Source organism: Streptacidiphilus sp. MAP12-16 (genome assembly GCF_041262165.1).
In the GTDB taxonomy this organism is placed as follows: domain Bacteria; phylum Actinomycetota; class Actinomycetes; order Streptomycetales; family Streptomycetaceae; genus Streptacidiphilus.
This window is the reverse complement of the sequence record NZ_JBGCBY010000014.1, coordinates 57,672-172,724: the sequence shown is the minus strand read 5'-3', so window position 1 is coordinate 172,724 and position 115,053 is coordinate 57,672. Positions and strand designations below refer to the sequence as shown.

Here is a 115,053-nt window from a genome sequence, read left to right as displayed (position 1 = left end):
CGGATGCTCGATGAGGCGCGGGCGCTCGGCCTGGAACGTGTGCTGATCATCTGCGAGGTCGACAGCATCGCCTCGGCGAAGACGATCGAGCGCCATGGCGGTGTCCTCGAAGACGTCCTAGAAGGTGTCCAGGACACCGGACTCGGCACCGTACGGCGCTACTGGATCAAGCTCTAGTCCTCCGTTTCCTACGCCCATCCTCTGCGCCAACGCCGGTGGGCGGCGGGGCTGGTGTGGCCGGTGCGGCCGGCGGGGCGGGGAGCTGACCCGGCGTCAACGAGCGGGTGACGGCCTTCAGCAGAGCGCGGCTTGCGCCGCAGCACGGGTGTGTATCATCGGCCGCAAGGACGGCGACCCCTCCCGGTTGCCGCCGCTCAGTACCGGTACAGAAGGACGAGGTCGCGCGGTGAAGAAGCTTCTCCTGGTAGTCCTGGCTGCTCTTGGTGGGTACTTTGTGTACCGCCAGGTCCAGGCGGACCGCGCCGAGCAGGATCTGTGGACCGAGGCCACCGACGCTGTCCCGGTCGGCGCTCGCTGAACCGACCGTCACACCTGTGGCGTACGCAACCCCGACCCTCGGTCGGGGTTGCGCCCGTGCGGGGGTCGGGACGGGGCAGGGCGGGGCCGCCGCCGAAACCGAGGTCAGGATTGGTCCCGGGAACCGGTACCCTGGTGCGCGGCGGTTCTGATCGGTTCCGTCTCGGGGCCTTAGCTCAGTTGGTAGAGCGCCGTCTTTGCATGGCGGATGTCAGGGGTTCGACTCCCCTAGGCTCCACAGTCGTTCCACAGCAGACAGCGTCGCCCCGGTTGCTTCCGCAGCCGGGGCGACGCTGTGTTTCGGGTTCAGCGCTTGTTGGGGCGCTTCTTGTCTTCGGCCTCCTTGGCCTCGACCTCGGGGTCGAGCGGCAGCGAGCCGTCGACCTGGGGGATGGGCGCGGCTGCTGAGGCGCTGGAGCCGTTCGCCGCGGCCTCGCCGGCCGACGCCGACGCGGGGGTGCTGCGCGGCGGCAGGTCGGTGGCCGGGGGCTCCACCAGCCAGTCGGGGTTGCTCTGCTTCTGCCACCACTTCCAGGCCGCGAGACCGCCGCCGGCCACCACTCCCAGGGTGCCGACCACCAGGACCCGACGGGTCCAGCGCGAGCGCCTGGAGCGGGCCCGCCGGGCCGTGAGCGCCTCAATGTCCGCCAGGGTCACCTGGCCGAGCAGGACCGGCACTGCGGCGGCTCCGCGGTCGCGGGCGGTGTGCGCGGCCTGGGTCGTCACCAGGACCGCCCCGTCCAGGGCGTGGCTGACGGCGGGCACGGCCGTCTCCCTGGCCTGGGCCGCCGCGGCCTGCGCGGACTGCTTCGCGGCCTTGGCGGCGCTGCGGGTGCGTACGGCGGCCTTGCCGACCGCGTCCTCGACAGACGGCGGCACATTGGCCCGTGCCTGCTCCCAGAGCGGGACGACACGTGGGGTGACGCGGCTGTCCACGGTGCTCTGGGCGATCTGTGCTGCCTGCCGGGCCTGTTCGACGGCGGACTCGATGCGCGGGGCCAGTCGTTGCCATGCCTCGTCGGTGTAGTGCGCTGCCGCGTCCCGTGCGCCCACGGCATAGGGGGCGATCTGCTCCCGGGTCTTCCCGGCAGCCTCGCGAGCTGCGTCGATGCGGGTCACCAGTACCTCCTCCTCGATGGCGTCCGATTTATCACCTGTCCACCCAGTTAAAGATCATGCCTCCTGGATCGTTCCCAGGCGCGCCGGGAAGACACCGCGCCGGGTGGCGGCGGGCGTGGCGCCCTTTCCTGTCCGTTTGCTGTCCTCCTCGCATCCTGCTCCTTTGCGCCGCTTTGTGCAGGGCATGGGAGGATTCATGTCGTCAGAGCTGTACGCAGAAGTACGCAGGACTGCAGGAAGGCGCATCGTGGCCGAGGAACTGTTCGCCACTCTCAAGACCAACCACGGGGACATCGAGGTCAAGCTCCTCCCGAATCACGCCCCGAAGACGGTGGCCAACTTCGTGGAGCTCGCCGAGGGCACGCGGGAGTGGACCGATCCGCGTACGGGCGCCAAGTCGCAGGCGCGCCTGTATGACGGAACGGTCTTCCACCGGGTCATCTCCGGCTTCATGATCCAGGGCGGGGACCCGTTGGGCACAGGCACCGGCGGCCCGGGCTACCAGTTCGGTGACGAGTTCCACCCTGACCTCTCCTTCGACCGTCCCTACCTGCTGGCCATGGCCAACGCGGGTCCGGGGACCAATGGTTCGCAGTTCTTCATCACGGTCGCCCCCACCGCGTGGCTGAACCGCAAGCACACCATCTTCGGTGAGGTCACCGGCGCGGCGGGCCAGAAGGTCGTCGACGACATCGTGGCCACCAAGGTGACGCCGTTCAACGACCGCCCGGTCGAGGACGTGGTGATCCAGTCGGTGGAGATCTCCCGCCGCTAGGCATACCCCTCGGGCCCGGCGCGCGGCAGGCTTGTGCTGTCGTGCACCGGGCCTGGAGTGTGTCCGGGACGACCGTGTGCAGGACCACGGCGCAGAGAAGGCAGGCAGAGACATGCTCTCCGATCAGCAGGGCCCGGGCGGGTCGCAGCAGCCCGGCGGGTCCGACCCGCACACCCTTCCGGACTGCTACCGGCATCCGGGACGGGAGACCGGGGTGAGCTGTACCCGCTGCGAGCGGCCGGTGTGCCCGGAGTGCCGGGTGGACGCGGCGGTCGGGTTCCAGTGCCGGGAGTGCGTGCGGGGCGGCGGTGCCGCCGTGCGCGAGGCGCGGACCGAGTTCGGCGGGCAGCTGGTCCGGGACGGCGCGCTGGTCACCAAGATCCTGATCGGGATCAACGTGGTGGTGTGGGCGCTGGCGCGGACGGTGCTGAGCGCGACGGCGCTGAACTATCTGTACATGTGGGGCACGGGGGTGGCGGACGGGCAGTGGTACCGGATGATCACCTCGGTGTTCTTCCACACGGCACCGCTGCACATCGCGATGAACATGTGGTCGCTGTGGGTGCTGGGCCCGCCGCTGGAGCGGCTGCTCGGGCGGTGGCGCTTCCTGGCGCTCTACCTGGTGTCCGGGCTGGCCGGCTCGGCGCTGCAGCTGATCGTGGCTCCGGACACGCCTGCGCTGGGCGCCTCGGGTGCGATCTTCGGCCTGCTGGGCGCGCTGCTGGTGATCCAGCGCAAGCGCGGCTACGCGCTCGGCCCGATCGTGGCGATCGTGGTGGTGAACCTGGTCGCGACGTTCACGATCGCGAACATCAGCTGGGAGGCGCACATCGGCGGACTGGTGGCGGGCGCCCTGGTGGCGTTCGGCATGGCGCACGCTCCGGCGCGGAACCGGGTGCTGGTGCAGTCCGGGACGGTGCTGCTGGTGCTCGCCGCGGTGCTGGTGGCGACGCTGCTGGGGGTGGCCAGGATCGGCTGAGCAGCGGCCTGTGCAGGCTGTTCGACGGCCGGTTGTCCACAAGGGGCCCGCACACCTGTGCGGGCCCCTTCGGTGTCGTCCTGTCTACCCGTGTCCACCTGCGTCTTTGTTCGTGCTGCCGAGCAGGGGCGGGGTGGTGGACACGTCTGCGGAATCAAGTTATCCACAGATAGTCATGGTTTTCCCCACTGTGGATAACCATGTGGAAAACGAACAGGCGGTCGCTACTTCCACTGCGTGGAGACGCCGAACCCGCCCGCGATGAACGCGAAGCCGATCACGATGTTCCAGTTGCCGAGGGCCTGGATCGGCCAGGCCGCACTGGTCACGTAGTACACGACGATCCACACCAGGCCGACCAGGAACAGCGCCAGCATCAGAGGGGCGATCCAACTACGTCCCGAACTCAACTTCACCGCGGTCGTCGTGGCGGGCGGGGTGTAGTCCGACTTCTTCCGGATACGGGACTTCGGCACGAGGAGCACTCCTGTCGATGCGCTGCGCTGCATGGCCCGAGGGCGCCTGCTGAGCTGTGGGTTGTGTGGGAAACCATGGCGCGGCCGTCAGGGGCGCCGCATACGTCTCCAGCGTCCGTTAGCGTAGTGGCTCGCGGAGTCAGAAGGAGATAAGGGTACGTGGCAGATTCGCAAGAAGTTCCGCCCGTCGCCGATCCGAGTGCCAAGCACCCGCTGGGTACCGCCCGAATTGTCGGCCGTATCGCGACATGTGCGGTCTTCGCCCTTGCCGGAATCCTCTTCTACGTGAGTGCCCAGACGGCACAGGGCACCTCGCTGCGCAACGACAACACGCTGCTCCAGCTCTCCGACGTGATACAGCAGAGAAGCCAGGAGAACGCAGCAGCCGAGAACGGCGTCGCAGCGCTCCGCGCACAGATCGACGCACTCGCTGCCCAGCACTCGCAGAACCCCGACGACCTCAAGCGCCTCGCTGCCCTCGAGCAGCAGGCCGGACTCGACCCGCTGACCGGTGCGGGACTGACCATCACCCTCAACGACGCCCCGCCCGGCGCCACCGCGAAGATTCCCGGGGTGCCCCAGCCGCAGCCGGACGACCTGGTGGTGCACCAGCAGGACCTGCAGGCCGTCGTCAACGCGCTGTGGCGCGGGGGCGCGCAGGGCATGCAGGTCCAGGACCAGCGGCTGATCTCCACCAGCGCGGTGCGATGCGTCGGCAACCAGCTGATCCTCCAGGGCCGGGTCTACTCCCCGCCGTACGTGATCAGGGCGGTCGGCAACCAGCAGCAGTTGCTGGCGTCCGTCAACGAGGACACCTATCTGCAGAACTACCTCCAGTACGTGGCCGCCTACGGCCTCGGCTGGAAACTGGACCAGCCGAAGGCGATGACTCTTCCGGCCTACTCCGGCACAGTGGACCTCCAATACGCCAAGGCGCAGCCGGCGCAGTAACCGCAGCCGCCAAGGCCCAGCCGACGCAGTAGCCGAAGCCGCCAGGGCGGAGCAGGCGCAGCAGAAGCAGCCAAGGTACGCAGCAGCGGCGGGAGCAGCGGTGGGACGCGTGGCAGCCCGGACGGTCGCGGAGCTGCTCATCACCGTCGGCGCGTTGATCGTCCTGTTCACGGTCTACTCGCTCTACTGGACCAACATCACCGCCGACAGCGCGATGAGCGGCGAGATCACCCGGCTGCAGACCCAGTGGCAGCAGCCCGCCGCGAGTGACGCTGCCACGGTGGCCGCCGCGCCTGCGGCCGGGCCGAGCTCGTCGCCGGTGTCTTCTCCCGTGGCGTACCCGCCGGGCCGGGCGTTCGCCGTCCTCTACATCCCCCGCTTCGGCCGGGACTGGAAGAAGCCGGTCGTCGAGGGCACCGGTGTCACCGACCTGCAGCACGGCATCGGCCACTACTCCGGCAGCGCGGCGCTCGGTGGGGTGGGGAACTTCGCGCTGGCCGGCCACCGCCGTACCTATGGCAACCCCTTCGACGACTTCCCCGCGCTGCGCCCCGGCGACCCGGTGGTGCTCACCGACGGGACGAACTGGTTCGTCTATGTGATCGACCGCCGGCCGTTCCTGACGCTGCCGACGGACGTGCACGTGCTGGACCCGGTCCCGGCCGAGTCGGGTTTCACCCGGCCCGGCAGCTATCTGACGCTGACCACCTGCGACCCGCCCTGGGGCCACAGCCACCGGCTGATCGAGTGGGGGCATCTGCAGTCCGTCACGCCGGTGACCCGGGGGACTCCTGCAGCGTTGGGAGGATGAGGAGAAAGCCTGAGCAGCGCGAGCATTTCCGGGAGAAGGGTAAAGCCTGGCCGGGTGCCGCCCCCAGGGGCCGTGACGACCCGTACGCTGGTGCGGCGGACCGCGAGGAGGGTCGCGGTGGTGGTCACGGTGGTGGCCTGGACGGTGGTCACGCCGGCACGAGGGGTACGGAGGAGGAGAGCGGGATGTACAGCTGGTTCTGGCACCGACTGCCGGGCAACACCCTGGTGCGCTCGTTCACTTCGCTCCTGCTCTTCGTCGCGGTGGTCGCGGTTCTCTTCACGTGGGTCTTCCCCTGGGCGGAACCGCTGCTCCCCTTCGGGGACGTCACTGTGAACAACGGCGGCACGACCAGCGTGCAGCCCGTCGGCACTCCGGGCGCCACGCCGTCCGGGGCCGGCCAGTCCTCGGCTCCCGCGATCAACGGCGCCGCCCGCCCGACGTACGTGCCACTCGCCCCGACCGGAGTTGTTGCCTGATGGCCGCCCGCATCCTCGTCGTCGACAACTACGACAGCTTTGTCTTCAACCTGGTCCAGTACCTCTACCAGCTCGGCGCCGGCTGCGAGGTCGTCCGCAACGACGAGGTCGCGGTGGAGTCGGTGACCGCCGACGCCTACGACGGCGTGCTGCTGTCGCCGGGGCCGGGGACTCCGGAGGACGCCGGGGTGTGCGTGGAGATGGTGCACCACTGCGCCGCCGTGGGGCTGCCGGTGTTCGGTGTGTGCCTCGGGCTCCAGTCCATCGCGGTGGCGTTCGGCGCGGTGGTCGGCCGGGCGCCGGAGCTGCTGCACGGCAAGACCTCGGCGGTCAGCCACGAGGACGGCGGCGTCTTCGCGGGGCTGCACTCGCCGCTGACGGCGACCCGGTACCACTCACTCGCCGTCGAGCGCGACACCGTGCCGCCGGAGCTGGCGATCACCGCCTGGACCGACTCGGGCATCGTGATGGGCCTGCGGCACCGGGACCTGCCGATCGAGGGCGTGCAGTTCCACCCGGAGTCGGTGCTCACCGAAGGCGGGCACCGGATGCTCGCCAACTGGCTTGCCGAGTGCGGGGATCCGGACGCAGTGGCGCGGTCGGCCGGCCTGGCCCCGGTGATCGGCAGGGCGGTCGCGTGACCGCCCTGCGCCCGGAGCGCGGGCCGGGCGCGGCGTGGGAGCCTGCGGCACGCCAGCCCGCGGCACGCCAGCCCGCGGCCTGGGAGCCGGGGGCCCGCTGGGAGCCCGAGGCCGGGCAGAGCGTGTACCAGCAGCCCTACCCGCCTGCGGGCGTGCCGGACGATGCCAGTCCGGACACTCTGACGCTGCGCGTCGCGCCGATTCGCGCCTGGGAGCCGGCCGCCGACGGCGGTCGCGCCGCACGGCGTCGGGCCGGGCAGCAGGGCCGGCGTCGTGGCGGACGTCGTGGCGGCGACCGGCGGCCGCCGGTGAAGGAGAGCGCGGGGATCGTCGCGGTGCGCCTGCTGGGGGAACTGTTCATCACCCTGGGCGTGGTGATGTTCCTCTTCGTGGCGTACCAGCTGTGGTGGACCAACGTGGCGGCGGACGCCTACGCCAGCGGTACCGCCAAGACCCTGGAGAACCAGTGGAACCCGGTGGGCGGCGGCGCCGGAGCCGGGGCTGCCGCCAAGAGCCATCCCGCGTATCCGGCGTCGGTATCCGCCGGGACCAAGTTCGCCATCATCTACATCCCCAAGCTGGATGTGATGACGCCGATCGCCGAGGGTGTGGACAAGACGTCGATCCTGGACAACGGCATGGTCGGGCACTACACGGGTGACATGGAGACGGCCTTCCCCTGGGCCGCCGCAGGCAACTTCGCGCTGGCCGGACACCGCAACACCCACGGCGAACCCTTCCGCTACATCAACAAGCTGGTCCCGGGCGACAAGGTCGTCGTGGAGACCGCCTACGACTACTACACGTACACGGTGACCAGCACCCTGGCGCAGACCTCGCCGAGCGACATCAGCGTGATCGCGCCCGTCCCGCCGGAGTCCGGCTTCAAGCAGCCGGGCCGGTACATCACTCTGACCACCTGCACACCGGAGTTCACGTCCAAGTACCGGATGGCCGTGTGGGGCAAGCTGACCGAGGACCTGCCGAAGAGCGCGGGCCACAAGCCCCAGGCGCTGCTGCCGGGCTGACGGGAGGTCATTCTCGGGCGGGCGGCCGGTCGTCCGTCCCGAGGAGCACCCCGCATGCGGAGCTGCGCCGAGCGTCGGAGGGTGGGCCGGATCGGGCCGTGGCAGTCGGAGTCAGTCGGTGAGCCCGCTGAAGCCGAGCACCTTCTCGATGCGGACGCGCACCAGTAGCTCGCCCGGTACGCCGTTGCGCTCGCCGAACTCCTCGGCGCGGTCCTCGCCCATGTAGCGGGCGGCGATCCTGGCCGCCCAGTGACCGACCTGCGGCAGGTCCTCGCTGAGCGTCGCCCGGCCCTCGACCAGGGCGAAGGCGAAGGGCGGGCGGTCGTCGTCCACGCACAGGGCGACCCGGCCGTCGCGGGCGAGGGTGCGGCCCTTGACGGTGGTCCTGCCGGTGTTGAAGACGAGATCGTCGCCGTCGAGCAGGAACCAGACGGGGGCGACATGCGGGCGGCCGTCGGCGCGCGTGGTGGCGATCTTGGCGGTGCGGGTGCCCTCGCTGAGGAAGGCCCGCCACTGGGTCTCGGTCATCGGAGTAGCCATGCGGCCATGATCGCCTCGCGGCGTCGCGCGCGCACGCAGATCGGGCATAGAGGTGATGGTCCGCAGCGGGGGCGGATGCGCGGGAGGGGCCGAGGACGCTGCTGCGTCCTCGGCCCCTCCCGGTCCTGCGTCGTGCGGTGGAACCTGGTAGTGCGGTGGAACCTGTCAGAATCAGGGGGCGGACAAGCGTGTCAGAGGCCGGTCTGGCCGAGGACCTGGCCCTGGCCCTGGGTCTGCCCCTGAGGGTTACCGGGGTTTGCGGTGCTTGACGCCCCCTGGGAAGGGGTTCCCGTGGTGCCCTGGGTCTGCCCCTGGCTGGGGTTGGCAGGGTTGATCACAATGGTGATGGTGGTACCCGCGGGCACCTGGTCTCCCGGGTTCACCTGCTGGCCGTTGTTGAGCAGTTGGCTGACCGAGCCCTGCGTGTACGGGGAGACGTACTTGGTCCCGTTGACCTGCGAGTAGTTCAGCCCCAGCCGCTGCAGGGCGGCGATCGCGTCCGCGGGCTGCTGGCCGAGCACGGACGGCACCTGGACCTGGGCCTTGCCCGTCGACACGATCAGGCTGATCGTGGCGGAGGTCGGCTGCTGGGAGCCCGCTGCCGGGGTGGTCCCGATGACGTTGCCCGAGGGGACGGTGTCGCTGGCCTTGGAGGTCTGGCTGCCGACCGTGAAGCCCGCCGCCTGGAGCGAGTTGGTGGCGTCCGTCACGCTCTTGCCCGCGACGTCGGGGACCGCCTTGGCCGGGGCGCCGCTGCTGAGGTGCACGGTGATGGTGGCTCCGGGCGGCAGCACGGTGCCCTCCTTGGGCTCCTGCGTGCAGACCTTGCCCTTGTCGGCCGTGTTCGGGTCGCAGGCGACCGGGGCGCCCTGCACGATCTTGAGGTTGCCGCCGAGGTTGGTCACGGCGGTCCCCGCCGTCGTCAGGTCGTCGCCGATCAGCGAGGGCGCGGCGACGGTGTTGCTCTTCCCTGCGCCGCCGCCGAACATCGACTTCGCCACGAAGAACGAACCGAGCAGCACCAGTACGGCCGCGACCCCGAGGATGATCCACGAGGTGTTGCGGTTCTTCCCGCCGCCGTTCCCGGCGCGTCGCCGGTCACCACGACCGCCGTAGCCCGAGCTGTCGTCGTACCCGTCGTCGTAGCCGTCGCCGCCCACGTCGTAGCCCTGGCCGACGCCGGGCAGCAGGCTGGTCTGCCCCGCCGCGCCCGGACCCTGCTGCGGCATCGCGGTGGTGCGTCCGTACTGGTCCGGCTTGCCGTACCCCGGGGGCTGGCCGTAACCGCCGCCCATCGCGCCCGCGCCGTAGGCCACGGTCTGCGCCGCCGCGACGGGCAGCCCGTCCAGGGCGCGCTCGATGTCGGCCCGCATCTCGTCGGCGCTCTGGTAGCGGTAGTCGCGCTCCTTGGCGAGGGCCTTCATCACGATCGCGTCGTACTCGGGCCGCACCTCGGGGTCGTACACCGACGGGGGCTGCGCCTCCTCGCGGACGTGCTGGTACGCCACCGCCACCGGCGAGTCCCCGACGAACGGCGGGCGCATCGTGAACAGCTCGTACAGCAGGCAGCCGGTGGAGTACAGGTCGGAGCGGGCGTCGACCTGCTCGCCCTTGGCCTGCTCCGGGGAGAGGTACTGCGCGGTGCCGATGACCGCGGCGGTCTGCGTCATGGTCATGCCCGCGTCGCCCATGGCGCGGGCGATGCCGAAGTCCATCACCTTGACTGTGCCGTTGCGCGTCAGCATGACGTTCGCGGGCTTGATGTCGCGGTGGACGATGCCGTTGCGGTGCGAGTACTCCAGCGCCTGGAGCACGCCGGTGGTCATCTCCAGCGCGCGCTCGGGGAGCAGTCGCCGCCCGGAGTGCAGCAGCTCGCGCAGCGTAGAGCCGTCGACGTACTCCATCACGATGTAAGGGATGGAGATCCCGTCGATGTAGTCCTCGCCGGTGTCGTACACGGCGACGATCGAGGGGTGGTTCAGCGAGGCCGCGGACTGTGCCTCGCGGCGGAAACGGGCCTGGAACGACGGGTCACGGGCCATGTCGGCCCGCAGCGTCTTCACAGCGACGGCGCGTCCGAGCCGGATGTCGTGGCCGAGGTACACCTCTGCCATGCCGCCGCGCCCGAGGACGCCGCCCAGCTCGTACCGGCCGCCGAGGCGACGCGGTTCTTCCATGGTTCCAACCCTCTCCCTCGTCATTGCCGAGGTTGATCTGTCGGTCCTGCTGTGGTCTGCGGCGCGGGCACACCGCTGCTGGCGGATACGCTACCGGGCGCGCAGGCGGTTCCGGCGCGGCAGGGCCACTTGATATGAGACCGGTATCCGCGGACGCTGTACTCTTGCGCTTCTCTCACCCGGGCGTTCGAGAGACAGCTCACACTCCGGCGCCACCGGCAGCAGGGTCACCCGCGGCTCACTTTCCGAGGTAGGTCGCCATCATCGCCCTGGCGATCGGCGCCGCCAGACCCGAGCCGGAGATCTCGCTGCGCTGGGTGTTGCTGGCCTCGACGACGACGGCCACCGCGATCTCCTTGCCGTTGCTGTCCTTGGCGTAGGACACGAACCAGGCGTACGGGTTGTCGGAGTTGTTCACCCCGTGCTGCGCGGTTCCGGTCTTGCCGCCGACGGTCACGCCCTGGATCTGCGCGGGGGTGCCGGTGCCGTTCTGGACCACGTTCTCCATCATCGTCTGCAGCTGCTGGGCGACCTGCGGGGTGGTGGCCTGGGACAGCTGGGTCGGCTTGGCCTGGTCGATGACGGTGAGGTTGGCCGAGCGCTCCTGGGCGACCAGGTAAGGCTTCATCAGTGTGCCGTTGTTCACGATGGCCGAGGCGACCATGGCCATCTGCAGCGGAGTGGCGCGGGTGTCGAACTGGCCGATGGAGGAGAGGGCGTTGGACGGACGGTTGATGCCGGTGTCGAACACGCTCTTGGTCACGCCGACCGGGATCAGCAGGTTGGGGTCGTTGAAGCCGAACTTCGCCGCCTCGGCGGCCATCTTCGCGTTGCCGACCTCGTCGCCCAGCTTGGCGAACACGGTGTTGCAGGAGACCTTCAGCGCGTCGTTCATGGACACGTTGGTGCAGGAGTCGCCGCTCTCGTTCCCCAGCGGAGTGGTGCTCTGCGGCAGCGTGTAGGGGTCGGGGGACTGGGTCGGCGCGTTGATGTCGGTGACGATGCCGTTCTCCAGCGCCGCCGCGGCGGTGACCAGCTTGAAGGTGGAGCCCGGGGGATAGGTCTGCCGGAGGGCCCGGTTGAGCATCGGCTGCGAGGTGTCGGACTGGAGCTTCAGCCAGGCGCTGTTGGCGGCGCTGTCGGCGCCGGCGATGCTGGTCGGGTCGTACGAGGGCGCGCTGACCAGGCCGAGGATGGCGCCGGTGGTGGGGTCGAGGGCGACTGCGGCGCCCTTCTTGCCCGAGCTCTGGAACGCGTTCCAGGCGGCCTGCTGCACCTTGGGGTCGATCGTGGTGACGACGTCGCCGCCCTGCTTCTGCTTGCCGGTGAGCAGGTCCAGGGTGTTGCGGAAGAACAGGCGCGAGTCGTTGCCGCTCAGGATGCCGTCCTCGACGCTCTCCAGCAGGCTGCTCCCGTACACCTGCGAGGAGTAGCCGGTCACCGGGGCGTACATCGGGCCGGACGTGTAGGCGCGGCGGTACTTGTACTTGTTGCCGTTGACCAGCAGGTCCTTGGTGACGGCCTGGCCGCCGGCGACGATGTCGCCGCGCGGGTAGCTGTACGCCTCGATCGAGCCCCGGGCGTTGTTCTTGTTGCTGTTGAGCGAGCCGGCTTCGACGCCCTGGACGTAGTTCACCCGGATCATCAGCGCGAGGACCAGGACCAGGCAGAACACCGAGACCCGGCGGATGGGCTTGTTCACGGGTGGGTACCCTTTCTGGCGCTGCGCGGCACGTCGACTCCCTCGGACTGGACCATCTCTGTCTACACGTCGTTCATGACGACCCCGGCACCTGGGTCGGTTCTGCGGCCGCCCCGGGAGTGGGAGCCGGACGGCGGGCCACATCGCTGATCTTGAGCAGGATCGCGACCAGAGCCCAGTTGGTGATCACCGAGGAACCACCCTGGGCCATGAACGGCAGTGTCATGCCCGTCAGCGGGATCGTACCGGTCACGCCCCCGGCGACGATGAAGACCTGGAGCGCGAAGGCACCGGACAGGCCCACCGCCAGCAACTTGCCGAAAGGGTCGCGGGCCGCGAGCGCGGTTCGCAGACCCCGCTCGAACAGCAGCGCGTACAGCATGAACAGGGCCATCAGGCCGGTCAGTCCGAGCTCCTCGCCGATGGTACCCAGGATGAAGTCGCTCTTGGCGGCGAAGCCGATCAGCCAGGAGTTCCCCTGCCCCAGGCCCGTGCCCACCACGCCGCCCGAGCCGAGCGCGAACAGTGCCTGGCCGATCTGCCCGACCCCGCCGCCGTTGGGCGCGGCCGCCAGCGGGTGCAGCCAGTCGGTGATCCTGGTCTGGACGTGGCGCTCGGTCGAGGCCACGCCCCAGAAGCCGAGACCGGCCATGAGCAGCCCGAAGACGATCCAGCTGGTCCGCTCGGTGGCCACGTAGAGCATGATCACGAAGATGCCGAAGAACAGCAGCGAGGTGCCCAGGTCGGTCTCGAAGACCAGGATCATCAGGCTGAGCACCCACACCGCGATGATTGGGCCGAGGTCGCGCCCGCGGGGCAGGTACAGACCCAGGAAGCGGCGGCTGGCCAGCGCCAGCGCGTCCCGCTTCACCATCAGGTAGCCGGAGAAGAAGATCGGAAGGATGATCTTGACGAACTCGCCGGGCTGGATCGAGAAGCTGCCGACGTGGATCCAGATCTTCGCGCCGAAGTCGGAGGCGCGGGTCGGCATGAACGCCGGGACCGCCAGCAGGACCAGCGCGCCGAGGCCGGCGATGTACGTGTAGCGCTGCAGCAGCCGGTGGTCCTTGAGCAGCGCCATCACCGCGATGAACAGGGCGATCCCCAGGCCCGACCAGATCAGCTGGTTCTGCGCGGCCGGAAAGTTGTGCGCCAGCTGGCGGGCCTTGTCGAGACGCCAGATGAACACCAGGCCGAGGCCGTTCAGCAGGGCCGCGATCGGAAGCATCAGCGGGTCGGCGTGCGGGGCGAATCGCCGTACCGAGAGGTGCGCGAGCACCGCGAACAGGCCCATGCCCAGGCCGTACTCCAGCATCCCGGCGGGGACCCGGCCGTCCATCGCCAGGCCGGTGTCGGCGTAGGCGAACAGCGGGATCAGTACCGCGAAGACCAGCAGCACCAGCTCCGTGTTGCGCCGGTTGGGCGCGCCCTGCGGGGTGATGGTGGCGGTCATCCCCCCGGCTCCCCCCTCCCGGCGGACGGTGGGGGAGCTCATCTCAGGCCCTGGAGCCGGTCCGCCGGGACCTGTGCTGGAGTCAGGCGGCGGGACACTGGGCAGCCAGCGCTTGCTGCTGTTGGGCGCTCAGCGAGGACGAGGACGAGGACGAGGCGGAGGCGGAGGGGGACGGCGCCACGGACGCGGGCGGGGAGGCGGGCTTGCTCGGCGTGGCACCGGCCTTGGTACTGGCCTTGGAGCTCGGCGCAGTGCTCGCTGCGGCGCTCGGGGACGCGCTGGTGGTCGGCGTGGTGGGCAGCGTCTGGCACACGGTCGCCTGGACCTGGAGGCCGGCGATCGTCTGCTGGGCGTCCTTGAGGCTGGAGGCGGTCATGGTGCCGCCCTTCACCTTGGTCTGGTCCGTCGGCGGCAGGTACTTCAGCTGTATCGGCGTCTGCTGGTAGACCTTGGACAGGCTTATGCCGGCCAGGCTCTGGTTCACGCCCTGGAAGATCGCGACATGGTCGCCGCTCGCGCCGACGAAGTACTGCGTCTGGGTCCACCGGTAGCCGAAGTAGCCTCCGCCGCCGACCAGGGCCAGCACCACCAGCAGCACCACCGAGGGCACCAGCCAGCGGCGCCGGCGGCCGGGGCGCTGCTTGCGGCGGCTGCGCCGACCGCCGCCCTCCTGGGCGTAGTCGCCGTCCGGATCGTCCTCGTACCCGTCGTCGTACGCCTCCCCGTATCCGGCCGCGTCGGCCTCGCCGGACGGGTCCTGCTGCGGGCGGCCGAGAGAGGCGGCGCGGGAGGCGGGGGTGTTGGCGACGGTGTGGTGGCTGATCGTGGGCGGTCCGTCGGCCACTGCGCCGACCACCACCGGGGTGTCGGTGAACTGCCCGGCCATGGTGTCGCCGTCGGTGACGTCCAGGACGTCGGCGACCACGCAGGTGATGTTGTCGGGGCCGCCGCCGCGCAGCGCCAGCTGGATCAGTTCGGCGACGGTCTGCTCGGGCGCGTAGTAGCTGCCGAGGGTCTCTTCCAGGGTCTGGTGGCTCACCACTCCCGAGAGCCCGTCGGAACAGATCAGGTAGCGGTCGCCGGCCCGCACCTCGCGGATCGACAGGTCCGACTCGACCTCGCCCGTCCCCATCAGCGCGCGCATGATCAGCGAGCGCTGCGGGTGGGTGCTGGCCTCCTCCTCGGTGATCCGGCCCTCGTCCACGAGCCGCTGCACCCAGGTGTGGTCCTGGGTGATCTGCGACAGCGAGCCGTCACGCAGCAGGTAGGCGCGGGAGTCGCCGATGTGGATCAGTCCGGCCCGCTGGCCGGTCCAGAGCAGGGCGGTGAGCGTGGTCCCCATGCCCTCCAGCGCCGGATCGCTCTCGACCAGCAGCCGCAGCCGCTCGTTGGCGCGGTCGGCGGCCTGGCTCAGCGCGGTCAGCGGATCGGTGCCGGGGACGTCCTCGTCCAGCTCGACCATGGTCGAGAGGACCTCGGACGAGGCGACCTCACCGGCGGCCTGGCCGCCCATGCCGTCGGCCACGGCGAGCAGCCGCGGACCGGCGTAGCCGGAGTCCTCGTTGCCCTCCCGGATCATGCCCTTGTGCGACCCGGCGGCGAAGCGCAGCACGAGGCTCATGTGCCGTCCGCCCCCTTCCCTCGGTCCCCTGCGCGATGCCCCGGTGCAGCGTGCGTTGATGCATCGTACGGTGCGCTGTACCGCCTGTCCGGGCGTGGGGGCGCGTCCGCGCCCGGGTGTCCGGTGTGCTCCGGGTACGGGACGACCGGGAGCGGGCGTGCCGCACCGAAGCAGTCACCACCTGCCCCCCTGGTGGCGGCCTGATGCCCATGCCTCATGCGTGACTACTTCCGCAGCTCGATGACGGTCCTGCCGATGCGGATGGCCACCCCCGGCTGGAGCGGCGTCGGGCTGGTGAGCCGCGTCCGGTCCAGGTAGGTGCCATTGGTGGAGTTCAGGTCCTCGACGATCCACTGACCGGTCTGGTCCGGGTAGATCCTGGCATGGCGGGAGGACGCGTAGTCGTCGTCGAGCACGATGGTCGAGTCGTGGGCCCGGCCGAGCGTGATCGTCTGGCCCTGCAGGGCGACCGTGGTGCCGGCCAGCGAGCCCTGGGTCACGACCAGCTGGGTGGGCGCGCCCCGCCGCGGCCGGCCGCCGCCCTGGGTCTGCGTCCGTGCCTCGCGCTGCGGAGGGGGCTGCTGACGGCCGGTCGGCGCGTTCGCCGCCGCCCCGCGCCGGTCGGTGGCGGTGCGCTGGGTCACCTTGGTGCCGAACAGGTCGCTGCGGATGACCTGCACCGCGACGATGACGAACAGCCACAGAACGGCGAGAAAACCCAGCCGCATGACTGTGAGGGTCAGCTCTGACATGTGCCCCGCGTCACCCTTCGGCTTGCCGGTAGACGATGGTGGTGCTGCCCATGATGATCCGTGAGCCGTCGCGCAGCGTAGCGCGCTGGGTGTGCTGCCCGTCCACCACGATGCCGTTGGTCGAGCCGAGGTCGAGGACCATCGACGGCGAACCCATCCGGATTTCGGCGTGTTTGCGGGAGACTCCGGGGTCGTCGACCCGGATGTCGGCCTCGGTGCTGCGCCCCAGGACGACCACCGGGGTGGTCACCTGGTGGCGGTCGCCGTTGATCTCCAGCCAGCGGCGGGTGGTCGTGGCGGCAGGACCGTATCCGGCGCCCGGCAGTGGCCGGATGTTGTCGCCGCCCATGTCCCGCTGCGTGGCGGGCGGGGGCGGCGAGCCCGGCTGCACGGCCGGGAACGCGGGTGCGGTCGGCGGCATCGGCGGGACCTGGGGCTGCCACGCCTCGGCCTGGCGACCCCCGTACGGCTGGGCGTACGGGTCGGCGGCGGGCGGCGCCGCCTCGGGCGTGGCCTCGATCCGGCTGCGGACCCGGTACAGGCCGGTGTCCAGGTCCGACGCCTGCTCCAGGGCGACCTTGAGCGGGCCCATGAAGGAGTAGCGCTGTGCCTGGGCGTACTCGCGGACCATGCCGGCGAGCTCCCCGCCGAGCTGGGCGGAGTACGGGCTCAGCCGCTCGAAGTCGTGGTCGCTGAGCTCCACGATGAAGTCGTTGGGGACGACGGTGCGGTCGCGGTTCCAGATGCTGGCGTTGTTGTCGCACTCGCGCTGCAGCGCTCCGGCGATCTCCACGGGCTGGACCTCGGACTTGAACACCTTGGCGAAGGCGCCGTTGACGAATCCCTCGAGTCGCTGCTCGAACTTCTTCAGGGCTCCCACGGGGCACCCCCTTCCATCGGGCGTTCTGCGCTCGCCGCGCGGACGCGCGGCGGCTGATGCTTGTCGTCCTTACTGATCGTATCTACGCCGGAGGCCCACGTGCGGTTCCTCGACGCAGCCGCATACGGCAGTGGGCAAGGACACGTCTGACTGATGCCCGCGACTGTACGAAGGATGCCATTGTGCGGTGTCGGACGGGTAAGAGTCGGAGCGGGCAGGCTGAGACGTACCCGCGGCGGCGGGCGGTCATCCGCCGATCACCCGTTCGGCTTTGCCGGCTGGTCCCCTCGGCGCGGCTGTGGCAGCGCCGTCGGCGGGGCCGCGGGTGGCCCCGCGGGCGGGCCGGGCCACCCCTTCCGACGTGCTAATGTTCTTCTTGTCGCAAGGCGCTCCCGCAGGGAACCAAGGCGGTCGGAGGGCCAGTCAGGAACTGGTTTGAAGACTCCGGGGCAACTTCGGTAGAGTCAGCGACATCACTCAATGCGCGAGTGGCGGAATGGCAGACGCGCTGGCTTCAGGTGCCAGTGTCCGAAAGGGCGTGGGGGTTCAAATCCCCCCTCGCGCACATCGAAGCACCGACGAAAAGGTGCCTCCAGCAGGGACGAAAGTCGCTGAGGGAGGCACCTTTTCGCGTTGGGTGCTACTGCTTCGCGGGCGGCTGCTGCTTCGTGTCGGCGGTTTGCGATGGATCGTCAAAGTACGACCTCTGTCTCCGGTGTTGGTGGCGGGTCCGATCCGGGGCGAGCCCGTGGGCGACCCTCGGGCCCCTGTTGCACGCCTGTGACAGCCGCCCCACAGATCCATGATCTTTCGCTGACAGTCTTCTCTCATCGCACCGAGCAGCAACCAATCGGACGGGTGAGCATCACCTGAACGCGGCGGTAGAGCTCCAGCGAGACGAATCCACCCTGTCACCGGAAGGCGATCCCGCCATGTCTGCCCGCACCCGCCGCACCGCCGCCGCCATCACCCTCGCCGCCGCCCTCACCGCCCTGCTGCCGACCGCTGCCAACGCGGCACCGTCCGGCGAGGCCGTCCTGAACGGCACCAAGGGCAACTCGATGACCATCAGCACCGGTGCCACCTACGTCATCATGAACGGCACCAAGGTCAACTTCGGTGTCCACGTCCGTGACCTGGCCTGGTCCCCCGACGGCAAGAAGGCCGCGTTCGTCGACGGCGCCGGGAACCTGGAGGTGGCCTCCCCGGACGGCAGCGGCCGGCACATCGTGGCGGTCAACCCCGGCAACCAGACCTGGTCCCACCCGACCTGGCAGGTGGCCAAGGCCGACTCCCGCGACCGGATCCCCGCGAAGAACAACCTGATCTTCGCCGCGTCGAAGGGCGGCGTCTCCCGTCTGGAGCGGATCTCGGCCACCGCCAACCACGGAACCCCGAGCGTGCTGCCGCTGGACAGCTACCTCGGCCGGGGGACCACCCCGAACCCGCTGACCGGCAACGCCTGGCCCAGCGCCGCAGGTGGCTACGGCACCGCTGTCTACGACAACACCCGCACCGGTGAGGTCTACATCCGCGACGACTACCTCCGCCAGCAGGGCGGCGTGGTCGTCCGCGGCTCCGAGCCGGCGCTGTCGCCCAACGGCGAGGAGATCGTCTTCGTTCGCTCCGTCAAGGGCCACGACCACCTCTTCGTGGAGACCCTCGGCAAGCCGGCCGTGGACATCACCCCGTACGCGACGACCAACTACACCGAGCCGGCCTGGTTCCCGAACGGCAAGGCCGTCGCCTTCCGCACGCCCACGGGCACCGACGTGATGCCGGCCAACGGCGCCACGGGCCCGGTCAAGGTCTCCTCCTACGTCGGTCTGGTCGCCTTCCGCGGCTGAGCGGTGGACCTGCGCTCCTGGGTCTGGCCCTTCGCGGCGTGGCAAAGCGTTGTGCCCCCGACCGGAACCCCGGTCGGGGGCACAACGCTTGTGCATGGAGGGGGCGTCAGCGGCGCGTGCCGCAGTCGGGGCAGAAGGCCGCACCGGTCGGGAGTTCGGTCTGGCAGGACGTGCACCGGTCCTGCTGGGCGAGTTGGTGGCCGCAGCCGGGGCAGAAGCGGGCGCCGTGGGTCTCGGTGCGGCACTGCGGGCAGACCAGCTGGCGCGGCTGGTCCACGTTGAAGGACTGGCCCTGGGCACCGCCGACGTCGTAACCCCGCTGGGAGGCGACATCGTTGAGCCCGCGCTGCTGCGCGGCGGCGACCTCGGCGGCCGTGTCGGGGGCGCAGCCCAGGCAGAGGCCCTGGGAGGCGTTCCAGCAGCGTCCGCAGACATAGCTGGTGCAGCGGGCGCAGCGGTTGAAGTGCGACGTCGCATCGCCGATGGCCTTCTGGAAGGCGCTGTCCTTGGCGGGGCCCCAGTTGGCGCCGACCATGCCGCCGATGGCCTGGCTGGCCTCACTGCCCGCGCGGCCGAGGGCCCCCCAGGCGCCGCTGACGGCCCGGTCGACCCAGCCCGCCATCCGGCCGCTGGCGTAGGGCTGGAACGCGGAGCGCCAGGTGTCCTGGCAGCGGGAGCAGTTGAACTCGAACTGGAAGCCCGCCCCGGTACCGTGCTGCTCGCACATGTCGCGGTAGTTGTTGCTGAAGTAGATCTCGCCACTCATGGTGCTGCCGCCCCCACACATTCTCTGCGCCGTCGCACGGTGCGTCACCGATCGGGTCCTCGCAGGGCACAGCGTGGCACAGCCGAACGGCGGGCGCGACGGAGGGTGGGATGATCCGTTCCGAACCGTTATGCCCGCCGCGTCGGCTGCTTCAGAAGTGGCCGAAGAAGTGCTGGGACCGGTGGGTCAGTTGCGGTCGGCGACGAGGGTCCCGCCGATGGCCCAGTTCTCGGCGGGGAGTTCGTCGATGGTGACCCAGACGGCTTCGGGCCTGATGCCGGTGACGCGGACATAGGCGTCCGTCAGTTCGCGGGCGAGGGCACGCTTCTGTTCCTCGGTGCGGCCGGCGATCTGCTTGACCTGGATGAGCGGCATCGTGTGTGGTGCTCCTTCGCGAGCGTGTGCTTCAGGCGGGTTCGGAGGACAGGGCCGGGACTGCGGTGCTCTCCTGGAAGGAGCGTGCCACGGGCTGGCTCTGGGTGCTGCCGCGCCGTCCGGGCAGGAAGGCGGCCAGGAGCAGGCCGATGAGGACCGCGCCGACGGCGATGCCGAAGGAGACTCGGAAGCCGGCCATGTTGGGCAGCGGGTGGCCGCCCAGAGGGGTGGTCATATGGGCGAGCACCATGCCGATCACGGCGCTGGAGGCGGACGTGCCGATGGAGCGCATCAGGGTGTTCAGGCCGTTGGCCGCGCCGGTCTCGGAGGGGTCGACCGCGCCGATGATCAGGGCGGGCAGAGCGGAGTAGGCGAGGCCGATGCCGGCGCCGATCACGGTGGTGATGATCAGGACCTGCCAGACGGCTCCCATGAGGCCGAGCCCGGCCGCGTACCCGACGGCGATCACGGCCATGCCGAGCAGCAGCGAGGTCTTCGGCCCGCGCGCAGCGGTGATCCGTGCGGAGAACGGCGAGACCAGCATCATCGCCACACCCATGGGGGCCATGCAGAGTCCGGCGACGACCATGGACTGGCCGAGGCCGTATCCGGTGGCCCTGGGCAGTTCCAGGAGCTGCGGAAGAACCAGGGACATGGCGTAGAAGGACACGCCGATGGTGATCGAGGCGAGGTTGGTCAGCAGGACCTGGCGGCGGGCGGTGGTGCGCAGGTCGACCAGCGGGTCGGTGATGCGCAGTTCCATGACTCCCCACAGCAGCAGGATCACGGCGGAGGCCGCGAAGAGGCCGAGCGTGGTGGGGCTGCTCCAGCCCCAGTCGCCGCCCTTGGTGATGGGGAGCAGCAGGGCGACCAGGCCGACGGACAGGCCGATCGCGCCGAGGTGGTCGAAGCCGCCGGGAGTGCGCAGCTTGGACTCGGGCACGGTCGCCAGGATCAGGGCCATGGCGACGACGCCGAGTCCGGCGGCGGTGAAGAACAGTACGTGCCAGTCGAAGTGCTCGGCGAGCAGGGCCGCGCCGGGGAGGCCGAGCGCGCCGCCGATGCCGAGCGAGGAGCTCATCAGGCCCATCGCTGAGCCGAGCTTCTCGCGGGGGAGCTCGTCGCGCATGATGCTGATGCCGAGCGGTATCGCTCCCATGGCGAAGCCCTGCAGCGCGCGGCCGACGACCATGGGCACGAGGCTCGAGGTGAATCCGGCGACGAGCGAGCCGACCACCATCAGCGCGAGGCTGACCAGCAGCATCTTCCGCTTGCCGTAGAGGTCGCCGAGGCGGCCCATGATCGGGGTGGCGACGGCTCCGGCGAGCAGGGTGGCGGTGAGCACCCAGGTCGCGTTGGCCGTGGAGGTGTGCAGCAGCGTCGGCAGGTCCGCGATGACGGGGACGAGCAGGGTCTGCATGATGGCGACGACGATGCCGGCGAAGGCGAGGACGGCGACGACTCGGCCCGTGGGAACCGCTGGGCCGGTGGCAACCGCTGCGGCTGCCGTGGCGGACCGGGTGGGCGGCGCGGCCTGTTCGGGGACGTGCAGGTGGTGCTGTGCGTCGTGCGGCATGCACGGGCCTCCGAGGCAGGGGCGGAAGACGGATACATGCATGATGAATGCAACTTGTGTCCAGGTTATTCCCACCCGGCGACGGCTGTGTGCGAACTGCGCCCCGGCCGCGCGGTCACTCCGGCCGGGCGGTCACTCCGGCCTCGCGGTCACTCCGGCCTCGCGGTCACGCGCGGTCGTTGTACTGCGTGAGGTAGGCCGCGAAGCGTTCCAGATCCTCGTCGGACCAGTCGGCGAGACGTTGCAGAAACGCCTGGTGACGCCGCGCTCGGACATCGTTGAGGAGTTGCTCCCCCGCCGTGGACGGGCGGATGATCTGCCCGCGCAGGTCCTCGGGGTCGGCGGTCCGCTCGACCAGGCCGAGCCGCTCCAGCGAGGCCACCTGGCGGCTGACGGTCGACTTGTCCAGCATGAAGTGGGTGGCCAGGTCGGTGCCCCGGCAGCCGCCGCGCTCGTGCAGGTGGTCCAGGACGGTGTAGGTGACCAGGGTCAGGCCGGGGTGGATCTGGGAGGCCATCGAGCGGGCACGGCGCGCGAAGGCGGTGAGCTCGCGCTGGATGGCGTCGACGGAGTCGGCGCGGACACCGGTGCCGGACGGCGGGGCTGTTGAGGTGGGCATGGGACACTCCTTCTTTGGTTGCAGGATACAACCAAAGAGGGGTCGGCTCCTCCTCGGCCCGCACCGGGCTCCTGACCGCCGGGCGTCCCCCCGTCAGGCGTCCCCCCGTCAGGCCCGGTGCGGCAGCGGCAGTTCGAACCAGACGACCTTGCCGACCGCCTTGCGGCTGGTGCCCCAGCGCGCCGACAGATGGCTGACCAGGCTCAGCCCCCGGCCGTCCTCGTCCAGCGCCTCGGACGGCTCCAGCGAGGGCAGGTTGTGGTCGTCGTCGCTGACTTCCACCAGGAGCTTGTCGACCCGCATCAACTGCAGCTCGACCCGGTCCCTGGCGACCCGCAGCGCGTTGGTGACCAGCTCGCTGACCAGAAGCTCGGTCAGCTCCGACAGCTCGGCCAGGCCCCAGCGGAACAGCTGGTCCCGGACCAGCAGACGGGCCCGTCGCACCTCGGTGGTGTCCAGGTGCAGGGACCAGGAGATCACGTCCTGCGGCGGGATGCCGTCGAAACGCGCGATCAGCAGCGCCAGGTCGTCGTTGCGGTCATCGGTGTGCAGCCGCTCCAGCACGGTGTCGCACACCTCGTCCGGGCTGCGCCGCGGGTCCACGATGTCACCGCACAGCGCCGCCAGGCCATCCCCTATGTCCCCGCCGCGCATCTCCACCAGGCCGTCGGTGCACAGCACCAGCATGCTGCCGTCGGAGACCTTGATCTCCTTGGCGGAGAACGGCACGCCGCCCACGCCGATCGGCGCGCCCGAGGGAATCTCCAGCAACTCGCCCCGGCCGTCCGGATGCACCAGCACCGGCGGGACGTGGCCGGCGCTGGCCAGGGTGCAGGTCCGCGCGATCGGGTCGTACACCGCGTACAGGCAGGTCGCCAGATGGTCGTCGCCCAGGCGCTGCGCCAGGTTGTCGAGGTGCCGCAGGATCTGGCCCGGCGGCAGGTCGAGCGCGGCCAGGGTCTGCATGGCCGTGCGGAAGCGGCCCATCGCCACCGCCGAGTGCAGGCCGTGGCCCATCACGTCGCCCACCACCAGGGCGACCCGGCTGCCCGGAAGCTGCACCGCGTCGAACCAGTCGCCGCCCACCTCGGCCCGGCGGTCGCCCGGGATGTACCGGTGCGCGATCAGCACCCCGGGGATCTTCGGCGGGCGGGTCGGCAGCATGCTGCGCTGCAGCGTCAGCGCCGTCTTCGCCTCCATCCGGTGCAGCCGGGCGTTGTCGATGGACAGCGCGGCGCGGGCGGCCAGTTCGCGCAGGTACGCGGCGTCGGTCTCGTCGAAGGGCGGCCGGTCGCCGTTGCGCAGCAGCGTCAGAATGCCCAGCACGGTGCCGCGGGCCGCCAGCGGTAGCGTCAGCATCGACCGCCCCTCGAACAGCGGGGCGAGCGCGGGGCCGCCCCGCCCTGCCGCGCACTCCGCGGCCACCGACCGGTCCACCAGCGGCACCAGCACCGGCTGGTTGGACTGCAGGGCCAGACCTGACGGGGTGTTGCCCGGCAGCGAGAACAGGCTTCCCTCGTGCACCTGGTGCTCCCAGGCCGCCAGCGACTGGCTGAACGCGCGCGCGACCCGGCGCAACTGCGTCTCGTCGTCCGGCCGGTCTCGGGGCAGCTCGGTATCCACGATCAACCGGTCCCGCAGGTCCACGCAGGCGAAGTCGGCGATGGTGGGGACGACGACCTGGCACAGCTCGTGCACCGTCACATCGAGGTCGAGCGTCGTGCCGATCCGCGATCCCGCGTGGCTGAGCAGCCGGAGCTGCTCGTTGGCCGGCTCCTCGGCGGTCGGCGCAGTCGGGACGGCGCCGCTGACCAGGCCGGGCGGCAGGGTGAGAGTCGGGATGGTCGGCGGGCCGCTGAACGGGCCCTCCTCGAATCCGGGGCGCTTGGGGCGGCCCGCCCCGGCACTGGAACGGTCGTGCTCAGCGCGGGGCGTGGGTACGTGCGCTCCCCGACCCCGGCCCTGCGCCGGAGTGCGCGCCGGAACGTGGGTGGGGGCGTGTGCGGAGGCGTGCGAGGAACCGTGTGACGAGCCGTGCGGGGGCGCCCCCGGGTCGGACGTCTGACGGGACGCTTCGTCACCCCAGCCGACGGAGGCCGAGACCGACGAGGCGTCAGGAAGGTTCTTCGGCGACTCGGCCGGATCCCGCGACTCGACCGGATCGCCGAACTGGTTCATCACACCGGACTCGTCGCGGCGGACCGGAAGTCCTGAGGGGTCGAACGCGGGGGAGCCGTCCGGCAGTTCGAGCGGCATCACGGGCAGCCGGATCGTGCCGTCCACCAGCAGGGCGGGCGCGCCGCTCGCGATCAGCTGGCCGACGAGCCGCTGCCTGCGCTCCTCCCCCGTCCTGGGCAGCAGCGTGCCCAGCCGGTGGGCGGCCTGTGCGGCGTCCGCGGCGCCGGTGGGCGCGGTCTGGACCGGGGAGATCCGCAGGACGCGCTGCCCGGAGGAGGCGGCCGCGTACGGCAGGAACTGGTCGCCCAGGGCGATCCGCGGTCCTGCGGCACGCAGCGGCCGGGCGTCCGCGGCGAGGACGAGCAGGCTGCGGCCGGTCGGTTCGATCAACCGGTAGGCCCAGCACAGGATCTCGACGACCCGCCCGTCGCGGTCGGTGACCAGCAGGTCGCCGGCCCAGGAGGGCGTGAAGGAGGTGAGGTCGTCCAGGTGGTCGAGGGCGTCGCCGAGGCGGCCGCCGGACACGCCGGCGACGCCGGGGCCGGACGTCTCGGCCGCCGGCGACGGCAGACGTGACGCCGGGGACGGCGAGGAGACCGGCGCGGCGGGTGCTGCGGCGGTGCGGGCCAGGGGCAGCAGACCGGACGCCGGCCGGTCGAACACGTCGTCCCGGCGGTGGCCGAAGACTTCCTCGGCGGCCCGGTTCCAGTGGGTCAGCCGCCCGTCGGGGTCGACCATCAGCGCGGCCAGACGCACCAGCGAGACCACCCCCGAGGGCGCGCTGTGGGTCGGTTCAGCCCGTGCCGGTTCAGCAGGCTCGGCAGCGGTGGAGACCTGGCCGGGGCAGGTCTGAGCTGGACTGACGTGCGGCGGACGGGTGCGGTCCGGCGGGACGTGGCCCTCTGCGGCCGGATGCGGGTCGGCAGGGTTCTCAGCAGGGTTCTCAGCGGGGCTCTGGGCTGCGTTCGGCTGGACGCGGGTCGGCTGGGCGGGATTCGGCTGAGCGGCGTCGGGCCGATCGCGCCCGGGCACCGCGTAGGTCTCTTCCGCCATACTCACCCTCTCCCAGCTCCCGTCACTTCCCCAACCCGCAGCCGGGGCGGACGGCGGGACGGGCACGCCACCGGCTGCTCCGCACATACGTGGATACCCCAGGCAAGCACGAAACCTGCCTCGGTCGTCTGACATCCGGGAACATTTGCGTTGTCCAGTGGTGCGCGCGGGCTCGCACGCCCTAGTGTGCGCCCTCAACCGCAGTCCCGGGGACAGTAGGGTGACGGGGCGGACACGCGGTACAAACAACAAGTATTGAGGTTGAAATGGCTGCCGACACCCCGGTCCGGTGGATCGACCCCGAGGAGCAGCGCCTCGAGGAGCAGATCGCGCAGACCGAGGCGCAGTGGGTGGACGCCGAGGTCGAGGTCGAGACCCTGCGGGTGGAACTCGACAACTTCGCCCTGGTGCACCACCAGCGACTCGGCCCGATGTACGTGCGCCTGGACGAGCTGGACGCGCTGATCGCGGAGGCCACGGCGGCGCGCACGGGCGACCCCGAGGACATCCGCCGGGCCTTCGAGGCACGCAACGTGCTCGAACCCATGCCGGATCTGGAGGCGTTCTTCGCGCAGGCCGACGAGGCACGGGAGAGCGCGGACGGCGGGGCGGACGGCGAGTCCGCGCAGCCCGTCATGCCGCAGGCCCCGCAGCGCATCCGCCCCGACAAGGAGGCCCAGCGGCTGTACCGCGACCTGGCTCGCCGGGCGCATCCCGACCTGGCTCAGGACCCCGCCGAACAGGAGCTCCGCGGCGCGTTCATCGCCCGCGTCAATGAGGCCTACGCACGCGGCGACGTGCTGGCGCTGGCCGCCCTCGCCGAGGAGTGGGCCGGGGAGACCGGCGACAGCGGAGCCCCGGCGAGCGGTACGCCGGAACGGGTGGCCTGGCTGCGGCAGCGCCTGGACTGGCTGGTCGCGCGTCTGCGGAAGATCGAGGAGACCCGGGCCGAGCTCGTGGACAGCCCGATGGGGCAACTGCTGATGCTGCTTCCCGACGACCCCGACGCGCTGCTCGAGGTTCTTGCGGAGCAACTGCTCGAGTCGGTCGCGACTCGGCAGGCGGAGCTGGACCGGCTGGTCAACACGTTCTGACGTTCGGAGACGTCCAGGAAGGCGTCCAGGAAGGCGTCAAGGAAGGCGTCGAGGAAGGCGCCGGGGGATCCGCGGCGTCCAGCGGTGCGGATCGGCGAGAATGGGTGCGTCCGCAGTTCGGCCGACCTTTTGGAGTGCCCCATGTTCCACGCCGCCGTCCCCACTCTGGACGCCGTTTCCGTGCCCGCGGAGGGCGCGCTGCTCGACGTGCGCGAGCAGGACGAGTGGGACGCGGGCCACGTCGACGGGGCGCTGCACATCCCGATGGGCCAGCTGCTCACCCGGATCGAGGAACTGCCGGAGGAGCGTCTCTACGTGCTGTGCCGGGTCGGCGGGCGCTCCGCGCAGGTGGTGCAGTACCTGGTCGCCCAGGGCAGGGAGGCGGTCAACGTCGACGGCGGCATGTACGCCTGGGAGGCGGCCGGTCGGCCGATGGTGAGCGCGGACGAGCGTCCGGCCTTCGTGCTGTAGGTCCGGTCCTGTAGCTCCGGTCGTCTGTGCCGGAAGTCCGGTATCCGTCATGATGGCCCGGTCCGGCACGTATCCCAGGCAAAGGGGCCAGATGACTTCCGGCACGTCTTCCGTTTCCGTAGCGCGCACCGATCGGATCGAGCTGCGCGAGATCACTCCCAGCGCCGCCGCAGCCCTGACCGCGGGGGACGACGGCGGCTTCGCCTGGGCGCCCGGGGGACCCTACGAGGGCACCAGGGACGCCTGCACGATGATCGTGAAGGCGGCACAGGCCGGCGTGTACAACCCGTTGTGGGGCGCCTTCGCCATCATCCGCCTCGCCGACGGAGCGGCTGTCGGCGGTGTCGGGTTCCACGGCCCGCCGAGCGACGGCGTGGTCGAGATCGGCTACGACCTCGCGGACTCCGCGCGCGGCCACGGCTTCGCGACCGAGGCCGCGCGCCTCGTCACGGCGTACGCCCTCGCCCACCCGGAGGTCGCCTGCGTGCTGGCGCACACCGAGCCGGCGAACGCTGCGTCGCAGGCGGTGCTGCTCCGGGCGGGCTTCGAGCGGGACGGTCTGGGCGAGGACGACCTCTACCGCTTCGTCCTGCGCGGCTGACCCGACGTCACCTGGTCAGTCCGTCAGAGGTGGCGGAGCAGGGTGGTGGGCGACTCGACCGCGTCGGCGATGAAGCGGAGGAAGGCCCCCGCGACAGCCCCGTCGCACACGCGGTGGTCAAAGCTGAAGGACAGCTGGACGACCTGACGCACTGCCAGTTCCCCCTGGTGGACCCAGGGTTTCGCGACGATGCGGCCGACGCCGAGCATGGCGGCCTCGGGGTGGTTGATGATCGGGGTGGAGCCGTCCACGCCGAAGACCCCGTAGTTGTTCAGCGTGAATGTGCCGCCGGTGAGCTCGGCCGGCGTGAGCCGCCCTTCGCGGGCGGCGGCGGTGAGCCGGGTCATCTCGTCGGCCAGTTCGGCGGTGGTGCGTGCCTGGGCACCGTGGATGACGGGTACGGCGAGGCCGCGTGCCGTCTGCGCGGCGAAGCCGAGATTGACTGCGGGGTGGCGCCGGATGCCGGTCGCGCTGCCGTCCGGGCCAGTGACCACGCTGGAGTTGAGCTCGGGGTGGCGGGCCAGGCCTGCGACGCAGATCCGGGCCAGGACCGGGAGCAGGCCGATCCGGGGCTGCTGTCCCGGGCCGTTGAGGGCGTCCCGGGCGGCGAGCAGCTCGGTCGCGTCCGCGTCCACCCAGCAGGTCGCGTCAGGGATCTCACGGCGGCTGCGGCTGAAGGTCGCGGCGGCGAGCCGGGCGGCGCCGCGGAGCGGGATTACCTCGGAACGGTCGGACTCGATCGTGACCTCGGCTGCCGCCTCGGTTGCGATCGTGGACGCGACCTCGACCGGACGGGAGAGACCGGCGATGGCGCCGTCCACGTCCGCGCGCAGGATCAGGCCGTCGGGACCGCTGCCGGTGAGCCCGGCGAGGTCGACGCTGTGCTCGCGGGCCAGGCGGCGGACGAGCGGGGAGATCACCGCGACGGGGGCTCCCGGCGTCATGGTAGGGGCCGCCGGAGTTGCCGGGAGCGGCGCTGCGGCCGGGACGGCGGTCACGACGGAGGATCGGACGCCGGCCGGGACGCCCGCCGGGATGCCGGCCGGGACGGCAGCGCGGCGGCGGCGGGTCGTGCCCGATTCGCTGGTGCCGTAGCCGACCAGGACGTTGCCGGAGCCCGAGCTCTGCTTGGGGCTGTCCGAGGAGGGACTATTCGGGGAACTCTGCGGACCCACGGCGACGGTGACGAGCGCCGCGCCGACTGGTACCTCCGCCCCGGCCTCGCCGAAGCGTGACGTGACGACGCCCGCGTAGGGGCAGGGGACCTCCACGATCGCCTTGGCGGTCTCGACCTCCGCGACGGGCTGGTCCACCGCGATCACGTCCCCCACCTCGACCAGCCAGCGGACGATCTCGGCGGAGGTCAGTCCCTCGCCGAGGTCAGGGAGCAGGAACTCGCGTACGGAGGGCATCACGCTCACTGCTCCCACTGGAGTCGGGCCACGGCGTCGAGGATGCGGTCCACTCCGGGGAGGTGGTGGCGCTCCAGCATGGGCGGCGGGTAGGGGATGTCGAAGCCGGTGACCCGCAGCACGGGCGCTGCGAGATGGTGGAAGCACCGCTCGGTGACGCGAGCGGCGATCTCCGCGCCGACTCCGGCGAAGCCCGTCGACTCGTGCACCACAATCGCGCGTCCGGTGGCCCGGACGGCGGCGCAGACGGTCTCGTCGTCGAAGGGGACCAGGCTGCGCAGATCGACCACGGCGAGGTCCCAGCCCTCGGCGCGGGCGGCCTCTGCGGCCTCCAGGCAGACCGGGAGTGACGGGCCGTAGGTGAGCAGGGTCGCGGACGTCCCCTGGCGGCGGACCACTGCGCGGCCCAGGGGTTCGATCGGCGCGGGCGCGGCGGGGGACCAGGCGTCCTTGGACCAGTACAGCCGCTTGGGCTCCAGGAAGACCACCGGGTCGTCCGAGGCGATGGCCGAGCGCAGCAGCCCGTACGCATCGGCGACCGTCGCGGGAGCGACCACGTGCAGGCCGGGGGTGTGGACGTAGTACGCCTCGGAGGAGTCGCTGTGGTGCTCCACCCCGCCGATGCCGCCGCCGTAGGGGATGCGGACGGTGATCGGCAGCGGCATCCGGCCCGCCGTGCGGTTGCGCATCTTGGCGACATGCGAGACCAGTTGCTCGAACGCCGGGTAGGCGAAGGCGTCGAACTGCATCTCGACGACGGGGCGGAGTCCGTACATGGCCATGCCGACGGCCGTACCGAGGATGCCGGCCTCGGCGAGCGGGGTGTCCAGGCAGCGGTCGGCGCCGAACTCGGCGGTGAGTCCGTCGGTGATGCGGAAGACCCCGCCGAGGGTGCCGACGTCCTCGCCGAGGATGTGGACCGAGGGGTCCTCGCGCAGCGAGTCGCGCAGCGCGGCGTTGAGGGCCTGCGCCATCGAGCTCTGGGTCAGCGCGGGCTGCGTCGGAGCCAGCGTGGTCATCGCTCCGCCTCGGCTTCCGCTTCGAGCTCGGCGGCGAGCTGTGCGGCCTGCTCCCGAAGCTGGGGGGTGGGTTCGGCGTAGACGTGGGTGAAGAGTGACATCGGGTCCAGTTCGGGTTTCACGTGAAACATCGTGCGCATATGGTCCGCGAGGGCTTCGGCGACGGCCGCAGCCTCGCTCACGTCCTCATCGGTGAGCAGTCCGAGGTCGCGAAGCTGGCTCTCCAGCAGCGTCAGCGGGTCGCGCTGCTGCCAGGCGGCGACCTCCTCGGCGCTGCGGTAGCGCCCGGCGTCATCGGCGTTGGTGTGGGCTTCGAGGCGGTAGGTGACGGCCTCGACCAGGACCGGGCCCAGGCCCGACCGGGCGTGCTCGACCGCCTCGCTGAGGACGTTGTGCATCGCGGCGGCGTCGTTGCCGTCCACCAGACGGCCGTGGATGCCGTAGCCGACGGCCTTGTGGGCCAGGGTCGGTGCGGCGGACTGCTTGGAGAGAGGGACGGAGATCGCATAGCCGTTGTTCTGCACCAGGAACACCACCGGGGCGTTGAGCACCCCGGCAAAGTTCAGCGCCTCGTGGAAGTCCCCCTCGCTGGTGCCGCCGTCCCCGACCAGCGCGAGCGCGACGGTGGCGTCGCCGCGGAGCCGGGCGGCGTGGGCGAGGCCGACCGCGTGCGGGGCCTGAGTGGCGAGCGGCGTGGAGAGCGGTGCGACACGGTGCTCGTAGGGGTCGTACCCGCTGTGCGCGTTGCCGCGCAGCAGGGTGAGCGCCTCGACGGGATCGACGCCGCGGGAGACCACCGCGAGGGTGTCGCGGTAGCTGGGGAAGAGCCAGTCGGTCGGGCGCAGCGCGGTGGCGGCGGCGATCTGGCAGGCCTCCTGCCCGGTGGAGGCGGGGTAGACGGCGAGGCGTCCCTGCTTGGTCAGGGTGGTGGCCTGCTGGTTGTAGCGCCGTCCGGCGACCAGGCGACGGTAGAGGTCGCGCAGCAGCTCCGGGGCGAGACCCTTGACCGCCGGCGTGCCCAGGACGCGCACCGGCTCCGCGTCGGGGAGCAACGGCGCGGGGTCACGCCGAGGCCCGTGGGCATCGGGGGGCCAGACGGGGGTGGGGGTAGCGCTGTGGTCGAGGACGGTCATCCAGCACCTCCTGGGTGGGTGGGGGGTGAAGAGGTGCACGAGGCGGTGTGAAGAGGGTCACTCTCCCTACCGATTGTTCGGTTGTTTGATCGAATCGGCTACCGTCCTCCCGTAGTGGTGGACAAACGGCCGGTTCCGCGCTGTGCTGGAATCCGGACGTCCACCAGGGGAGGGTCGGAGGACATGCCCGCTGAACAGATGGTCGGACCCGGCGAGCCGCGTCCCGCTCGCCGGTCGGGACTTCCGGCCCTGCAGTCCGGTCCAGCGGCGGAGTGGGTGGCGGAGCGCGCGCGCCAGCGGGCCGCTTCAGCGTCCGGTGCGGTGGGTGGACGGATGGCCGCCGGAGCATCGGCGGCGAAGGGCCAGGAACGGGACCCCGAACGGCACCCGGATCGGAACTCGGATCGGAACTCCGAACGGAACTCGGGCAGACCCGCCCGGCGGCCCGGCGAAGTCCCCGGCGCTCGCCCTGGAGGGCGTACCGACGCCGAGCGGACGGGAGACCCGGCCGCCGGCGGCGCTGCGGCCGGCGGCTCGGCCGCGCGGTCGGGCGGTGGTACCGGCGGTTCGGTGCCGGGCTTCGGGTCCGCTGACGCCTCCGGTGGGCACCGCCAGCTGGACCGGATCGACCGGGCCATCCTGCGGCTGCTCCAGCAGGACGGCCGCGCCTCGATCCGCTCCGTCGCCGAGCGCGTGCACGTGTCCAGAGCCAACGCCTACGCGCGCATCGCGAGGATGGTCGAGGACGGGGTGATCCGGGGTTTCACCGCCCGCGTCAACCATGAGCGCGCCGGGCAGGGAGCATCCGCCTACATCACCCTCAAGATCGTGCAGAACTCCTGGCGGACGGTCCGCGGCCAGCTACTGGAGTTGCCGGGGATCGAGCACATCGCGCTGGTCAGCGGGGAGTTCGACGTGATCATGCTGGTGCACACGGTGGACAACCGGGCCTTGCGGGAGCTGGTCCTGAACCGGATCCAGAGCATCCCCGAGGTGCTCGGCACACACACCCTGCTGGTGTTCGACGAGACCGACCGGACCCCGGTCCTGCCCGACTGATCCGCTGCGCCGGCCCACCCCGACCGGCCCACCCCGACCGACGACCCGTCCCGACCGGCCCACACCGACCCGCCCCGCCGCAGGATGCTCAGCCCGCCCGAAGACCGCCGAAGGCCAACGCGGCGACCGCGTCAGCGATGTGCTGTGTGGACTTCTCGTCCGGGTCCGGCCGGTACCACTCCACCAGCGAGTTGATCATGCCGAACAGCAGCCGGGTCGCCAGGCGGGGCTCGACGTCGGCGCGCAGGTCTCCCGCCTCCACCGCCGCCGCCAGCAGCTCGGCGACATGGTGATCGAACTCGCGCCGCCGCTGCAGCGCCCACAGCTCGGTGTCCGTGTTCCCGCGCACCCGCAGCAGCAGGGTCACGTACGGCAGCTCGGCGAGCAGCACCTCGGTGGTGCGGCGGACCACGTGCTCCAGCCGGTCGACGGCGGGGCCGTCGGCTGCGGCGGGCTCGTCCAGGATGCCGAAGAGGCCGTCCAGCGCCCTGCCCACCGCGAGGTGCAGCAGCTCTTCCTTGCCCCGGACGTGGTGGTAGATCGACGACTTGCTGATCCCGGCCGCACGGGAGAGGTCCTCCATCGAGGTGCCGTCGTAGCCGCGCTCGTTGAACACCCGCACGGTCACGGCGAGCAGCGTCTCGACGGTGTAGCTGTCGCGGCGCTGGGAGCGGGAGTTGGTGACCATGGCTGGGAGCTTACGGTCTCAACCCACCACGGCGCTGCGCCGTTCGAGCAGGACCACGTCCCGCCAGACCCCGTGGTGGCGGCCCAGGCGCTCGCGGATGCCGACGACGCGGAAACCGGCAGCGCGGTGCAGGGCCAGGCTGCCGACGTTCTCGGGGAAGATGCCGGACTGGATGGTCCAGACGTCGGCCGCCTCTGTGGAGGCGATCAGCCCGTTCAGCAGCAGCCGCCCGACGCCCCGCCCGCGCGCATCCGGGTCGACGTACACCGCGTCCTCGACCACGCCGCCGTAGACGCAGCGGGAGGAGACGGCGCTGACCGCGGCCCAACCCAGCAGCCGGCCGCTCCCGTCCAGGGCCACCAGCCGGTGCTCCGGCAGTTTGCCCGCGTCGAAGTCGGCCCAGTCGGGGGCGCTGGTCTCGAACGTGGCGTCGCCGGTGTCGATGCCCTGCTGGTAGATGGCGAGGACGGCGTCGGCGTGCTCGGTGCGCATCGCGGTGAGAGCAGTGAGATCGGTCACAGGCAGAGAGTAGCGAGCGGGGTTGGCTGCCGTCCGAGGTAGTTGTACCTTTATAACTGTTGTAGGAGTCAAACTATCGGAACGGGTCCCCGCATGCCCGAGCTCAGCGCCCGCCGGCGTTTCCTCGTCCTCGCCATCTGTTGCATGAGCCTGTTCATCGTCGGCCTCGACAACACGATCGTGAACGTCGCCCTCCCCTCCATCCAGCGCGACCTGCACGCCTCCGTCTCCGGTCTGCAGTGGACCATCGACGCCTACACGCTGGTCCTCGCCAGCCTGCTGATGCTCTCCGGGTCCACCGGCGACCGGATCGGGCGCCGCCGCACCTTCCAGGCCGGCCTGGCCCTGTTCACCCTCGGCTCGCTGCTCTGCAGCCTCGCCCCAAGCCTCGGCTGGCTGGTCGCCGCCCGCATGATCCAGGCAGTGGGCGGCTCCATGCTCAACCCGGTGGCCATGTCGATCATCACCAACACCTTCACCGACCCGCGCGAGCGGGCCCGCGCGATCGGGGTCTGGGGCGGCACCGTCGGCTTCAGCATGGCGCTCGGCCCGGTCGTCGGCGGCCTGCTGGTCGGCTCCGTCGGCTGGCAGTCGATCTTCTGGATCAACATCCCGGTCGGCCTCGCCGCCCTTCTCCTCGCAGGCCGGTTCGTCCCCGAGTCCAAGGCCGTCAAGCCCCGCCGGGTCGACCCGGTCGGTCAGCTCCTGGTCATCACCATGCTCGCCTCCGTCACCTACGGCATCATCGAGGCCCCGGCCGCAGGCTGGACCTCCATGCAGACGGTGCTCTGCTTCGTGCTCGGCCTCGCCGCCGGCGTCGGCCTGCTCGGCTACGAGTCCCGGCGTGTCGAACCCCTGATCGACCTGCGCTTCTTCCGCAGCGTCCCGTTCTCGGGTGCGACCGTCATCGCGGTCTGCGGCTTCGCGTCCCTGGCCGGGTTCCTCTTCCTCAACACCCTCTACCTGCAGGACGCACTCGGCTACAGCGCCTTGCACGCGGGCCTCTACACCCTCCCGATGGCCGCCATGACCGTCGTCTTCGCGCCAATCTCCGGACGCATCGTCGGCGGGCGCGGTCCACGGCTGCCCCTGGTCGTCGCGGGCATCGCGATGTCGCTCAGCGGGCTGCTGCTCACCGGGCTCAGCCTCACCACTCCGCTGGGGCAGCTGATGGCCGCGTACGTCCTCTTCGGCCTCGGCTTCGGGATGCTCAACGCGCCCATAACCAACACCGCCGTCTCCGGGATGCCGCGCAGCCAGGCCGGTGTCGCCGCAGCCGTGGCGTCCACCAGCCGGCAGGTCGGACAGTCGCTGGGCGTCGCCGTCATCGGCTCCGTCGTCACCTCCTCGGTGCACGGGCCGCTGCGCACCGGCTTCACCCAGGCCAGCCACATCGGCTGGTGGATCACCGTGGGCTGCGGCCTGGCCGTGCTGGTGCTGGGTATCCTCACCACCGGCGCCTGGGCCAGGGGCACGGCCGCCCGCAACGCCGCCCGACTCGCCCCCTCCGACTCCAGGACTCCGGTCGCCGCATGAACGCCACCAGCAGCACCAGTAGCACCAGTAGCACGAGCAGTACCAGCAGCAAGACCAGCGCCGGCAGCAAGACCAGCGCCGGCAGCACCAGCGGTGAGGCACTCACCGCGGAAGGCGCCGAGAAGGTCGAAACCGCCACCCGCGTCTTCGAGGTGCTGCGCCGCCTGGTCCTGGACCAGGACGCCCGGCGCGCCGAGGTCGCCGACGCGGTCGGGATGAGCTTCATCCGCAGCAAAGCGCTGGGGCGTCTGGTCGCCGGTCCGCTGATGATGAGCGAGCTCACCGCCAAGCTCGCCACCGACAAGCCGTACACCACGCTGATCGTCGACGACCTGGAGCGGCGCGGCCTGGTGCTGCGCAGCGTCCATCCGGACGACCGCCGCTGCAAGATCGTCACCATCACCGACGCGGGGCGGGAGGTCGCCGCCCGGGCCGGGGCGATCCTCGCCAGGCCGCCGGACGTGCTGCTGGCGCTGGACGGGGCGGAGCTCGCGGCCCTGGACCGCATCACCAGGAAGCTCTGACCCAGGAGCTCTGACCCAAGAGCTCTGAAGCAGGAAGCTCCGAACCAGAACGTTCCCAATCAGGACGTTCTGAACCAGGAAGCCCTCTTGAACCGACCGATCATTCGGTTACTGTGGGTCTCGGCAGCGTCGCCAGGACCCACCGAGGAGTGCCCACCCATGGCCCACGAGCTGATCGAACGTCACCACGCCACCCTGGAAAGCGCCCTGGTGGCGTTTGCCGCCCGCGACTACTGGTCGCCGCACCCTGAGACCCCCAAAGCGTACGGCGAACCCGTCGACCTCGCGGCGCTCCAGGGCCGCGAACTACTGCTCGACCAGCCCGGCACGGACGGGCGGGTCGGCCCCGAACCCGAGAACGGCGGCGAGCGGTCCCCGTTCGGGCCCGAGCTGCGTGTCAGCTACCCCCACGCGAGCGACCCGAGCCTGCTGACGGCCGCCGCCCGCGCGGCCCAGCCCGCCTGGGCCGAGGCCGGGCCGCTGCTGCGCGCGGCGGTCTGCTGCGAGATCCTGCACCGGATCAACGCCCGCACCCCCGAGTTTGCCACCGCCGTCATGCACACCACGGGACAGGCCTACGGCATGGCCTTCCAGGCCGGCGGCCCGCACGCCCAGGACCGCGGGCTGGAGGCGGTGGCCTGCGCCTACGCGGAGCAGACCCGGTTGCCGGTGAGCGCCGAGTGGACCAAGCCGCAGGGCAAGCGCGACCCGCTGCGCATGGTCAAGGAGTTCACCGCCGTCCCGCGCGGCGTCGCGCTGCTGGTCGGCTGCAACACCTTCCCCACCTGGAACGGCTACCCCGGCCTTTTCGCGTCGCTGGCGACCGGCAACCCGGTCGTCGTCAAGCCGCACCCGCGTGCGGTGCTTCCGCTGGCGCTGACCGTCGCCGTGGCCCGTGAGGTCCTGGCCGACGCCGGCTTCAGCCCCGACCTGGTCCTGCTCGCGGCCGAGCAGCCGGGGGAAGGGCTGGCCAAGGCCCTCGCCCTGCACCCGGATGTTCGGATCATCGACTACACCGGGTCGACCGAGTTCGGTGAGTGGCTGGAGGACAACGCCCGGCAGGCGCTGGTCTACACGGAGAAGGCCGGGGTCAACACGATCCTGGTCGACTCCACCGACGACTACCAGGGAATGCTCGGCAACCTGGCGTTCTCGCTGTCGCTCTACAGCGGCCAGATGTGCACCACTCCGCAGAACCTGCTGATCCCGCGCGACGGGATCGGCACCGACCAGGGGCCGAAGTCGTACCAGGAGGTCGTCGCCGACCTCGGCGGAGCCGTCGGGCGCCTGCTCGGGGACGACACCCGCGCGGCGGCCCTGCTGGGCGCCATCGTCAACCCCGGGGTGCTGCAGCGGATCGAGCTCGCGGAGAAGGGGGAGTACGGCGAGCTGGCGCTGGCATCCCGCCAGATCGCCAGCGAGGAGTTCCCGGAGGCGGTGATCCGCACCCCCGCCCTGGTCAGCCTGGACGCCGCGCGGGACGCTCTGCCGGGCGAGTGCTTCGGGCCGATCGCCTTCGCCGTCGCGGTGGACTCCACCGCGCAGGGCGTCGAGTTGCTGCGCGACACGGTGCGCGACCTGGGCGCGATGACCGCCGCCGCCTACACCACCTCGTCCGAGGTCGAGTCCGCCGTCGTCGGCGCCTGCCTGGACGCCGGTGTCTCGCTGTCGCTCAACCTCACCGGCCAGGTCTTCGTCAACCAGACGGCGGCCTTCTCGGACCTGCACGGCACCGGGGCGAACCCGGCGGCCAACTCGGCCTACTGCGACGCGGCCTTCGTCGCCTCGCGCTTCCGGACCATCGAGGTGCGTCGCCACAGCTGAACCGTCCACGGCTGAACCGTCAAAACTGAGCCGTCCGACGCGGACGTGACCGCTGAAGGGGCCGTACGGGGATCTTCCCGTACGGCCCCTTCGACGTCCCACTGTCAGACCTGAAGGTGTTCTGTTGCGCCTTTTACAAGCTGTAGGTAGCCGAAGCAGCGGGTCATCACCGAGGGTGAGCGTTAATGCGAATCACGTTGCGGAATGTCGATGTTGATAACGATTCCGCTGCCATCACGGCTCAGAGGTGTGGAATCCGAAGGCTTTCGGCCTAGCGTCTGACCCCATCCGTTGCTGCGGGACCTGAATTCCCGACGCCGCCGCCCGCCTGCCACCGCTGTGAAGGACCTTCGACCAGCACCCCGCGTTCTGCAGAAAGGCCATACGACCCCCATGACGGCCCCCAGCTTCTCCGATCTCGCGCGGTTCGCCAATCGCACCCGCGCCCACTCGGCGGCTGCCGCGATGAGCCGCCGCTCCCTGCTCCGTGGCGCAACGGCAGGAGGCCTGGCCGTGGCTGGCGCCGGGCTGCTCTCCGCCTGCGGCGTGCAGGGCCATGTCGTCCCGGCCGGTGGCAAGGAGGTGGGGCAGGCCGGCAAGGACTACTCCGCCACCGAGAAGAAGGTCGTCTTCGCGACCTGGCCGGCCTACATCGACGTCGACGCCAAGGACCCCAACAAGAGGCCCACGCTGGACGCCTTCGTCAAGCAGACCGGGATCAAGGTCACCTACCTGGAGATCATCAACGACAACAACGACTGGTACACCAAGGTCGACCCGTCGCTGGTCAAGGGGCTGGACACCGGCTACGACCTGATGGTCGTCAGCGACTACATGGTGGCCAAGTACCGGACGTACGACTACATCCAGGAACTCGACCTGGCGAACATCCCCAACCACTCGAAGTTGCTGCCGAGCGTCATCAAGGACCCGACCGACCCGGGGCGTCGCTACTCCGTGCCATGGGCCTACGGGTACACCACCCTCGCCTACAACTCCGACCTGGTGAAGCAGCCGATCACCACGATCGCCGAGGTCTTCACCCGCTCCGACCTGCACGGAAAGGTCGCGCTGTTCAGCGAGATGGAGGACACCGTCGCGCTGTCCCTGCTCGCGCAGGGGTTCGACCCGGAGAACTTCACCGACGCGCAGTTCAACCAGGCCCTCGAGTACGTCCGGCGGGCCAAGGACTCCGGCCAGATCCGCGCGTTCAACGGCAACGACTATCTGGGCCCCTTCACACAGGGCAACACCGCCGTGACCATGGCCTACTCCGGCGACGTGGCACAGCTCGGCAAGCCCAACCTGGTCACCGTGGACCTCCCCAGGGAGGGCCTCCTCGCTTGGTCGGACAACTGCGTCGTCCCCAACTTCGCGCGGCACAAGACCAACGCCGAGAAGCTCCTGAACTACTACCTGCAGCCCGACGTCGCCGCGAAGCTCGACGACTCCATCAACTACATCCCCTCGGTCCAGGGCGCGGTGGAGTCCCTCCAGCAACTGGACTCCACCGCAGCCGCTGTCCCGCTCATCGTCCCCACCAAGGAGATGCAGGCCAAGGCCCGCGGCTTCATGGCCCTCAGCATCGCCCAACTGGACGACTACACCAGCCGTTTCCAGCAGGTCACCGGCCAGTAGCGGACCCCGTCTCCTCAGCGAAAGAAGAGTCTCGATGAGCTCCAACGATGTACTCGGCCGCACCGAGGGCGGGGATCTCCGCCTGGTCGGCCTGACCAAGCGCTTCGGTTCCTTCACGGCCGTCGACAATCTTGATCTGACCATCCCCCAGGGATCGTTCTTCGCCCTGCTCGGGGCGTCCGGATGCGGCAAGACCACGACCCTGCGCATGGTCTCCGGTCTGGAGGACCCGACGGCCGGGCAGATCTTCCTCGGCGACGCGGAGGTCACCGACGCCAAGCCGTACCGCCGTCCGGTCAACACGGTCTTCCAGAACTACGCCCTGTTCCCGCACCTCGACGTCTTCGAGAACGTCGCGTTCGGCCTGCGCCGCCGCGGCTTCAAGAGCGTCAAGCCCCAGGTCGAGGCGATGCTCGAGCTGGTCGAGCTGGGCCACCTGGCCAAGCGCAAGCCCAACCAGCTGTCCGGCGGCCAGCAGCAGCGCATCGCGCTGGCCCGCGCGCTGATCAACCAGCCGCAGGTGCTGCTGCTGGACGAGCCGCTCGGCGCGCTCGACCTCAAGCTGCGCCGCCAGATGCAGATCGAGCTCAAGCGGATCCAGACCGAGGTCGGCCTGACCTTCGTGCACGTCACCCACGACCAGGAGGAGGCCATGACCATGGCCGACACCATCGCGGTGATGAACCACGGCCGGATCGAGCAGATGGGCTCCCCCGCCGAGCTGTACGAGAACCCGACCACCACCTTCGTCGCCAACTTCCTGGGCCAGTCCAACCTGATCCCCGGCGTGGTGGAGAGCGTCAGCGGCACTGTGGTCACCGTCTCGGCGCACGGCCGCAAGCTCACCCTCGACGCCAAGCGCTGCCGGGCCACCTCCGGCCCGGTGATCCTGGGCGTGCGTCCGGAGAAGGTGCAGATCGCGCAGACCGAGGCCGACGTGCCCAGCGGCTTCAACAGCCTGGACGGCACCGTGGTCGACACCTCGTTCATCGGCGTGTCGACCCAGTACCTGGTCAAGCTGCCCTCCGGCGAGGAGATCTCGGTCTTCGAGCAGAACACCGGCCGTGCCATCCAGCGGCCCGGCAACGAGGTCGTCATCTACTGGGACCCGACCCAGGGCTTCGGCCTGGACGGTGCCCAGGACATCGAGGCCGGCGTCGTCCTGGACGAGGAGGGCGCGGCATGACCGCTGTCGCCGAACCCACCGTCGGGAAGGCGGAGGGCACGCCGGTCCCCCAGGACCACAAGCCGCGCCGCAACCTGACGCCCTGGATCCTGCTGCTGCCGGGACTGCTCTGGCTGACCGTCTTCTTCCTGCTCCCGATCCTGACCTCGGTCTCGGCCTCGGTGCAGCAGGGCGACTACGACAACGGCTTCAAGCTCACCTGGCACTGGGCCAACTACCAGCACGCGATCCACGACTACGGGACGCAGTACCTGCACTCCGGCATCTACTCCGTCCTCACCACGGTGCTCTGCCTGGCGCTGGGCTACCCGGTGGCCTACTTCATCGCCTTCAAGGGCGGCAAGTGGAAGTCGCTGCTGATGGCGCTGGTGATCGTGCCGTCCTTCACCAGCTTCCTGATCCGCACCATCGCCTGGGAGACGATCCTCGCCGACCAGGGCCCGGTCGTTCACGCGCTGAAGAGCGCGCACGTCCTCGGCCTCACCGACACCCTCGGCTGGACCACCGGCGCCCATGTGATCAACACCCCGGCGGCCGTGGTCTGCGGCATGGTCTACAACTTCCTGCCGTTCACGATCCTCCCGCTCTACACCTCGCTGGAGAAGATCGACCCGAGGCTGCTGGAGGCCGGCAACGACCTGTACTGCAGCACCTTCACCACCTGGCGGCGGATCACCCTGCCGCTGTCCATGCCCGGTGTCATCGGCGGCACCCTGCTCACCTTCATCCCCGCGATCGGCGACTACATCAACGCCCAACTGCTGGGCAACCCCAACACCGGCGTGGTCGGCCAGAAGATCGAGGACCTGTTCCTCCGTCAGACCTCGGGCTACCCGGTCGGCTCGGCGATCTCGGTGGTGATGATGGTCGGCACGCTCATCCTGGTGATGAGCTACATCCGCAAGGCCGGTACGGAGGATTTGCTCTGATGACGACTCTGACTGCACCCGCCGCCGCCGCCCGCGCGGCGACCCCGGAGATCCGCCGCCGCAGCCCGCTCGCCTGGGCCCGCGACCACCTGCTGCTGGTCGTCACCGTGGCGATCTTCACCTTCATGCTGCTGCCCAACGCGGTCATCCTCTGGATGTCCTTCAACAAGCCCTCGGGCAAGTTCAACTACGTCTGGAACACCTTCTCCACCGACGCCTGGACGAACCCCTGTGCCAGCCCCGGGATGTGCCACAGCATCGGTCTCTCGCTGGAGATCGGCGTCGTCGCCACCGTCGTGGCGACGGCCCTTGGCACCATGATCGCGTTCGCGATGGTGCGGCACCGCTTCAAGGCCCGGTCCGGCATCAACGCGCTGCTGTTCCTGCCGATGGCCGCCCCCGAGGTGGTCATGGGCGCGACCCTGGCGGCGATGTTCTTCAACACCATCGGCCCCGGCGGGCTCGGCTTCTGGACCATCACCATCGCCCACGTCATGTTCTGCGTGAGCTACGTGGTGGTGACCGTCAAGGCCCGCCTGGCGGGCATGGACCCGACCCTGGAGCGCGCGGCGCAGGACCTCTACGCCACCCCGTTCCAGACCTTCACGAAGGTCACCCTGCCCCTGGTGGCTCCCGGTATCGCGGCGGCGGCGCTGCTCGCCTTCGCGCTCTCGGTGGACGACTACATCATCACCGTCTTCACCGCGGGCAACCTGGAGACCTTCCCCATGTACATCTGGGGCTCGGTCCAACGCGCCTACCCGGCGCAGATCGACGTCATCGGCTCGATGATGCTGCTGGGCACCATGGCGATCATCGCGGCGTCCACGGTGCTGGGCCGGGCCCGGGCCGCGCGGCGCTGACGACCTGGTCGTAACCCCGGCCACAGCGCGCCCTGTCCGGTTCAACTCGAACCGGACAGGGCGCGCTGCTGTGCGTAGTGCCGGCCTGGTAGTCCGCCGCTGCAGGGGCCGTAGGCTGGGACGATGAACGAGACGGACGCCGTGGTGCGCCAGTGGCGCAGGCAGTCACCCGACGGCGTGCTGCTCGACGGATTCCACGCGCTCAAGCATGCGCTGCGGTTCGGCGCGGACGTGCGCGTGGTGCTGACGAGCGACAGGGCGGCGGTCGCCGCGCTGGCCGAGTCGCTCGCGCAGGACGTCGCGGCGCAGGTGGACAAGCTGGCGGTGCAGGTTCCCGCGGCGGTGCTGCGGGACCTCGTGCCGCGGGTCCACCCCACCGGGATCGCGGCACTCGCGACGCGTCCTGAGCGGGCGGCCAACCTCGACGCGCTGGCGCGGCAGCCGCGGCTCGCGCCGGTCGTCGTCCTGGACAACCCGCGCAACCTCGGCAACATCGGCGCGGTCGTCCGCCTCGCGGCGGGGTTCGGCGTCACCGGCGTCGTCACGACCGGCGACGCCGACCCCTGGCACCCGGCCGTGGTTCGGTCCGGTGCCGGGCTCCACTTCGCGACCGCGGTCGAGCAGTTGACGCTCGACCTGCTTCCAGACGGTCCGCTGTACGTGCTGGACCCGGAGGGCGAGGACATCCGCGCCGTCACCATCCCCGACGACGCGCTGATCGCCTTCGGATCGGAGCGGCACGGGATCTCGGCGGAGCTCCGGGCGCGAGCGGCGCGACTGGTGGCGATCCCGATGCAGCCCCAGGTCTCCAGCTTCAACCTCGCCACGAGCGTGGGCATGGGCCTGTTCCACTGGATGTCGCGCCGGGACCGCGCGTCTGCGCCGTCTATGCAGCAGCCAGGCCCAACTCCCTGAGCAGACCGGCAATCTCGCGGCAGAGCCCTGCACCCGCGCCTCGCCGATGTTCAGCGACAGCAGGTCCGCCGGGCGCCGGGCGGCAGGTGTCTCGGGCTCGCGCGGAGCAGCGAGGCGCCGCACCACGTCCACGAACCGGATGCTTCCGCAGGGGCGGATGCCCTTGCTTCCCCGGATGCCCACGCGCTTGACCTCGGGGCAGCGGAAGAAGGGACCGAAGGGTGGGCCGCTGTCCTCTTCCGTGTTCGGGACACATACATCTGTCCGGCCGTGGAGGCAGTGGACCGAGCCGTCGGAGAGGACGCGGAAGTCGCCGTCCTCGATGCCGTCGATGCGTGCGACGAGGTCGACGGGTTCCCCGAGGGCCTCGGTGAGAGTCTCGGCCATCCGCTGCCGCTGCTCGCCGAGGTCGGCGTCGCCGCGGCGGAGCGAGGGGAGGAGTTCGGCGGTGACCCACTGCTGGAAGGGCTTGGCGGCGGGCTTCCTGGATCGCATGATCAGCGTGTAGAGCCCGCTCTCGCTGACCAGGCCCAGCAGCGGATTGCCGCGTTCGTAGCCTTTCCGGCCTGCGATTTTGCTGAATGCCTCACTTGAAGTGAGGGTTACGCCGCGGAGGTCGACGGTCTGGGTCTCGCAGCGATCGACGAGTTGGGTCGCCCAGCTGGGGTTGCTGCGTCCCAGGATTCGGCAGACGTCCGCCGTGGCGAACCACGGGTCGCCGTCGATCATCACGACGCGGATCGGCTGCCCCGTGACGGGGAAGGCCGAGTATTTGAGTGTGGGCTCTTTGGTGTGTGGCATGACGTCCCTCTCGGGTTGGTGGTGCTGACGTCCTGCCAAACGGGATAGTCAGACCGTGGTCACTCCTTCGGAGGAGCGCGACGGTTGTGTGCGGCGCGTGATCAGATCGCGCACGGGGGTGGCGCGGCTCGCCACCCCCCTGCCGACCCAGAGCAGGAACCCGGTCGGGAGGAACACCGCGTCCGCGGAGATCATCGCGAGCGAGAAGAACGGCAGGCCCAGGGCCACGGCGATGGCCGCGTGCTCGGTGATCATCAGCACCAGCAGGGCGTTCTTGATGCGGCGGTTGAACACCAGAAAGGGGAAGGCGACCTGGACCATCACCGTGCCATAGGTGATCAGGAAGACCGGGAGCGGATACGCGGTCAGCAGGTGGGAGAGCCCGGGCCAGGGGTCGAAGTAGTCCAGGTGCAGCGGGAAGTAGAGCGCGCTGCCGCTCTGCCAGAGCGAGCCCTGGATCTTGTACCACCCGGCCGTGGCGTAGATGAAGCAGACCTCCACCGCCACGACCAGCATCGCGCAGTTGTGCAACATGTTCCCGAGCGCGTCCATCAGGGTGCGTGGCTCGCCCTGCGGGTCGCGGCGTCCGAGCCACCACCACAGGCCGCCGAGCAGCCAGAAGCTCCAGAAGACCGTGCTCCAGCTGAAGATCCCGACATTCAGCATGCCCTGCGTGGCGGCGCCGGCGAACTGCGCGTACGCGAGCAGCATGCCGAGAACGGCCCACAGTGCCACGTCCGAGTGGTCCCCCACCGACTCCGGGCGCAGCCGCCGCCGTCGGGCGTCCAGGGACCAGACCTGGCCGCAGCGCGTGAACGCCAGGTAGATCGCGACCAGGTGGACGACGTTGTCGCCGCCGTCCCCGACCAGGATGCTGCGGTTCTGGATCGACAGCACAGCGACCAGGAAGAGCACCGACATCGTCCGGGTGCGCCACCCGAGCAGCAGCAGCGCGCTGACCACGATCGCCGCCGCGTAGACGGCCTCGAACCACCACCGGTTGTCCGACCAGGCCAGCACGGTGAACGCGTGGTTGCCCGCCAGCATCTGGCGGGCGAGGTCGAGGCTCCATGCCGTCCGGTCCCCGTACAGTTCGCGACGGTGCGGCCACTCGCGGAGCAGGAAGCCGCCGAAGCACAGCGCGAAGCCGATCCGGACGACCGCGGCCTGGTACGGCGCGAGGGCGCGGCCGGTGAAGGCCGTCCAGCCGGTCAGTACCGTGGCGGTGAGTCGCGCACGCACCTGTTGGACGCTCATCCCTGCAACCCCGTGTAGTCGTCGTCGGAGACCGCCCACCACGGCAGCGTCCGGTAGCTGGTCTGGGGCTTGTGCGCGGCGCCGGTCCAGCTCGGGCCCGCGAGCGGGGTGGTCGCAGCGCGGAACTGGATCTGGATGATCTGGTTGCCCTGCCAGTCGCGGCCAAAGCGCTGAAGGGCGATCCGCTTCAGGTACTCCCTGGACAGCGGGCCGCCGAGGCCGAGCGAGGTCTCGTCCTGCTGGTTGTGCCAGGCGGTGTAGTAGTCCCAGGCTCGGCGCAGCTGGTTCTGGTCGGCGTGGCTGGGCGCGGGGTTGTGGCGGATATGCGCGATGTCCTGCGCGGTGAGGCCGATCCAGCCGGACTGCGGGCGGGCGCCGCCGGGGGTGAGCGTCTGCACGCGGGCCTCGACGGCGATGTTGTCCTGCAGCGGGTTGGGGGCGAAGAGCTGCCAGTTCTGTTCGAACTCGGGGTAGACGTGGGAGTTGATCTGCGCCTGGTACTTCTGGGAGATGGTGTTGGAGGGGGCTATGGAGAGGAAGACCGTGCCGAGGTGCCAGACGGTGGCGCTGGCCAGGAGCACGGCGGTGACGGCGAGTACGAGCAGCGAGGTCAGCGACCAGCGAGCGGTCTCGGGGTCCGCGGCGGGTGGCGGGTCCGCCGCCGACGGCCGTGCGTCGTCGGGCGCCTCCTTGGGCGCCTCATTGGGGGCCTCCGCGGTCGGATCGGGGGTCGCGTCGGGGGGCGCGTCCTCGGCACCGGGGGACCGCCGCTGCGCGGGCAGGTCGAAGCCCGGTATGGCGTCCGGCTGGGTCGTCCCGTTGGGATGATCTGGCACGCTTACCTGCTCGCTGTCGTCCTAGCCCGTGGCTCTTGAGGTCCGACCCGAACGGTACTGACCTCGCGCTGCCTGTGACAGCGGGAGTCGACCATTGACCGATTTCATCGATTTGTCGGTATCCGGTCGAGCCTCCGGGTGTTGCCGCGAGCCTTCCTATCCACTAGAACCTGTTCTAATCTGACGTCTCGTCATATCGGGTCGCAGAAGGGCAAGCCGTGGACTTCACCTTCACCGAGGAGCAGCAGGCCGCGGCCGAGGCCGCCCGAGCGGCCTTCGCCGGCGTCACGCCGGACGGCGGCGTACCGAGCCCTGCCGTCGGCATCGAGCCGGTGTCCGAGGACGTCGACCGCGAGCTGTGGCTCCGGCTCGCCAAGTCCGATCTGCCGGGTATCGCCCTCGCCGAGGAGTACGGCGGTTCCGGGCTGGATCCCGTCGCCTGGTGCCTGGTCCTGCGCGAGGCGGCGCGCGTCCTCGCCCGGGTACCGCTGCTGGAGACCGGGGCCGCCGCGCTCGCCGTCCAGCGGTACGGCAGCGAGGAACAGCGCCGGCGCCTGCTGCCCGAGGTCGCCGCCGGACGCCTGCTGCTCGGGGTGGCACCCCACGGCAGGACCGGGCACGAACCCGCCGACCAGGCGGTACGCGCCGAGGCGGACGGGCAGGGGGGCTGGACACTGCACGGAGTGCAGACCGCTGTTCCGCACGCCCAGGTCATGGACCGGATCGTGGTCCCGGCGCGGGGCGACACGGGGACACTGCTGCTGCTCGTCGACCCGCACGCTGCCGGCGTCGAGCTGCGCCGGCAGGTCACGGCCCATGGCGAGCTCGCCGCCGAGCTGGTGTTCGACGGCGCGCGGGTGGATGCGGCGGCGCAGCTCGGCGCGCCCGCACCGGACGCCGCCAACTGGCTGTACCTGCGCGGACTGCTGATCGTCGGCACTGCCGCGCTGTGCCTGGGCCTCGGCGAGCAGATCCTGCGGATCACCGCCGACTACACGGGCAAGCGCGAGCAGTTCGGCCACCCTGTGGCGACGTTCCAGGCGGTGGCGGTCCAGGCCGCGGACCGCTACATCGACCTGCGCGCGATGGAGGTCACCCTGTGGCAGGCCGCCTGGCGGATCGGTCTCATCGAGAAGGGCGAGACGGACACCGTGTCGGAAGGCACCGGACGCCTCCCGCTCGCCGCGGACCTGGCCACCGCCAAGGTCTGGTCCGCCGAAGGCGTCCGCGCCGTCGCCGCCACCGCGCAGCACCTGCACGGTGGCATGGGCGCGGACCTCGACTACCCGCTGCACCGCTACCACGCCTGGGCCAAGCACCTGGAGCTGTTCCTCGGCCCGGCCCCTGCCTACGAGGAGGAGATCGGCGCGATCCTCGCCGAGCACCAGCTCTGAGCCGACTCTGAGCCGACTCCGAGCCGACTCCGAGCCGACTCCGAGCCGACTCCGAGCCGGCGGCCGGCGCATCGCCATACTGGGCGCATGACGGCGTACGACGCTGTGGTGCTGGCCGGTGGCGCGGCCCGACGGCTCGGCGGAACGGACAAGCCCGCGCTGATCGTCGGCGGCGCCCCACTGCTCGACCGGGTCCTCTCCGCCTGCGTGCCGGCCGGAGCCACGATCGTGGTCGGCCCCGAGCGGCCGACGATCCGCCCGGTGCGCTGGGTGCGGGAGCAGCCACCCGGCGGTGGGCCGGTGGCCGCCGTCGCGGCCGCGCTGCCCTGGGTCACGGCCGAGGCGGTTCTGCTGCTCGCCGCCGACCTGCCGTTCTTCGACGCCGCGACAGCGGGGCGGTTGCTTGCCGAACTGGCCGAGCCCGGCGTCGACGCTGCCGTCCTCGTCGACCCCGGGGGACGCGACCAGCCCCTCGCCGCCGCCTACCGCGTCGCGCCGCTCCGGGCGGCGCTGGCCCGGCTGGTCGAGGAGCACAGCGGCGATCCCACCGGCCTCCCGCTGCGCCGCCTGGTCGGCGACCTGGCCACCCGGCGGCTCCCCGATCTGTCGGGCGCGGCCGAGGACTGCGACACCTGGGACGACCTGCGGCACGCCCGGGCCCGGGACGCACGCAGGTCGTAAGACCGACCGGCACGTAAGGGGCGGTGTCGCGGGCCGAGGGCTCTCGCCTGGCCAGGTTGTCGTCGGTCGCCAGTGCTCCGCAATGGCTCCTTCCTCCGCCCCGCCCAGACTCGCCCCCAAACTTCGTCCGGGGGCGCCCCTCCCTCAGCTCGCTCCTTCACTCACCCCTCATTCGCCGGTCGGTCAGCCGGTGAAGGGACGGACACGAAGCGGAAACCGCCCCTTGCACGCTCGCGGCTGGTCCATCGGCGACGATGGACCTGTGCTGGATGACTGGATCGCCGCTGCGAAGTCCGAGCTGGGTATCGACCTGGAGGTCGATGTGCCCGGCCTGCTCGACATGACCAAGGATGTCGCCCACGGTGTGGCCCGCCCCGCCGCACCGCTGACCGCGTTCCTGGTGGGCTACGCGGCCGCGCAGGCGGGTGGCGGCGCGCAGGCCGTGGCCGAGGCCAACAGAAGGGTCGCGGCCCTGGCCGCCCGCTGGGCCGAGTCGCCGCGACCGGGAACCGGGACGACGGCCGAGGGGCCGGGCTGATGGGCGCCGAGCCGGCCTCCGGCAGCGACCTGCTCGGGGCGTACCCGTTCCTGGTCCGCGCGACCGCCGCGACCGGCGCGACCGGCGCGACCGCCGTGGCGGGCGCCGACGACCGTCCCCGACCCTCCGCGTCGGGCGACACCCCGTTCGACTACACCGCGCCGGCCGAACCGCCGCGTCCCCGTGCGCCCGCACCTGCTCGGTCGACGAGTGACTCGGCCGGGGCGCCGTACGACCACGCCGCCGCCGAAGCGCGCGCCTCGGCGGCCGACGCCGCGACCCACGCGGCGCCCATGGCCTGGTCCCAGGCCCGCCGCCGGGCCTGGCGTGCTGTCAGCGCGCCGCTGCCGCCGGTCCGGCTGCCGCTCCCGGACGCGCTCGGCGGCAGCCTCGCCGTGCCGCTCGAGGCCCTCACCGACCTGCCGGCCTTCGACACCTCCGCGATGGACGGCTGGGCCGTCTCCGGTCCCGGACCCTGGCGGCTCGACCGCCGCCCCGCCGACCAGATCCTGGCCGGTCAGTGCGGCAGCGTGCCGCTCGCCGACGGCGCCGCCGTGCCGATCGCCACGGGCGCCCGTCTCCCGCCCGGCGCCACGGCCGTCCTGCGCAGCGAGGACGGCCGCGTGCACCGCGACCGCGGCGGCGCGGAGCTGCTGCACGACCACGGCGCGACACCACTGGACCAGGGCCGGGACATTCGCCCCCGCGGCCAGGAGTGCCGTACCGGCGAACCGCTGCTGCCGTCCGGCTCCACGGTCACCCCCGCCGTGCTCGGCCTCGCCGCCGCAGCGGGCTGCGACCTGCTCACCGTCCACCGCCGCCCCACCGTCGAGCTGCTGGTGCTGGGCGACGAGTTGCTGGACGCGGGGCTCCCCCGGGACGGCCGCATCCGTGACGCCCTCGGTCCGCTGCTGCCGTCCTGGCTGTCCGGATACGGCGCACGGATCACCGCCGTGCGCCGTATCCGGGACGATCTCGGCCTGCTCCGGGACGCGCTACTGCAGAGCCCCGCCGACGTCATCGTGACCACGGGCGGCACGGCCGCGGGCCCGGTCGACTTCCTTCACCAGGCGCTGTCAGAGGTGGGAGCGAAACTGCTGGTGGACGGCGTCCGGGTGCGTCCAGGGCACCCGATGCTGCTGGCTGCGCTGCCGCCGAACGAGCCCGCCGGCGCCGTCGGCGGCGGCCGTCCCCGCCATCTGGTCGGCCTGCCGGGCAATCCGCTGGCCGCCGTCGCCGGAGCGCTCACCCTGGCCGAGCCGCTGCTGCGCGCTCTGGCCGGCTGCCCACCGGCCGAGCCGTACCTGGTCGCGGCGGCTGTCGCGCTCCCGGGCCATCCCGAGGACACCCGGCTGGTGCCGGTCGTCCTCCCCGAACGGGGTTTGCTGCCGCTGGCGTTCGACGGTCCGGCGATGCTGCGCGGCCTCGCGCTGGCCGAGGGCTTGGCGGTGGTCCCGCCCGGCGGCCTGCCCGCGGGCGCACGGGTCGAGGTACTGGAAGTCCCGACCGGATGAGCCGGAGGAGCCGTGAGCAGCCTCCCGCCACGGGCGAGGCGGTACTCCGCCAGGTCATGCTGCCCGCCACAGGTTCGCGGCGCCGCTGAACAGGTCGGCCGCCGGGTCGTCCTCGCGCTGCGCGGCTGGTGGTGGCACCGCCTCCGTGGCGGGTAGCGTCGCGACCATGCGAGCGATCACGATTTCTGAGCCGGGCGGTCCCGAGGTGCTGGTCTGGAGCGAGGTGCCCGATCCGGCGCCCGGGGACGGGGAGGTGCTGGTGGAGGTGGCGGCCTCCGCGGTGAACCGGGCGGACCTGTTGCAGCGTCAGGGCTTCTACAACCCTCCGCCCGGCGCGTCACCGTATCCGGGACTGGAGTGCTCGGGGCGCATTGTCGCCGTCGGCACCGGGGTGAGCGGTTGGGCGGTCGGCGAAGAGGTATGCGCGCTGCTGTCGGGTGGCGGGTACGCGGAACGGGTAGCCGTGCCGGCGGGCCAGCTGCTGCCGGTGCCCAAGGGTGTCGACCTGGTCGAGGCTGCCGCCCTGCCCGAGGTCGTCTGCACCGTCTGGGCCAATGTGTTCATGCTGGCCCATCTGCGCCCCGGCGAGACCCTGCTGGTCCACGGTGGTAGCAGCGGTATCGGAACCATGGCGATCCAGCTGGGCAAGGCGATCGGCGCGATGGTCGCGGTGACGGCCGGCAGTGCGGAGAAGCTGGAAGCCTGCCGGGCTCTGGGCGCGGACGCGCTGATCAACTACCGCGAGCAGGACTTCGTCGAGGCAGTGGGCCCGAATGGCGCCGACGTGATCCTCGACGTGATCGGTGCGAAGTACCTGGACCGCAACCTGGACGCCTTGGCCGTCAACGGCCGCCTGGTCGTCATCGGCATGCAGGGCGGCGTCACAGCGGAGCTGAACCTCGGCAAGCTGATGGCCAAGCGCGCCGCGATCGTGGCCACCAGCCTGCGCGCCCGCCCGCTGGACGAGAAGGCCGCGATCGTGGCAGCGGTGCGCGAGCACGTCTGGCCCCTGCTGGAGAACGGCCGGGTCCTCCCGGTGGTGGACCGGGTGTTCCCGCTCGCCGACGCCGCCGAGGCTCACCGCCTGATGGAGAGCAGCACCCACATCGGCAAGATCCTGCTGCAGGTCTGAGCCCCGGCGCAGCCGAGAACTGCTGCGGAGCCGACCGTTGCACGGTCGGCTCCCGCGCCGCGCGGCCGGACGCCCGTGCGCGGGGCAGGACAGCACTGCGCCCGTGGCCGTCGTTCCGCAAGGGAACGGCCACGGGCGCAGCGGATGACGGACGAGCGCCTACGTGGTGTAGTAGCCGTCCAGATCGGCGATGACCTGGACGGTTCCTGCGGAGCCGTTGTAGAAGTCGATCTTTCCGTTGATAACGGGGACGACGACCAGGTTGGGGATCGTCTGTCCGGCACTGAAGTTGAGGTTGGAGACAGTCGGCAGCGGCTGGCTGTTCGGGAACACCGTGAGGAAGCCCCCGCTCGTGGGCCCGGTTACGGTCACGTTCAGCACGACAGCGGTGACCGTGCCCGGAACCGGCGTCCCCGGCAGGTCCATGACGGACAGGCTGGCGGCTCCGCCAGGGACGATCGCCCCGCCGGCCCTGCCGAGCCCGGTGCGGGTGTCCATCACCCGTACCGGCCCGACGGTCTGGAAGCCCGAGCCGCCGGTGGAGTAGTAGCCGGTGATGTCGGCGAGCAGGTCGACGGCGCCGCTGGAGCCGTTGTAGAGATCGATTTTTCCGTCGATGACAGGGACGACGACGAGGTTGGGGATCGTCTGTCCGGCGTTGAAGTTGAGGTTGGACACGGTGGGGAGACTCTTGCCGTCGGGGTAGACGGTGACGAAGCCTGCGCCGGCCGCGTTGACCTCGGTGACGTTCATCGCGACCGCGGTGACGCCGCTTGCGGGAACCCCGGCCACGCCGTCGACCTGTAGCTTCACCGTCTGGCGCGCGCCGACACGGACCTTCGGCGCACCCAGTCCTGACCGCGTGTCCAGGATCCGCGAGGGGCCGACCGTGGTCAGCGCGGAGCCCGAGCCGCTGGTGGAGTAGTAGCCGGTGATGTCGGCGAGCAGGTCGACGGCGCCGCTGGAGCCGTTGTAGAGATCGATTTTTCCGTTGATGACGGGGATGACGACGAGGTTGGGGATCGTCTGTCCGGCGTTGAAGTTGAGGTTGGACACGGTGGGGAGGCTCTTGCCGTCGGGGTAGACGGTGACGAAGCCTGCGCCGGCCGCGTTGACCTCGGTGACGTTCATCGCGACCGCGGTGACGCCGCTTGCGGGAACCCCGGCCACGCCGTCGACCTGTAGCTTCACCGTCTGGCGCGCGCCGACACGGGCCTTCGGCGCACCCAGTCCCGACCGGGTGTCCAGGATCCGCGACGGCGTCAGGGGCACGAACAGGCTGTTGGGCTGCGGCGTCGGAGCGGCCGTGACGGTGTAGGCGCCGGGCAGGTATCCCGGCGAAGGGGTTCCGACGGAGTAACCGACGCCGTCCAGCATCAGGTCGTACTTGCCCGGCGTGAGACCGGCGGTGGAGAGCAGCACGGTGAGCGAGGTGCCGTCAGGGCTGGCGGACACCACCTGGTTTACCTGGTAGTTGCTCACCACAGTGCCGTTGCTGGCGAGATCCAGCTCGGTGCCCAGATTCAGGCCGGTTCCATGCACGACGACCTGGTTCTGTGTCCCGGCTGGTCCGACGGCGGGCGAGAGGGAGTTCAGCGTCACGGCTGCGGGGGGAGTGGCGCAATTCCGTTCGCATACACCCTGCATGACGTAGTCGATCGGTGTCGGCGAGTTGCCCGGCGTCACCATCATGACCGCTTGGTCCGTTGTGCTCGATGGTGTCTGGCATTGGAAGCTGAAGTTGTTGCCCCCGCCGCCGATGTTGCAAATTCCGATGCCGTTCGTCCAGTCGGCGTTGTCGTACATGCTCACCCACGGACTGCCGGTATGCGTCGGCGTGACGATTCCGACGCCGAGCAGCTCCGAGGTCGGCATCTGAACCACGGCGCAGTAGCCAGTCGAGGTCTCGGTCAAGGATCCGTTCTGCGGGGCGAATCCGTTCGCGGACAGCTGGTGTGCTGTGCACTCCGATGCCCAGCCGGCCGCGGTGCCCACCCGCCAGGTGTCCACGCGCGCGGGGATAGTGATCCCCGCGTACCCCGACGCGATCACGATCACCTGATACGAGGTGGATCCAGTGACCTGGCAGGAGACGCCCCACTGGCGGCAGATGATGGAGCCTGTGGCGTCGGCGACCTCCAGTACCGCACCAGCCGGTGCCGGGACGTTGGCCCTGGCGGATGTCCAGATCTTGTCCGTGGCCGCCGCGGTGATCCGAACGCATACCGCGTCCAGGGCAGAGGTCAGCAGGAAGCCCGTGGACGGGCCGCCCACGGTCGTGGACGCCGGGGTGGAGCAACTTGCCGTCCGCGACACGTCGCGTCGCACCACTTTGTACGTGTCGCTGCCGGTGAGCTTGACGCCCTCCACCAGGGCGGTGTAAGCGACGCCGGGCGCGTAGGAACAGATGGCGGTGCTGAAGCCTATGCAGATCTGCTTGCCGCTCGGGTCGTTGACGGTGATGTTCCCGTCGACCTTGTTCGCGATGTTCTGGTAGTCGATCATCTCCCCGACGGAGTGCTGGTTCGCGGGGATGCTCAGGCACTTGACGTACGAGCTGACGGTGAGCGAGACCTCTGCTCCCCAGGATCCGCCGAATCCGGACTGGGGCCAGACGGCGCAACCGGAGGAGGAATCCGTGCGTTGCAGCAGGAGCTGGTAACCACCCGTGGCTTCCTGGGCCGACAGGAGCGCGCGGAACGGCGCGGTGCCGGTGAGCTGGCAGGTGGCGTAGTTGAACGATGCGCTCGGGCACTGCTGGGCGCCGGTCGCGTCCACGACCTGCATCTGCGGATTGCTGCCGTCTGCGGTCGGTTGGTCGAATATGTAGTCCGACTTCCCGGAGGCGGTCGGCAGGGTCAGGCAGATCTCCTCGGCGATCCCGCTGAAGCCGCCCGTCGCGGGGCCGGAGGCGAAGCCGGTGTCACCCGTCGCGGTGCAGCCGCGGCTCTCGTCCGCTGCGATGAAGACGACGCCGAAGGGCGGGGTGGACGCGGGGTACTCGGTTGCCACGAAGTCGTAGGTTCCGGGAACCAGTTGGCAGGTCGAGCCGGAGTTGGTGCAGGCCGCGGTGCCGTCGGGGTGGTAGAGCGTGCCGCTGATGCCCCCGAATTGGGAGGTTGCCGCGTACACCTGGTACTGGTCGGCTGTGGTGACGGTCAGGGTTCGGCAGGCCACGGCGGAGCTCGAGTCCGGCACGGTGCCGTAGGTCTGCTGGGTCACCGTCAGGCAGCCCTGCGGCTGGGAGACGCTGTTCAGTTGGAGGAAGTATGTGACCGCTTGCCCGTAGTCGTTGCTGGCGAGCACGCGGTATGGGGCGGTGCCGGTCAGGGTGCAGTCACCCTCGTCGTCGATGCAGATCTGCGTGCCGGTCGCGTCATAGACGGCCACGGTCAGGTCTTGCCACGGCGTGGAGGACAGGCCGACGTGGAGCACGCTGCCGCTGGTCATGGCCAGCGTGTAGCAGTTGCCAGTCGTGCTCGCGGCAACCGCACCCTGGAGCGTCGGCGCGGAGAATGAGGGGTCAGCGACCGTGCAGGAGGCATCGGAGAGCAGCGGGGTATAGGCAAGCGTGTAGGCACCGCCCCCGTTCTGAACCCGCACCGTGTAGGTTCCGGCCTGGGCGGTGGCGCACTGCGAGTTCTGGTGCCCGTAGGGCTGCTGACAGGTGACGACACTGCTGTCAGGCGCGTTGATGGTAATCGGCAGGGCATTGCCGCCGGTCGACGTGGCTCGCACCAGCAACAGGTCGGTCGCGTTCGGCAGAGTCAGCGTGTACGTGTCGGTGCCGCCGGCCGAGGGCGTGGTGCAGGGGTAGACCGTGTCCGCCGTGATGGGGCCGGAGCAGGTGTCGGGCACACTGCTGTGGGCGATGGCGCTCCTGACGGCCGCGGCGCTGAGCTTCTTCGCGTCCGCCTTGGGGCCGGTGGGGATCTGTGCCTTCACCGGCGCGGTGGGCTTGGTGACGAGCTTCGGCTTCGCGGCGGCGGTCGCCGACGTGCTGGGCGCGGGCTTGGTCGTCGCAGTGGATGTTCGTGTCGGCGTCGCCGTCGCAGTCGCCTTCGTGGTCGGCTGGGACGCGACCGCGTACGCGGTACCGGTCGGGCCGACGAGCGCGGCCAGGACCGCGACGAGCAGCGTGAGCACCCCCCACAGGCGTCCGCGTCTGAATCTGCGTATGGTGGTTGCTGGCATTTTGCCTGCTTTCCCCCTCTATTCGCGCAAAGCCTGCCCCTGTGGTAATCACAGCGGCCCAATAGGGCAGGCGGAGCATAGCAAGCACATTCGCAAGTGAGTGGGGCGCCCTGGGCGTTGACCACGCGGGCGCGCGGGGCAATTCCTCAGGGCTCGGCTGCGCGAATTCGCCCACCAAGCGCAATGGGCGCAATGAGGTGGAAAAGGTTCGCGGGTGCCCCGGAAGGGCGTGAGTATGGTGTGAACCGTCGCCTGTCTGCGGCGGAACTATGCCTTTTCTGCGCGCATTCCGCCTCGACACCACGGGCCGCGGCCTACCTGGGGCGCAACGGGACGCCCTGGCTGTGAACGGACGCCTCGTCGTCGGACTGCGGGGCGGGACCAAGGGCGAACTGGACCTCTGCAAGCTGCCGGCGGGGCGAGGTGCTGCTTCAGGCGTGACTCTGAGCCCGGTCGCCCACGCTCTGTCCAAAATGCCGGATATAAAGATATATGGGAGTGTCGCAGGGATACTACTGTCGGGTGCTGGCCGGTATGCCCTCCGTGCAGGGGCCGACAGCGGTCTGAAGGGTGTACGGCGTGGACACGACTCCTCGGACTCCTCGGACCTCTCGCAGCATCCTCCGTCACGTCCTCGCCCTCACCGTCGTGTTTGGCCTCGCGGTGCTGCTCGGGACGGGCCTTCTCTACGGCACGGCGCCGCAGGGGGTGGCGGCCACGCCGAGAAACCCCGGCGTCCAGCCGCCGGATCCGTACGGGTCCGGCGGGCTGCTGGTCTCGCTGCCGGGCGGCGGACACGTCCGGCTTGTCTGGCCCGGCGGCTCGCGTCAACGGCCCGGATCGCCCGGCCGCCCACCGCAGGTACCGCCGGTCCCGCCACCCGACGGCGCTCCCACCGCCGGCGCAGGCGGGACGCCGACCAGCACACCGAGTACCCCGCCGAGCGCTGCGTCCAGCACCCCGGCCACTACCCCGCCGTCGAGCGTGCCGGAGCCGCTCCCGGTGCTCCCGGTCCCGGTGCTCGGGCCGCTGTTTCCCGCAGCCACCCCGCACAGCGGCCCGCCGGCTGCCGCCACGCCGCGCCCGACGACCCCGACGACCCCGCCGTCCACCGCGCCCGAGGGGCCGGAGACGGCCGCCCCGCCGCCCGGCGAGCCGGGCCCCGTTTCCTCCGGGCCGGCGCCCTGGCTCCCGGTCGGGAACGGGCCGCCCCCGCTCGGCCCCCAGGCACTCGTCGCGCCACTCGCCGGGCTCGACGCTCTGCCGGCGAACAACCGTGCGGCTGCCAGGCAGACAGTCGGACTGAGCCGTCGGCTGATGCCGCTCGGGGTCGGTCTGGCGCTCATCGGCTGTGGCGCGGCGCTCTTCGGCTGGCGGTTGCGCCGGCTGTAGCGGGCATTCGGCGTCGACGGCGTACACCCGTTCTGCGGGGTGCTACACCCGTGGGCCGCCTGTTGGGGCAGAATGACGCCATGAACAGCCCGAACGCGCGGCCCGAAGACGGCCCCCAGGTCCTGATCGTCGGCCCCGACGGGAAGCCCGTCGGAGCACTTCCCGGTGGCGGCCGAAGGTCCGCCGAGGGGGAGGGGGCCGAGGGCGAGCCCCGGGAGCTCCCGATCACGGAGATGGTCGAGCAGCCGGCGAAGGTCATGCGGATCGGCAGCATGATCAAGCAGCTGCTGGAGGAGGTCCGGCAGGCGCCGTTGGACGAGGCCAGCCGAGTCCGCCTCAAGGAGATCCACGCGAGCTCCGTGAAGGAGCTGGAAGCCGGACTCGCACCGGAGTTGGTGGAGGAACTGGAGCGGCTGTCGCTGCCGTTCACCGAGGAGGCCATCCCGAGCGAGGCCGAACTCCGGATCGCTCAGGCGCAGTTGGTGGGCTGGCTGGAGGGTCTGTTCCACGGCATCCAGACCGCCCTGTTCGCCCAGCAGATGGCGGCCCGCGCCCAACTGGAGCAGATGCGCCGGGCCCTGCCGCCCGGTGCCCATGGCGCCGGTATGGACGACTCCGACGACGGCCACGGACAGATCCGCTCCGGCCCCTATCTGTAGCGGTTATCCGTAGCGCTGCCCACAGTCCGTCCACAGTCCCCCCACACGCCGGTCCGCAGCCGGTCCGGGACCGTCCGTTCGGAGACGGTCACGGACCGGGATCGGTCCGGGTGCGCTGCGACGCGAGTCTGTGCGGGCCGCTAGCCTAGGCCCCTGGCGGCTCACCGACAGGCGCGCGGGCATGCGCTTTCGCGTGCCGAGGGGGAGAGAGAAACTGATGAGCGAGCAGGGCACCACCGGGCAGGGCGGCGGCGCGGGGCGGACGGTCGGTCACGGCCGGTACCTGCTCCGGGACTTGCTCGGGCAGGGCGGGATGGCGACCGTCCATCTGGCTGACGACACGGTCCTGGACCGCCCGGTGGCGGTCAAGACCATGCTCGGCGAGATGAGCAGGGAGCCGTCGTTCCGTGAACGCTTCCGCCGTGAGGCGCAGGCGGTGGCCCGGCTGAACCACACCAACATCGTCGCGGTGTACGACAGCGGCGAGGACGTCAACGACGAGGGCGTCCACGTCCCCTTCATCGTCATGGAGTACGTCGAGGGCGCCTCGCTCAGCTCCGCGCTGCGCGACGACATCGCCCGGCACGGCGCGATGCCCACCGACCGGGCGCTGAAGATCACCGCCGACGTCCTCGCGGCGCTCGCGGCCTCGCACGAGCAGGGCCTGGTGCACCGCGACATCAAGCCCGCCAACGTCATGCTGACGAAGCGCGGCGTGGTCAAGGTGATGGACTTCGGCATCGCCCGTGCCATGCAGTCCGGGGTCACCTCGATGACGCAGACCGGCATGGTCGTGGGCACGCCCCAGTACCTCTCTCCGGAGCAGGCCCTCGGCAAGGCCGTGGACGCGCGCTCCGACCTGTACTCGGTCGGTTGCCTGCTGTTCGAACTGCTCACCGGCCGCCTGCCGTTCGAGTCCGACTCCGCACTGGGCATGGCCTACCAGCACGTCCAGGAGACGCCCCCGGCGCCGTCCACCCTCAACGCGGCGGTTCCGCCGGGCGTGGACGCGCTGGTCGCGCGGGCGCTGCGGAAGGATCCGGTGCACCGCTTCCCGGACGCCGACGCGATGCGCGAGGAGTGCGAGCGGGTGTCTGGCGCGGGTGGTGCGGGGGCCAACACGCCGCTGATCATCGGCGAGGGTCCGCGGGCGACCGGGGTCGGCGGGTCCGGCGCGAACGCGGTGTTCCCGCAGGCGCAGGGCCGGCTCGGCACCATGCCGCCGCAGCCGCAGCAGCCCTACCAGCAGCAGGTTCCGCAGCAGACCCCGCCGCCGTACGGCCCGGCTCCGACGCCGCAGTACCAGCCGCAGGGCCTGCAGACCCCGCCGCCATACGCGCAGCAGCCCGGCGTTTCCACGCCTCCGCCGTACGCCCGGCCGGGCGTGCCGACGCCGCCGCCCTATCCGCAGCAGGGGGTGCGGACTCCGCCGCCCTACGGGTCCGCGCCGACGCCCCAGCCGCAGCCCATGCGGATGGGGCCGGTGCCCACGCCGGTGCCGACCCCCAGGCCGGGCACGCGCCCGTTCGTCAACCCGGCACAGACGCCGAACTCGCCCATTCCGGAGGGCGGCCGGGGCTGCGGCGCGGCAGCGGCGGTGATAGGCGTGATCGTGGGTGTGCTCGTCCTGATCGTGCTGATCCTGGTGTTGGTCCTCAAGAACCAGGGCAGCAGTACCAGCAACAACGGTTCCGGCCGCCGCGCCCCCGTCCAGGTGGCCACGGTGACCGCCGAAACCCCGTCCGACCAGCAACGGAACGTGACCGGACTGGGCTGAGCGGAGACCCGAGTTACGGCCACGCAGTGATCGGCGGGCACGTGCGGGCCGGGAAACCGGTAGCGTGCACGTGCGGGGCGTTCCCCGGTCGGCGCGCCGTGCGCGGAGAGTCATCGACCGGGTGAGACCGGGTACACGTCCGGGCCCGGGCAGGATGCGGGCGCGGTGCACAAGCGAAAACCGACGGCGGAGAGTAATGGCAGACAACGAGCATGCCGACGGCTGGGACGGCGCGCAGCCCGGCACGCCCGTGGACGGCAACCCCACGGTGGGCGGCCAGTGGATCGGCGGACCTGCGGGTGGCGGATCCGCCGCCGGTTCCCATGATGTGACCTCCGCGTACGGAAGTCAGTACCCGCCGCCGGAGGAGCCGTCGGTCACCTCCACCAGCGGTCTCAGCTACTTCGGCGAGGGTCGCTACCGCCTCACCCACCGGCTCGGCCGGGGCGGCATGGCCGAGGTCTTCGCCGCCAGGGACGTACGGCTGGGCCGCACCGTCGCGATCAAGGTGCTACGCCAGGAGCTGGCCGAGGACGCCACCGCCCGGATCCGGTTCACCCGCGAGGCCCACTCGGTCGCCTCGCTGAACCACCACGCCGTCGTCGCCGTGTACGACACCGGCGAGGAGGCGCACGCCGGCGAGACCGTTCCCTACATCGTCATGGAACTGGTCGAGGGCCACACGGTCCGCGAACTGCTGCAGGGCGACGAGCCGCCGCCGGTCGACCAGGCACTGATCATCACTGCCGGGATCCTGGAGGCGCTGGCCTACAGCCACCGTCACGGAATCGTCCACCGCGACATCAAGCCCGCCAACGTGATCATCACCAACGCCGGCGCGGTGAAGGTGATGGACTTCGGCATCGCCCGCGCCCTGACCGGTGCGACCAGCACCATGACGCAGACCGGCATGGTCATGGGCACGCCCCAGTACCTCTCCCCGGAGCAGGCCCTCGGCAGGCCCGTCGACCACCGCTCCGACCTCTACGCCACCGGCTGCATGCTCTACGAGCTGCTGACGCTGCGCCCGCCGTTCACCGGGGACACTCCCCTGTCGGTGGTGTACCAGCACGTCCAGGACATGCCGGTACCGCCCTCGCAGGCCAACTCGCGGGTGCCGGCCGGCCTGGACGCGCTGGTGCTGCGCTCTCTGGCGAAGGACCCGGACGACCGCTTCCAGAGCGCCGACGAGTTCCGGGCCCACCTGCAGCACGCGCTGCGCACCATGCACCAGGCCACGGGGCCCACCGAACTGCTGCCCAGCGCCGCGGCCGGTGCCGCCGCCGCGGCGATGATGACCCCGACCGTGGTCGGCGGCGGGATGAACCCGACCGTGGGCACCCCGATCCCACCGAACGCGGGCGGCCCCCGTCCGCCCGCGTACCAGCAGCCCTACGGCGACGACGAGGAGGGTCGGGGCGGCAACCGGCGCGCCCTCTTCGCGGTGATCGCGGTACTGGTCGCCATCGCGGCCATCGCCGTCGGCGTGTCACTGGCCATGAACGGCGGCAGCGGCAGCAACCCGGGGCCGGGCACATCGGTCTCCAGTTCGAACTCGGTGCAGCCATCGGACACGTCGACCACAGGTTCGCCCACGCCCTCGGCCAGTCCTTCGCAGAGCGCGCAGACCAGCGTGCCGCCGACCCAGCAGACGCAGAGCAGCACGCCGACCGCGACGCGCACCCGGGAGACGCCGACCGCCAGCCCGACACCGTCGGCCAGCGCCTCGGCCTCGGCCAGCGCCTCGGCTTCGGCGAGCGGGGGTCCGAGCAGTTCGGCGAGCCCGGGCGGGGGGAATGCGGCAGGGAGCACCGGCGGCGGTACGCCGACCTCCACCGCTACCAAGGCCGGGACCACCTGACCCCGCGTCAGTTCACGTAGGCGTCCAGCACCTGCTCGTACTCCTCGCACCACCACACCAGCTGCGCCGCCGCCGCCGGGAACAGCGGGTCCGCCCGCACGTCCCGGCGCTGGTAGCGCCAGCGCAGCATCCAGAAGTCGTTGAGCCGTTCCCACCACACCCGGTGCACGCCGGCGGCGACCTGCTCCGCGCTGCTCCCCGACGCGTCGCGGTAGGCGCGCGCGTACTGCCGCAGCCTGGGCAGGTCGAGCACGCCGGTCTCGGCATGGTGGAAGAAGAGAGTCGCGGCGCGCACCGCCTCCTCGGTCCGGGGCCGGAGTCCGAGCCGGTCCCAGTCGAGGACGGCCACCGGGGTCCGATCCCGGTACAGCAGGTTCAGCGGGTGGAAGTCGCCGTGCACCCATCCCGTCGGCGGGGCGGCCTCCGGCTGAGGACGGCGGTGCCCGTGGGCGGCCAGCAGTTCGCGGCGCTGCCGCAGGCGCTCTCTGGCCAGGGCGTCGAAGGGCTCCTGCGGGAGGCGGCGACGGGCCCGGTCCAGCAGTTCGCTGATGGTGCGCTCGGTGTCGGCCGGGTCGGCGCTGGGCACGGCGGCGGGTTGGGAGACGGGCGGCTGGATCTCGGCGAGGGCGGTGTGGACGCGACCCAGCAGCGTGCCGAGTGCGGCGCACTGCTCGTGGTCCAGCGAACGTCCGGTTCGGTGCTCGCCCTTGATCCACGGGAAGAGGGCGTAGCGGCGCCCGCGCAGCAGGACGAACGTGCGCCCGTCGCGGGCGGCCAGCGGCGGCGCCGTCGGCAGGCCGCGGTCGCGCAGGGCGGCTATGGCCCGGTGCTGGGCGGCGATGGCGGATCCTGTGGCGTGGCCGGCGTCGTCCAGGTACTGCTTGAGGAAGTAGGTGCCGTGCGGGCCGCTGACCCGCAGCCCCCGGTTGAGCAGGCCTTGCTCGACCCGGTGCAGCGTCTGCGCGTCGACGGGGTCGGGGAGGTCGTAGCGGCGCAGCACGCCCGTGGCCGGGATGCCGTGCACCCTGTCGAGCAGCCCCGAGGGTGTCTGAGAGTGCGTCTGACCCCGCGTCACGAAACTGATGTTACTGCTGTTACTGCTGGGACAGGTGCAGTCTGATCAGCCTCCACCGCGGGCATCCCAGTCGCGATTAGTCATGCCCGCGCCAATGTCGATTTCGCTGCCGCGAACCGCCCGAATGCGCGGCGTAATGCCTGGTTGTGTCCATATTTACGATGGAATGGGGTACGTGGACGTCCTACGACAGAAGCGGTAAGCCCTTCCGCTCTGTAACGTTCTCCTGCAGGATCAGGGCACACCTACCGCCGGTCCCGCACCCCGCGCATACCCCGCGCAGTGAACGGAGACGGCGACCGGACCGGTTGCCGGAAACCCCGGAGGCCGGAGAGACCGAGGAGTGAACGTGACCGTCGACAGCACGACGGGGGCACTTACAGCTGCCCCCGGCGACCACGGTAGCCCTGTAGAGACGGGCCCACCGGAGCTGGTGCAGCTGCTCACCCCCGAGGGGGAACGAGTCGAACACCCCAGCTACTCACTGGAGACCACTCCGGAGGAGCTGCGCTCCATCTACCGTGACCTGGTGCTGGTCCGTCGTTTCGACGGTGAGGCCACCTCGCTGCAGCGCCAGGGCGAGCTGGGCCTGTGGGCGTCGTTGCTCGGCCAGGAGGCCGCCCAGGTCGGCTCGGGCCGCGCGATGCGCCCCGGCGACTACGCCTTCCCCACCTACCGCGAGCACGGCGTCGCCTGGTGCAAGGGCGTGGACCCGCTCAACCTGCTGGGCATGTTCCGCGGCGTGAACCACGGCGGCTGGGACCCCAACGAGAAGAACTTCCACCTCTACACCATCGTCATCGGCTCGCAGACGCTGCACGCCACCGGCTACGCGATGGGTATCACCAAGGACGGCAGCGACGACGCGGTGATCGCGTACTTCGGGGACGGCGCCTCCAGCCAGGGCGACGTGGCCGAGGCATTCACCTTCGCCTCCGTGTACAACGCCCCGGTCGTGTTCTTCTGCCAGAACAACCAGTGGGCGATCTCCGAGCCGACCGAGAAGCAGACCAGGGTGCCGCTGTACCGGCGCGCCTCCGGCTTCGGCTTCCCCGGCGTCCGGGTGGACGGCAACGACGTGCTGGCCTGCCTCGCGGTCACCCGCGCGGCTCTGGACCGGGCCCGCAACGGCGAGGGCCCGATGCTGATCGAGGCCTTCACCTACCGGATGGGCGCGCACACCACCTCCGACGACCCCAGCCGCTACCGCATCGCGGAGGAGCTGGAGTCCTGGAAGCTCAAGGACCCCATCGAGCGGCTCAAGGCGTACCTGGTGCGCGAGGGCTGGGCGGACACCGAGTTCCTTGACGCCGTCGAGGCGGAGAGCGAGCAGCTGGCCCGCCGCGTCCGCGAGGGCGTACGGACCATGCCGGACCCCGATCCGTCGTCGATCTTCGAGAACGTGTACGCCGAGGGCCACGCCCTGGTGGACGAGGAACGCGCGGGGTATCTGGCCTATGCGGCGTCGTTCGCAGAGGCAGAAGGGGACGAGAACTGATGGCAGCCGAGCAGTTCACCATGGTCAAGGCGCTCAACGAGGCGCTGCGCCGCTCCATGGACGAGAACCCCAAGACCCTGGTCATGGGCGAGGACGTGGGCCGCCTGGGCGGCGTCTTCCGGGTCACCGACGGCCTGCACAAGGACTTCGGCGACGAGCGGGTCATCGACACCCCGCTGGCCGAGTCCGGCATCGTCGGCACCGCGATCGGCCTGGCCCTGCGCGGGTACCGGCCGGTCGTCGAGATCCAGTTCGACGGTTTCGTGTACCCGGCGTTCGACCAGATCGTCACCCAGCTCGCCAAGATGCACGCCCGCGCCCTGGGCAACATCAAGCTCCCGGTCACCATCCGCATCCCCTACGCGGGCGGCATCGGCGCGGTGGAGCACCACAGCGAGTCCCACGAGGCGTACTTCGCGCACACCGCCGGGCTCAAGGTCGTCTCCCCGTCCAACCCGGTGGACGCGCACTGGATGCTGCGCCAGTCCATCGCCTCGGACGACCCGGTGATCTTCCTGGAGCCCAAGCGGCGCTACTGGGACAAGGCTGTGCTGGACCCGACCGGCGCCCCCGAGATGCCTCTGCACGAGGCGCGGGTCGCCCGCCCCGGGCGGGACCTGACGCTGATCGCCTACGGCCCGATGGTGAAGGTCTGCCTGGAGGCCGCCGCCGCGGCGGCGGAGGACGGCCTTAACCTGGAGGTCGTGGACCTGCGCTCGCTCTCTCCGGTCGACTTCGACACCCTGGCGGAGTCGGTCAGGCGCACCGGGCGGGCCGTGGTGGTGCACGAGGCGCCGGTGTTCCTGGGCATGGGAGCGGAGCTCGCGGCACGGATCACCGAGCGCTGCTTCTACTCGCTGGAGGCGCCGGTGCTGCGCGTCGGCGGCTACTTCGCGCCCTACCCGCCGTCGCGGGTGGAGGACACCTTCCTGCCCGACCTGGACCGGGTGCTCGACGCTGTCGACCGCGCTATGGCCTTCTGAGGGGTTGAAGGAGACGTCATGAGCGAGCGTAGCGAGGGAATCAAAAGAAGGTGCGCCCCGGGCGAAGGCCGCCGCGAGCGAAGCGAGGGGCACGCATGAGCACTGCAGTTGAGTCAGTTCGCCAGTTCAAGATGCCCGACGTGGGCGAGGGACTCACCGAGGCCGAGATCCTCAAGTGGTACGTCCAGCCGGGCGACACCGTCACGGACGGGCAGGTCGTCTGCGAGGTGGAGACCGCCAAGGCGGCGGTGGAGCTGCCGATCCCCTTCGACGGGGTGGTCCGGGAGCTGTTCTTCACCGAGGGCGTCACCGTCGATGTCGGACAGGTGATCATCAGCGTGGCCGTCACGGGGTCGGCCCCGGCCGGGGCGGAGCCGGATGCCGAGGCCGCCGCGGTGTCCGAGCCCGAGCCCGAGCGCCGCGAGGTGCTGGTGGGGTACGGGCCGCGCACGGGCGCAGCCAAGCGCCGCGCGCGCAAGGTGGCGCTGACGCCGCCGACCGCCGCCGCGCCGGTGGCCGCACCGCTGGCGGCAGCACCGCCGGCTCCCGTGGCCGCCGCTCCCGTGGCCGCCGCGCCGGTCGCCGAGCTGGCGCGTCCGCTGGCGAAGCCTCCGGTCCGAAAGCTCGCCAAGGACCTGGGCATCGACCTCCACACGGTCACGCCCACCGGCCCGAACGGGACCATCACCCGCGAGGACGTGCACGCCCGCACCGCCGCTCCGGCCGCCGCCCCTGCCGTCGCTCCGGCCGCTCCGGCCGTCGCGCCCGCCGAGCCGGTGACCGTCTCGGACGGCGACCTGCGCGTCCCCGTCCGGGGCGTGCGCAAGGCGACCGCGCAGGCCATGGTGGCTTCCGCCTTCACCGCCCCGCACGTCACCGAGTGGGTGCAGGTCGACGTCACCCGCACGATGAAGCTGGTGCGCAGGCTCAAGGAGACCGGCGAGCTCGGGGCAGGCGTCCGGGTCAGCCCGCTGCTGCTGGTCGCCAAGGCCCTGCTGACCGCGATCCACCGGCACCCGGAGGTCAACGCCAGCTGGGACGAGGCCGGACAGGAGATCGTGGTCAAGCGCCGGGTCAACCTCGGCATCGCCGCCGCCACCCCGCGCGGTCTGCTCGTCCCCAACATCAAGGACGCGGGCGCCAAGTCGCTCGCCGAGCTCGGGGATGCGCTGACCTCACTGATCGGCACCGCCCGTGAGGGGAAGACCTCGCCGGCGGACATGCAGGGCGGCACGGTCACCATCACCAACGTCGGCGTCTTCGGCGTCGACTCGGGGACCCCGATCCTCAACCCGGGCGAAGCGGCGATCCTCGCCTTCGGCCAGGTCAGGGAGCTGCCCTGGGTCCACAAGGGCCGGGTCGTACCGCGCCTGGTGACCACCCTGGCGCTGTCCTTTGATCACCGCATGGTGGACGGGGAGCTGGGCTCCAAGGTCCTCGCCGACACGGCGGCGATCCTGGAGCAGCCCAAGCGCCTCATCAGCTGGGGCTGACCGGTCGGGGGCCGGTGGCGGGCATCCGCCACCGGCCCCACCGGCCACGTACGGGTGAAGCCGCGCCGGGTGACGGATGGTCATGACGGCGCGCTGGGTACTCCTTCGCGGACTGTGATGTCCAACGGCGGAGGAGTACGCCCATGCGACCGACGGCCCGCGTCCCCGCGCGCCGCAGGCTGCTCGCGACCGTGCTGGCGGCGTGCCTCGCGGCACTCGGTCTGGCGCTGGCACCACCGCAGCAGGCGACCGTGCACGCCGCCGCGCGAGCCTCCGAGGGAGTGCTGCTCGTCGACAACGGCGACCCGGCGAAGCGGATCACCCTGGTCCTCCTCGGCGACGGCTACACCGCCGCCGAACTCCCCCGCTACCGGACCGAGGCCGCGACCGTCTGGCAGGCGCTGACGGCGGTCGAGCCGTTCCGCACCTACCAACACCTGTTCGACGTACGGCGGGTGGACGTGGTCTCCGCACGCTCGGGCCTGCGCGCCGGCTCGCCCCTGGGCATGCACTTCGGCTGCGAGGGCATCGCCCGACTGCTCTGCGCCGACGCCGACGCTGTGAGTCGCCGGGCGGGCGGTTCGGGCGGCCCGCAGTACCTGATCGCGCTCGCGAACTCCAGCGCCTACGGCGGCGAGGGCGGCGATGCGACGACGACCCTGGCTGCGGGATCTCCGGACGCGGCCCGGATCCTCCAGCACGAGATGGGCCACACGGTCGGCGGGCTGGGCGACGAGTACGACTCTGCGCCGGGCGCCCCCGCGGAGCACGCACCCGGGTACCCCAACCTCGGCTCCGCCGACGAGGCGACCATGCGGGAACAGCGGCAGAAGTGGTGGCGCTGGCTCGGCGCGACCGACCCGAGCGGCGGCGCGGTCGGTGCCTACCTCAGTGCGAACGGCCTCTACCGGCCGACCCGGGACTCGATCATGAGGACCCTCGGTGGCGTCTACAACCTGCCGTCACGCGAGGCGATCATCGAGTCGATCTACCGTCAGGTGGGGCCGGTCGACCGGGTCGATCCGGCGCCGGGCACCGCGGACGGGCGTCCGATGCTGCGGGTCCGGCCGGTGCAGCTGGTGGGCCCCCGCCGGATCGAGGTGACCTGGCAGGTCGACGGACGCCCGGCGCCCGCCGCCGCGGTCGGCGAGGACAGCCTCGACACAGCACGGCTGGAGCTGACGCCCGGTCAGTGGACTCTCGTCTGTGCGACCGTCAGGGACACCACGCCCTGGCTCAGGGACGAGTCGTTTCGCGCCGCCAGGATGACCAGCACGGTGAGTTGGAGTCTGCACGGTTGACCCGCCGTGACCGCATCGTTACTGCTCCGGTGCGGTCGGTGCGCGGAGACGGGCGTGAGCTTCGTGTGCTCACTGCTAGATTCAATGGATCATATGACGGCGGGGGCTTCGGTTTCGGCTTGTGGACATCGTGGGGTGGGGACGTGCGCTCAAGACGAATCGCGATCTGGTCTGCCGTGGCCGGGGTCGGTGTGGCGGGCACCTTGGCGGTCACCTTCGCTCCCTCCGCCCTCGCTTCCGGCACCCCTGCGGCCTTGATCGGAGCCGGGGGCACGGCCTCGGCCGTGTCCGCAGCCAGGTCCACACCTCCGCCCGCGCCGAGCGCACCCGGCGCGGTGTCACCCCGGGTGGTCTCCATGCCGACGGCCTCGGGCGCGAACAGCACGAGCGTGCAGCAGTTCTGGACGCCGGAGCGGATGGCCTCGGCGACCCCCGAGGACGCGACGACCGCCGGGGGCAATGCCAAGTTCTCGGGAAGCACCGCGAGGGCGCCGCACGTCGCGACCGCCGACTCCTCGATCGCCGGCTCGTACTACAACGGCCGGCCCTCCATCGGCATCATCTTCTACGCCGGTCAGGACATGAGGACCCACTACTGCACCGCCTCCGTGGTCAGGAGCGCGGGCAAGAACCTGATCATGATGGCGGCGCACTGCCGCCCCAGCAGCAACATGGCCTACGTGCCGGCCTACCGCTCGGGTGCGAGCACCCAGCCGTACGGCATCTGGCGGGTGCAGAAGGTCTACGTGGACGGCCACTACTCGAACTCGGGCTCGGGTATCAACTACGACTACGCGTTCGCGAAGGTCGCCAAGGACGCCAAGGGTCGCCAACTGGAGAACGTCACCGGTGGCAACACCCTGACCAGGACCCCCAGTTACTACAACTGGGTCGGCGTCACCGGCTACCCCAAGGTCAGCTCGGCTCCGGCGGACAAGGCGATCACCTGCTGGAACCACACCAGCAAGGTTCCCGGCTACAGCCAGATGTCGTTTCTCTGCTACGGCTACTACGGCGGGACCTCGGGCAGCCCGTGGCTGATCAACCTCGACAGCCGGACGAACACGGGTAGTGTCATCGGCCTGATCGGCGGCCTCGACGAGGGCGGCCCGAACTCCTGGACCAGCTACAGCCCCATCTTCGACGGCAAGATCTTCTTCCTCTACAACTACGCGCTCTCGCACTGAGAGGGCCCGCCCGCCGACCGAGGCGAATTCATCCCACCATAGGATGGCAGCATCATGCCTGCCGATCCTGCCGTGCCAGTGGCCTCTCCACGTGCCCGCCCCGTGCCCGCCGACGCCGACGCCCGGCGCGGTGACGCACTCGGGGGGCGCGGCGCGTGGTTCGCCTGGGGCATCGGCGTCACGGTCTACGTCCTGGCCGTGGTCCACCGCACCAGCCTGGGTGTCGCCGGAATCGACGCCGCCGCCCGCTTCGGGATCGGCGCGTCCGCGCTCTCCACCTTCTCGATCCTGCAGGTGCTGGTCTACGCCGGGATGCAGATACCCGTCGGCCTGCTCGTCGACCGCCTCGGCCCGCGCCAGGTGCTCAGCGCCGGCCTGCTGCTGCTCACGGCAGGGCAGCTCGGATTCGCCTTCTCCACCGGGTTCACTCCCGCGCTGGTCTCCCGCGCCGTCCTCGGCTGCGGGGACGCGATGACCTTCGTCAGCGTGCTGCGGCTCGGCGCACGCTGGTTCCCGGCCCGGCGCAACCCCTTCATCGCGCAGCTCACCGGACTGGTCGGCACGCTCGGCAACCTCGTCAGCACCTTGGTGCTGTCCCAGGTGCTGCACAGCGCCGGCTGGACGCCCACCTTCGCCACCACGGCGCTGCTCGGCGTAGCCGTCCTCGCCCTGGTGCTGGTGTTCCTGCGGGACACCCCTGACAGCCCCCCGCGAGCGCCGCTCTTCCGTCGCGAGGCCGCCGTCGGCACGCCGCCCGACCCGCTCGCGTCCGCGCTCGCCACCGCAACCGCCACCGCACTCGCCGCGCCCACGGCGCCCGCCGCGCCCACGGCGCCCGCGCCTCGGCCGCCGCTGCGTGCCCAGATCGCTGCGGCCTGGCGGGAGCCCGGCACCAGGCTCGGGCTCTGGGTGCACTTCACCACGGCATTCCCCGCCGCGACCTTCCTGCTGCTCTGGGGTATGCCGTTCCTGATGGAGGGCCAGGGGCTCTCCCGCGCTGTGGCCGGCTCCCTGCTCAGCCTGGTGATCGTCAGCGGCATGGGCTTCGCGATGCTGTTTGGCCAGCTGGTGTCGCGCCGCCCGGGCGTCCGTACGCCGCTGGTGTTCACCGTGGTGCTGGGGACCGGCGCGCTGTGGGCGGTGGTCCTCGGCTGGCCCGGGTCGCACGTCCCGATGTGGCTGCTGATCGTGCTGACCGTGGCCATGGGCAGCAACGGGCCGGCGTCGCTGGTCGGCCTCGACTACGCCCGGCCGGTCAACCCGCCGGAGCGGATCGGCACGGCCTCGGGCATCGTCAACATGGGTGGCTTTGTCGCGGCGGTGCTCGCCCTGTTCGGCATCGGGCTGGTCCTGGACCTGCTGACGCCCGGCGGCGGGGCCGACTACACCCCGCACGCCTTCCGGTTCGCCTTCTGCATGCTCTACCTGCCGATGGCGCTGGGGCTCGCCCAGGTCCTGCGGCTGCGCCCGCAGGCAGCCCGCCGCGAGGCGGAACTGCGCCGCGTCGGCCGGTGAGGGGTCACCGCGTGCGGTGAGGGAGTCACGGCGTGACGGAGAAGTTCTCCAGTATCCGCCGGGCCAGGGCCTCGTCGCCCTCGACCTTGACGTTCGCCGTCGCCACCGGGACGCGCCCGCACGCCAGCCGGGCGTAGGTCTCCCAGTCGGTGGTCAGCCGCACCGCCGGGGCCAGCGGCACCTGCTCGTCGACGCTGCCGTGCCCGTTCTCGTCCACGCGCACCGTCCGCATGAACTCCAGCGGTCCGTGGACGTCGAAGACCACGGTCGAGCCGGCCGGCGCCCCGGCCAGCTTGGCCACGGCCTTCGGCAGCATCTCGATCAGGTAGTCGCGGGTGACCACCGCCGAGGGCGAGTCCAAGTCGCCCGGCGTGCGCAGCGCCCGGCGCAGGTCCTGCTCATGGGTCCACACGTCGAACACGCGGGTGCGCAGCAGCTGGTGGTACGGCACGTCGCGGGAGTACGGACCCATCGGCCAGCGCACTTCGTCCATGGGCTCGTACCGGCTCTCGCGCAGCGACCGCGAACGCCGGATGATCGTGTACTCCAGCTCCCCGGTCATCTCCGGAGCGGTGTGGCAGCGCCGCTTGTCGACCGGGACCTCGCAGTAGCGGGTGAACTCGTCCACGACATGCCGCAGATCGCGCGGGAGCGTGTGGATCGGGCGCGGATCGCCCAGCAGCTCCAGTTCCATGGCTATGACGTGCGAGACGACGTCTCGCACGGACCAACCCGGGCACTCCGTGGGGCGGTTCCACTCGCCCTCGGTGAGTGGGGCCACCAGCTCGGAGACGGCCTCGATGGACTGGGTCCAGGCGTCGGCAAACCCCTGGACTATCTGCGTGTCGGTCACGTTCTCGACCCCTCGGCCACGGTCGGGCGGGCGGTGTGATTGATTGGATGGCCCCTTTGCGGGTCAGTCTCGGTGTGTCTGGATGAGTCTCTGTCCGTCCTGGGGCCTGTCCCGCGTCGCGCAGGCGCCGCCGCCCGCTCCTCGGAGCTGGCCGGACCGGCGAATGCGCTATTGGCACGTTACGCTCACCCGTGTCACCGGGTCAGCGCTTTCACGTGTTGATCGTAGAGATCGTAAGGCCCTTGCCAGGGAGGGTGGTACCGTGCGCGCCTCGCTCATCCAACTCGACGTCGACCCGGGGGAGTCCGCGGAGGCCCGGCGGGTGCGCGCCGCGGACCTGGTGCGTGCCCAACACGGTTCTGACCTGGTGGTGCTGCCGGAGCTGTGGGCGCTCGGGGGCTTCGCCTACGAAGCGTGGTCGCCGGGCGCGGAGACCCTGGACGGGCCGACCGCCGAGGCCATGTCCGCCGCCGCCCGGGACGCCGGGGTGTGGCTGCATGCGGGTTCGATCGTCGAACGCGACCCCGACGGGCCGATGTTCAACACCTCGCTGCTGTTCTCCCCCTCCGGCGAGCTCACCCACACCTACCGCAAGATGCACCGCTTCGGCTTTGACCAGGGCGAGGCCGTCGCCATGGGTGCGGGTACCGAACTCGTGGTCGCCGCCACCGACTTCGCCACTCTCGGCCTGGCCACCTGCTACGACCTGCGGTTCCCCGAGCTGTTCCGGGGACTGCTCGACGCCGGCACGGAGATCTTCGTCGTCCCCGCCGCCTGGCCCGCGCGCCGACGGGACCACTGGACCCTCTTCGCCCGCGCCCGTGCGGTCGAGGAGCAGGCTTTCGTCCTGGCCTGCAACACGGCGGGGACGCACGGCGGGGTCGAACAGGCGGGACACAGCCTGGTCGTGGATCCGTGGGGCGTGGTGCTCGCCGAGGCGGGAACGGGCGAGGAGGTCCTCACCGTGGACCTCGACCCCGGCGCGGTGGCCAGGGCCCGCGCGGACTTCCCGGTGCTGCGGGACCGGCTGATGGGCATTCAGGCCCCGCAGCAGCGCTGAGCCGAGGCTTGCTGTCCGGGGCCTGGAACGAGGCCTGGCACCCGGGGCCTGGCACCCGGGCGCCGCTACCCCGGCTCGCGTCCGAGAACGACGGCCAGCGCCCGGAACAGCAGCGCGGACGAGGTCGCCCCCGGATCCTGGTGGCCGATGCTGCGCGGGCCGAGGTAGGAGGCCCGGCCCTTGCGGGCCTGCAGCGGGACGGTGTCCTCGGCGCCGCGTCCCGCCGCCCCGGCCGCGGACGCGGCCGCCCCCGGCAGGCTCGCTCCGCCTGCGAGGGCGAAGTCGAACTCGGCGACGGCGGGGATCCACACGTCCACCATCGTCTTGTCCCCGGCCACCGCCCCACCCAGGCGCTGGAGCGCGTCGCGCCCCGCAGCCAGCGCGGCGAGCAGTTGCTTCCCGTCCGCCGCAGGCAGGTCCAGGGCCTTGCCCACGGCGCGAAGCGCGCTCCCGTACAGCGGGCCGGACGCGCCGCCGACGCTGGAGATCAGCGTCGTCCCGGCCTTCACCAGCACCGCTCCGGGCGTCGGCGGGTCGAAGCCGCCGAGTGCGGCCACGACCGCGGTGAAGCCCCGTTGCAGGTTGGTCCCGTGGTCGCCGTCGCCGATGGCGGCGTCCAGCTCGGTCAACCGCCCGCGTTCGCGGGCCACCGAGGCCGCGGACTCCAGCATCCAGTCCCGGGCGGCGGCCGCTTCCAGCACCTCCGGCATCGGCTCAGACCCCCCAGCGCAGAGCGGGGGTGTCCACGGGTGCGTCCCACAGCGCGAGCAGTTCCGGGTTCACCCGGCACAGGGTGATCGACACTCCGGCCATGTCGAGGCTGGTCACGTAGTCGCCGACCAGGCTGCGGGCGATCCGCACGCCCCGGGCTCCGAGGATCGAGGACACCTCGCCGAAGACGATGTAGAGCTCCAGCAGCGGGGTCGCGCCCAGACCGTTGACCAGGACGAGGACCTCCTCACCCTCGGACAGCGGCTGGTCGTCGAGGATCGCCGCCATCGCGTCCGCGACGATCTCCTTCGCGGGGCGGATCTTCTCGCGGCTGCGGCCCGGCTCGCCGTGGATGCCGACGCCCACCTCGATCTCGTCCTCCGGCAGGTCGAAGCCGGGACGCCCGGCGGCCGGGGTCGTGCACGAGGTCAGCGCGACCGCGAAGGAGCGCGACGCAGCGTTGACCCGCCGCCCGATCGCCGCCACCTCGGCGAGGCTCGCGCCCCGTTCGGCGGCGGCACCGGCGATCTTCTCCACGAACAGGGTCGCCCCGGTTCCGCGCCGTCCGGCGGTCCAGGTGGAGTCCCGCACCGCGACGTCGTCGTCCACCAGGACGGTCTCCACCGCGATGCCCTCGTCCTGAGCCAGCTCCGCTGCCATCCCGAAGTTGAGGACGTCGCCGGTGTAGTTCTTGACCACGAACACCACTCCCGCGCCGCCGTCGACGGACTGCGCCGCCGTCAGCATCTGGCCGGGGACGGGTGAGGTGAACACCTCGCCGGGGCAGGCGGCATCCAGCATTCCCAGGCCCACGAAGCCGCCGTGCAGCGGCTCGTGTCCCGAGCCACCGCCCGACACCAGGGCGACCTTGCCGATCCGGGTCTGCGCCGCGCGGGTGATCACCCGGTTCTTCGGGTCGACGCTCAGTCGGGGGTGCGCGGCGGCGATCCCCGCCAGGGCGTCGGACACGACCTGGTCCGGGTCGTTGATCAGCTTCTTCATGCGGAGGCTCCTCGGGGTGGCCGGGGGTGGCACTAGCCTTGGCGAGCATGAGCGGACCTGGTGGATCTGTGGGCATCGTACTCGTGTCGCACAGCGCTGAGCTGGCGGCGGGGCTGCGCACTCTGCTGGACCAACTGGGCGGCGGACTGGTCCCGGTCGCGGTCGCCGGCGGCACCGAGGACGGCGGCCTCGGCACCAGCTACGACCTGGTCGTGGCGGCCGTCGCGGAGGCCGATTGCGGCGCGGGCGTGCTGATTCTGCCCGACCTCGGCAGCTCCGTCCTGACGGCCCGTGCGGTGCTGGAGGACGTGGGGCGCGAGGACGTCGTGCTCGTTGACGCGCCGTTCGTGGAGGGCGCGGTGGCTGCCGCCGTCACCGCCTCGACCGGCGCCGACCTCGCGGCGGTGGCGGGCTCCGCCCGCGAGGCCCGTACCGTCGCCAAGTTCTGACGGGGAGTCATGGCGCAGCCGGCGAGCTCCGGCTCCGGGTCAGCGAGAGCAGGTCGCGGGCGGGGCCGGCCGGGCGGGTGCCGGTGGGCCAGACCGCGCGGAGCGGGCGGCTGAGGTCCAGGTCGGCGAGCGGGACGGCGACCAGGCGGCCGCGCGCCAGTTCGTCGGCGACGGCGAGCTCGCTGAGCACCACCGGCCCCGCGCCGCTCACCGCAGCGGCCTTGAGCGCCGTCGTCGAGGCCAGTACCAGCAGCGGGGTGGCCGTCCCCCCGTACGGGGCGAGCGCCCGGTCGAGCACCTCCCTGGTGCCCGAGCCCTGCTCGCGCAGCACCAGCGCGGTCGCCGCCAGCTCCGCACCACCGACGGGCACCCTGCGCCGGGCCCAGGGGTGGTCCAGGCCGACGACCAGCAGCAGCCGGTCCGCGGCGATCTGCACCTCGTCCAGTCCGGCCGGGATGCGCAGCCCCTCGACGAATCCGAGGTCCGCCTCGCCGGCGAGTACCTGCGCCGCCACGTCGGCCGAGTTGGCCGCCCGCAGGGTGACCGCTGTGCCGGGCAGGGACGCGTGCAGGGCCATCAGCCAGCGCGGCATCAGGTACTCGGCCACGGTGAGACTCGCCGACACCCGCAGCCTGGCGTCCCGCCGCTCGCGCAGCGCCGAGATGCCCGCGTCCAGGGCCTGGGCGGCGGCGAACACCGGACCGGCCCACTCGGCGACCAGCGAGCCCGCTTCGGTGGGGCGCGAGCCGCGCGGCGAGCGCTCCAGCAGCGGAACCCCTATCTGCCGCTCCATGCCGGCGATCCGCGCGGACGCGGCGGGCTGGGTGACCCCGAGCTCGGCGGCGGCGCGGCCGAGGCTGCCGAGGCGGATGACCGCGAGCAGCAGTTCCAGCGCGCCCAGGTCCGGCACGCGGTGGGAGAGCGGTGCACGGGACGGCGGTACGGGTCCGGAGGCGGGGCTGGGACCGGAGCTGGGGTCGCGAGCAGGGCCGGGGGTGGGGCCGGGGGTGGGGCCGGGGCGGGTCATCAGTCCAGGTTAGAGCCTCGCCATAGAGTTCGCTTATGGGCTCATAGGACTGTTGCCGCTACCGGCGGCGGACCTCGGCGGCGACTGTGGGGGTATGACCGCCACCACACCCGCCCGACTGGCCCGAACCGCCGTCGTGTCCCCTCGCGCACCCCGCATCCCCGGCGCCGCAGGACGGTTTGGCCCCAACTGGTACGCGGCGGTCATGGGCACGGCCATCGTCGCCAACGGCGCGCACGCCCTGCCGCAGGCGGTGCAGAGCCGGGAGCTGACCGACCTGGCGGCAGCGGTGTGGGCGCTGTCGCTGCTGCTGCTGGTCGCCCTCGCGGCCACCAGACTCACCGCGCGCCGGCTGCCGGACCGGATCAGGGCCCTGGACGACCCGGCGACCGCCGTCTTCCTCGGCTGTCCGCCGATGGCGATGCTCGCCGTCGGCGCCGGGGCACTGGGTGCCGGCGCGCCGCTGATCGCTGCCCTAGCGGGAGTGGGGACGGGAGCGGGCGCGGGCGCCGGGGCAGGGGTCGGTTCCACTGCGGGAGTGCTGCTCGACGCCGGACTGTGGACGGCCGGGACCCTGTACGGGATCGGCGTCGCGATGCGTGTGCTGTACCTGCTGATCGCGCGCTACCGGGTCGAGCGGGGCGGCAGCGCCCCGACCTGGCTGCTGCCCGTGGTCGCACCAATGGTGTCGGCGGCGCTGGGCCCGGCGCTGATCCCGCATCTTCCCGCCGGGCAGGCGCAGGGCACGATGCTGGCCGTCTGCGTGGCGCTGTTCGGGGCGAGCCTGCTGGCGGTGCTGGTCCTGCTGCCCGGGATCTGGAGCCGCCTGGTGCACGAGCAGCCCCTGCCGCTGCTGCTCGTCCCGACACTGTTCCTGGTCCTGGGCCCGCTCGGGCAGTCGGTGACGGCCGTCACCCAGTTCGCCCGTGTCGCGCCCGCGCTGCGCGGGTTCGCGCTGGTCTACGGGGTGGCCGTGTTCGGGTTCGCGATGCTGTGGCTCGGCGTAGCCGGATCGGTGACGCTCAGGGCGCTTCGCGAGGGGATGCCGTTCGGGATGACCTGGTGGGCGTACACCTTCCCGGTGGGCACCTGCGTCACCGGCGCGGCCGGACTGGCCAGGATGACCGGACTCGACCTGTTCGCCGTGCTCGCGGTGGCGCTGTTCGCGCTGCTCGTCACTGCGTGGGCGGTTGTGGGCGCGAGGACCCTTCGGGGACTGGCGAGCGGTGCGCTGATCGCGAGGTGAGACCGAGTTGGGCCTGCGGGGCCGCCGGGATCAGGCGGACTCCGCGGACTCCGGGTAGATGACCGAGGTGTCCGCCCAGTCCAGCGCGGTGACCACGGCATGCCGCAGGGCCTGCGCGGTCCAGCCCGCATCGAAGTGGATCGGCAGTACGGGGGAGACCTCTTCGAGGGTCGAGATCATCGGACTGTGCGCCACGGTCTCGTCCACGAGCAGGACCACGGGCTTGCGCAACGCGGTGGCCCAGCCCAGCTCCATGCCCACACCCGCCGAGAGCGGCGAGCCTATGTACGCGAAGGCGAGGTCGGCGGACTGCATGCGCTTCGCCGGTCAGACCGGTGGCGCCTGCGGCAGCCTCCCACCGGAACTCGCCGTCGTGCAGAGCCTGCAGGTAGACGGCCACTGTGGCCTCGCTCAGCTCAGGCGGCAGCTGCAGCTCAGCCTGCTGTGATTTGCCCACAGTTACCCCGAAATCTTCTCTGGCCACTTAGCGTCCGACCACTTGTTGCCATCATCGAACACTGAAGCAGGGCTGATCTGTACCCCATTGTGGTGGGTGACTGCCGGGGGATGGTCACTCAGTGCCAGACAGAAAATGACTTTCGGGTTCTCATCGAGTGATGTGTTCCTCGCGCGGAAGGAAGTGGTCGCATGTTCACCGCACTACGCACAGTTCGTACTGCTCTCGTGGCGATCTGCATCGCGGGTGCGGCCCTGCTGGTAGGGGCTGGGGCAGCATCCGCCGACAGTGTCTGGGCCAGTAACTCCAACAGCCTGTCAGTGCACTCCACGCCCGCCCCCTGACCGCCGACCCCCTGGCCGATTCTCCTCGACGGCCCGGGTACTGAATGGCTGAGGGGCCGTGCCTCCCCGGACACGGCCCCTCAGCCATCACCTCCGCGCACCGCCGCAGCGGCTACTCCCCGCGCCGCCTCGGGCGCCACACCACCAGCGCGCTGCTCTGCTGCACCTGCTGATAGGGCACCAGGTCCCGCCGGTACGAGGCGTGCACCGCCGCCTCCCGCTGGGTCGCCGCCACACCCGCGTTCGCCACCTCGCCCTGGAGCTCGGCCACCCGCGTCTGCAGCGCGGTCACCTGGTTCTCCAGCTCGATGATCCGCTTGATGCCGGCCAGGTTGATGCCGTCCTCCTGGGACAGCCGCTGCACCTCGCGCAACTGCTGGATGTCCCGAGCCGAATAGCGCCGACCGCGCCCGGCCGTACGGTCGGGACAGACCAGGCCCAGCCGGTCGTACTGCCGCAGCGTCTGCGGGTGCAGCCCGCTCAGCTGAGCAGCGACCGAGATGACGTACACCGGGGTGTACTCGGTCAGCTGGTACCCGGCCGGACCGCCGCGTGCGCCGCGACCGCCGGGCAGCCCGCCGGGCAGTCCGGTGCCGAGCCCCACTCCGATCGGGCCCGCACCACCGGGGATCTGACCGGGCGAACCGGTTCCGTTGCCGTCCATCACCTCACGCCTCCTCAGCCGCCTTGAACAGAGCCGCCCGCGGGTTCTCCGCGGTCGTCGCCTCGCGGTACTTCTCCAGCGCCGCCAGCGCCTCGCCCTCGGTCTCCGGCGGCACGGCGATCTCCACGGTCACCAGCAGGTCGCCACGCGTGCCGTCCTTGCGAACAGCACCCTTGCCGCGTGCCCGCATGGTACGGCCGTTGGCGGTACCGGCGGGGATCTTCAGGGTGACCGGGGGACCACCCAGGGTGGGCACCCGGATGGTGCCGCCGAGTGCGGCCTCCGGGAAGGTCACCGGAACGGTCACGGTCAGGTTGTCGCCCTTGCGACCGAACACCGGGTGCTCCTGGACGTGCACGGTGACGTACAGGTCGCCCGGCTGTCCGCCGCGTTCGCCCTGGGCGCCCTTCGCCTTGAGCCGGATCCGCTGGCTGTCCGCGACTCCGGCCGGAATCCGCACCTGCATGGTGCGGGCCGAGGTCGCCCGGCCGCTGCCGTGGCAGACCTCGCAGGGGTCGTCCACGATCAGGCCGCGGCCCTTGCAGTCCCGGCAGGGGTCCGACAGGGCGAAGTTGCCCTGCCCACGCTGGACGTGACCGGTGCCCACACAGGTCGGGCAGACCCGCGGGGTGGTCCCGGCCTTGGCGCCGGTGCCGGCACAGGTCTTGCAGGCCGCCTGACTGGTCATCCGCAGCGGGACGGTGGTGCCCTCCACGGCCTCGATGAAGCTCAGGGTGACGTCGGACTCGACGTCGGCGCCGCGCCTCGGCTGCGCCGTACGGGTGCCGCCCCGGTTGAAGATCCCGCCGAAGACATCGCCGATGCCGCCGCCTCCGCCGCCGCCGAAGGTGCCGCCCTGGCCACTCGGCTGGCTGCCGCCGAACAGGTCGCCGAAGTCGAAGCCGAAGCCGCCGGTGCCGCCTCCGCCGGTACGGAACCCGCCGTTGGCGAAGAGCGCCCGCGCCTCGTCGTACTCCTTGCGCCGCTTGGGGTCGGAGAGCACGTCATTGGCCTCGGAGATCTCCTTGAAGCGCTCCTCGGCGGCATGGTCGCCCTTGTTGGCGTCCGGGTGGAACTCCCGGGCCAGCTTGCGGTAGGCCTTCTTGATCTCCGCGTTGGAGGCGTCCTTGGGTACACCGAGGACCTTGTAGTAGTCCTTCTCCACGAAGTCCTTGCTGCTCAACGGACTAGCCTCCTTCCCGCGCTCTGCCTGAACCGGTCAGGCCTTTTGATCATCGTGATGGGAGCGTGGGACCGCACCCCGGAGTCACCGGCGTACGGTCCCACAACGGCCATCGGGTCAGTCCTCGCCGTCACCGTCGCCCTTGGCGCCCTTGTCGGTCGAGCCGTTCGATCCGGTCGCAGCCTTGTCGCCCGCGGCACCGGACGCCTTGGCGTCCCGAGCCGTCGACACCTCGGCGTCCGTCGCGGCACCCGGCTCCGGCTCCGCCACGGCGACCCGGGCCGGACGGATGATCCGCTCGCCGATCTTGTACCCGGGCTGCAGGATCTGCACGCACGTGGTCTCGTCGACGTCTGCCGAATAGCTGTGCATCAGCGCCTCGTGCAGCTGCGGGTCGAAGGGCTCGCCCTGCTTCCCGAACTGCTGCAGCCCCAGCTTCGAGGCCACGGTCTCCAGCGACTCGCCGACGGACTTGAAACCGCCCGTCAGTTCGTCGTGATCGCGCGCCCGGCCGATGTCGTCCAGCACCGGCAGCAGGTTCTCCAGCAGCGCCGCGACGGCGATCTCACGCACCGTCACCCGATCCCGCTCGACCCGCTTGCGGTAGTTCTGGTACTCGGCCTGGAGCCGCTGCAGATCCGCGGTGCGCTCGGCGAGCGCCTTGCGGGCCTCGATCAGCTCCTCGGCACCGCCGGCGCCCTTCGCCTCCGGGCCCGGGGCGGGGGCCGCCTTACCGGCGGCCCCGTTCCCGTCTCCGTTCGCGGCGGAGTCGGCGCCGGGCTCCTCGGTGAAGCCCTGCGTCTCATCCGTCACTTCGCACCGCCCTCGCGCTTCTCGTCGTCGACGATCTCGGCGTCGACCACGTCGTCCTCGGCAGCGCCGGGCGCGTCGTGCGGGGCGTCGCTCGGGCCGCCGGCCGCGGCCGCGCCCTCGCCGGCCTGCGCGTACAGGGCCTGGCCGAGCTTCTGCGAGGTGGCCGAGAGCTTCTCGGTGGCCTCGCGGATCGCGGCGCTGTCCTCGCCCTTCAGCTTCTCCTTGAGCTCGGCGACGGCGGCCGCGACCTCATCCTTGACCTCGCCGGGGACCTTGTCCTCGTTGTCCTTGACGAACTTCTCGGTCGTGTAGACGAGCTGCTCGGCGGTGTTGCGGGTCTCCGCGGCCTCGCGACGGCGGTGGTCGTCGTCCGCGAACTCCTCGGCCTCGCGCATCATCCGCGCGATGTCCTCCTTGGGGAGGGCGGAGCCGCCGGTGACGGCCATGCGCTGCTCCTTGCCGGTGCCGAGGTCCTTGGCGGAGACGTGCATGATGCCGTTGGCGTCGATGTCGAAGGTGACCTCGATCTGCGGCAGGCCACGGGGGGCCGGCGGCAGGCCGGTCAGCTCGAACATGCCGAGCTTCTTGTTGTACGCCGCGATCTCGCGCTCGCCCTGGTAGACCTGGATCTGCACCGACGGCTGGTTGTCCTCGGCCGTGGTGAAGATCTCGGAGCGCTTGGTCGGGATGGTCGTGTTGCGCTCGATCAGCTTGGTCATGATGCCGCCCTTGGTCTCGATACCGAGGGACAGCGGGGTGACGTCGAGCAGCAGGACGTCCTTGACCTCACCCTTGAGCACGCCGGCCTGGAGGGTCGCGCCGATGGCGACGACCTCGTCCGGGTTGACGCCCTTGTTGGGCTCCTTGCCGCCGGTCAGCTCGCGGACGAGCTCGGCGACGGCGGGCATCCGGGTGGAACCGCCGACCAGGACCACGTGGTCGATCTCGGACAGCGCGATGCCGGCGTCCTTGATGACGTTGTGGAACGGGGTCTTGCAACGGTCCAGGAGGTCCGCGGTGAGCTGCTGGAACTGCGAGCGGGAGAGCTTCTCGTCCAGGTGCAGCGGGCCCTCGGCGGAGGCCGTGATGTAGGGCAGGTTGATCGTGGTCTCGGTCGAGGACGAGAGCTCGATCTTCGCCTTCTCGGCCGCCTCGCGCAGACGCTGCAGCGCCATCTTGTCCTTGGACAGGTCGACGCCGTGGCCGTTCTGGAACTGCTTCACCAGGTGGTCCATGACCCGCTGGTCCCAGTCGTCGCCACCGAGGTGGTTGTCACCGTTGGTGGCCTTGACCTCGACCACGCCGTCGCCGATCTCCAGCAGCGACACGTCGAAGGTGCCACCGCCGAGGTCAAAGACGAGGATGGTCTGGTCGTCCTTGTCCAGGCCGTAGGCCAGCGCGGCGGCGGTCGGCTCGTTGACGATACGCAGGACGTTGAGGCCCGCGATCTCACCGGCCTCCTTGGTGGCCTGGCGCTCCGAGTCGTTGAAGTACGCCGGGACGGTGATGACCGCGTCCGCGACCTTCTCGCCCAGGTACGCCTCGGCGTCGCGCTTCAGCTTCTGCAGGATGAAGGCGCTCATCTGCTGCGGCGTGAAGTCCTTGCCGTCGATGTTCACCTTCCAGTCGGTGCCCATGTGACGCTTCACGGACCTGATGGTCCGGTCGACGTTGGTGACCGCCTGGCGCTTGGCCACCTCGCCTACGAGGACCTCGCCGTTCTTGGCGAAGGCGACGACGGACGGTGTGGTCCGGGCGCCCTCTGCGTTGGTGATGACGGTGGGCTCACCGCCTTCGAGGACGCTGACGACAGAGTTCGTCGTACCGAGGTCGATTCCGACCGCACGAGCCATCGTGGAACCCTCCAGAGGGAAGTTGAGCTGAACAGGCTCAAGCGTGCCTCATGGATCCTGATTGGTCAACAGAGCTGAGCGAGTGAGGCTCAACTTTATATAGCCCCTACCTAAGGGGGTGCCGATCCCGGCAGCTCCGGCCCTATGATCCGGCTCGCCCCGGGCGACCGCCGTCACAGATACCTCAGCCGAGAGCGCGCCGCCGCGCGCTGCGCTGAACTCGCGAGCGCCAGGGGGGGTGCGTGCGGAGCGTCCGCACTACGGGGAGAATGGGGCGCCGCAGGTGAGCAGTGGGAGATTGCTCACGCGGTAGCGAATGTTACTGGCCGGTATGCTACGTCGTGGTCCACGTCGCCACCGGCCCTGAACGGCCACCAGGAACCACGCCAGCAGACCCAGGAAAGGGAGCAGCGCCGATGCAGCTAGCCGCGATCGTGATCTCACTGGTCACGACACTGGTCGGTACCGCGCTGGCCGCGCGCGCCGCCCTCTACATTTACACCTTCGTGAAGCTCGGCGCGGACGTGCCGGCCGGGACCCGTACCGGGAATCCGGTGCAGCGCGTCAAAACGGTGGCCAAGGAGTTCCTCGGCCACACCCGGATGATCACCTGGGGCGTCGTCGGCGTCGCGCACTGGTTTGTCGCTGTCGGCTTCTTCACCCTGATCCTCACTCTGGTGACGGCCTTCGGGCAGCTCTTCGACGCGAACTACGCGCTGCCGGTGATCGGGCACTGGGCCCCCTACCTGGTCTTCGAGGAGCTTGTCGGCACGCTCACCACGCTGGGCATCCTCACGCTCATCGTGATCCGCCTGCTGTCGCTGCCGGGGCGGGCCGGACGCAAGAGCCGCTTCGCCGGCTCCATCGCCTGGCAGGCGTTCTTCGTCGAGTACGTCATCCTCGGCATCGGCATCTGCATCCTGGTGCTGCGCGGCCTGGAGGGGGCGCTCGAGGGCGTCAACCACTACGAGGCCAGCTACTTCATCACCTACCCGCTGGTGAAGGCGTTCTCCGGGACCTCGGTCGGCACCCTGCACACCCTGATCTACCTCTTCGCGATGCTGAAGATCACGATCTCCTTCAGCTGGGCGACCACCATCGGCCTCAACCCCTCGATGGGTGTGGCCTGGCACCGCTTCCTCGCCTTCTTCAACATCTACTTCAAGCGCGAGGAGGACGGCGACGTCGCCCTCGGCGAGCTGCGCCCGATGACCTCGGGCGGTACGCCCATCGACTTCGAGGACCCGGCCGACGACGCCGTCTTCGGCGTCTCCCAGGTCGAGCAGTTCTCCTGGAAGGGCCTGCTGGACTTCTCCACCTGCACCGAGTGCGGTCGCTGCCAGTCGCAGTGCCCCGCCTGGAACACCGGCAAGCCGCTCTCCCCCAAGCTCCTGATCATGAATCTGCGGGAGCACGCCTACGCCAAGGCCCCGTACCTGCTCGCGGGTGGCGGCAAGGACGCCGAGGGCAACGAGATCGCCACCGCCGAGCAGCTGGCGAACGTCCCGGCGGCGGCGCTGGCCGAGGCCGAGCGCCCGCTCATCGGCACCGCCGAGGAGAACGGGGTCATCGACCCCGACGTGCTGTGGTCCTGCACCACCTGCGGCGCCTGTGTCGAGCAGTGCCCGGTGGACATCGAGCACATCGACCACATCGTCGACATGCGCCGCTACCAGGTGATGATCGAGTCCTCGTTCCCGACCGAGGCCGGGACCATGCTCAAGAACCTGGAGAACAAGGGCAACCCGTGGGGCATGGCCACCAAGGCCCGCCTGGACTGGGTGAAGGAGCTGAAGAAGGAGACCGGCATCGAGGTCCCCGTCATCGGCGAGGACATCGACCCGACCGAGGTCGAGTACCTCTACTGGGTCGGCTGCGCCGGCGCCCTGGAGGACCGGGCCAAGAAGACCACCAAGGCCTTCGCCGAGCTGCTGCACACCGCGGGCGTGAAGTTCGCGATCCTCGGCAAGGAGGAGACCTGCACCGGTGACTCCCCCCGCCGCCTGGGCAACGAGTTCCTGTTCCAGATGCTCGGCGCGCAGAACGTGGAGACCCTCAACACGGCGCTGGAGGACGCTCCGGCGAAGCGGATCGTGGCGACCTGCCCGCACTGCTTCAACACCCTCGCCAACGAGTACCCGCAGCTGGGCGGCCGCTTCGAGGTCATCCACCACACCCAGCTGCTGCAACACCTGATCGACGAGGGCAAGCTCGTGCCGGTCAACCCGGTCGAGGGTCTGATCACCTATCACGACCCCTGCTACCTGGGCCGCCACAACAAGGTCTACACGCCGCCGCGCGAGATCATCTCCGCCGTCCCCGGACTGCGCAACGAGGAGATGCACCGTCACAAGGAGCGCGGCTTCTGCTGCGGCGCCGGTGGCGCGCGGATGTGGATGGAGGAGCGGATCGGCAAGCGCATCAACACCGAGCGGGTGGACGAGGCGCTGTCGCTGAACCCCGACATCATCTCCACCGCCTGCCCGTTCTGCCTGGTGATGCTGTCCGACTCGGCCAACGGCAAGAAGAGCGAGGGCGCTGCCAAGGAGAACCTGCGGGTCGTGGACGTGGCCCAGCTGCTGCTCGACTCGGTGAAGGCGCTGCCCGGGGCCCCGGCCGAGGAGCCCGCACCGGAGCCGGCCAACTCCTGACCGCCGTCTGCCCTGGTCCCGTGCTCGCGGACCAGGGCAGACGTGTTGGGCTACCGGGTCACGGACGGCGGTTGCGCATCCGCAGCCGAAGCGGTGTCAGCGCGGATTCGATCTGAGTCGACATGTCCATTTTCGAGACGCCTTCGGTGCGCTCCTCGAAGCGGATCGGGATCTCCACGCCGTTGTGCCCTCGGCGCACTGCCAGGAACTTCAACTCCACCTGGAAGCTGTAGCCCGCGCTGTTCAGCGTGGCCAGGCCGATGTCTTCCAGAGTCCGGGCCCGCCACAGGTTGAACCCCGCGGTAAGGTCACGGATCCTGGTGTCCAGGAGGGTACGGGCATAGCGGTTGGCGAAGCGCGACAGCACCCGCCGGTGCTTGCCCCACTCCTCGTCGAGTGAGCCGCCGTCCACGTACCGGCTGCCGACCACGAATCCTGCCCCCGTCGAGAGTGCGGTCCCCAGCATCTGCGGGATGACGCTCGCCGGGTGGCTGCCGTCGGCGTCCATCTGCACCACGAACTCGGCGCCTTCGTCGAGTGCTGCTGACATTCCGGCAGCGTACGCGCGCCCGAGCCCGTCCTTGCCCGCACGGTGCAGCACGCTCATACGTCGCTGTCCGCCGGAGTTGTACGTCGCGACCAGGTCCTCGGCCAGTCGGCCGGTGCCGTCCGGACTCGAGTCGTCGACGATCTTCAGATGCAGCCCCTGGAGCGGCAGGCTCATCACGAGCTCGGCGACGCGCGGCAGGTTCGCCGCCTCGTTGTACGTCGGCATGACGACGGTGAGCGGCAGTTGGGCCCAGGACGGGGGGATCTCCAGAGCCGACTGATGGGGTGCCCGAACGGGGTTCTGCATGCCTTCTCCTACTGTGCTCGGCAGCCTACGGTGCGGTCTACGGGCGGCCGAGGGCACGGCAGGTCCAGCCCGCCGCCCTCCAGTCATCGCGATCGAGGACGTTGCGTCCGTCGATGAGCTGTGGACGTGCGACGACCTTGCGCACCGCGGCCGGATCCAGGTCGCGGAACTCCTGCCATTCGGTGAGGTGCAGGATCAGGTGTGCGCCGCGGGCTGCCTGGAGCGGATCATCGGCATAGGAGAGACCGGGGTACATCTTGCGGGCATTGTCCATCGCCTTGGGGTCGTAGACGGTCACCTCGGCGCCGAGGAGTTGCAGCCGCGCCGCGATGGTGAGAGCGGGAGAGTCCCGGATGTCGTCCGAGTCCGGCTTGAAAGCGGCACCCCAGACAGCGATCCGGCGGCCGAGAAGGCTGCCGTCGCAGTGTTCACGGGCGAGCTCGACCATCCGGTCGCGACGGCGCATGTTGATGGAGTCGACCTCGCGGAGGAAGGCCAGGGCCTGGTCCACGCCGAGCTCGTCGGCACGCGCCATGAACGCGCGGATGTCCTTGGGCAGGCAGCCGCCGCCGAAGCCCACGCCGGCGTTGAGGAAACGTCCGCCGATCCGGGTGTCATAGGACAGGCACTTGGACAGCAGGGTGACGTCGGCGCCGGTTGCCTCGCAGACCTCAGCCATCGCGTTGATGAAGGAGATCTTGGTGGCGAGGAAGGCGTTGGCCGCCGTCTTCACCAGTTCGGCGGTCGAGAAATCGGTGATGACCAGCGGGATGTCCGCGTCCAACAACGGTGCATAGACCTGGCGGAGCAGAACCTCGGCAGCGGAGCCCTCCTGCTGGAGGCCGAGTACCAGCCGGTCGGGCCGCAGGGTGTCGTCCACCGCGAAGCCCTCGCGCAGGAACTCGGGGTTCCAGGCGAGCTGGGCCTGCGCGCCCACCGGGGCGAGTGCCGTCAGGCGCTCGGCCAGGCGCTCGGCGGTGCCCACCGGGACCGTGGACTTGCCGACAACCACGGTGGGGCGTGTCAGATGCGGGGCGAGGGAGTCGATGACCGCGTCGACGTAGCGCAGGTCGGCACCGGACTCGCCCTTCTTCTGCGGAGTGCCCACGCAGGAGAAGTGGACCTCGCCGAACTCCGCTGCCTCCTGGTAGGAGGTGGTGAACCGGAGTCGGCCGCTGGCCACGTGCTTGCTGATCAGCTCTGCCAGCCCGGGCTCGTAGAAGGGGAGACGGCCCGCCTGCAGCGCGGAGATCTTGTCCGGTTCGACGTCGACGCCGAGTACCTCGTGGCCCAGCTCCGCCATACAGGCGGCGTGGGTGGCGCCCAGGTAGCCGGTGCCGATGACGGTGAGTCGGAGGGGGTGGAAGTGCGTGGACACCCTGGGAACCTCGATTGTGCCGGGGGAGCGATGGAGGATGAGTGGGAGGACCGGTCCTAGGAGGCGAGGTATACCCGGTAGGTCTGCTGCAGTCCGCTGGAACCGCGATAGGGGATTTGGGCGATCAAGCGGTAGTGGCCGCCGCTGTTGATGGCGGAGGCAAGTGCGTTCTCCTCGGCCCTGGGCGCACTGCTGTCCAGCACGATCAGTTTGAACCAGCCGCTCTGGGCGGCGAGCTGGGAGCCCTCTGCACCGTGCCGCCAGACCCCCTTGGAATCCTGGAAGTCGATGCCGACCTGGGCCGAGGTCCACTGCCCGACGCTGGTGACACCACGCAGGTAGTACGCCGGGATGCCGTCCAACTCGGTGAGGTAGTGGCTTTTTGAATCTACGTGCGGATAGATCGCGCCCAGCAACGGGGAGGCGTTCGGCCAGGTCTGGAACCGCTGCGTCGACTGGGACAGGCCCAGGGCCAGCATGAGCACCCAGACCAGGATGCCGAGTTGGGGCTGCCGAAAGTGGGCGCCGACCAGCCGGGTGATGCCCAAGCCGGCCAACGGAGCGGCGAAGAGCAGTCCCAGCCCGATATGCCGGTACATCGCGGCAGAGCTGTGCAGGTGCGCCTGGTAGGCGGGGACGAGCAGAGCCGTCCCGCAGAGAAGCAGCACCAGCAGCACGCGCTGGGGGCGTGAGCTCAGAGGGTGCTCACCGTCCGGTAGCTCGTACATGCGCTCACGCCAGATGTAGGCAGCGCCTCCGGCGCCGGCGATCACGAAGAACAGGCCACCCCACCGCACGGCAGCGGCGAGAACCGCGGTACCGGCCTCCGTACCCGGATGCCGGGCGAGCGTGCTCGCGCTCAGACCGGTCATGGTGTGGGTCAGGTCGCCGAGGAGGATCAACAGACCGATCGTGCCCACCGCGAGGAGCAGACCGCGCAGCAGGGCGCCGCTGATGCCGTGGTGCGGCCGAGCGGTCACCACTGCGAGCAGGAACAGGCTGGGCAGCACGAGCAAGGCGGCGTACTCGGTGCCGACCGCCAACGTCGCGGCCGGGGTCGCAAGCAGCACGGCAGCCACCGGGGAGCGGTTCGTGCGGACGATGATCCAGGCCGCGATCGCGATCAGAAGGATCGCCAGGGCGTCGGCCGACGCGTAGAAGCCGAGGACCACAGTGGACTGCAGCACCGCATGGCTGCCCGCGGCGCAGATCGCCACCCGCTCGTTGAACAGTCGGCGGGTCAGCGAATAGAGCACCGCGGTACCGGCGAGTGCGAACGCCAGGCTGAGCAGTCGGGCTCCGGCGACTCCGTAGAGCGACTCCCCGACGCCGGCCAGCATCGGGTACAGCCATGGCGCACCGGAGAACTGGTGCACCAGGTCGCTGGTCAGCGGGGTGCCGTGGAGCAGATGGTTCAGCTGGTCGCGACCGATGACCAGGACGCTGGCTTCGTCCGTCTGCGCGGTGTTGCGTAGCCGCAAGGAGAGCGCGGCCTGAATCAGGAGCACGACGAACACCAGGGCACGGCTGATCCAGAAGCGTCGAGCGCTCGGGGCTGCGGACCAGCCGGCCTCGGGAACCTCGGGGATCGCGTATGCCTTGACGTCCGGTTCGCTGTACGAGAGTTCGCCCGACTCTGTTCGCCGCACGGTCCGGAGGGGAACCGTGAACTCATCGAACTCGGGTTCGGCGGCGGCCGCACCGCTGCTCTGTTCGAACCAGGAGTATCCGGTGGGGGCATTCGGTGTGACGTGACCGCTTCCGGGAGCAGGGGCCGGAGCGGGGGCCGACAGGCCACGCCAGGAATCGAGGTCTCTGTCCATCAGGGGTTCCGGATGTCGAAGCCGAACAGGGGCTTTGATGCGCGCTTCTTGAAGTCGGCCAGCGCGGTCGGCGTGATCTCGATGCGCCAGTCCGCCCGCTTCACGATGTCGAACCAGATGAATCCGAGGACATTGCTGTTCGCCTGGACGCCGTTGAACAGATCATCGACATCGGCAAGCCGGCGCTTGCCCTGCTGTGAAGCGGTCTCGCTGATCAGGAACGGCTTCTTGGTGAACCCCTGGACCTGCCGCATGGTCGGTCCGAACAGGGTGTCGAAGGTCTTCTCCCCGGACAGGGTGTAGTAGCCGATCATGCCGACCCAGTCCACGTAGGCATCGCCCGGGTAGTAGGGCGCGAGTTTGACCGTGGGCGCCGGATTGATGATGTTCGGGCTCCAGACCCAGATCACATTGGTGGCCCCCGCCTGCTCAAAGAGGTCGTGGATGTGGTGCCAGGCGTTGACGAAGTCGGCGGCGGTGTTGCCCTTCCTCCCCCAGGGGTACCAGTCGCCGTTCATCTCGTGCCCGAAGCTGATGGCGATGGGCAGGTTGGCGGCCGCGACTTCCTTGGCAACCGACTGTATGTAGCTGTCGGTGTCACCCTTGGCGATGGAGGCGAGTGACGGTTTGTACGGCTCCCAGGCCATGTACGGCAGGGCGCCCTCGTTGTAGATGCGCCGCACCCCGCTGGTGTCGAAGCCGTCGCCCCACGACGAGTAGAACTCCAGCACGTTCGGCTTCTTGCCGACAGTTGCGGTGTACGGAGCCAGCGCACTGATGGATTTCGGGACGTTCGGCAGGGCGGCACCGAAGTACTTGTGAGCCGGGTTGAGCAGTGGTGCGAGGTTGTAGGGGGTGCTCGCTGTCGCGGTGCTGTCTGCGGACGACACCGAACCGACCGGTGACCCGCCGGCTCCCGTCATGATCGGAACGGTGTTCAGGCCGCAGGCGGACAGCAGCAGTGCAGCTGCTGCGAGGAGGGACAGCACTGGTGCCATCCGGCGGGCGGCGGCCGTGGCGGAGGGTGCGGACAGTGTGATCACACAACTTCTCGGATGCGCGGTTGGACGAGGACACGGCCGACTACCACGGCGTAGAACAGACCGGAGGCGAGCACCAGGGCGAAGTTGAGGGGCTGCATGGTGAACATCCGCCAGATGGCTGCGCACACCCAGATCAGGGCGGTGCCCCCGCTCCAGCCGACCATGCCGATCCAGAAGCGCTTGGTCTTGTTCTTCTTGGCGCCGCTCGAACCAGTGGGCTGCCAACCCATCCGCTTGCGGCGCAGGATGTCCCAGATGGCGAAGACATGCGCCCACCCGTACATCATCCGGGCCGCCCAGGCTTCCAGGCGGTACGGGTTCCGGTGCCAGAGGGGGAAGACCAGCGTGGTGTACACGAGGCTGGGGATGACCAGCTCCATGTTTGCGATCTGCAGCTTGTCAGGCATGGCGAGGAGCAGCACGATCGGGATGAGGGGTGAGGCGAAGGTGAACAGCGCAGTGTGGATGTAGTAGAAGAATCCAGACATGTAGCACAGCCGGCTCGCGGTCCGAAGCTTGGCCTTCCAGAACTTCTTGCTGCCCAGCAGGCTCATGGAGCCGGAGCACCAGCGGTACTGCTGGTTGAAGAACGCGCCGGCGGTGTCCGGGCAGACGCCGGTGGACAGGGCTATGGGTACGTAGCGCAGATCCCAGCCGAGCCCGCGCAGGTCGAAACCTGTGTGGACGTCCTCGGAGTGCTCGATGAGGGTGGTCCCCCCGTTGGTCTCCAGGGCGGCCCGCCGGTACACCGCACAACTGCCGACGCAGATGGCGCCGTCGCTGCTCTGCCGGGAGACCTGAACAGACCGGTAGAAGAGCTCCTGTACTGCTCCCGCGCCTCGCTCGATCCAGTTCTGGGAGTCGAGGATGCGGAAGAACTGCGGGGACTGGATGATCCCGACCCTGGGGTCGTCCTCCAGGTACGGGATCAGCTCCTCAAGGAGGTCCGACCGCGGAGCGAAGTCCGCGTCCAGGATGAGGATGTAGTCGCCGTCGGAGTTCTCGAACCCAAAGTGGAGATTGCCCGCCTTCTTGAACCAGCCCCGGTTGTCGCGGGTGCCGTAGGCAAAACCGAAGTCCAGGGCCATTGCTGCGAGTTCGGAGCTGGCGGAGTCGTCCAGGACATAGGGGACGACCAAGCCCGGATAGCGGTCGCGCAGGCGTGCCACATGTGTCCAGGTGTTGTGCAACACCTCGATCGGTTCGCCGCATACCGGGAGGAAGACATCCACCGTTGGATATTCCTCGGGGCGCCATGCGCGCACCAGCGCGCGATGGGCCTTGATGTCAAAGTCCTTCGTGAATCCGTTTACCCGCAGGGAGATCAGATAGTAGATCACCGTGAACACCAGAAAGGGCAGGTAGATCCAAAGCCAGGGCGTTGAGCGGGCCAGTGCGACCTGGCTGACCAGCAGACAGCTGAAGCTGATGATGGAACAGCAGGTGAGGATCCAGAGCCGACGATTGGTGTAGGAGTACTTTTCGACGTCGTTCGGCGGCTGGGGAAGCAGCCCCCGCATAGCCACCGATGATCGGTTCCGCCTGACCTTTCGATGCGAGGCGGAATCGGCCTGCCTCTCCGGCGTGGAGAGGCCATCGGTGACGGTCACGGTGATCCTCTCCAGGGTGAGGCATACAGAGGCGTTAGGTGAACGTCTGTTTGGTGTTTGGGCTGATGGTTGAGAATCGTACGTGAGGGAACCTGGGAGGTCTCTGGGAGGAGTTCGCCAAAAAGTCGCACTAATCCGCTCATTGCGGTCCCATCGAGATGGGATCGTAACCATGGGCGGGGCAGCGGTCACCCGGCGTAGGGGCGGTCACGGCCGGTGCCGCCGGGCCGGTACGGTCTTCCGAGGTGAAGCCAGGCCGACTGGCGGCTGCGCAAGGAGGAGTCAACAGGTGGTCGACAGCAACCGTCATCGTTCTCTGACTGTGACGGGACGGCGGGCGTCGACTGCCGCCGCGTGTCTATGGGTGATGGTTCTGCTCGTGGCGTGCGGCAGCCAGTTCCCTGGCGCGAGCGGCCCCGCAGCGGGCGCGAGCCGGGACACGAGTGCGAGTCCCCACCCCGCTCCCGATGCGGGTCCGACCGGAGCGGTGCCGGCCAAGCTCTGCACCTCTTCCCAAGTCCCCTTCCCCAAGCGGCTTGTCAGCGCGGGGAGCTACAGCATTGAGCCCGATCAGTGGAACGCATCGGGCATCGTGTGCCTCGACACGCCTGGAGACACCGGATTCACCGTGTCGGCCGTCCAGGCGATGACCCCGAAGACCGCCGGCACGCCCGGGGCGTATCCCAATATCGCTGCCGTGTCCGGCACGCTCGGCCTGCCTGTGCCGGTGAGCGCACTGGGCGACGCGACCAGTGAGTGGAGTGCTTCGGCCAGGGCCTCGGGCTCGTACGACATGGCCTACGACCTCTGGTACGGCCCGAGCGCCACCAACTGCGACCCTGCCTCAAGTGCGGAGCTGATGGTCTGGTTGGACGCCACCGACAACGTCGAGCCGGCCGGCACCAAGACATCAGTGAACGTGGTGGTCGGGGACGCCACCTACGCGGTCTACCAGGCCCCGATCACCACTGCGCACAGCGTGATCAGTTACATCAGGACAACGCCGACGCACACGGCACACCGACTCGACCTCCGCCTGTTCACGCAGGACGCCCTGCTCCGCGGCTACGTGCCCGCGGGCTCCTACCTCTGCAAGGTGTCGGCCGGCTTCGAGATCTGGAGTGGCGGTGTCGGGCTGCGCACCTGGTCGTTCGCCTTCAACAATGCGGTGGGTCTGCCGCGCGGCGCGGTGATCTCCGGGGCCCCGGGGATCTGCCTGGTTCGCCGCTCTGCCGGGACGGCAGCAGGGGCGCCCGTGACCGGACCCTGCGGAGGCCAGGGCGCGACCACCTGGACGCTTGCCAACGACGGCACTGTCCGAGCGGACGGATACTGCCTCGAGGCAAGCGGGAGCGGCGGTACGGCGCTGGCGCTCGCCGCCTGCACCGGTGGAGTAGCACAACGATGGTCGTCCAACCAGGACCACCAGTTGGTGAACGGCCAGTCGGGCAATTGCCTGGGCACCGCCGGAGGATCACTCGCCGTGGGTGTGGCAGCTGAGCTCCAACCGTGCCGTGGTGGTAGCTCGCAGCACTGGCGGCTCCCCTACAACGGCCTCTCCTAACCAATGCCTTAGCATTCCGACACATGAGCGATCGACCGGTAGTCCCTGGCAGCCCTGAGCAGCCTTCGGGGAGGACTCCGCAACAACCTCAGTCGGATGCCCCGACCCAGGCCAGCCTCTTTTTGCCACACCAGCCGGTCTCTCCGCCGCAGCAGGGATTCGGGCCGCCGCAGAGCGCCCCGTTCCAACAGCCTCCCCCGCAGCCCTGGCAGGGCGGTCCTCCGTCGCCGAACCCCAACGAGCCCGACTGGGCAGCGATGGCCGCACGCCAGGACACCCGGCTGAAGCGGCGTCGCCTGCTGATGGTCGGCGGAGCCGTGATCGGCGTGCTGGCAGTCGGTGGCGCCGGCGCCGGGGTGCTCATGATGAACGGTCACAGTTCGGACCAAAAGGCACCGGTGGCCTCCCCGAGTCATCATCCTCAGCCGACCGGGTCGTCCGCACCAGCACCCACTCAGGTGCCGACGGCTGTCTCTCACACGGTCGGTTCCATCGCTCCTCGACAGGGGTCGATCCCGCTGGGGCTGGGCGTGGATGCCAAGACCGGCACGGTGGCCGGCTACGCCGGGCAGGCACTGAAACTGCCGAGCGGTCCGAACTCCTTCGCCATGACCTCGACGCCCGTCGTGGACACATCCAAGAGCTTCACCGTGTCGGTCCGGGTACTCGGCGACTCCCCCTCGGGGAACCGTGCCGTGGTGAGCCAGGGAGCGGGCTCGTTCTACTCGTTCTCGATCGGACGGGTGCTTTCCGGCGGCGGCAACCACTGGGTCTTCAAAGTCCAGTCTCCGGGCGGCGGTTCCAAGAGCGTGCTCTCCAAGGGAGCGGCGGCGCTGAACCAGTGGACCGTGCTGACGGGTGTCTACGACGTGTCGAGCCATCAGCTCCGGCTCTACGTCAACGGCGCGCAGCAGGGAATCCTGGATGTCCCGGGTATCCAGGAATCCACAGGAGGGCTTCAGATAGGCCGGGTCAGGTCGAACTCGCAGTGGGTCGACCCCTGGCACGGAGCGGTCACTGACATTCAGGCATGGGATGTCGCCCTGTCGGTCTCCGACATCGTCCGCGTCACGGCGGGACCGACTCCCGCACCCGGGAGTCCGGCGACGGCGGCCTGGTTGACCGGTTGATCCGGCAACGCCGTTCGGTGTTCCCTCCAAAGCGTGACGGAACCGTGTCCTGGCGTGTTCCGTGCGCGATTGGACGCTCACCTAACATTGCCAGGCGCCCTTGGGCGGATGGCCTCCGCTTGATGTCAGGCCGATCACTCCGATCAGGAATGAGTTTTTGATGAGTTCGGGTGGCCAGTGGATTCGGCCTGGTAGGACCGGGTCGGACGCCCATTCGGGGTCGTCGCCGCGTCCGCAGCAGGCCGATCTGCCGCAGCCCGCTGCTGTGGGAACCGACATCCCTCACTCCTGGGGTGCTGGCGCGTCGGCTGCAGTGTCGACGCCGATCGCGCCGAGCTGGGCCGAGGACAGCGTGCGCCCTTCCCGGCGGCACAAGACCACTCCGGCGGTCGACAAGCCCCCTCGGGCAGCGTTCCGGGCGGACTGGTTGCCGCTGCTTGTGGTCCTCCTGGTCCAGGGCGCTCTGTCCTATCGGTTGTCCGCCATGAACACGGCGTTCCTCGACGAGGGCACCTACCTCTACTCGGGGTACCAGGAACTCGCGCATCTGCTCCACGGCCATCCGGTGTCGGCCTATGAGACGTTCTTCTCCGGTGCGCCGGTCATCTACCCGGTCGTGGTGGCGCTGGCTGACCTGGCCGGCGGGCTGCAGGGCGCGCGGATCCTGAGTCTCCTGTTCATGCTCTCCGCAACGGTCGCCGTCCATCTGGCGACCCGCCGCATCCGCGGTTCCGTCGCGGCTTTCTTCGCGGCAGCACTGTTCGCGGCCCTCGGCCCCACCCAGTTCCTGGGCATGTACGCCACCTATGACGCCATGGCGCTCGCCTGCTTGGCCTGGGCGGGCTACTTCGCGGTGCGGCTGGCCACGGGCGGCGGCTACCTGAACCTGATACCAGCAGCTCTGGCGATGTCCCTGGCCGACTGCACCAAGTACGCCTCGTTGCTCTGGACACCTGTCGTGCTCGGCATCGCGGTCTTCGCAGGCCGAAGCGGCTCGCCCTGGCAGTGGACCCGATGGAAGCGCGGCCTGTGCCTGCTGGGCGCCTGGTCGGTGGCGCTGGCCGTCCCGGCGGCGCTCGCAGGAAGCAGCTATATCAGCGGGTTCAACCACACGACTCTGAAGCGCAATCCGGGCCATGACGCTCCGTCATACGTTGCGGAGGCCGCAGCCAAGTGGGTTGGCCCGCTCCTGATCGTGGCTCTGCTGGGCGTCGTGGTGACCTGGTTCGCGACCCGAGCCCGTGAGGACAACGGGCGTTCCGAGTTCTGGCTGACTCTGGTACTCCTGCTGGGCGGTCTGCTCGCGCCGGTGAACCAGGTCCGTATCCACACCTGGCTCTCGCTCCAGAAGCACGTCGACTTCGGTGCCTGGTTCGCCTGCATCGTCGCCGGGATCCTGCTGGCGCGGATCTTCGCAGCGCTGCGCCGACGGGTGCACCTCGTCGCGGGGGTTCTGGTGACAGCTTCGGTCGTTGTCCCGATGGGTTACGTCGGTGCGGGTCAGGCGAAGGACATGTTCACCGCCTGGCCGGACTCCGCGTCCTTCGTCGCCAGGCTGGAGCCGTACATCCACAAGGGTTCCGACCAGTACCTGGTCGAGGACTACGACGTTCCTGCCTACTACCTTCGCGACTCCTCCAGTTGGCAGCAGTGGCACGACCTGGTGGCGATCAGTTACACCGACTCCAAGACCGGCCGACACCTGTTCGGAGCACCTGCGATCAAGGCGGCCATCGCCGACCACGCCTACAAGATCGTCGTGTTGGACTTCGCCGAGACCCCGCAGATCGACAAGGAAGTGCAGCCCTCGCTCAAGAAGTCGGGCTACCGGGTGCTCACCACCGTCGTCAGCGAGAAGAGCGGCACCCCAGGTCACTACACCATCTACCTGGCTCCGGGATTCGGGAACTGAACCGGGCTGGGGCGGCGGCGACGGGGCGACGGGGCGACCGAGGTCTGGACCCTGCGCCCGGCCGGGGTGCGGACTCGGGCGTCGGCGGTGCGATGCGCCGGGTACCGTCAGAGGGTGGCTACCAAGGGATTCAGACTGAGGCGAGGCGGAGCACCCCAGCGGAGCGGGACATCGCTCGGGGCACCCGGCGGTCCGGCCGCACCGGCCTCGCAGCAGGGGTACGAGCCCTCGCAGAGCACTGACTTGAGTGACTTGAGCGAGGACGACTCCCCGGGCCACACGCGGTCGTTCTCTGTGGATCCGAATGCGGGATTCGCCCCGGACGTCGACGGGTTCGGGGCGGCCGGTGGGGGGACGTCGCCCTCCCCGACGCCGACCAGCGTGACTACGTACCGTGCGGGCCAGTCCCACCCCCAGGTCGGCAGCGAGCGGCTGGCCTGGCGTCCGCTGCTGGCCGGGATCTACCGCCACCCCGAGCGGACGTTCGCGCAGATGCGCTGGCACCAGGTGTGGTCCCCGGCGCTGATCGTCTCCGCCGTGTACGGGGCGCTCGTGGTCTTCGGCTTCGGCACCACCCGCGACCAGGTGCTGCACTCGACCTTCTCGCTCGCGCTGACCATCGTCCTGTCGAGCGCCGTCGGCTTCATCCTTGCCGGGCTGATGTTCGGCGGCGTCACCCACGTTCTCGCCCGGCGGCTCGGCGGCGACGGCGCATGGGCGCCCACCATCGGCTTCGCGATGCTGATCACCTGGACCACGGACACGCCGCGGCTGCTCTTCTCCTTCTTCCTTGCCCCTTCCAATGCCTTCGTCCAGGTGCTGGGGTGGGGGACCTGGCTGCTCTGCGCCGGACTGCTGGCGGCCATGGTCCGGCAGATGCACGACCTGCCGTGGGGGAAGGCCGCGGGGGCGGCCGCGATGCAGTTGATCGCACTGCTGATCGTGATCAAGCTGCCGACGCTGGGGTGAGCTCCTGTGCCGTCGCGAGCCGTCGCGGGTCCTGCTCGGGTGTGACCGGACCATTGGCGCCGGGTGAAGATGGTGTCATCCGTTCCGTAACAGCAGGAGACAGCGATGCCCTTTCCCTTCCCGATGACGTCCACGCAGGTGAGCTTCCCGGCGGGTGCGGTCGAGGGCCGCTCCACAGTCCTCGCCTCGGAGCCGCTGCCGGGAGGGCGGTACGGGGTGGTCACCGAGGCCACGCCCTTCCACCCGCTGGACCACACCTGGCCGGACCAGCCCGCGGACACCGGAACGCTGGCCAGCCTGCCCGTGCTGGACTGCGTCACCGGGGCGGTTGGCCCGGAGGGTGAGTTCCTCGTCGGCGCGGACATCCCGGTGCGGCGCGGCGAGGAGGGCTGGGCCTGGCTGGTGGTGCATGTGGTGGACACTCCGGTGGCCGTGGGCTCCACCGTCGAGCTCCGGGTGGACGCCGACAGCCGCGCCGCCCTCAGCGCCTCGCACACCGGCTGCCACCTGCTCGCCCTCGCTCTCAACGCGGCCCTGGCCCCGCGCTGGCGCAAGGACCCGGGTCGCACCGACGCGCTGGGCCACCCGGACTTCGACAGCCTGGCGATGGACTCCTCCCGGATGGACACCCAGGCCAGCACGGACGTCTACCGGATCGGCAAGTCCCTGCGGAAGAAGGGCTTCACCGCCGACGACCTCGGCACGAACCTGCCCGCCCTGACCGCAACCGTGAACGAGCGGCTCGCAGCCTGGGTCGCGGCTGACGCCCCGGTGCGCGTCGAAGCACCGAGCCCCGAACTCACCGCACGCCGCCGCTGGGCCTGTGACCTGCCGGAAGGCCATGCCTCGATCTTCTGCGGCGGCACCCATCTGCACCACCTCGGCGAGCTCGTCGCACTCACCACGGAGCTGCGGCTGAGCGACGACGGCAGTGAGCTCACCGCCGTCACCACACCCAAGCGGCGCTAGCGGGCACAACCCGTCGGCGGGGCCCGCTCGCTCTGGCTACTACGCCAGGAACTCGACGGCTTCCCGCCGAAGGGCCTGCTGGATCTGCTCGCCGGTCAGCGTGCCGAGATCCGCCGGCACGGAGCTGCGCAGCCGGGCGCACAGGGGACACCGGATAAGCCGCCCGGGCCCGATTCGCCGCGGCCCGAGATTCTGCAGCGGGAACGTGGCGGTGCTGAACAGGTGCCCCTCGGCACAACGGACGACAGTGCGCTCCATTGTTTCCTTTCCCCATCGGACGAGTCGCCGCGCCGAAGCCGCATGGACAGGGTCTGACCTGGCCCAACTCGCTTCACTGCACGGGTATCCGGGCGCCTGGCCGACTGTCCGCCGCTTGCCCGGCGCTGTCACATTAGGGGATGTTTTGGACATCACATCCAATGACGCGCCGACCGCCCCGCCACGGAAACCGCCCGCCACAGTACGCCCACCCGCCCCACACCCACCACCCGCCCAGGGCACGCCACGCCCCACCCCCGAGTGGTCGCTGCGAGCGGTCGCAGCCATGGGGTAGAGTAAACGCCGAAGGCCGTACCTGACGGCTGATCACGCGGGTGTAGTTTAATGGTAGAACATGAGCTTCCCAAGCTCAGAGCGCGAGTTCGATTCTCGTCACCCGCTCCATATGAAAGCCCCAGGTCAGAGACCTCGGGCTTCGTTGTTGTCTAGACCAATTGCATGCCGCCGTGCCAGTTGCGTGCCAGATTGACGCTAACGGACAGTCAGATTCGATCATAAGCGGTCACCGTTCGTGCAATAGCGGTCGATTGGCATGCGATCGTCTCAAATGGCGAGACAGACTTTCTGTGATCTGGGTCACTTGATTTGGCAGGTGCCCTCCGATCGCGACTGCCGCGCAGGTTTGGCGACAATCCACAAAGTGGTGCTCACTGCGATGCCCGCACCAACGCTGGCCAGCGCAAGGGCCGCAGCTATGCTCCGGCCTGTGACCGCCATCCAGCCCGAGCCCCTGACCCACGAAACGGCGTCCGCCCTGCTCGCTGCCTTGCCCGCTGAGATCGGTCCCGGACTGAGCGAAGCCGAGCTGGAGGCGATCGAATGCCGGTACGGGTTCACCTTTGCGGATGACCATCGGGTCCTGCTCCAAGCCGGGTTGCCACTGGGCCGGTCCTGGCCGGACTGGCGTGACGGTGATCCGCAGGAGCTTCGCAACCGCTTGGACGCCCCCGCCGACGGGGTCCTCTTCGACGTGGAGCACGCCGGCTTCTGGTACCCCGCCTGGGGCGAGCGGCCGGAGGATCGCACAGCGGCTCTGCGGCTCGCCCGCGAGCATCTGCTCAACGTCCCGCAACTGGTTCCGGTCTTCGGGCACCGCTACCTGCCCGCCGGCAGCGGGCAGAGCGGCCACCCCGTGCTCTCCGTCATGCAGACCGACATCATCTACTACGGCAACCACCTCGCCGACTACCTCCACCACGAGTTCGGCGGACCCGCAGCCGCCCTAACCCGCACCCGAGCAAGCGTGCCCTTCTGGTCCTACTTCCTCGGCGAGACCGGGATGCCGAGAGAGGTCGTCATCACCACGCCCCACGACCCCTACGCCGTCAGTGCGGACGAGGCAGTCGACCACCTGCGCATGCTCGCCATCGAACAGCGCCTCGGCCGCATGGTCGGCTCCGACCAGCTCATCCAAGCCGCCCTGGTCGCCCTCGTCTTGGACGTAGACACCCCGGCCCTGCGGGTACTGGCCGGCCTGACCCGCAATGAGGAACCGCTAGCCAACGGCCTCTTCGTCCAGGTCATCGACGAACTCGGCCTCGCTCCCGCCATCCCCGACACCCAGCCGGCCGCCCGCTGGACCCTGGTGCGCTGGTGGCTCCGGCTGATCGCCAACGGCAGTCTGAACCCCGTCGAGGGTGGTGACCTCATCTGGTACGAGGGCTGGGACAAGCTGGGCCACCCGGACGCGCTGCGCCCGATCATCGGCTGGACCAGCGAGTACGACGACTGGACGCCGAACTACACGTTGCCCCGCGACACCTACAAGGACCGCATCATTCAGGAGGCCCACGCCCTCTTGAATGGGCCGTGGCCACCAGACAGTTGATGAGCGATGGAGGCGGCATCCGGGAGAGCTGCAAATTGGATGCCGCAGGAGCGGTGTAGCGGAGGGATTGTGGTGTTCCAGCTGGCGAGGGGCGCAACCGGGTTCCGGGGCGCCAAGGACGACCCGCTCCCGGGGACCGACCTACAAGCATTCCGAGCTGCCTGGCACATGGCCGCACGGACCTCCGACGGGCAGGTGGGCGCGTTCGTTCGGCAGACGTATCCGCGGAGCTTCCACGCGGCCACGGTCGCGGACCGAAACGGCACGCACGTCGTCCTGTGCCACGCCCATCTCCCGCTCATCGCCTTCGCCGCCGACCAGCGGCCAGGCTACGTGGACGAGTTCCAGGACCCTCCGGTCTGGTCGAACATCTTCTCGGACGCAGGATTCACAGTGCTGTCCGCTCACCTGCTCAACTCGCCGCTCAGTCAGGTGGACACCTCGGACCTGCGCCCTGCCGAATGGATGCAGATCCGGTACTGGCGCGCCACCAGACTGGGCGAGGTGCTCTTCAACTCCTGGGACTGACCGCGCTCCCGCATAGTCCGGTCCGCAATTAGGCCGGACTGGGTGGCCGCCCAACCGGGCAGCCATGTCCTTGCACTGCACGCTGATTGACGGGGCATCCGTTCGGAGTCATCGCCAATAGACGTGGATGTGCCGCGGCAGGACATCCACGAGAACCCAGAAGGCCACGCTGCCCAGGAAGGCGGAGGCAACGGAGCCGAAGGGCGAGGCCGGGTCCGGCCACCTCCACCGGGGCTTTCGGTGCGATGGCTCTGAGGTCGCGGTCGGTGGGACGGACGGGGTCGTGCGGTCGGGGTGGGCAGTCATGGCGGTTGGTCCTCCACAGTTCGTCGCGTTGCTGACGTTGGGAGGTTGCCGGTTGCCCAGTCCGGGCGAAGGCGCGCGCGTGTTCACCCGGACTCTTTCTCCACCGGGGTCAATCCGCACAGTGCTTCAGTGCCCGGAAGTCGTCGGACAGAGTCGTCTTCGAGGGCTTGCTTGGTGCCTGGAATCCCTCGCTGGCCAGGCGGCGCGTCAGCTCGCGGCGAAGCCACCCGCCCGCCGTCCGGTCCGAGTGGTCCCACGTCGTACGGAGGAGCTGCACTGTCACATCGGGCTTGTCGGCGATGAGTTCCTTCAGGAGCTGCCGACGGATCACGGTTGGTCGCGGCTGGGCGCGCCGACCGGTGGCTGCGGCGTAGGGGCGGCGGAACTCGCGGCCCCCGGCCTGTTCGCGGACCAGCTTGCGGATCCGGTCGGCATTGCGGGCCATCACCTCGGGCCGGCCGTCGCGCGCGGAGGTCGTGCGTCCGTCCGGCGAGATCGCGGAGACGCCTGGCGGTTGCAGCTCGTCGGCAAGCACCACCGGATTGTCCCAAGTCATCTCGTAGCTGTCCGCCACCAGCAGGAGGAGCACCGCGATCAATGCCTGGTCAGATCCCCAGGGTGCGTCCACGTGCACCTCAGCGCGATCGAGGACCTGCACGATCAGCTTGACCAACTGATGGAAAGCCGCAGCGATGTAGCCAGCTGCTTCCCGCTCCTCCTCGGTCAGGAGCCACGCTCCCGGTGCGGTCGGGTCGAACGGGTTCGGGCCCACGGTGCCGTCCGGGAAGGAGGGCCCGATACCGCACACCTGCCAGCAGAACCGGGTGATTTCCACCTGGGAGAGCAGGTGGCGGGCAAGCGGTGCCACGATCTCGCCAGCCTTCGGGGCAGCTGTCTCGACCGCCACACGCACTGCCGGATGCCCCAACCACGATGCGGCGACCTGGCGTGCCCATTCCTCCTCGTTGCGGTACCACTTTTCCACGGTCTCGTCGGTCACCCTCCTATCATCACCCCGAGCAGGGACACCTCAGTCCTGATGGCTTCCGCAACCAACTGGGCTGGAGCACCCTGCCCGCAGCGTGGCGCCGGGGGCGATGCGGTTAGCGGATCACCACGTCATGATGATCGCTGGCGACGATCTTGCCGTCCTTGACGATCCACACCTCCACGTAGTGCCTGCCCCGGTACTTGGTGCGCTCGTGGATCCGTGTTCCGCGCCCTGGCTTGATCTCACCTCGCAGGCCTTGTGCATTCTCGGCATCCGGACCGTGGTTGCGGATCTTCCACCAGATCTCGTACGGCTGTGGGGCGTCGGTGGTCACCGTGAAGTAGATGTCCCGGCCGACGGGGGCGAAGCCGGTCCGGCGCAGGTCTGCTGACCCGGTACCGATGGGGTTCGCGACTCGGGCCTCGATCCGGGCACGGCGCCCACCGGCGAGGCGCAGGCCCATCTCCTCGATGAACTTCTCCGACGGTGCCCGCGTGGCCGCTTCCCTCAAGGCCGGCTGCTCGGCCTTGGCGAGGGAGGCTTCGGTTGTGGTGGCGGGTGCCCTGAACCCGTCGCCGAAGAGGTCTTGCCAGAGCTTGATGCTCTTGTCCTTGTCCTGTTCGTCCAGGGCGGTACGCATCCGGGTCGCATACGACTGAATGTGTTTGGCGAAGTTGGTGTACCGGTCCTGGTCCCACCGATGGTTGAAGCTGGTCTGCGGGCAGCTGGGGTCGGCGATGATGGGCATCTGCGGGTTGAGGGCCAGCCAGGTGGCGAGGTCCTCGATGAGGTGGACCAGTGTGGTGGCTACTCCGCTGTAGCGGTTGTCCGTGTCGTAGACCTGGACACGTTCGCCGAGGAGGGCGGTCAGGATCACCGAGGGGATGCTGAAGGTGTCCTTGGAGTCCCGCAGGTACTTCACCAGGCGGATGACCTTGCGCAGGTTGCCGCCGGTCAGCGAGTCCTTCTCCTTCATCCACTCTGTGTAGCCCTCGGGATCAGTCTCCTCGAACTTCTCCTCCTCCGAGTTGACGATCACCTGCAGCCCGCCAGGCTGGACGAGGTGGGGGACGATGTCGACGTGGCAGTCGCCGGTGTAGTTGATCCGCACGCAGCGGTTCTTCTTCACCACCATCGACTTGTAGGTGCTGCTGCGCTTGAGTGCGGCGTACAAGGCATTGAGGTACTCCGACGGCGTCGGAGTCCATGCTTCAACGATGGTCAGGTTCAGCAGGAAGTCGGCGTCAAACTCGTCCTTCTTGCCGGCCACCGGTTTGATGATGGTGCGATGAGCCCAGGAGCCCTGTCGGGTGGTGCCGAGGATCAGCGGGCCGAGGATCGAGTCGCTGTTCAGGAAATTCATGATGGCCGTCACCCGGCCGTCCAACTGGTCCAACCTGGTCTGATTGAGGTTGACGGTGCCCTTGAGCAAGGTGGTGAAGTGCCCGTTGAGTTTCACTTGATCTCCAGCGCAGGGCGGTAGCCGCCGTTGGTACGGTCGTAGATCGTCAGACTGGGGTGGACATGGCGGTCGTGAACACGGCCCAGGCTCACCGCAGCGGACAGCGGCACAGCGGGTAAGACGTGCAGACGGCGTACGCGCTTCGCGGTGGCTTCGATATCGGAGAACAAGGCACGCAGGCGCTCCTGGAAGCTGGCCAGGCTGTCGCGGTGGCGCATGATGTCGGGGGATGCCATCGCTTCCACCGGGCTGATCCGATAGCGGCGCAGTCCCGCCAGGTGAGGCGGTAGCTCTCCGGGCTGGATAGTGCCGGAAATGTTGAGTACCAGCACGGCCTCCTCGTCGGGTGGCACGTCTTGGTCGAGGTGCGCCGAGAAGGCGACCGCCGGTTCGTCTTCGCTCCATGTCCAGGTCTCGTCGTGCCGGTGGCGCTGGTAGACGTCGGTGGGCACGGTGTCGTCGAGACGTGACCCCAGGTAGACGAGGAGAGGGATCCGGGCGAATCCGAAGACGCTGATATGGGCGACCTGGTCGCGGGAGATGCCCTCGTTGAGCTTGTTGTCGATCACGTTGTCGATTACCGCCTTGGCCTGGCGGTAATACTCGCCGTTGGCTCCGTCCTCTCCTGGGACGTCACGGAGGTCGATCGTGGCTTCGCCGAGTACATGGCGGAGCTCGATCTCGATTCCGTGGCGTGAGTAGGACTCCAGGAACAAGGGGACGCGATCACCCGAGGTGAGTACGGCGGACGATGCAGACTGACGGGTCAGTTCGACTTCGTGGCCGCGGACCTGGCCGATCATGCGTAGCACGGTAGTCGCGCGGTCTGGTGCGATTCCTGTGACGTGCTTGATCCGGTCTTCATGGGCGCGCTTGAACGCGAGCAGCTTCTCGACGGTGAAGACGTCTAGGTTCTCCGGTGCGTCGATCTCGTCGTGCTCGTCGGCACAGACCAGCATTACGTTGTCCGCAGTGTCACGCTCGACTAGGTCGTTCTGCCCTCGGGGAGATCCTGCCGTGCTCTGCTGGCCGACGATGTGGGCGAGCTCGCCGAGGCGGATGGTCTTGTTGGCCAGGGCCCCGTCGAGGAGGTAGCGATTGCAGATCGTGCATCGACCCCCGCTGCGGACCCACACCTCAAGTCTGACCTTCTCGGGCAGGGCCTTACGCTTGTAGCCGCTCTTCTCCGTCGCCAACTGAACCTCGCAGGCCGTGAAACCACGCGCATGAGCAGGGGATCCTGCGTCATAGGAGAACGCTACGCCCGGGGTCTGACACTTCGGCCGACCTCGCGTGCCGCAGCTCCAAACGCGACCACGTCGTACGAGCCGGGTGAAGGTCGAGCGGCCTGGACCGACGATCCGATCGTCGGTCCAGGCTGAGCCTTTGGAGCTCGCTACACCTCTTCTCGCCGCTCCGCCGAGGCCGCAAGGCTGGGCAGCGTCTTGCGGCGCCTGCTGCGGATGTCGACGACGGCCGCACTGATGCCGTCGGCGATCTTGCGCTGCTGTTCGGCGGTGGCGTGCTGGTAGATCATCGCGGCGCGCACCGAGGCGTGCCCCATGTGGGCCATGAGGTCAGCAAGGCTGGCGCCGGTGTTGGCGGCCAGGGTGTTGCCGGTGTGGCGGCTGTCGTAGAGGCGGAAGTCGGGCATCCCGAGTTCCGTGCGGGCCTTCCTCCACTTACGGCCGAAGGTGGAGCGGCGGAAGGGGGCGCCGCGCTCGCCGAGGAACACCAGTCCGTCGGGCTCCGGGGAGGCGTAGAGGGCGAGGTGGTGGTCGATGTCGGGCAGGATCTCCGGGGGTATGACCACCGAGCGCTTGCCGGCCTTGGACTTCGGGTCGCCCACCACACGCTTCCCGTTGCAGAGTTCGGGTGCTGCGCGACGCACCCACACCACCCCGCGGGCTCGGTCGATGTCCGGGCGTCGGAGCTCGGCCAGTTCCTCGGGGCGCAGGGCCATGAACGCGGCCATGAAGACCAGGAGCTGCCAGCGCGGTCCCATGCGGTGGGCCAGCTGCAGGACTTGCTCGATGGAGGCGACGCCGCGCTCCTTGGCGTTCTCCTTGCCCGCTCCCTTGATCCGGCAGGGGTTGCGGCGGAGCAGTTCGTCCTCGACGGCGGTGCCGAGGATGGTCTTCAGCAGGCGGTACGCCTTGGCGGTGGTGGTGGCCTTGCCGGTGGCCAGGAGGTCGGTGCGCCAGGCACGGACGCGCGGGGCGCTGATCTCGTCGAGGTTCCAGACCCCGAAGACCGGGGCGAGGTGCAAGCGCAGCAGCCGTCGGTACAGCTCCTCGGTGGTGGCTCCGAGGTCGCGCTCGTTGATCCAGGTCTCGGCGTAGAGGGTGAAGTTGACGGCTCCGGCGAGGGGGTCGCGCCAGTCCCCGCGCGCGAGGTCGGTTTCGACCTCGGAGAGCCAAGAGTTCGCCTCACTCTTGTTGGCGAAGGTCTCCCTGGCGGTGCGCTCCAGGCCGTCCGGGCCGAGGTAGCGGGCCTGGAAGCGGCCGGAGGGGAGTTTGCGGACGGAGCCGAAGCGGCGGCGGCGACCGGTGGAGTTGGGCATTCAGACAGACCTCCGGAGAGTGGTGCGACGCGGGGAAGCGGGCACCAGGTTGGCGGCGATGTAGGCGTCGAGCGCGCTGCGGGCTATGCGGACGTGCTTGCCGGCCTTGAGGTAGGGGATGCGCCGTTCGGCGATGAGTCGGCGCGGGAATCGCTCGGTGGTGCCGAGGATCTCGGCGACCTGGGCGACGGAGAGGTAGCAGTCGGTCAAAGAGGGGAGCCTCCGGCGACGGCGGGGGGCGACGCCGTCGCGTTGGTCAGGAAGGGGGGTGGTGGGGGCCGCAGGGGCATGGCGAGGCTGGGGCCAGACCTTCGCCGTGGGGCAGGAGACGGCGGGTTGGGCTGGGGTGCTTCAGGCCCGGCCGACCGAGGGTGCCGCTAGATCGCTCTGCTGCGAAGGCGGCTGGATACGCGGCTGAGCGTGGCTGGGCTAAGGGCAGCCACTGTCCGGGCGCGTCGGGAGTGCTCACCGACGATGGACGGCAGGTCGCCGTCGGGGTGCGGGTCTTGCGGGGGCGGTGCGCCCTTGTCGTTGGTCAGTAGTAACTGCCTTCCGTGATGTGGTTCCAGAGCCCCTGTGCCTCGCGTCCGTCGCCCAGAATGCGGATGAACTGGACGAGGAGGTTCTCCCCGGCCTCGGGATGGGCCGCGAGATAGGTGGCGGTTGCGACGACCCCGTGGTGGAGGCGGTCCTCAGCTGTCTGCGTCTCGGTGAACGCCTCCACCACCTCCTGGACGAGTCTTCTGGCTTCGACGTCGAGGTTCGCCAGGGGTGGGGACATGAGTTCTTCGAGGGGCAGCTCGAAGACACGGGCGAAGCCGAGGGCCTCGTCGAGTGTGATCTTGCGTCGGGGGGTTCCGTTCTCGATGCGCCAGACGGCGGTCTGGTTCATGGGGACACCGGCGCGGGTCATGCGGGCGGCCAGCTCCGTGGTGCTCCACCCCCGCACTTCTCGCTCAAGTCCGATGCGCGCAGCGGCGTTGCCCTCGCTGAACAGCAGGGGCGCCCTGGCGGACTCCGCTTCCCACATCCCGACCTCCTCTAAGCGTTCTTGTCACCCTACCGACAATGTTCCCGTTTGAAACGCCTCCTCTCCGATTTGCATACGCGTGGTCCGCATGGTACACATGATGCATGAGGGAAAGCAAGCTAGTCAAACGGGAAAATCGGAGCACTGGCTCCGCCGCCACCGGAGTGGCCCACAGCGAGGTGGGTGCTGCGGTGCGGCGTGGAGTCTCGGAAGGCGTGGCTCGGAGTGGCCACTGCCAGGAAAGGAGGCCGTCGGAGGTGGTCGCATCGGCAACCTGATATGTGATCAGGGTCTCTACGATCATGCCGAGTTGCCCGGGGAACGGGTGGTACTGTCCCTGGTCCACGAACTGAATAGGCGACCCCGGCAGCGCTGGAACGCCCCGGGGTCCGGCACCAAGGAGCTGGAACTCCCGATGCGTGTTCATCGTAGCCGCCACCTGAGTGGCTTCACCGTCCTGCCCAACGCCCTCCTCCAGGACCGGCGGTTGTCGTACACCGCCCGTGGCCTGCTGGTCGACCTGCTCTCGCGCCCCGACAGCTGGTCCGAGGACGGCCGACGGATGGCCGACACCAGTCCGCAGGGCCGCCACACCGTGGCCAAAGCCCTGCGCGAGCTGGCCGCCGCCGGCTACTACCGGGTCGACAGGGTCCGCCGCAACGACGGCACCTTCGTCAGCGAGGCCCACGTCTGGGACACCCCGCAGCAGGTCGGTCCGGATCTCTCCCGTCCGGGATCCGGTTCCTCGGCATTCGAAGACGCGGGCTCCAACCCCGTAAAGGACCTGGAGAAAGCACCCTCCCTCCCCAGCAGCCGCAGCGAGCGCGCGCAGACGCACGAGCAGCAGCCCGGCTGTACTGAGCCGGGAGGGAGGGCGGATGCGACTCCCGACAAGACCGACTCGGCAGGTCCGACGGACGCGACCGTCGGCGCAGTGGTCGCCGCCCTGTTCCGGGTGATCCGACCCGAGCCGCGTCTGCGCCTGGGCACAGTCGAGGCTGCCGAACTCGCTCCGCTGGTGGCGCGGTGGCTGGAGCGCGGTTGCACCGAGCGCGACCTCGCTGCGGCGCTACTGCCGGGGTTGCCCGAGCGTATGCACTCGGCTGCGGCACTGCTGCGCGACCGGCTGCTGCGCAAGCTCCCACCGGCCCCGGAGCCCGTGGAGGCCGCTGTCGCACGGCAGTGGCACGAGTGCGGCCGATGCGCCGACCCGGTCGGACGACCGGGCTTGTGCCGCCCTTGCGAGGGCGTCGGCGAGCGGACGGTGAAGGTCGGCGGCGGTGAGGCCAGCACCGCACGGGGGATCGCCATGGTCCGCGCTGCCATGCGCCCCACCAACCGCATCCCCACGCTCAGCGCAGCCTGAAGGCCGCCCCAGCCCGCCGTCTGGACCGGGCTTCACCGCTGACCCCTCGTTCCCGGGGCAGTCCAGCAACCCCGGACGCCCCACGCGTCCTGCCCCCGCCCGCACCCGTACACCAGCCGCCGACACCGCACCTCCGGCGTATCCCCCACCCATCCCTTGAGCACCCTTCTGGAGCGCCCTTGCCCACTGCCGCCATACCCTCCTCCTCAGCCGTGACATCCCGTTCCGCCGGCCATGCGGCCACATTCTGGGACCGCCTCGCGGTCCTGCTGCTCGGCGCAGCCGGATGCGTCCTGTCGTACGACGCGCTGCGGCAGATGGCCTTCGCCATCCACGTCCGCCCCGCCCTGACGTACCTGTTCCCGGTGGTCATCGACGGTTTCATCGCCTACGGGGTGCGCGCCCTGCTGGTCCTGCGCGCCGCACCGCTACGGGCCAGGCTCTACGTCTGGGCGCTGTTCGCGACCGCCACGCTGGCCAGCATCTGGGCCAACGCCCTGCACGCCGTACGCCTGAACCAACTCCCCACCACCGGGACCGAACTGCGCCTGGGCGACACCACCGTCGGCATCCTGTCCACCCTGGCCCCGCTCGCCCTGGCCGGAGCGACGCACCTGCACATCCTGATCACCCGCCACGGCGGCACCCGTCTCCCGACTTCCGGACACCCCGCCGACAGCGCGCAGCGGCCCGTCCCCGCAGCCGGTCCGGTCCCCGCGCCGACGCCGGCATCAGCACCGGCACTCGGGGTACTCAGCACCGTCCCGGCCACGGGCGCGGAGGCGGATCAGGAGCTGGTCCCGACTTCCGGAGACCCTGCTGAGACCGCGCAGCCGCTCGCCCTCTCAGCTGAACCGCTCCCCACGCCGACACCGGCACCGATACCCGAGGTGCCCAGCGCCGTGCCCGCCACGGACATCGAGGCGGACCCGGAGCTGGTCCCAGACCCCAGTCCGGACAGCGTCACCGAGCCGGACCAGCTCTTCGACTGGGAGGGTTTTGCTGCTGGTCAGGGCGGTGCTGGGACTTCCGGTCGGCTTGCCCACCCGGGTCGTACCGGGCGTCCCCCGGCCGCGTCCATTGAGGAACTGGTCCAGCTCGTGCGCGCCGCGCACCCCGATCTGGACGACCTCAGCCGCAGCTCCGCCCGCGCCGCGATCACCGAACGGGGACTTACGGTCGGCGCCGAACGGCTGACCGAGGTCCTGGCCCGCCTGCGCCCCGACGCCGAAGCCCGTCCCCGCACGGGCCTGGCTGCCGACCCCGACTGACCCACCCGCAGGGGTGGTCCGGGACGACTTCCGAACCACCCCTTCCCCACCCGCGCGAACCCCTCGCACCACCGGACCAACCACCTGCCACCCCGCGCTAGAGCGGGGACCGCAGCCGGACACAGCTTCCACCCACTCGCCGAACTTCGGAGCCGCCCATGCACGACCGTCCCGAACAGCACCCGTCCGCCTATGACACCGCCGCAACTACCCTGGTCAACAGCGACGTTGAGGTCCCTCGTGCGACCGGCGGAGCCAGCAATAGCCTGCGACCCTCCTACGGAGGGTCGCAGGCGCAGGCCCCCGCCCAGGGGGGCGGGGGAGCTCCGGCGGGGGCGCCGGAGCAGGGGGTCGCGGCCGAGGGCAGCCGCGACCAGCAGGAGGAGCCACACCCCGCCGCGACGCCGAACGTCGCCGCTGCTGCGTCGTCCGCGCCGCTCGTCGTGCGCGCGTCCGCCGCCGCTGCCGTACGACGCAAGCCCAAGCGCCGCAAGCGCGACGCCGACGATCCCAAAGAGCCCGTCAGCGTGCGCTTCAGCGATGCCGAGCGACAGCACCTGCAAGCTCAGGCCAAAGCCGCCGATCTGAGCCTGGCCCACCTGATCGCCCGCCGCGCCCTGGCCGACCAGAGCACCGGGATGAGCGCCGACGCCCGGGTCGAGCAGCTGGACTCGGCCATCGACGAGCTGGCCGCCACCCGTAGCGACCTCGCAGCCTGGGGCAACAACCTCAACCAGGTCGCCCGCCGCCTCAATACCGACGGAACCTTCCTCACCAGCCCCGCCAAGAACTTCCTCGCTGCCGCCCCCGCACTGCTGGACCAGGTGCAGGCCAAGGTGGAACATGTGGACGAGGCCGTCCACCGCATCGCCCGCCGCCGGGGCCGCGCATGATCGCCTCCGTCACCCGGGGCGACCGCACCCGCGGCATCCTCGCCTACGTCTACGGCCCCGGAGACGAGGACGAACACACCGACCAGCACACCGTCGCCGCCTTCGAGCCCCTGCTGTTCGACCCGGGCCTGGACGCGGACCCCGAGCGCGCCCTGACCCGGTTGGCGAAGATCCTGGACCTGCGCGTGGTCCAGGCCGGCGCGAGCGCGCAGAAGGACCACGTGTGGCACTGTTCGCTGCGTGCAGCACCCGAGGACCGGCACCTGTCCGACACCGAGTGGGAGCAGATCGCCCGCCGGGTGATGCACGCCGCCGGCATCGCCCCCACTGGTGACCTGGACGGCTGCCGGTGGGTGGTGGTGCGCCACGCCGAGGACCACGTCCACATCGTCGCCACCACCGTGCGCGCCGACCTGACCGGCGCCAGGCTGCACAACGACTGGCAACGCGTCATGGACGAACTCACCCTCGTCGAGCAGGACTACGGCCTGCGTCAAGTCGAACGGGCGGCTTCCGGCAAGCGCACCGCGCGGACCACGGTCAAGCGGCCCACCCGCGCCGAGATCCACAAGGCCAAGGCCCAGGGCCTGCCCGAGCCCAGCCGTGCGGTGCTGCGTACCGCGGTGCGCGAATCGCTGGCCGGAGCGGTCTCGGAGGACGAGTTCCTCGTGCGTCTGGCCGGGCACGGGGTCCAGGTCAAGGTCCACCGGCTGCCGTCGGGCGACGCGAAGGGCTACTCCTTCCACCTGCCCGGCGACCGCAACGGGGACGGGCAACCACTCTGGTACTCCGGCAGCAGCCTGGGCCCGGACCTGAGCCTGCCCAAGATCCGTGCACGCCTGTCGATCACCGCCGACGAGCCCGACCCTGCCATCGCGCAGGCCCGGAGCGCTCGTCCCGCCCTCCAGCAGGCCGGGCGCCTGGCCGACCAGGCCCTGGACTCCTTCACCGCGCCGTACCCCGGCGAAGAAGAGCCCGATCAGGAGGTATGGCAGGTGTGGGCGGCGGGGTTCGGTGAGGTCCTCGACGCCTTCGCGCAGACCCACCGCGGATCCCAGCGTGCCCAGATCGCGGCTGCCGCGAAAGCCTACGGACAGGCCGCCTACCTCCACGAGCGCGCCGCAGAGCAGGAGATGCGGGCGCTTCGCTCGATGGCCCGCGCCGTGCTGGCCGGCGGCCCCAGCCACGGGGCCCTGGAGGGAGACGCGATCGCCGCGTTCCTGGACGTGCTGATCCTGATCGCCGTGGCCCTGCACCGCAGCCACCGGGCCGCCGGGCACACCCAGCAGGCCCGCATCGCCCAGGCCACCGCCGACCAGCTCCGCACTGCCTACGCCCAGGCCGCCGCCAAACCCTTGGCCGCGCTGAAGGCCCAGGGCGAGCGGCTGCCGCCGACGGTCCGTGACCACACCACAAAAGCCGTGCACCAGGCCCTGCCCGCGAACCTGGCCGTACGGGTCCTGGGCGGCAAGGACTGGCCCGCACTCGCCGCCACCCTCACCCAAGCCGGGCAACTCGGGCACAGCCCCGCCGGACTGCTCCAGCAGGCCTTGGGCGCGCGCGAGATGGACAGCGCGGAGAATCCGGCCGCTGTCCTGCTGTGGCGCATCCGCCGCACCATCGACCTCCCCGCACCCGCCAACGTGAAGAAGCCGGCCAAGCGCAAGCCCGCCACACCACCGGCACCGCGACCGGCCATCGCGCCCACGCCGCCCCCCACCCGCAGGCGCTGACCCGCTTCCCGCACCACCTCCCCGTCTCCTACCGACAAGGACGATGCCCTTGCCCACCCTTCCTGTTGTGCAGCGCTCCGTGTTCTCCACTCCCCGCAGCGCGGAGTTCCTCGACAAGCGCTCCCTGCAGTCCCAGACCGGACAGGACGCCGCCCGCTTCGGCCGCGTCGTGGTCAAGGAGCTGCTGGACAACGCCCTGGATGCCGCCGAGTCCGCCGGCCTCGCCCCTGAGATCGGGATCGCCGTCACCACCGACCACGAGCCGGGCGTGGTGCGGGTGACGGTCACCGACAACGGCCCGGGCCTGTTGCCCGAGGTAGTGGGGCGGATCCTGAACTTCAACGACAACGTCTCCGACAAGGAGACCCTGCGCTCGCCCACGCGCGGCATGCAGGGCAACGCGTTCAAGACCCTGCTCGGCATCCCCTGTACCCTGGGCGTCACCGCACCGGTGGTGATCGGGGCTCACGGGGTGCGGCACGAGATCGCGGTCTCACTGGACCCCGACGGCGTGCCTGCCATCCGCCACGAGACCTCCCCCAGCACCCGCACCACGGGCACCTCGGTCAGCGTCCCACTGCCCGCCGGGCTGCTGCGCGCCGGTGAGGTGGGCGAATGGTTGCAGAAGTTCGCCTTCGTCAATCCGCACGCCCTCCTCGTTGAGCACGCTCACAGCGGCTTCGGCGAGGAGGCCGGAATTTACAAGCCCACCGCCGGCGGGAAGTGGCGCAAGCCCCTGCCCACAGATCCGACCTCCGCCCACCACTACGACCTACCCGCGATGGAGAAGCTGGTGTTCGGGCACGTCCGCGAAGCCGCGCGCGGCGGCAAGGACATGACGCTGCGCGAGTTCGTCGTCTCCTTCGCCGGACTGTCCGGCTCGGTCAAGGCGCAGAAGGTGACCGCCCTGCTGCCCGGCATCACCCGCATGTCCGGGTTCAAGGACTCCCGGCACGAAGTCGCGGTGCTGCTGGCCGCGATGCGCCAGCACAGTCGCCCACCCAAGCCCTCCTCCCTGGGCCGGGTCGACCGCACCCACTACGAGCATGTCCTGGACCACGCGTTCGGCCTGGATCAGGCGTGGTTCGCCCGCAAGGAGCTCACCGACCACGCGGGCATCCCCTGGGTGATCGAGGCAACCGTCGCCCGCACCCACCGCGCGGGCCGGATCACGTTCGCGGTGAACTACTCGCCCACCTACAGCGACCCCCTCGCCAACACCACCCTCATCGGGGACACCGTCACCGGCTACGGCGTCAGCTCGTTCCTGGACCAGGCCGACGCCGCACCCGACCCCGGCAACCAATACCAGCGCGCCGCGGTCCTGCACCTGATCTGCCCCGCACCGCAGTTCACCGACAAGGGCAAGGCCACCCTCGTGGTCCCGCGCGAGGTCGCCAACGCCTGCGCCGCCGCACTGGACGCCGCCACCAAAGCCCTGCAACGCGCCCACCGCTCGAAGAGGAGGGCCGAGAGCGCGCAGCTGCGTGCCGTCCTGCGGACCGCGAAGCAGGAGGCCAAGGCCGCCCGCACACGGAAGACCACGGTCAAGGACGCGGTGGCCGCTGTCATCGAGGAAGCCGTCGCGCAGGCCCGCGGCGCCCAGGGCCTGTCGTTCTCCTCCCACACCCTGTTCTACAAGATCCGCCCCCTGGCCCTGAAGCCTCTGCCGGCCGGCACCAAGCTCAGCGCCCCCTACGTCGAGCAGACCCTGATCCCCGGCTGGGAACGCGAGCACCACCCGATCCAGGGTCTGTACCGCGAACCGCGCGGAACCCTGCACCACCCCCACGACCCCAGCGGCAGCAGCGACGTGCGCCTGGGCACCCGCGAGGTCCAGCAGTACTTCCCGCCCGCCTGGTCGTTCGACAAGATCCTGGTGATCGAGAAGACCGGCCTGTGGCCCCCGGTCAAGGAAGCCGGCCTGGCGGAGAAGTACGACATGGCGGTGATCACCAACGAGGGCTACAGCACTGAAGCCTGCCGCGATCTACTCGCGGCGCTGCCGCCGGGCAAGGTGCAGATCTTCGTCCTGCACGACGCCGACCCCCACGGCTACAACATCGCCCGCACCCTGGGTGAACAGACCGCCCGCATGCCCAGGCACCACATCGAGGTCATCGACCTGGGCCTGAGCGTCGAAGACGCCATCGCCAAGGACCTGGAGTCCGAACCCGAAGTGCGCACCACCGCCCTGCCCGCCGGCATCGTTCCCCACCTGAGCCAGGTCGCCCTGGACTGGTTCACCGGCGAGGAGGCCGCCCGCAACCGCAAGGGCAAGGTCACCCAGTGGCACTGCCAGCGCGTCGAGCTGAACGCCTTCTCCTCCCCCGAGCTGATCGCCTACATCGAGGAAGGACTCGCCCGCCACGGCGCTACCGGCAAAGTCGTCCCCCCGGACTCCGAACTCCGCTTCACCGCCGAGACCGCGGTCAAGTCCCACCTCAAGGCGATCGTCGCCCAGACGATCGCCCACACGCTCCAGGAACAGCGGATCCTCCACGACCTGACCGCCGCCTTCGACACCAGCACCCTCGCCGCGATCGACCAAGGTGCCGTCCAGGACTACCTCGCCGCCCACCCCCACCAGTCCTGGCATACCGCCGTAGACCGTCTTGTGCATGCACGCATGGGAGCACACCAGCCCGCACTGCACGCACACGCCCGCAACCTGCTCACCCAGCAGATCGCCGCCACAACCACCTGACCACCACCCCGACGCTGCACGCAGCGCCAACACCACTCCGGCGAGCCAGACCCCCTTGCCGGAGATAGGTGTTGATTTGGTGTCAGACCATGCCGATCGGGAATATTTCCGGACCCTGCAGTCCTTGGTGCCGTTGCTTCGACGCCAAGGCCAGGGAGGCCCCGCTTGACCCACCCCCAGCAGCCCGAGGACCAGCCCACCCCCCGCATCCCCGACTACCCCGTCGAAATCCCCCCGCTGCTGCCCGGACAGATCCTCACCCGCTCCATCGTCCACGGCGAGGAACTGCGACCCCGAGGCTTCCTGATCACCTGCGCCTACTGCAACGCCACCCGCGACTGGCTCATCGTCGAGGTCCACGGCAAGGTCTACATCCGCTGCCGCTGCTCCCACGAATGGCTCGAACCCGACCTCGACCTCGACGCCTTCAACGACCTCTTCGGCGAAGTCGACCGCGTCTGGGACAGCCTCCCCGACGTCATCATCAGCCTGGGCTTCGACGGACTCCTTGCCGGGACCACCTGGACTTGATCCTCGGTAGGTAGGTGCCCACGGGGTTCCCGCCCGGCCTGTTCTCCCACGGAACAAGCCGGGCGTTCCCATTCGGGGTAGGGCAGATGTTCCCTAGCGGAGCAATCCGGACACGATCTCCGGAGGACGACCGCCCCCGCTGAAGCACTGCGCGGATCGTCACG

98 protein-coding genes, 3 tRNA genes and 2 pseudogenes (1 of these 103 cut by a window edge) are annotated in these 115,053 nt (G+C 70.2%); 58 read left to right on the top strand and 45 right to left on the bottom strand.

Annotated elements, in window-relative coordinates; translation table 11 throughout:
* From ABIA33_RS20470 to ABIA33_RS20460, 3 genes are all read left to right on the top strand, one after another.
* Positions 1-177 carry the final stretch of a GNAT family N-acetyltransferase gene (locus ABIA33_RS20470; protein WP_370083756.1) on the top strand. It extends 357 nt beyond the left edge of the window, so only the last 177 of its 534 coding nucleotides appear in the window; its start codon lies beyond the left edge, outside the window; the stop codon is at positions 175-177.
* Between the two features lie 229 nt (positions 178-406).
* Positions 407-538 carry a DLW-39 family protein gene (locus tag ABIA33_RS20465; RefSeq protein ID WP_221201912.1) on the top strand — a complete coding sequence of 44 codons (132 nt, stop codon included), beginning with the start codon at positions 407-409 and terminating at the stop codon, positions 536-538.
* Between the two features lie 164 nt (positions 539-702).
* A tRNA-Ala gene (locus ABIA33_RS20460) sits at positions 703-775 on the top strand.
* 68 nt (positions 776-843) lie between these two features.
* Here ABIA33_RS20460 and ABIA33_RS20455 read toward each other — a convergent pair.
* Positions 844-1,656 carry a DUF5324 family protein gene (locus ABIA33_RS20455; RefSeq protein WP_370083753.1) on the bottom strand — a complete coding sequence of 271 codons (813 nt, stop codon included), beginning with the start codon at positions 1,654-1,656 and terminating at the stop codon, positions 844-846.
* A 247-nt stretch (positions 1,657-1,903) separates the two neighbouring features.
* On the opposite strand from ABIA33_RS20455, the gene ABIA33_RS20450 reads away from it, so the two are divergent.
* A complete protein-coding gene (locus ABIA33_RS20450; protein WP_370083751.1) occupies positions 1,904-2,431 on the top strand; it encodes a peptidylprolyl isomerase in 528 nt (175 codons plus the stop codon).
* Positions 2,432-2,543: 112 nt separating this feature from the next.
* Entirely contained in the window at positions 2,544-3,410 is an 867-nt protein-coding gene (locus ABIA33_RS20445) for a rhomboid family intramembrane serine protease (RefSeq protein WP_370083749.1), read from the top strand.
* Between the two features lie 224 nt (positions 3,411-3,634).
* Here the strand turns inward: ABIA33_RS20445 and crgA are convergent, their stop codons facing one another.
* Complete coding sequence (gene crgA, locus ABIA33_RS20440; protein ID WP_370083747.1) at positions 3,635-3,886, bottom strand: cell division protein CrgA; 252 nt, start codon at positions 3,884-3,886, stop codon at positions 3,635-3,637.
* A 213-nt stretch (positions 3,887-4,099) separates the two neighbouring features.
* Between crgA and ABIA33_RS20435 the strand changes: the two genes are divergently transcribed.
* The 5 genes from ABIA33_RS20435 to ABIA33_RS20415 all read left to right on the top strand — a co-directional run bounded on the left by ABIA33_RS20435 (position 4,100) and on the right by ABIA33_RS20415 (position 7,796).
* Positions 4,100-4,837 carry a DUF881 domain-containing protein gene (locus ABIA33_RS20435; RefSeq protein WP_370083812.1) on the top strand — a complete coding sequence of 246 codons (738 nt, stop codon included), beginning with the start codon at positions 4,100-4,102 and terminating at the stop codon, positions 4,835-4,837.
* A gap of 100 nt (positions 4,838-4,937) precedes the next feature.
* Positions 4,938-5,648: a class E sortase gene (locus tag ABIA33_RS20430; protein WP_370083745.1), complete on the top strand. Its 711-nt coding sequence runs from the start codon at positions 4,938-4,940 to the stop codon at positions 5,646-5,648.
* Positions 5,649-5,833: 185 nt separating this feature from the next.
* The gene (locus ABIA33_RS20425; protein ID WP_370083817.1) at positions 5,834-6,127 is read left to right on the top strand and encodes a hypothetical protein; all 294 of its coding nucleotides are present in this window, start codon (positions 5,834-5,836) and stop codon (positions 6,125-6,127) included.
* Entirely contained in the window at positions 6,127-6,768 is a 642-nt protein-coding gene (locus tag ABIA33_RS20420; protein WP_370083742.1) for an aminodeoxychorismate/anthranilate synthase component II, read from the top strand. Before ABIA33_RS20425 ends, ABIA33_RS20420 begins: the two co-directional genes overlap by 1 nt.
* A complete protein-coding gene (locus tag ABIA33_RS20415) occupies positions 6,765-7,796 on the top strand; it encodes a class E sortase (protein ID WP_370083740.1) in 1,032 nt (343 codons plus the stop codon). The genes ABIA33_RS20420 and ABIA33_RS20415 overlap by 4 nt, the downstream gene beginning before the upstream one ends.
* 111 nt (positions 7,797-7,907) lie before the next feature.
* Here ABIA33_RS20415 and ABIA33_RS20410 read toward each other — a convergent pair whose 3' ends face one another.
* From ABIA33_RS20410 to ABIA33_RS20380, 7 genes are all read right to left on the bottom strand, one after another.
* Positions 7,908-8,336 carry a PPOX class F420-dependent oxidoreductase gene (locus ABIA33_RS20410; RefSeq protein ID WP_370083738.1) on the bottom strand — a complete coding sequence of 143 codons (429 nt, stop codon included), beginning with the start codon at positions 8,334-8,336 and terminating at the stop codon, positions 7,908-7,910.
* A gap of 191 nt (positions 8,337-8,527) precedes the next feature.
* Entirely contained in the window at positions 8,528-10,513 is a 1,986-nt protein-coding gene (gene pknB / locus ABIA33_RS20405; RefSeq protein ID WP_370083736.1) for a Stk1 family PASTA domain-containing Ser/Thr kinase, read from the bottom strand.
* Between the two features lie 238 nt (positions 10,514-10,751).
* Complete coding sequence (locus tag ABIA33_RS20400; protein WP_370083734.1) at positions 10,752-12,215, bottom strand: peptidoglycan D,D-transpeptidase FtsI family protein; 1,464 nt, start codon at positions 12,213-12,215, stop codon at positions 10,752-10,754.
* 73 nt (positions 12,216-12,288) lie between these two features.
* A complete protein-coding gene (locus ABIA33_RS20395) occupies positions 12,289-13,710 on the bottom strand; it encodes an FtsW/RodA/SpoVE family cell cycle protein (protein WP_370083732.1) in 1,422 nt (473 codons plus the stop codon).
* Between the two features lie 40 nt (positions 13,711-13,750).
* A complete protein-coding gene (locus ABIA33_RS20390; RefSeq protein WP_370083730.1) occupies positions 13,751-15,289 on the bottom strand; it encodes a PP2C family serine/threonine-protein phosphatase in 1,539 nt (512 codons plus the stop codon).
* A gap of 224 nt (positions 15,290-15,513) precedes the next feature.
* Positions 15,514-16,041 carry an FHA domain-containing protein gene (locus ABIA33_RS20385; protein WP_370083728.1) on the bottom strand — a complete coding sequence of 176 codons (528 nt, stop codon included), beginning with the start codon at positions 16,039-16,041 and terminating at the stop codon, positions 15,514-15,516.
* Between the two features lie 10 nt (positions 16,042-16,051).
* Entirely contained in the window at positions 16,052-16,921 is an 870-nt protein-coding gene (locus ABIA33_RS20380; protein ID WP_370083726.1) for an FhaA domain-containing protein, read from the bottom strand.
* 482 nt (positions 16,922-17,403) lie between these two features.
* Here ABIA33_RS20380 and ABIA33_RS20375 point away from each other — a divergent pair.
* Positions 17,404-17,486, top strand: a tRNA-Leu gene (locus ABIA33_RS20375).
* A 367-nt stretch (positions 17,487-17,853) separates the two neighbouring features.
* On the top strand, positions 17,854-18,768 hold the full coding sequence (locus ABIA33_RS20370) for a hypothetical protein (protein ID WP_370083724.1): 915 nt from the start codon (positions 17,854-17,856) through the stop codon (positions 18,766-18,768).
* A gap of 106 nt (positions 18,769-18,874) precedes the next feature.
* On the opposite strand, the gene ABIA33_RS20365 is transcribed toward ABIA33_RS20370, so the two are convergent.
* From ABIA33_RS20365 to ABIA33_RS20345, 5 genes are all read right to left on the bottom strand, one after another.
* Positions 18,875-19,534: a zinc ribbon domain-containing protein gene (locus tag ABIA33_RS20365; protein WP_370083722.1), complete on the bottom strand. Its 660-nt coding sequence runs from the start codon at positions 19,532-19,534 to the stop codon at positions 18,875-18,877.
* Positions 19,535-19,720: 186 nt separating this feature from the next.
* Positions 19,721-19,909: a 2-hydroxymuconate tautomerase gene (locus ABIA33_RS20360; RefSeq protein WP_370083720.1), complete on the bottom strand. Its 189-nt coding sequence runs from the start codon at positions 19,907-19,909 to the stop codon at positions 19,721-19,723.
* A 31-nt stretch (positions 19,910-19,940) separates the two neighbouring features.
* The gene (locus ABIA33_RS20355; RefSeq protein ID WP_370083718.1) at positions 19,941-21,485 is read right to left on the bottom strand and encodes an MFS transporter; all 1,545 of its coding nucleotides are present in this window, start codon (positions 21,483-21,485) and stop codon (positions 19,941-19,943) included.
* Positions 21,486-21,651: 166 nt separating this feature from the next.
* Positions 21,652-22,104 (bottom strand): MarR family winged helix-turn-helix transcriptional regulator, encoded by a 453-nt coding sequence (locus tag ABIA33_RS20350; RefSeq protein WP_370083716.1) that lies wholly within the window; start codon positions 22,102-22,104, stop codon positions 21,652-21,654.
* Positions 22,105-22,212: 108 nt separating this feature from the next.
* On the bottom strand, positions 22,213-25,335 hold the full coding sequence (locus ABIA33_RS20345) for a SpoIIE family protein phosphatase (protein ID WP_370083714.1): 3,123 nt from the start codon (positions 25,333-25,335) through the stop codon (positions 22,213-22,215).
* 266 nt (positions 25,336-25,601) lie between these two features.
* On the opposite strand from ABIA33_RS20345, the gene ABIA33_RS20340 reads away from it, so the two are divergent.
* The 3 genes from ABIA33_RS20340 (at position 25,602) to ABIA33_RS20330 (ending at position 27,501) form a co-directional block, all read left to right on the top strand.
* Positions 25,602-26,429: a hypothetical protein gene (locus ABIA33_RS20340; RefSeq protein ID WP_370083712.1), complete on the top strand. Its 828-nt coding sequence runs from the start codon at positions 25,602-25,604 to the stop codon at positions 26,427-26,429.
* Between the two features lie 141 nt (positions 26,430-26,570).
* The gene (locus ABIA33_RS20335; RefSeq protein WP_370083710.1) at positions 26,571-26,900 is read left to right on the top strand and encodes a rhodanese-like domain-containing protein; all 330 of its coding nucleotides are present in this window, start codon (positions 26,571-26,573) and stop codon (positions 26,898-26,900) included.
* A 91-nt stretch (positions 26,901-26,991) separates the two neighbouring features.
* Entirely contained in the window at positions 26,992-27,501 is a 510-nt protein-coding gene (locus ABIA33_RS20330; protein WP_370083708.1) for a GNAT family N-acetyltransferase, read from the top strand.
* A gap of 23 nt (positions 27,502-27,524) precedes the next feature.
* On the opposite strand, the gene ABIA33_RS20325 is transcribed toward ABIA33_RS20330, so the two are convergent.
* Genes ABIA33_RS20325 through pdhA (ABIA33_RS20315) form a run of 3 tightly spaced genes read right to left on the bottom strand, consistent with a single transcriptional unit; the run spans position 27,525 to position 31,065 of the window.
* On the bottom strand, positions 27,525-28,913 hold the full coding sequence (locus tag ABIA33_RS20325) for a dihydrolipoamide acetyltransferase family protein (RefSeq protein ID WP_370083811.1): 1,389 nt from the start codon (positions 28,911-28,913) through the stop codon (positions 27,525-27,527).
* 5 nt (positions 28,914-28,918) lie between these two features.
* Entirely contained in the window at positions 28,919-29,932 is a 1,014-nt protein-coding gene (locus tag ABIA33_RS20320; protein WP_370083706.1) for an alpha-ketoacid dehydrogenase subunit beta, read from the bottom strand.
* Positions 29,929-31,065, bottom strand: a complete 1,137-nt coding sequence (gene pdhA / locus ABIA33_RS20315; protein ID WP_370083704.1) for a pyruvate dehydrogenase (acetyl-transferring) E1 component subunit alpha — start codon at positions 31,063-31,065, stop codon at positions 29,929-29,931. Before pdhA (ABIA33_RS20315) ends, ABIA33_RS20320 begins: the two co-directional genes overlap by 4 nt.
* 570 nt (positions 31,066-31,635) lie before the next feature.
* Between pdhA (ABIA33_RS20315) and ABIA33_RS20310 the strand changes: the two genes are divergently transcribed.
* Complete coding sequence (locus ABIA33_RS20310) at positions 31,636-32,124, top strand: Lrp/AsnC family transcriptional regulator (protein WP_370083810.1); 489 nt, start codon at positions 31,636-31,638, stop codon at positions 32,122-32,124.
* An 88-nt stretch (positions 32,125-32,212) separates the two neighbouring features.
* Here the strand turns inward: ABIA33_RS20310 and ABIA33_RS20305 are convergent, their stop codons facing one another.
* Both ABIA33_RS20305 and ABIA33_RS20300 read right to left on the bottom strand, forming a co-directional pair.
* Positions 32,213-32,812 (bottom strand): TetR/AcrR family transcriptional regulator, encoded by a 600-nt coding sequence (locus ABIA33_RS20305; protein WP_370083702.1) that lies wholly within the window; start codon positions 32,810-32,812, stop codon positions 32,213-32,215.
* Positions 32,813-32,830: 18 nt separating this feature from the next.
* A complete protein-coding gene (locus ABIA33_RS20300) occupies positions 32,831-33,304 on the bottom strand; it encodes an N-acetyltransferase family protein (protein WP_370083809.1) in 474 nt (157 codons plus the stop codon).
* Positions 33,305-33,424: 120 nt separating this feature from the next.
* Between ABIA33_RS20300 and ABIA33_RS20295 the strand changes: the two genes are divergently transcribed.
* The 9 genes from ABIA33_RS20295 to ABIA33_RS20255 all read left to right on the top strand — a co-directional run bounded on the left by ABIA33_RS20295 (position 33,425) and on the right by ABIA33_RS20255 (position 43,340).
* Complete coding sequence (locus ABIA33_RS20295) at positions 33,425-34,867, top strand: MFS transporter (protein WP_370083700.1); 1,443 nt, start codon at positions 33,425-33,427, stop codon at positions 34,865-34,867.
* Positions 34,864-35,391 (top strand): MarR family winged helix-turn-helix transcriptional regulator, encoded by a 528-nt coding sequence (locus tag ABIA33_RS20290; protein ID WP_370083698.1) that lies wholly within the window; start codon positions 34,864-34,866, stop codon positions 35,389-35,391. The genes ABIA33_RS20295 and ABIA33_RS20290 overlap by 4 nt, the downstream gene beginning before the upstream one ends.
* 159 nt (positions 35,392-35,550) lie before the next feature.
* Positions 35,551-37,215 (top strand): phenylacetic acid degradation protein PaaN, encoded by a 1,665-nt coding sequence (paaN, locus tag ABIA33_RS20285; RefSeq protein ID WP_370083696.1) that lies wholly within the window; start codon positions 35,551-35,553, stop codon positions 37,213-37,215.
* A 393-nt stretch (positions 37,216-37,608) separates the two neighbouring features.
* The gene (locus ABIA33_RS20280; RefSeq protein WP_370083694.1) at positions 37,609-38,853 is read left to right on the top strand and encodes a spermidine/putrescine ABC transporter substrate-binding protein; all 1,245 of its coding nucleotides are present in this window, start codon (positions 37,609-37,611) and stop codon (positions 38,851-38,853) included.
* A 34-nt stretch (positions 38,854-38,887) separates the two neighbouring features.
* The gene (locus ABIA33_RS20275) at positions 38,888-40,039 is read left to right on the top strand and encodes an ABC transporter ATP-binding protein (protein WP_370083692.1); all 1,152 of its coding nucleotides are present in this window, start codon (positions 38,888-38,890) and stop codon (positions 40,037-40,039) included.
* Complete coding sequence (locus ABIA33_RS20270; protein WP_370083690.1) at positions 40,036-40,968, top strand: ABC transporter permease; 933 nt, start codon at positions 40,036-40,038, stop codon at positions 40,966-40,968. Before ABIA33_RS20275 ends, ABIA33_RS20270 begins: the two co-directional genes overlap by 4 nt.
* Positions 40,968-41,831 carry an ABC transporter permease gene (locus ABIA33_RS20265; protein WP_370083688.1) on the top strand — a complete coding sequence of 288 codons (864 nt, stop codon included), beginning with the start codon at positions 40,968-40,970 and terminating at the stop codon, positions 41,829-41,831. The genes ABIA33_RS20270 and ABIA33_RS20265 overlap by 1 nt, the downstream gene beginning before the upstream one ends.
* 123 nt (positions 41,832-41,954) lie before the next feature.
* Positions 41,955-42,746 (top strand): TrmH family RNA methyltransferase, encoded by a 792-nt coding sequence (locus ABIA33_RS20260; protein WP_370083686.1) that lies wholly within the window; start codon positions 41,955-41,957, stop codon positions 42,744-42,746.
* 279 nt (positions 42,747-43,025) lie between these two features.
* Positions 43,026-43,340 (top strand): hypothetical protein, encoded by a 315-nt coding sequence (locus tag ABIA33_RS20255; protein WP_370083684.1) that lies wholly within the window; start codon positions 43,026-43,028, stop codon positions 43,338-43,340.
* Here the strand turns inward: ABIA33_RS20255 and ABIA33_RS20250 are convergent.
* The 3 genes and pseudogenes from ABIA33_RS20250 to ABIA33_RS20240 form a co-directional block, all read right to left on the bottom strand.
* Positions 43,239-43,475, bottom strand: a pseudogene (locus ABIA33_RS20250) (BRO family protein); the annotation flags it as partial. The gene ABIA33_RS20255 and the pseudogene ABIA33_RS20250 sit on opposite strands and share 102 nt — an antisense overlap.
* A gap of 120 nt (positions 43,476-43,595) precedes the next feature.
* Entirely contained in the window at positions 43,596-44,804 is a 1,209-nt protein-coding gene (locus ABIA33_RS20245; RefSeq protein WP_370083682.1) for an HTTM domain-containing protein, read from the bottom strand.
* On the bottom strand, positions 44,801-45,640 hold the full coding sequence (locus ABIA33_RS20240) for a DUF5819 family protein (protein ID WP_370083680.1): 840 nt from the start codon (positions 45,638-45,640) through the stop codon (positions 44,801-44,803). Before ABIA33_RS20240 ends, ABIA33_RS20245 begins: the two co-directional genes overlap by 4 nt.
* 218 nt (positions 45,641-45,858) lie before the next feature.
* Here ABIA33_RS20240 and ABIA33_RS20235 point away from each other — a divergent pair, with 218 nt between their 5' ends.
* The 5 genes and pseudogenes from ABIA33_RS20235 (at position 45,859) to ABIA33_RS20215 (ending at position 50,899) form a co-directional block, all read left to right on the top strand.
* Complete coding sequence (locus tag ABIA33_RS20235) at positions 45,859-47,034, top strand: acyl-CoA dehydrogenase family protein (RefSeq protein WP_370083678.1); 1,176 nt, start codon at positions 45,859-45,861, stop codon at positions 47,032-47,034.
* An 87-nt stretch (positions 47,035-47,121) separates the two neighbouring features.
* Positions 47,122-47,715 (top strand): molybdenum cofactor guanylyltransferase, encoded by a 594-nt coding sequence (locus tag ABIA33_RS20230; RefSeq protein WP_370083676.1) that lies wholly within the window; start codon positions 47,122-47,124, stop codon positions 47,713-47,715.
* A 244-nt stretch (positions 47,716-47,959) separates the two neighbouring features.
* Positions 47,960-48,253: pseudogene (locus tag ABIA33_RS20225) on the top strand (DUF6457 domain-containing protein); the annotation flags it as partial.
* A 293-nt stretch (positions 48,254-48,546) separates the two neighbouring features.
* The gene (locus tag ABIA33_RS20220) at positions 48,547-49,767 is read left to right on the top strand and encodes a molybdopterin molybdotransferase MoeA (RefSeq protein ID WP_370083808.1); all 1,221 of its coding nucleotides are present in this window, start codon (positions 48,547-48,549) and stop codon (positions 49,765-49,767) included.
* A 166-nt stretch (positions 49,768-49,933) separates the two neighbouring features.
* A complete protein-coding gene (locus ABIA33_RS20215; RefSeq protein WP_370083674.1) occupies positions 49,934-50,899 on the top strand; it encodes an NAD(P)H-quinone oxidoreductase in 966 nt (321 codons plus the stop codon).
* A gap of 159 nt (positions 50,900-51,058) precedes the next feature.
* Here ABIA33_RS20215 and ABIA33_RS20210 read toward each other — a convergent pair whose 3' ends face one another.
* The gene (locus ABIA33_RS20210; protein ID WP_370083672.1) at positions 51,059-55,045 is read right to left on the bottom strand and encodes a hypothetical protein; all 3,987 of its coding nucleotides are present in this window, start codon (positions 55,043-55,045) and stop codon (positions 51,059-51,061) included.
* A gap of 627 nt (positions 55,046-55,672) precedes the next feature.
* On the opposite strand from ABIA33_RS20210, the gene ABIA33_RS20205 reads away from it, so the two are divergent.
* The 4 genes from ABIA33_RS20205 (at position 55,673) to ABIA33_RS20190 (ending at position 60,782) form a co-directional block, all read left to right on the top strand.
* Positions 55,673-56,485: a hypothetical protein gene (locus ABIA33_RS20205; protein ID WP_370083670.1), complete on the top strand. Its 813-nt coding sequence runs from the start codon at positions 55,673-55,675 to the stop codon at positions 56,483-56,485.
* 80 nt (positions 56,486-56,565) lie between these two features.
* A complete protein-coding gene (locus ABIA33_RS20200) occupies positions 56,566-57,144 on the top strand; it encodes a bacterial proteasome activator family protein (protein WP_370083668.1) in 579 nt (192 codons plus the stop codon).
* A gap of 217 nt (positions 57,145-57,361) precedes the next feature.
* Positions 57,362-58,921 (top strand): protein kinase, encoded by a 1,560-nt coding sequence (locus tag ABIA33_RS20195; RefSeq protein WP_370083666.1) that lies wholly within the window; start codon positions 57,362-57,364, stop codon positions 58,919-58,921.
* 196 nt (positions 58,922-59,117) lie between these two features.
* A complete protein-coding gene (locus tag ABIA33_RS20190; protein ID WP_370083664.1) occupies positions 59,118-60,782 on the top strand; it encodes a protein kinase in 1,665 nt (554 codons plus the stop codon).
* A gap of 7 nt (positions 60,783-60,789) precedes the next feature.
* On the opposite strand, the gene ABIA33_RS20185 is transcribed toward ABIA33_RS20190, so the two are convergent.
* Positions 60,790-61,857, bottom strand: a complete 1,068-nt coding sequence (locus ABIA33_RS20185; protein WP_370083662.1) for a phosphotransferase enzyme family protein — start codon at positions 61,855-61,857, stop codon at positions 60,790-60,792.
* A 349-nt stretch (positions 61,858-62,206) separates the two neighbouring features.
* On the opposite strand from ABIA33_RS20185, the gene pdhA (ABIA33_RS20180) reads away from it, so the two are divergent.
* The 6 genes from pdhA (ABIA33_RS20180) (at position 62,207) to ABIA33_RS20155 (ending at position 69,834) form a co-directional block, all read left to right on the top strand.
* Complete coding sequence (gene pdhA / locus ABIA33_RS20180) at positions 62,207-63,355, top strand: pyruvate dehydrogenase (acetyl-transferring) E1 component subunit alpha (RefSeq protein ID WP_370083660.1); 1,149 nt, start codon at positions 62,207-62,209, stop codon at positions 63,353-63,355.
* Complete coding sequence (locus tag ABIA33_RS20175) at positions 63,355-64,338, top strand: alpha-ketoacid dehydrogenase subunit beta (protein ID WP_370083658.1); 984 nt, start codon at positions 63,355-63,357, stop codon at positions 64,336-64,338. The genes pdhA (ABIA33_RS20180) and ABIA33_RS20175 overlap by 1 nt, the downstream gene beginning before the upstream one ends.
* 95 nt (positions 64,339-64,433) lie before the next feature.
* Positions 64,434-65,831, top strand: coding sequence for a dihydrolipoamide acetyltransferase family protein (locus tag ABIA33_RS20170; protein ID WP_370083656.1), 1,398 nt, complete (start codon positions 64,434-64,436; stop codon positions 65,829-65,831).
* 143 nt (positions 65,832-65,974) lie between these two features.
* The gene (locus ABIA33_RS20165; protein WP_370083654.1) at positions 65,975-67,132 is read left to right on the top strand and encodes a M64 family metallopeptidase; all 1,158 of its coding nucleotides are present in this window, start codon (positions 65,975-65,977) and stop codon (positions 67,130-67,132) included.
* 143 nt (positions 67,133-67,275) lie between these two features.
* On the top strand, positions 67,276-68,319 hold the full coding sequence (locus ABIA33_RS20160; protein ID WP_370083652.1) for a serine protease: 1,044 nt from the start codon (positions 67,276-67,278) through the stop codon (positions 68,317-68,319).
* Between the two features lie 54 nt (positions 68,320-68,373).
* Positions 68,374-69,834 carry a nitrate/nitrite transporter gene (locus tag ABIA33_RS20155; RefSeq protein WP_370083650.1) on the top strand — a complete coding sequence of 487 codons (1,461 nt, stop codon included), beginning with the start codon at positions 68,374-68,376 and terminating at the stop codon, positions 69,832-69,834.
* 25 nt (positions 69,835-69,859) lie between these two features.
* Here ABIA33_RS20155 and ABIA33_RS20150 read toward each other — a convergent pair whose 3' ends face one another.
* Entirely contained in the window at positions 69,860-70,687 is an 828-nt protein-coding gene (locus ABIA33_RS20150; protein WP_370083647.1) for a maleylpyruvate isomerase family mycothiol-dependent enzyme, read from the bottom strand.
* Positions 70,688-70,949: 262 nt separating this feature from the next.
* On the opposite strand from ABIA33_RS20150, the gene ABIA33_RS20145 reads away from it, so the two are divergent.
* On the top strand, positions 70,950-71,747 hold the full coding sequence (locus ABIA33_RS20145) for a carbon-nitrogen family hydrolase (protein WP_370083645.1): 798 nt from the start codon (positions 70,950-70,952) through the stop codon (positions 71,745-71,747).
* Positions 71,748-71,812: 65 nt separating this feature from the next.
* On the opposite strand, the gene dhaL is transcribed toward ABIA33_RS20145, so the two are convergent.
* Positions 71,813-72,448, bottom strand: coding sequence for a dihydroxyacetone kinase subunit DhaL (gene dhaL, locus ABIA33_RS20140; protein ID WP_370083807.1), 636 nt, complete (start codon positions 72,446-72,448; stop codon positions 71,813-71,815).
* Between the two features lie 13 nt (positions 72,449-72,461).
* Positions 72,462-73,460, bottom strand: a complete 999-nt coding sequence (gene dhaK / locus ABIA33_RS20135; RefSeq protein WP_370083643.1) for a dihydroxyacetone kinase subunit DhaK — start codon at positions 73,458-73,460, stop codon at positions 72,462-72,464.
* A gap of 47 nt (positions 73,461-73,507) precedes the next feature.
* Here dhaK and dhaM point away from each other — a divergent pair, with 47 nt between their 5' ends.
* The gene (dhaM, locus tag ABIA33_RS20130; RefSeq protein WP_370083641.1) at positions 73,508-73,909 is read left to right on the top strand and encodes a dihydroxyacetone kinase phosphoryl donor subunit DhaM; all 402 of its coding nucleotides are present in this window, start codon (positions 73,508-73,510) and stop codon (positions 73,907-73,909) included.
* Between the two features lie 7 nt (positions 73,910-73,916).
* On the opposite strand, the gene ABIA33_RS20125 is transcribed toward dhaM, so the two are convergent.
* Positions 73,917-74,936: a LysR family transcriptional regulator gene (locus ABIA33_RS20125; protein WP_370083639.1), complete on the bottom strand. Its 1,020-nt coding sequence runs from the start codon at positions 74,934-74,936 to the stop codon at positions 73,917-73,919.
* Between the two features lie 94 nt (positions 74,937-75,030).
* On the opposite strand from ABIA33_RS20125, the gene ABIA33_RS20120 reads away from it, so the two are divergent.
* Positions 75,031-76,182, top strand: coding sequence for a C4-dicarboxylate ABC transporter (locus ABIA33_RS20120; protein ID WP_370083637.1), 1,152 nt, complete (start codon positions 75,031-75,033; stop codon positions 76,180-76,182).
* Positions 76,183-76,212: 30 nt separating this feature from the next.
* Here ABIA33_RS20120 and ABIA33_RS20115 read toward each other — a convergent pair whose 3' ends face one another.
* From ABIA33_RS20115 to dnaK, 5 genes are all read right to left on the bottom strand, one after another.
* Entirely contained in the window at positions 76,213-76,497 is a 285-nt protein-coding gene (locus tag ABIA33_RS20115; protein ID WP_370083635.1) for a hypothetical protein, read from the bottom strand.
* A 598-nt stretch (positions 76,498-77,095) separates the two neighbouring features.
* Positions 77,096-77,647 (bottom strand): heat shock protein transcriptional repressor HspR, encoded by a 552-nt coding sequence (locus ABIA33_RS20110; protein WP_370083633.1) that lies wholly within the window; start codon positions 77,645-77,647, stop codon positions 77,096-77,098.
* 4 nt (positions 77,648-77,651) lie between these two features.
* Positions 77,652-78,830 carry a molecular chaperone DnaJ gene (dnaJ, locus tag ABIA33_RS20105; protein WP_370083630.1) on the bottom strand — a complete coding sequence of 393 codons (1,179 nt, stop codon included), beginning with the start codon at positions 78,828-78,830 and terminating at the stop codon, positions 77,652-77,654.
* 117 nt (positions 78,831-78,947) lie between these two features.
* On the bottom strand, positions 78,948-79,643 hold the full coding sequence (gene grpE, locus ABIA33_RS20100; protein WP_370083628.1) for a nucleotide exchange factor GrpE: 696 nt from the start codon (positions 79,641-79,643) through the stop codon (positions 78,948-78,950).
* Positions 79,640-81,496 carry a molecular chaperone DnaK gene (gene dnaK / locus ABIA33_RS20095; RefSeq protein ID WP_370083626.1) on the bottom strand — a complete coding sequence of 619 codons (1,857 nt, stop codon included), beginning with the start codon at positions 81,494-81,496 and terminating at the stop codon, positions 79,640-79,642. The genes grpE and dnaK overlap by 4 nt, the downstream gene beginning before the upstream one ends.
* A gap of 416 nt (positions 81,497-81,912) precedes the next feature.
* Here dnaK and ABIA33_RS20090 point away from each other — a divergent pair, with 416 nt between their 5' ends.
* Positions 81,913-84,147, top strand: coding sequence for a (Fe-S)-binding protein (locus tag ABIA33_RS20090; RefSeq protein ID WP_370083624.1), 2,235 nt, complete (start codon positions 81,913-81,915; stop codon positions 84,145-84,147).
* A 58-nt stretch (positions 84,148-84,205) separates the two neighbouring features.
* Here ABIA33_RS20090 and ABIA33_RS20085 read toward each other — a convergent pair whose 3' ends face one another.
* The 5 genes from ABIA33_RS20085 to ABIA33_RS20065 form a co-directional block, all read right to left on the bottom strand.
* Positions 84,206-84,922 carry a polyprenol monophosphomannose synthase gene (locus ABIA33_RS20085; RefSeq protein ID WP_370083806.1) on the bottom strand — a complete coding sequence of 239 codons (717 nt, stop codon included), beginning with the start codon at positions 84,920-84,922 and terminating at the stop codon, positions 84,206-84,208.
* A 118-nt stretch (positions 84,923-85,040) separates the two neighbouring features.
* Positions 85,041-86,381, bottom strand: coding sequence for a UDP-glucose/GDP-mannose dehydrogenase family protein (locus ABIA33_RS20080; RefSeq protein ID WP_370083622.1), 1,341 nt, complete (start codon positions 86,379-86,381; stop codon positions 85,041-85,043).
* A gap of 56 nt (positions 86,382-86,437) precedes the next feature.
* Positions 86,438-88,204: a glycosyltransferase family 39 protein gene (locus tag ABIA33_RS20075; RefSeq protein ID WP_370083620.1), complete on the bottom strand. Its 1,767-nt coding sequence runs from the start codon at positions 88,202-88,204 to the stop codon at positions 86,438-86,440.
* Positions 88,204-89,247 carry a glycoside hydrolase family 26 protein gene (locus tag ABIA33_RS20070; protein WP_370083618.1) on the bottom strand — a complete coding sequence of 348 codons (1,044 nt, stop codon included), beginning with the start codon at positions 89,245-89,247 and terminating at the stop codon, positions 88,204-88,206. The genes ABIA33_RS20075 and ABIA33_RS20070 overlap by 1 nt, the downstream gene beginning before the upstream one ends.
* The gene (locus tag ABIA33_RS20065) at positions 89,244-90,767 is read right to left on the bottom strand and encodes a glycosyltransferase family 2 protein (protein WP_370083616.1); all 1,524 of its coding nucleotides are present in this window, start codon (positions 90,765-90,767) and stop codon (positions 89,244-89,246) included. Before ABIA33_RS20065 ends, ABIA33_RS20070 begins: the two co-directional genes overlap by 4 nt.
* 262 nt (positions 90,768-91,029) lie before the next feature.
* On the opposite strand from ABIA33_RS20065, the gene ABIA33_RS20060 reads away from it, so the two are divergent.
* From ABIA33_RS20060 to ABIA33_RS20040, 5 genes are all read left to right on the top strand, one after another.
* The gene (locus tag ABIA33_RS20060; protein ID WP_370083614.1) at positions 91,030-92,421 is read left to right on the top strand and encodes a ricin-type beta-trefoil lectin domain protein; all 1,392 of its coding nucleotides are present in this window, start codon (positions 91,030-91,032) and stop codon (positions 92,419-92,421) included.
* Positions 92,422-92,678: 257 nt separating this feature from the next.
* Positions 92,679-93,551 carry a LamG-like jellyroll fold domain-containing protein gene (locus ABIA33_RS20055; RefSeq protein WP_370083612.1) on the top strand — a complete coding sequence of 291 codons (873 nt, stop codon included), beginning with the start codon at positions 92,679-92,681 and terminating at the stop codon, positions 93,549-93,551.
* A 313-nt stretch (positions 93,552-93,864) separates the two neighbouring features.
* On the top strand, positions 93,865-95,463 hold the full coding sequence (locus ABIA33_RS20050; RefSeq protein WP_370083610.1) for an ArnT family glycosyltransferase: 1,599 nt from the start codon (positions 93,865-93,867) through the stop codon (positions 95,461-95,463).
* A 381-nt stretch (positions 95,464-95,844) separates the two neighbouring features.
* Positions 95,845-96,432 carry a Yip1 family protein gene (locus ABIA33_RS20045; protein WP_370083608.1) on the top strand — a complete coding sequence of 196 codons (588 nt, stop codon included), beginning with the start codon at positions 95,845-95,847 and terminating at the stop codon, positions 96,430-96,432.
* Positions 96,433-96,537: 105 nt separating this feature from the next.
* The gene (locus ABIA33_RS20040) at positions 96,538-97,401 is read left to right on the top strand and encodes a metal-dependent hydrolase (RefSeq protein ID WP_370083605.1); all 864 of its coding nucleotides are present in this window, start codon (positions 96,538-96,540) and stop codon (positions 97,399-97,401) included.
* Positions 97,402-97,440: 39 nt separating this feature from the next.
* On the opposite strand, the gene ABIA33_RS20035 is transcribed toward ABIA33_RS20040, so the two are convergent.
* Positions 97,441-97,659 (bottom strand): hypothetical protein, encoded by a 219-nt coding sequence (locus ABIA33_RS20035; protein ID WP_370083603.1) that lies wholly within the window; start codon positions 97,657-97,659, stop codon positions 97,441-97,443.
* Positions 97,660-97,990: 331 nt separating this feature from the next.
* Between ABIA33_RS20035 and ABIA33_RS20030 the strand changes: the two genes are divergently transcribed.
* The 3 genes from ABIA33_RS20030 (at position 97,991) to ABIA33_RS20020 (ending at position 100,036) form a co-directional block, all read left to right on the top strand.
* Positions 97,991-98,064, top strand: a tRNA-Gly gene (locus tag ABIA33_RS20030).
* Positions 98,065-98,386: 322 nt separating this feature from the next.
* Complete coding sequence (locus ABIA33_RS20025) at positions 98,387-99,508, top strand: hypothetical protein (protein ID WP_370083601.1); 1,122 nt, start codon at positions 98,387-98,389, stop codon at positions 99,506-99,508.
* Between the two features lie 168 nt (positions 99,509-99,676).
* On the top strand, positions 99,677-100,036 hold the full coding sequence (locus tag ABIA33_RS20020; protein WP_370083599.1) for a hypothetical protein: 360 nt from the start codon (positions 99,677-99,679) through the stop codon (positions 100,034-100,036).
* Between the two features lie 415 nt (positions 100,037-100,451).
* Here ABIA33_RS20020 and ABIA33_RS20015 read toward each other — a convergent pair whose 3' ends face one another.
* From ABIA33_RS20015 to ABIA33_RS19990, 6 genes are all read right to left on the bottom strand, one after another.
* Positions 100,452-101,342 (bottom strand): hypothetical protein, encoded by an 891-nt coding sequence (locus ABIA33_RS20015; protein ID WP_370083597.1) that lies wholly within the window; start codon positions 101,340-101,342, stop codon positions 100,452-100,454.
* Between the two features lie 103 nt (positions 101,343-101,445).
* Complete coding sequence (locus tag ABIA33_RS20010) at positions 101,446-102,792, bottom strand: cyclic GMP-AMP synthase DncV-like nucleotidyltransferase (RefSeq protein WP_370083595.1); 1,347 nt, start codon at positions 102,790-102,792, stop codon at positions 101,446-101,448.
* Positions 102,789-103,991, bottom strand: coding sequence for an SAVED domain-containing protein (locus tag ABIA33_RS20005; RefSeq protein ID WP_370083593.1), 1,203 nt, complete (start codon positions 103,989-103,991; stop codon positions 102,789-102,791). The genes ABIA33_RS20010 and ABIA33_RS20005 overlap by 4 nt, the downstream gene beginning before the upstream one ends.
* A 200-nt stretch (positions 103,992-104,191) precedes the next feature.
* Positions 104,192-105,358, bottom strand: coding sequence for a tyrosine-type recombinase/integrase (locus tag ABIA33_RS20000; RefSeq protein WP_370083590.1), 1,167 nt, complete (start codon positions 105,356-105,358; stop codon positions 104,192-104,194).
* Positions 105,359-105,568, bottom strand: a complete 210-nt coding sequence (locus tag ABIA33_RS19995; RefSeq protein WP_370083588.1) for an excisionase family DNA-binding protein — start codon at positions 105,566-105,568, stop codon at positions 105,359-105,361. It abuts the gene before it with no gap.
* Positions 105,569-105,893: 325 nt separating this feature from the next.
* Positions 105,894-106,388, bottom strand: a complete 495-nt coding sequence (locus tag ABIA33_RS19990) for a helix-turn-helix domain-containing protein (RefSeq protein ID WP_370083586.1) — start codon at positions 106,386-106,388, stop codon at positions 105,894-105,896.
* Positions 106,389-106,803: 415 nt separating this feature from the next.
* Between ABIA33_RS19990 and ABIA33_RS19985 the strand changes: the two genes are divergently transcribed.
* The 6 genes from ABIA33_RS19985 (at position 106,804) to ABIA33_RS19960 (ending at position 114,889) form a co-directional block, all read left to right on the top strand.
* Positions 106,804-107,754: a hypothetical protein gene (locus tag ABIA33_RS19985; protein ID WP_370083584.1), complete on the top strand. Its 951-nt coding sequence runs from the start codon at positions 106,804-106,806 to the stop codon at positions 107,752-107,754.
* 212 nt (positions 107,755-107,966) lie between these two features.
* Positions 107,967-109,025 carry a DUF2637 domain-containing protein gene (locus ABIA33_RS19980; protein WP_370083582.1) on the top strand — a complete coding sequence of 353 codons (1,059 nt, stop codon included), beginning with the start codon at positions 107,967-107,969 and terminating at the stop codon, positions 109,023-109,025.
* Positions 109,026-109,183: 158 nt separating this feature from the next.
* Entirely contained in the window at positions 109,184-109,918 is a 735-nt protein-coding gene (locus tag ABIA33_RS19975) for a hypothetical protein (protein WP_370083580.1), read from the top strand.
* Positions 109,915-111,651, top strand: a complete 1,737-nt coding sequence (locus ABIA33_RS19970) for a mobilization protein (RefSeq protein ID WP_370083578.1) — start codon at positions 109,915-109,917, stop codon at positions 111,649-111,651. The genes ABIA33_RS19975 and ABIA33_RS19970 overlap by 4 nt, the downstream gene beginning before the upstream one ends.
* A gap of 49 nt (positions 111,652-111,700) precedes the next feature.
* Positions 111,701-114,358 carry an ATP-binding protein gene (locus ABIA33_RS19965; protein ID WP_370083576.1) on the top strand — a complete coding sequence of 886 codons (2,658 nt, stop codon included), beginning with the start codon at positions 111,701-111,703 and terminating at the stop codon, positions 114,356-114,358.
* Between the two features lie 165 nt (positions 114,359-114,523).
* Positions 114,524-114,889: a hypothetical protein gene (locus tag ABIA33_RS19960; protein ID WP_370083574.1), complete on the top strand. Its 366-nt coding sequence runs from the start codon at positions 114,524-114,526 to the stop codon at positions 114,887-114,889.
* Positions 114,890-115,053: the final 164 nt, after the last annotated feature.

Excerpts from the sequence above, each read along its gene's own strand:
- dhaM (WP_370083641.1), top strand. The coding sequence starts at position 73,508 with ATGAGCGGACCTGGTGGATCTGTGGGCATCGTACTCGTGTCGCACAGC.
- ABIA33_RS20175 (WP_370083658.1), top strand. The coding sequence starts at position 63,355 with ATGGCAGCCGAGCAGTTCACCATGGTCAAGGCGCTCAACGAGGCGCTG.
- ABIA33_RS20165 (WP_370083654.1), top strand. The coding sequence starts at position 65,975 with ATGCGACCGACGGCCCGCGTCCCCGCGCGCCGCAGGCTGCTCGCGACC.
- ABIA33_RS20360 (WP_370083720.1), bottom strand. The coding sequence starts at position 19,909 with ATGCCGCTCATCCAGGTCAAGCAGATCGCCGGCCGCACCGAGGAACAG.
- ABIA33_RS19985 (WP_370083584.1), top strand. The coding sequence starts at position 106,804 with ATGCGTGTTCATCGTAGCCGCCACCTGAGTGGCTTCACCGTCCTGCCC.
- ABIA33_RS20290 (WP_370083698.1), top strand. The coding sequence starts at position 34,864 with ATGAACGCCACCAGCAGCACCAGTAGCACCAGTAGCACGAGCAGTACC.
- dnaK (WP_370083626.1), bottom strand. The coding sequence starts at position 81,496 with ATGGCTCGTGCGGTCGGAATCGACCTCGGTACGACGAACTCTGTCGTC.
- ABIA33_RS20035 (WP_370083603.1), bottom strand. The coding sequence starts at position 97,659 with ATGGAGCGCACTGTCGTCCGTTGTGCCGAGGGGCACCTGTTCAGCACC.
- pknB (WP_370083736.1), bottom strand. The coding sequence starts at position 10,513 with ATGGAAGAACCGCGTCGCCTCGGCGGCCGGTACGAGCTGGGCGGCGTC.
- ABIA33_RS19975 (WP_370083580.1), top strand. The coding sequence starts at position 109,184 with ATGCACGACCGTCCCGAACAGCACCCGTCCGCCTATGACACCGCCGCA.
- ABIA33_RS20345 (WP_370083714.1), bottom strand. The coding sequence starts at position 25,335 with ATGGCGGAAGAGACCTACGCGGTGCCCGGGCGCGATCGGCCCGACGCC.
- ABIA33_RS20195 (WP_370083666.1), top strand. The coding sequence starts at position 57,362 with ATGAGCGAGCAGGGCACCACCGGGCAGGGCGGCGGCGCGGGGCGGACG.
- dhaK (WP_370083643.1), bottom strand. The coding sequence starts at position 73,460 with ATGAAGAAGCTGATCAACGACCCGGACCAGGTCGTGTCCGACGCCCTG.
- ABIA33_RS20200 (WP_370083668.1), top strand. The coding sequence starts at position 56,566 with ATGAACAGCCCGAACGCGCGGCCCGAAGACGGCCCCCAGGTCCTGATC.
- ABIA33_RS20270 (WP_370083690.1), top strand. The coding sequence starts at position 40,036 with ATGACCGCTGTCGCCGAACCCACCGTCGGGAAGGCGGAGGGCACGCCG.
- ABIA33_RS20320 (WP_370083706.1), bottom strand. The coding sequence starts at position 29,932 with ATGACCACGCTGGCTCCGACGCAGCCCGCGCTGACCCAGAGCTCGATG.
- ABIA33_RS20280 (WP_370083694.1), top strand. The coding sequence starts at position 37,609 with ATGACGGCCCCCAGCTTCTCCGATCTCGCGCGGTTCGCCAATCGCACC.
- ABIA33_RS20365 (WP_370083722.1), bottom strand. The coding sequence starts at position 19,534 with ATGAGTGGCGAGATCTACTTCAGCAACAACTACCGCGACATGTGCGAG.
- ABIA33_RS20395 (WP_370083732.1), bottom strand. The coding sequence starts at position 13,710 with ATGAGCTCCCCCACCGTCCGCCGGGAGGGGGGAGCCGGGGGGATGACC.
- ABIA33_RS20220 (WP_370083808.1), top strand. The coding sequence starts at position 48,547 with ATGGCCTGGTCCCAGGCCCGCCGCCGGGCCTGGCGTGCTGTCAGCGCG.
- ABIA33_RS20190 (WP_370083664.1), top strand. The coding sequence starts at position 59,118 with ATGGCAGACAACGAGCATGCCGACGGCTGGGACGGCGCGCAGCCCGGC.
- ABIA33_RS20000 (WP_370083590.1), bottom strand. The coding sequence starts at position 105,358 with ATGCCCAACTCCACCGGTCGCCGCCGCCGCTTCGGCTCCGTCCGCAAA.
- ABIA33_RS20325 (WP_370083811.1), bottom strand. The coding sequence starts at position 28,913 with ATGCCCTCCGTACGCGAGTTCCTGCTCCCTGACCTCGGCGAGGGACTG.
- ABIA33_RS20065 (WP_370083616.1), bottom strand. The coding sequence starts at position 90,767 with ATGCGGGGGCTGCTTCCCCAGCCGCCGAACGACGTCGAAAAGTACTCC.
- ABIA33_RS20245 (WP_370083682.1), bottom strand. The coding sequence starts at position 44,804 with ATGAGCGTCCAACAGGTGCGTGCGCGACTCACCGCCACGGTACTGACC.
- ABIA33_RS20260 (WP_370083686.1), top strand. The coding sequence starts at position 41,955 with ATGAACGAGACGGACGCCGTGGTGCGCCAGTGGCGCAGGCAGTCACCC.
- ABIA33_RS20230 (WP_370083676.1), top strand. The coding sequence starts at position 47,122 with ATGACGGCGTACGACGCTGTGGTGCTGGCCGGTGGCGCGGCCCGACGG.
- ABIA33_RS20295 (WP_370083700.1), top strand. The coding sequence starts at position 33,425 with ATGCCCGAGCTCAGCGCCCGCCGGCGTTTCCTCGTCCTCGCCATCTGT.
- ABIA33_RS20170 (WP_370083656.1), top strand. The coding sequence starts at position 64,434 with ATGAGCACTGCAGTTGAGTCAGTTCGCCAGTTCAAGATGCCCGACGTG.
- ABIA33_RS20425 (WP_370083817.1), top strand. The coding sequence starts at position 5,834 with ATGTACAGCTGGTTCTGGCACCGACTGCCGGGCAACACCCTGGTGCGC.
- ABIA33_RS20300 (WP_370083809.1), bottom strand. The coding sequence starts at position 33,304 with ATGCGCACCGAGCACGCCGACGCCGTCCTCGCCATCTACCAGCAGGGC.
- ABIA33_RS20120 (WP_370083637.1), top strand. The coding sequence starts at position 75,031 with ATGACCGCCACCACACCCGCCCGACTGGCCCGAACCGCCGTCGTGTCC.
- ABIA33_RS20125 (WP_370083639.1), bottom strand. The coding sequence starts at position 74,936 with ATGACCCGCCCCGGCCCCACCCCCGGCCCCACCCCCGGCCCTGCTCGC.
- ABIA33_RS20355 (WP_370083718.1), bottom strand. The coding sequence starts at position 21,485 with ATGCCGCACGACGCACAGCACCACCTGCACGTCCCCGAACAGGCCGCG.
- ABIA33_RS20305 (WP_370083702.1), bottom strand. The coding sequence starts at position 32,812 with ATGGTCACCAACTCCCGCTCCCAGCGCCGCGACAGCTACACCGTCGAG.
- ABIA33_RS20275 (WP_370083692.1), top strand. The coding sequence starts at position 38,888 with ATGAGCTCCAACGATGTACTCGGCCGCACCGAGGGCGGGGATCTCCGC.
- ABIA33_RS20335 (WP_370083710.1), top strand. The coding sequence starts at position 26,571 with ATGTTCCACGCCGCCGTCCCCACTCTGGACGCCGTTTCCGTGCCCGCG.
- ABIA33_RS20085 (WP_370083806.1), bottom strand. The coding sequence starts at position 84,922 with ATGCCGACGTACAACGAGGCGGCGAACCTGCCGCGCGTCGCCGAGCTC.
- ABIA33_RS20055 (WP_370083612.1), top strand. The coding sequence starts at position 92,679 with ATGGCCGCACGCCAGGACACCCGGCTGAAGCGGCGTCGCCTGCTGATG.
- paaN (WP_370083696.1), top strand. The coding sequence starts at position 35,551 with ATGGCCCACGAGCTGATCGAACGTCACCACGCCACCCTGGAAAGCGCC.
- ABIA33_RS20350 (WP_370083716.1), bottom strand. The coding sequence starts at position 22,104 with ATGCCCACCTCAACAGCCCCGCCGTCCGGCACCGGTGTCCGCGCCGAC.
- ABIA33_RS20155 (WP_370083650.1), top strand. The coding sequence starts at position 68,374 with ATGCCTGCCGATCCTGCCGTGCCAGTGGCCTCTCCACGTGCCCGCCCC.
- ABIA33_RS20215 (WP_370083674.1), top strand. The coding sequence starts at position 49,934 with ATGCGAGCGATCACGATTTCTGAGCCGGGCGGTCCCGAGGTGCTGGTC.
- ABIA33_RS20370 (WP_370083724.1), top strand. The coding sequence starts at position 17,854 with ATGTCTGCCCGCACCCGCCGCACCGCCGCCGCCATCACCCTCGCCGCC.
- ABIA33_RS20090 (WP_370083624.1), top strand. The coding sequence starts at position 81,913 with ATGCAGCTAGCCGCGATCGTGATCTCACTGGTCACGACACTGGTCGGT.
- ABIA33_RS20420 (WP_370083742.1), top strand. The coding sequence starts at position 6,127 with ATGGCCGCCCGCATCCTCGTCGTCGACAACTACGACAGCTTTGTCTTC.
- ABIA33_RS20390 (WP_370083730.1), bottom strand. The coding sequence starts at position 15,289 with ATGAGCCTCGTGCTGCGCTTCGCCGCCGGGTCGCACAAGGGCATGATC.
- ABIA33_RS20060 (WP_370083614.1), top strand. The coding sequence starts at position 91,030 with ATGGGCGGGGCAGCGGTCACCCGGCGTAGGGGCGGTCACGGCCGGTGC.
- pdhA (WP_370083704.1), bottom strand. The coding sequence starts at position 31,065 with ATGACCGTCCTCGACCACAGCGCTACCCCCACCCCCGTCTGGCCCCCC.
- ABIA33_RS20265 (WP_370083688.1), top strand. The coding sequence starts at position 40,968 with ATGACGACTCTGACTGCACCCGCCGCCGCCGCCCGCGCGGCGACCCCG.
- ABIA33_RS19990 (WP_370083586.1), bottom strand. The coding sequence starts at position 106,388 with ATGTGGGAAGCGGAGTCCGCCAGGGCGCCCCTGCTGTTCAGCGAGGGC.
- ABIA33_RS20110 (WP_370083633.1), bottom strand. The coding sequence starts at position 77,647 with ATGGACGGCAACGGAACCGGTTCGCCCGGTCAGATCCCCGGTGGTGCG.
- ABIA33_RS20115 (WP_370083635.1), bottom strand. The coding sequence starts at position 76,497 with ATGCAGTCCGCCGACCTCGCCTTCGCGTACATAGGCTCGCCGCTCTCG.
- ABIA33_RS20385 (WP_370083728.1), bottom strand. The coding sequence starts at position 16,041 with ATGTCAGAGCTGACCCTCACAGTCATGCGGCTGGGTTTTCTCGCCGTT.
- ABIA33_RS20020 (WP_370083599.1), top strand. The coding sequence starts at position 99,677 with ATGGCCGCACGGACCTCCGACGGGCAGGTGGGCGCGTTCGTTCGGCAG.
- ABIA33_RS20040 (WP_370083605.1), top strand. The coding sequence starts at position 96,538 with ATGCCCTTTCCCTTCCCGATGACGTCCACGCAGGTGAGCTTCCCGGCG.
- ABIA33_RS20410 (WP_370083738.1), bottom strand. The coding sequence starts at position 8,336 with ATGGCTACTCCGATGACCGAGACCCAGTGGCGGGCCTTCCTCAGCGAG.
- ABIA33_RS20445 (WP_370083749.1), top strand. The coding sequence starts at position 2,544 with ATGCTCTCCGATCAGCAGGGCCCGGGCGGGTCGCAGCAGCCCGGCGGG.
- ABIA33_RS20075 (WP_370083620.1), bottom strand. The coding sequence starts at position 88,204 with ATGGACAGAGACCTCGATTCCTGGCGTGGCCTGTCGGCCCCCGCTCCG.
- ABIA33_RS19970 (WP_370083578.1), top strand. The coding sequence starts at position 109,915 with ATGATCGCCTCCGTCACCCGGGGCGACCGCACCCGCGGCATCCTCGCC.
- ABIA33_RS20340 (WP_370083712.1), top strand. The coding sequence starts at position 25,602 with ATGGCTGCCGACACCCCGGTCCGGTGGATCGACCCCGAGGAGCAGCGC.
- ABIA33_RS20330 (WP_370083708.1), top strand. The coding sequence starts at position 26,992 with ATGACTTCCGGCACGTCTTCCGTTTCCGTAGCGCGCACCGATCGGATC.